This window comes from Prauserella flavalba, from assembly GCF_003202235.1.
GTDB classification, from domain to species: domain Bacteria; phylum Actinomycetota; class Actinomycetes; order Mycobacteriales; family Pseudonocardiaceae; genus Prauserella_A; species Prauserella_A flavalba.
Map to the genome: position 1 here is coordinate 1,398,693 of NZ_MASU01000005.1, position 111,230 is coordinate 1,509,922.

General features: G+C 72.2%; 109 protein-coding genes and 1 pseudogene (2 of these 110 cut by a window edge). 42 read left to right on the forward strand and 68 right to left on the reverse strand.

Features of this window, described 5'->3' with window-relative positions; genetic code table 11:
* The 4 genes in view from BA062_RS14140 to BA062_RS14155 are tightly spaced (each overlapping or abutting the next) and all read right to left on the reverse strand, a layout consistent with a single transcriptional unit that may run on beyond the window.
* Positions 1-519, reverse strand: the 5' portion of a protein-coding gene (locus BA062_RS14140) for a hydroxymethylglutaryl-CoA synthase (RefSeq protein WP_168213947.1). 513 nt of this gene lie to the left of the window's left edge; only the first 519 of its 1,032 coding nucleotides appear in the window; it begins with the start codon at positions 517-519; its stop codon lies off the left edge, out of view.
* Positions 516-938, reverse strand: a complete 423-nt coding sequence (locus tag BA062_RS14145; protein ID WP_110336499.1) for a Zn-ribbon domain-containing OB-fold protein — start codon at positions 936-938, stop codon at positions 516-518. The genes BA062_RS14140 and BA062_RS14145 overlap by 4 nt, the downstream gene beginning before the upstream one ends.
* On the reverse strand, positions 922-2,118 hold the full coding sequence (locus BA062_RS14150) for a thiolase family protein (protein WP_110336500.1): 1,197 nt from the start codon (positions 2,116-2,118) through the stop codon (positions 922-924). The genes BA062_RS14145 and BA062_RS14150 overlap by 17 nt, the downstream gene beginning before the upstream one ends.
* Complete coding sequence (locus BA062_RS14155; RefSeq protein WP_168213948.1) at positions 2,115-3,059, reverse strand: amidohydrolase family protein; 945 nt, start codon at positions 3,057-3,059, stop codon at positions 2,115-2,117. Before BA062_RS14155 ends, BA062_RS14150 begins: the two co-directional genes overlap by 4 nt.
* A 69-nt stretch (positions 3,060-3,128) precedes the next feature.
* Between BA062_RS14155 and BA062_RS14160 the strand changes: the two genes are divergently transcribed.
* On the forward strand, positions 3,129-3,782 hold the full coding sequence (locus BA062_RS14160) for a TetR/AcrR family transcriptional regulator (protein WP_110336502.1): 654 nt from the start codon (positions 3,129-3,131) through the stop codon (positions 3,780-3,782).
* Here BA062_RS14160 and BA062_RS14165 read toward each other — a convergent pair.
* Positions 3,754-5,328, reverse strand: a complete 1,575-nt coding sequence (locus BA062_RS14165) for an AMP-binding protein (RefSeq protein WP_110336503.1) — start codon at positions 5,326-5,328, stop codon at positions 3,754-3,756. The genes BA062_RS14160 and BA062_RS14165 overlap by 29 nt on opposite strands.
* Positions 5,329-5,447: 119 nt before the next feature.
* On the opposite strand from BA062_RS14165, the gene BA062_RS14170 reads away from it, so the two are divergent.
* Positions 5,448-6,656, forward strand: coding sequence for a serine hydrolase domain-containing protein (locus tag BA062_RS14170; protein WP_110336504.1), 1,209 nt, complete (start codon positions 5,448-5,450; stop codon positions 6,654-6,656).
* 10 nt (positions 6,657-6,666) lie between these two features.
* Here the strand turns inward: BA062_RS14170 and BA062_RS14175 are convergent, their stop codons facing one another.
* The 8 genes from BA062_RS14175 to BA062_RS14210 all read right to left on the reverse strand — a co-directional run bounded on the left by BA062_RS14175 (position 6,667) and on the right by BA062_RS14210 (position 13,677).
* Positions 6,667-7,560: a formylglycine-generating enzyme family protein gene (locus BA062_RS14175; protein ID WP_110336505.1), complete on the reverse strand. Its 894-nt coding sequence runs from the start codon at positions 7,558-7,560 to the stop codon at positions 6,667-6,669.
* Between the two features lie 136 nt (positions 7,561-7,696).
* On the reverse strand, positions 7,697-8,023 hold the full coding sequence (locus BA062_RS39820) for a hypothetical protein (RefSeq protein ID WP_168213949.1): 327 nt from the start codon (positions 8,021-8,023) through the stop codon (positions 7,697-7,699).
* 13 nt (positions 8,024-8,036) lie between these two features.
* Positions 8,037-8,201 carry an LGFP repeat-containing protein gene (locus tag BA062_RS14185; RefSeq protein WP_110336506.1) on the reverse strand — a complete coding sequence of 55 codons (165 nt, stop codon included), beginning with the start codon at positions 8,199-8,201 and terminating at the stop codon, positions 8,037-8,039.
* A 24-nt stretch (positions 8,202-8,225) separates the two neighbouring features.
* On the reverse strand, positions 8,226-8,864 hold the full coding sequence (locus tag BA062_RS40205; protein WP_210406843.1) for a hypothetical protein: 639 nt from the start codon (positions 8,862-8,864) through the stop codon (positions 8,226-8,228).
* Between the two features lie 215 nt (positions 8,865-9,079).
* On the reverse strand, positions 9,080-9,442 hold the full coding sequence (locus tag BA062_RS14195) for a VOC family protein (protein ID WP_110336507.1): 363 nt from the start codon (positions 9,440-9,442) through the stop codon (positions 9,080-9,082).
* Positions 9,435-11,717 carry a phosphoenolpyruvate synthase gene (gene ppsA, locus BA062_RS14200; protein WP_110336508.1) on the reverse strand — a complete coding sequence of 761 codons (2,283 nt, stop codon included), beginning with the start codon at positions 11,715-11,717 and terminating at the stop codon, positions 9,435-9,437. The genes BA062_RS14195 and ppsA overlap by 8 nt, the downstream gene beginning before the upstream one ends.
* Positions 11,718-11,734: 17 nt before the next feature.
* A complete protein-coding gene (locus BA062_RS14205) occupies positions 11,735-12,781 on the reverse strand; it encodes an NAD(P)-dependent alcohol dehydrogenase (RefSeq protein WP_110336509.1) in 1,047 nt (348 codons plus the stop codon).
* Complete coding sequence (locus BA062_RS14210) at positions 12,778-13,677, reverse strand: universal stress protein (protein ID WP_110336510.1); 900 nt, start codon at positions 13,675-13,677, stop codon at positions 12,778-12,780. Before BA062_RS14210 ends, BA062_RS14205 begins: the two co-directional genes overlap by 4 nt.
* 210 nt (positions 13,678-13,887) lie before the next feature.
* On the opposite strand from BA062_RS14210, the gene BA062_RS14215 reads away from it, so the two are divergent.
* From BA062_RS14215 to BA062_RS14225, 3 genes are read left to right on the forward strand one after another with little or no spacing between them, the layout of a single operon-like run.
* Complete coding sequence (locus BA062_RS14215; RefSeq protein ID WP_110336511.1) at positions 13,888-14,346, forward strand: universal stress protein; 459 nt, start codon at positions 13,888-13,890, stop codon at positions 14,344-14,346.
* 22 nt (positions 14,347-14,368) lie between these two features.
* On the forward strand, positions 14,369-15,001 hold the full coding sequence (locus tag BA062_RS14220) for a hypothetical protein (RefSeq protein ID WP_210406844.1): 633 nt from the start codon (positions 14,369-14,371) through the stop codon (positions 14,999-15,001).
* Entirely contained in the window at positions 14,998-15,336 is a 339-nt protein-coding gene (locus BA062_RS14225) for a hypothetical protein (RefSeq protein ID WP_110336512.1), read from the forward strand. The genes BA062_RS14220 and BA062_RS14225 overlap by 4 nt, the downstream gene beginning before the upstream one ends.
* On the opposite strand, the gene BA062_RS14230 is transcribed toward BA062_RS14225, so the two are convergent.
* The gene (locus tag BA062_RS14230) at positions 15,293-17,581 is read right to left on the reverse strand and encodes a heavy metal translocating P-type ATPase (protein WP_110336513.1); all 2,289 of its coding nucleotides are present in this window, start codon (positions 17,579-17,581) and stop codon (positions 15,293-15,295) included. The two genes, BA062_RS14225 and BA062_RS14230, sit on opposite strands and share 44 nt — an antisense overlap.
* Positions 17,582-17,658: 77 nt before the next feature.
* Complete coding sequence (locus BA062_RS14235) at positions 17,659-18,063, reverse strand: Hsp20/alpha crystallin family protein (protein ID WP_110336514.1); 405 nt, start codon at positions 18,061-18,063, stop codon at positions 17,659-17,661.
* 531 nt (positions 18,064-18,594) lie between these two features.
* Between BA062_RS14235 and BA062_RS40520 the strand changes: the two genes are divergently transcribed.
* Together BA062_RS40520 and ftsH are read left to right on the forward strand one after the other, a co-directional pair.
* Positions 18,595-18,756 (forward strand): hypothetical protein, encoded by a 162-nt coding sequence (locus tag BA062_RS40520; protein WP_245959816.1) that lies wholly within the window; start codon positions 18,595-18,597, stop codon positions 18,754-18,756.
* A gap of 98 nt (positions 18,757-18,854) precedes the next feature.
* Entirely contained in the window at positions 18,855-20,765 is a 1,911-nt protein-coding gene (ftsH, locus tag BA062_RS14245; protein WP_110336515.1) for an ATP-dependent zinc metalloprotease FtsH, read from the forward strand.
* Here ftsH and BA062_RS14250 read toward each other — a convergent pair.
* The gene (locus BA062_RS14250) at positions 20,753-21,220 is read right to left on the reverse strand and encodes a DUF6069 family protein (protein ID WP_245959817.1); all 468 of its coding nucleotides are present in this window, start codon (positions 21,218-21,220) and stop codon (positions 20,753-20,755) included. The genes ftsH and BA062_RS14250 overlap by 13 nt on opposite strands.
* Before the next feature lie 131 nt (positions 21,221-21,351).
* Here BA062_RS14250 and acsA point away from each other — a divergent pair, with 131 nt between their 5' ends.
* Genes acsA through BA062_RS14280 form a run of 6 tightly spaced genes read left to right on the forward strand, consistent with a single transcriptional unit; the run spans position 21,352 to position 27,400 of the window.
* Entirely contained in the window at positions 21,352-23,118 is a 1,767-nt protein-coding gene (gene acsA, locus BA062_RS14255; protein WP_110336516.1) for an acetate--CoA ligase, read from the forward strand.
* On the forward strand, positions 23,115-24,080 hold the full coding sequence (gene pdhA / locus BA062_RS14260; protein ID WP_210406845.1) for a pyruvate dehydrogenase (acetyl-transferring) E1 component subunit alpha: 966 nt from the start codon (positions 23,115-23,117) through the stop codon (positions 24,078-24,080). The genes acsA and pdhA overlap by 4 nt, the downstream gene beginning before the upstream one ends.
* Positions 24,077-25,048 (forward strand): alpha-ketoacid dehydrogenase subunit beta, encoded by a 972-nt coding sequence (locus BA062_RS14265; protein WP_110336517.1) that lies wholly within the window; start codon positions 24,077-24,079, stop codon positions 25,046-25,048. The genes pdhA and BA062_RS14265 overlap by 4 nt, the downstream gene beginning before the upstream one ends.
* Before the next feature lies 1 nt (position 25,049).
* Entirely contained in the window at positions 25,050-26,318 is a 1,269-nt protein-coding gene (locus BA062_RS14270) for a dihydrolipoamide acetyltransferase family protein (protein WP_110336518.1), read from the forward strand.
* Positions 26,315-26,572, forward strand: a complete 258-nt coding sequence (locus tag BA062_RS14275) for an acyl carrier protein (RefSeq protein ID WP_110336519.1) — start codon at positions 26,315-26,317, stop codon at positions 26,570-26,572. Before BA062_RS14270 ends, BA062_RS14275 begins: the two co-directional genes overlap by 4 nt.
* 6 nt (positions 26,573-26,578) lie before the next feature.
* Positions 26,579-27,400, forward strand: a complete 822-nt coding sequence (locus tag BA062_RS14280) for an alpha/beta fold hydrolase (protein WP_110336520.1) — start codon at positions 26,579-26,581, stop codon at positions 27,398-27,400.
* 6 nt (positions 27,401-27,406) lie between these two features.
* Here the strand turns inward: BA062_RS14280 and BA062_RS14285 are convergent, their stop codons facing one another.
* Both BA062_RS14285 and phoU read right to left on the reverse strand, forming a co-directional pair.
* Positions 27,407-28,297, reverse strand: a complete 891-nt coding sequence (locus BA062_RS14285; protein WP_110336521.1) for an ornithine carbamoyltransferase — start codon at positions 28,295-28,297, stop codon at positions 27,407-27,409.
* On the reverse strand, positions 28,294-28,968 hold the full coding sequence (gene phoU / locus BA062_RS14290; protein ID WP_110336522.1) for a phosphate signaling complex protein PhoU: 675 nt from the start codon (positions 28,966-28,968) through the stop codon (positions 28,294-28,296). Before phoU ends, BA062_RS14285 begins: the two co-directional genes overlap by 4 nt.
* 166 nt (positions 28,969-29,134) lie before the next feature.
* On the opposite strand from phoU, the gene BA062_RS14295 reads away from it, so the two are divergent.
* A complete protein-coding gene (locus tag BA062_RS14295) occupies positions 29,135-30,478 on the forward strand; it encodes a phosphoribosyltransferase (protein ID WP_110336523.1) in 1,344 nt (447 codons plus the stop codon).
* Here BA062_RS14295 and BA062_RS14300 read toward each other — a convergent pair.
* Genes BA062_RS14300 through BA062_RS14310 form a run of 3 tightly spaced genes read right to left on the reverse strand, consistent with a single transcriptional unit; the run spans position 30,461 to position 32,802 of the window.
* Complete coding sequence (locus BA062_RS14300; RefSeq protein WP_110336524.1) at positions 30,461-31,210, reverse strand: ABC transporter permease; 750 nt, start codon at positions 31,208-31,210, stop codon at positions 30,461-30,463. The two genes, BA062_RS14295 and BA062_RS14300, sit on opposite strands and share 18 nt — an antisense overlap.
* On the reverse strand, positions 31,210-32,124 hold the full coding sequence (locus tag BA062_RS14305; protein WP_110336525.1) for an ABC transporter ATP-binding protein: 915 nt from the start codon (positions 32,122-32,124) through the stop codon (positions 31,210-31,212). The genes BA062_RS14300 and BA062_RS14305 overlap by 1 nt, the downstream gene beginning before the upstream one ends.
* Before the next feature lie 18 nt (positions 32,125-32,142).
* Positions 32,143-32,802, reverse strand: coding sequence for a LiaF transmembrane domain-containing protein (locus BA062_RS14310; RefSeq protein ID WP_110336526.1), 660 nt, complete (start codon positions 32,800-32,802; stop codon positions 32,143-32,145).
* 237 nt (positions 32,803-33,039) lie between these two features.
* On the opposite strand from BA062_RS14310, the gene BA062_RS14315 reads away from it, so the two are divergent.
* Positions 33,040-34,464 (forward strand): glycosyltransferase, encoded by a 1,425-nt coding sequence (locus BA062_RS14315; protein WP_110336527.1) that lies wholly within the window; start codon positions 33,040-33,042, stop codon positions 34,462-34,464.
* Complete coding sequence (locus BA062_RS14320) at positions 34,461-35,384, forward strand: galactose-1-phosphate uridylyltransferase (protein ID WP_110336528.1); 924 nt, start codon at positions 34,461-34,463, stop codon at positions 35,382-35,384. The genes BA062_RS14315 and BA062_RS14320 overlap by 4 nt, the downstream gene beginning before the upstream one ends.
* A gap of 23 nt (positions 35,385-35,407) precedes the next feature.
* Here BA062_RS14320 and BA062_RS14325 read toward each other — a convergent pair whose 3' ends face one another.
* From BA062_RS14325 to BA062_RS14335, 3 genes are read right to left on the reverse strand one after another with little or no spacing between them, the layout of a single operon-like run.
* Positions 35,408-36,058, reverse strand: a complete 651-nt coding sequence (locus BA062_RS14325) for a CBS domain-containing protein (RefSeq protein ID WP_245959818.1) — start codon at positions 36,056-36,058, stop codon at positions 35,408-35,410.
* A 28-nt stretch (positions 36,059-36,086) separates the two neighbouring features.
* The gene (locus BA062_RS14330; RefSeq protein ID WP_110336530.1) at positions 36,087-36,665 is read right to left on the reverse strand and encodes a CBS domain-containing protein; all 579 of its coding nucleotides are present in this window, start codon (positions 36,663-36,665) and stop codon (positions 36,087-36,089) included.
* 10 nt (positions 36,666-36,675) lie between these two features.
* A complete protein-coding gene (locus BA062_RS14335) occupies positions 36,676-36,954 on the reverse strand; it encodes a DUF1918 domain-containing protein (RefSeq protein WP_110336531.1) in 279 nt (92 codons plus the stop codon).
* A gap of 170 nt (positions 36,955-37,124) precedes the next feature.
* On the opposite strand from BA062_RS14335, the gene BA062_RS14340 reads away from it, so the two are divergent.
* The 3 genes from BA062_RS14340 to BA062_RS14350 are packed head-to-tail and all read left to right on the forward strand — an operon-like array spanning position 37,125 to position 38,969.
* Positions 37,125-37,397, forward strand: coding sequence for a hypothetical protein (locus BA062_RS14340; protein WP_110336532.1), 273 nt, complete (start codon positions 37,125-37,127; stop codon positions 37,395-37,397).
* On the forward strand, positions 37,394-37,852 hold the full coding sequence (locus BA062_RS14345) for a hypothetical protein (RefSeq protein ID WP_110336533.1): 459 nt from the start codon (positions 37,394-37,396) through the stop codon (positions 37,850-37,852). The genes BA062_RS14340 and BA062_RS14345 overlap by 4 nt, the downstream gene beginning before the upstream one ends.
* Positions 37,836-38,969, forward strand: a complete 1,134-nt coding sequence (locus BA062_RS14350) for an acyltransferase family protein (protein WP_110336534.1) — start codon at positions 37,836-37,838, stop codon at positions 38,967-38,969. The genes BA062_RS14345 and BA062_RS14350 overlap by 17 nt, the downstream gene beginning before the upstream one ends.
* Here the strand turns inward: BA062_RS14350 and BA062_RS14355 are convergent.
* Together BA062_RS14355 and BA062_RS14360 are read right to left on the reverse strand one after the other, a co-directional pair.
* Positions 38,938-40,284 (reverse strand): nicotinate phosphoribosyltransferase, encoded by a 1,347-nt coding sequence (locus BA062_RS14355; protein ID WP_110336535.1) that lies wholly within the window; start codon positions 40,282-40,284, stop codon positions 38,938-38,940. The two genes, BA062_RS14350 and BA062_RS14355, sit on opposite strands and share 32 nt — an antisense overlap.
* Positions 40,281-40,727 carry an AMIN-like domain-containing (lipo)protein gene (locus BA062_RS14360; RefSeq protein ID WP_110336536.1) on the reverse strand — a complete coding sequence of 149 codons (447 nt, stop codon included), beginning with the start codon at positions 40,725-40,727 and terminating at the stop codon, positions 40,281-40,283. Before BA062_RS14360 ends, BA062_RS14355 begins: the two co-directional genes overlap by 4 nt.
* Before the next feature lie 713 nt (positions 40,728-41,440).
* On the opposite strand from BA062_RS14360, the gene BA062_RS14365 reads away from it, so the two are divergent.
* The 4 genes from BA062_RS14365 to BA062_RS14380 all read left to right on the forward strand — a co-directional run bounded on the left by BA062_RS14365 (position 41,441) and on the right by BA062_RS14380 (position 45,855).
* Complete coding sequence (locus BA062_RS14365; RefSeq protein ID WP_342768909.1) at positions 41,441-43,054, forward strand: sensor histidine kinase; 1,614 nt, start codon at positions 41,441-41,443, stop codon at positions 43,052-43,054.
* 98 nt (positions 43,055-43,152) lie between these two features.
* Positions 43,153-44,160, forward strand: a complete 1,008-nt coding sequence (gene gap, locus BA062_RS14370; RefSeq protein ID WP_110336537.1) for a type I glyceraldehyde-3-phosphate dehydrogenase — start codon at positions 43,153-43,155, stop codon at positions 44,158-44,160.
* A 24-nt stretch (positions 44,161-44,184) separates the two neighbouring features.
* Positions 44,185-44,682, forward strand: coding sequence for a fructose 1,6-bisphosphatase (locus BA062_RS14375; RefSeq protein WP_110336538.1), 498 nt, complete (start codon positions 44,185-44,187; stop codon positions 44,680-44,682).
* Between the two features lie 9 nt (positions 44,683-44,691).
* Complete coding sequence (locus BA062_RS14380; RefSeq protein ID WP_110336539.1) at positions 44,692-45,855, forward strand: site-2 protease family protein; 1,164 nt, start codon at positions 44,692-44,694, stop codon at positions 45,853-45,855.
* A gap of 7 nt (positions 45,856-45,862) precedes the next feature.
* Here the strand turns inward: BA062_RS14380 and BA062_RS14385 are convergent, their stop codons facing one another.
* Positions 45,863-47,653: a SulP family inorganic anion transporter gene (locus BA062_RS14385; protein WP_110336540.1), complete on the reverse strand. Its 1,791-nt coding sequence runs from the start codon at positions 47,651-47,653 to the stop codon at positions 45,863-45,865.
* Between the two features lie 40 nt (positions 47,654-47,693).
* Positions 47,694-48,680 carry a universal stress protein gene (locus BA062_RS14390; RefSeq protein ID WP_110336541.1) on the reverse strand — a complete coding sequence of 329 codons (987 nt, stop codon included), beginning with the start codon at positions 48,678-48,680 and terminating at the stop codon, positions 47,694-47,696.
* 174 nt (positions 48,681-48,854) lie between these two features.
* Here BA062_RS14390 and BA062_RS14395 point away from each other — a divergent pair, with 174 nt between their 5' ends.
* Positions 48,855-49,748 carry an IS982 family transposase gene (locus tag BA062_RS14395; RefSeq protein ID WP_110334493.1) on the forward strand — a complete coding sequence of 298 codons (894 nt, stop codon included), beginning with the start codon at positions 48,855-48,857 and terminating at the stop codon, positions 49,746-49,748.
* Between the two features lie 55 nt (positions 49,749-49,803).
* Positions 49,804-52,587, forward strand: coding sequence for a cation-translocating P-type ATPase (locus BA062_RS14400; protein WP_110336542.1), 2,784 nt, complete (start codon positions 49,804-49,806; stop codon positions 52,585-52,587).
* An 8-nt stretch (positions 52,588-52,595) separates the two neighbouring features.
* Here the strand turns inward: BA062_RS14400 and BA062_RS14405 are convergent, their stop codons facing one another.
* The 4 genes from BA062_RS14405 to BA062_RS14420 all read right to left on the reverse strand — a co-directional run bounded on the left by BA062_RS14405 (position 52,596) and on the right by BA062_RS14420 (position 59,346).
* Positions 52,596-55,295: a cation-translocating P-type ATPase gene (locus BA062_RS14405; protein ID WP_110336543.1), complete on the reverse strand. Its 2,700-nt coding sequence runs from the start codon at positions 55,293-55,295 to the stop codon at positions 52,596-52,598.
* Positions 55,292-55,894 (reverse strand): Rv1733c family protein, encoded by a 603-nt coding sequence (locus BA062_RS39825; protein ID WP_168213950.1) that lies wholly within the window; start codon positions 55,892-55,894, stop codon positions 55,292-55,294. Before BA062_RS39825 ends, BA062_RS14405 begins: the two co-directional genes overlap by 4 nt.
* A 129-nt stretch (positions 55,895-56,023) precedes the next feature.
* Positions 56,024-58,678, reverse strand: a complete 2,655-nt coding sequence (locus tag BA062_RS14415) for a bifunctional acetate--CoA ligase family protein/GNAT family N-acetyltransferase (protein ID WP_342768910.1) — start codon at positions 58,676-58,678, stop codon at positions 56,024-56,026.
* Entirely contained in the window at positions 58,675-59,346 is a 672-nt protein-coding gene (locus tag BA062_RS14420; RefSeq protein WP_110336545.1) for a CBS domain-containing protein, read from the reverse strand. The genes BA062_RS14415 and BA062_RS14420 overlap by 4 nt, the downstream gene beginning before the upstream one ends.
* A gap of 194 nt (positions 59,347-59,540) precedes the next feature.
* On the opposite strand from BA062_RS14420, the gene BA062_RS14425 reads away from it, so the two are divergent.
* On the forward strand, positions 59,541-60,146 hold the full coding sequence (locus BA062_RS14425) for a DoxX family membrane protein (RefSeq protein WP_110336546.1): 606 nt from the start codon (positions 59,541-59,543) through the stop codon (positions 60,144-60,146).
* 82 nt (positions 60,147-60,228) lie between these two features.
* Here the strand turns inward: BA062_RS14425 and BA062_RS14430 are convergent, their stop codons facing one another.
* The 3 genes from BA062_RS14430 to BA062_RS14440 all read right to left on the reverse strand — a co-directional run bounded on the left by BA062_RS14430 (position 60,229) and on the right by BA062_RS14440 (position 61,736).
* Complete coding sequence (locus BA062_RS14430) at positions 60,229-60,606, reverse strand: MmcQ/YjbR family DNA-binding protein (protein WP_110336547.1); 378 nt, start codon at positions 60,604-60,606, stop codon at positions 60,229-60,231.
* A gap of 127 nt (positions 60,607-60,733) precedes the next feature.
* Positions 60,734-61,063, reverse strand: coding sequence for a YciI family protein (locus tag BA062_RS14435; RefSeq protein WP_110336548.1), 330 nt, complete (start codon positions 61,061-61,063; stop codon positions 60,734-60,736).
* Positions 61,064-61,085: 22 nt separating this feature from the next.
* Entirely contained in the window at positions 61,086-61,736 is a 651-nt protein-coding gene (locus BA062_RS14440; RefSeq protein ID WP_110336549.1) for a dihydrofolate reductase family protein, read from the reverse strand.
* A gap of 193 nt (positions 61,737-61,929) precedes the next feature.
* On the opposite strand from BA062_RS14440, the gene BA062_RS14445 reads away from it, so the two are divergent.
* Positions 61,930-62,925 carry an Acg family FMN-binding oxidoreductase gene (locus tag BA062_RS14445; RefSeq protein WP_110336550.1) on the forward strand — a complete coding sequence of 332 codons (996 nt, stop codon included), beginning with the start codon at positions 61,930-61,932 and terminating at the stop codon, positions 62,923-62,925.
* Between the two features lie 57 nt (positions 62,926-62,982).
* Here BA062_RS14445 and BA062_RS14450 read toward each other — a convergent pair whose 3' ends face one another.
* Positions 62,983-63,897 (reverse strand): universal stress protein, encoded by a 915-nt coding sequence (locus tag BA062_RS14450; RefSeq protein WP_110336551.1) that lies wholly within the window; start codon positions 63,895-63,897, stop codon positions 62,983-62,985.
* 152 nt (positions 63,898-64,049) lie between these two features.
* On the opposite strand from BA062_RS14450, the gene BA062_RS14455 reads away from it, so the two are divergent.
* Complete coding sequence (locus BA062_RS14455) at positions 64,050-64,475, forward strand: CBS domain-containing protein (RefSeq protein WP_110336552.1); 426 nt, start codon at positions 64,050-64,052, stop codon at positions 64,473-64,475.
* A gap of 5 nt (positions 64,476-64,480) precedes the next feature.
* Here BA062_RS14455 and BA062_RS39830 read toward each other — a convergent pair whose 3' ends face one another.
* Genes BA062_RS39830 through BA062_RS14465 form a run of 3 tightly spaced genes read right to left on the reverse strand, consistent with a single transcriptional unit; the run spans position 64,481 to position 66,488 of the window.
* Entirely contained in the window at positions 64,481-64,642 is a 162-nt protein-coding gene (locus BA062_RS39830; RefSeq protein WP_168213951.1) for a hypothetical protein, read from the reverse strand.
* Positions 64,639-65,550: a universal stress protein gene (locus BA062_RS14460; RefSeq protein ID WP_110336553.1), complete on the reverse strand. Its 912-nt coding sequence runs from the start codon at positions 65,548-65,550 to the stop codon at positions 64,639-64,641. Before BA062_RS14460 ends, BA062_RS39830 begins: the two co-directional genes overlap by 4 nt.
* A complete protein-coding gene (locus BA062_RS14465; RefSeq protein ID WP_110336554.1) occupies positions 65,547-66,488 on the reverse strand; it encodes a universal stress protein in 942 nt (313 codons plus the stop codon). The genes BA062_RS14460 and BA062_RS14465 overlap by 4 nt, the downstream gene beginning before the upstream one ends.
* A gap of 229 nt (positions 66,489-66,717) precedes the next feature.
* Between BA062_RS14465 and BA062_RS14470 the strand changes: the two genes are divergently transcribed.
* Positions 66,718-68,055: a WS/DGAT/MGAT family O-acyltransferase gene (locus tag BA062_RS14470; RefSeq protein WP_110336555.1), complete on the forward strand. Its 1,338-nt coding sequence runs from the start codon at positions 66,718-66,720 to the stop codon at positions 68,053-68,055.
* Positions 68,056-68,065: 10 nt separating this feature from the next.
* On the opposite strand, the gene BA062_RS14475 is transcribed toward BA062_RS14470, so the two are convergent.
* On the reverse strand, positions 68,066-69,049 hold the full coding sequence (locus tag BA062_RS14475) for a magnesium transporter (RefSeq protein ID WP_245959819.1): 984 nt from the start codon (positions 69,047-69,049) through the stop codon (positions 68,066-68,068).
* Positions 69,050-69,057: 8 nt separating this feature from the next.
* Entirely contained in the window at positions 69,058-69,525 is a 468-nt protein-coding gene (locus BA062_RS14480) for a hypothetical protein (RefSeq protein ID WP_110336556.1), read from the reverse strand.
* Between the two features lie 192 nt (positions 69,526-69,717).
* On the opposite strand from BA062_RS14480, the gene BA062_RS14485 reads away from it, so the two are divergent.
* The 3 genes from BA062_RS14485 (at position 69,718) to BA062_RS14495 (ending at position 73,704) form a co-directional block, all read left to right on the forward strand.
* The gene (locus BA062_RS14485; protein WP_110336557.1) at positions 69,718-70,362 is read left to right on the forward strand and encodes a response regulator; all 645 of its coding nucleotides are present in this window, start codon (positions 69,718-69,720) and stop codon (positions 70,360-70,362) included.
* Between the two features lie 38 nt (positions 70,363-70,400).
* Positions 70,401-72,149 carry a sensor histidine kinase gene (locus BA062_RS14490; RefSeq protein WP_110337361.1) on the forward strand — a complete coding sequence of 583 codons (1,749 nt, stop codon included), beginning with the start codon at positions 70,401-70,403 and terminating at the stop codon, positions 72,147-72,149.
* 76 nt (positions 72,150-72,225) lie between these two features.
* A complete protein-coding gene (locus tag BA062_RS14495) occupies positions 72,226-73,704 on the forward strand; it encodes a bifunctional aminoglycoside phosphotransferase/ATP-binding protein (protein WP_110336558.1) in 1,479 nt (492 codons plus the stop codon).
* A gap of 18 nt (positions 73,705-73,722) precedes the next feature.
* On the opposite strand, the gene BA062_RS14500 is transcribed toward BA062_RS14495, so the two are convergent.
* Positions 73,723-74,259, reverse strand: a complete 537-nt coding sequence (locus BA062_RS14500; RefSeq protein WP_110336559.1) for a flavodoxin domain-containing protein — start codon at positions 74,257-74,259, stop codon at positions 73,723-73,725.
* Positions 74,260-74,398: 139 nt separating this feature from the next.
* On the opposite strand from BA062_RS14500, the gene BA062_RS14505 reads away from it, so the two are divergent.
* Positions 74,399-75,145: a nitroreductase family protein gene (locus BA062_RS14505; RefSeq protein WP_168213952.1), complete on the forward strand. Its 747-nt coding sequence runs from the start codon at positions 74,399-74,401 to the stop codon at positions 75,143-75,145.
* Between the two features lie 7 nt (positions 75,146-75,152).
* Here the strand turns inward: BA062_RS14505 and BA062_RS14510 are convergent, their stop codons facing one another.
* The 7 genes and pseudogenes from BA062_RS14510 to BA062_RS14540 all read right to left on the reverse strand — a co-directional run bounded on the left by BA062_RS14510 (position 75,153) and on the right by BA062_RS14540 (position 82,501).
* A complete protein-coding gene (locus BA062_RS14510) occupies positions 75,153-75,755 on the reverse strand; it encodes a CBS domain-containing protein (protein WP_110336561.1) in 603 nt (200 codons plus the stop codon).
* 30 nt (positions 75,756-75,785) lie between these two features.
* Entirely contained in the window at positions 75,786-76,775 is a 990-nt protein-coding gene (locus BA062_RS14515; RefSeq protein WP_110336562.1) for an Acg family FMN-binding oxidoreductase, read from the reverse strand.
* Positions 76,772-77,746: an Acg family FMN-binding oxidoreductase gene (locus BA062_RS14520; protein WP_110336563.1), complete on the reverse strand. Its 975-nt coding sequence runs from the start codon at positions 77,744-77,746 to the stop codon at positions 76,772-76,774. Before BA062_RS14520 ends, BA062_RS14515 begins: the two co-directional genes overlap by 4 nt.
* Complete coding sequence (locus tag BA062_RS14525) at positions 77,743-78,849, reverse strand: acetate/propionate family kinase (RefSeq protein WP_110337363.1); 1,107 nt, start codon at positions 78,847-78,849, stop codon at positions 77,743-77,745. Before BA062_RS14525 ends, BA062_RS14520 begins: the two co-directional genes overlap by 4 nt.
* Positions 78,849-81,206 carry a phosphoketolase family protein gene (locus BA062_RS14530; protein WP_110336564.1) on the reverse strand — a complete coding sequence of 786 codons (2,358 nt, stop codon included), beginning with the start codon at positions 81,204-81,206 and terminating at the stop codon, positions 78,849-78,851. Before BA062_RS14530 ends, BA062_RS14525 begins: the two co-directional genes overlap by 1 nt.
* A gap of 124 nt (positions 81,207-81,330) precedes the next feature.
* Positions 81,331-82,209 (reverse strand): annotated as a pseudogene (locus tag BA062_RS14535) (universal stress protein); the annotation flags it as partial.
* Positions 82,210-82,231: 22 nt separating this feature from the next.
* The gene (locus BA062_RS14540; RefSeq protein ID WP_110336565.1) at positions 82,232-82,501 is read right to left on the reverse strand and encodes a DUF1876 domain-containing protein; all 270 of its coding nucleotides are present in this window, start codon (positions 82,499-82,501) and stop codon (positions 82,232-82,234) included.
* 154 nt (positions 82,502-82,655) lie between these two features.
* On the opposite strand from BA062_RS14540, the gene BA062_RS14545 reads away from it, so the two are divergent.
* The 4 genes from BA062_RS14545 to BA062_RS14560 all read left to right on the forward strand — a co-directional run bounded on the left by BA062_RS14545 (position 82,656) and on the right by BA062_RS14560 (position 85,726).
* On the forward strand, positions 82,656-83,654 hold the full coding sequence (locus BA062_RS14545) for a zinc-binding alcohol dehydrogenase family protein (RefSeq protein WP_110337365.1): 999 nt from the start codon (positions 82,656-82,658) through the stop codon (positions 83,652-83,654).
* A 165-nt stretch (positions 83,655-83,819) separates the two neighbouring features.
* Positions 83,820-84,173, forward strand: coding sequence for a Cd(II)/Pb(II)-sensing metalloregulatory transcriptional regulator CmtR (gene cmtR, locus BA062_RS14550; RefSeq protein ID WP_110336566.1), 354 nt, complete (start codon positions 83,820-83,822; stop codon positions 84,171-84,173).
* The gene (locus tag BA062_RS14555) at positions 84,170-84,859 is read left to right on the forward strand and encodes a cation efflux transmembrane domain-containing protein (protein ID WP_245959820.1); all 690 of its coding nucleotides are present in this window, start codon (positions 84,170-84,172) and stop codon (positions 84,857-84,859) included. The genes cmtR and BA062_RS14555 overlap by 4 nt, the downstream gene beginning before the upstream one ends.
* Before the next feature lie 75 nt (positions 84,860-84,934).
* A complete protein-coding gene (locus BA062_RS14560; RefSeq protein WP_110336567.1) occupies positions 84,935-85,726 on the forward strand; it encodes an SAM-dependent methyltransferase in 792 nt (263 codons plus the stop codon).
* 146 nt (positions 85,727-85,872) lie between these two features.
* On the opposite strand, the gene BA062_RS14565 is transcribed toward BA062_RS14560, so the two are convergent.
* From BA062_RS14565 to BA062_RS14605, 9 genes are all read right to left on the reverse strand, one after another.
* On the reverse strand, positions 85,873-86,664 hold the full coding sequence (locus BA062_RS14565) for an ABC transporter permease (protein ID WP_110336568.1): 792 nt from the start codon (positions 86,662-86,664) through the stop codon (positions 85,873-85,875).
* Positions 86,661-87,626: an ATP-binding cassette domain-containing protein gene (locus tag BA062_RS14570; RefSeq protein WP_110336569.1), complete on the reverse strand. Its 966-nt coding sequence runs from the start codon at positions 87,624-87,626 to the stop codon at positions 86,661-86,663. The genes BA062_RS14565 and BA062_RS14570 overlap by 4 nt, the downstream gene beginning before the upstream one ends.
* Before the next feature lie 20 nt (positions 87,627-87,646).
* A complete protein-coding gene (locus tag BA062_RS14575; RefSeq protein WP_110336570.1) occupies positions 87,647-88,495 on the reverse strand; it encodes a DUF4097 family beta strand repeat-containing protein in 849 nt (282 codons plus the stop codon).
* Between the two features lie 76 nt (positions 88,496-88,571).
* Positions 88,572-89,090 carry a toxin-antitoxin system HicB family antitoxin gene (locus tag BA062_RS14580; protein ID WP_210406846.1) on the reverse strand — a complete coding sequence of 173 codons (519 nt, stop codon included), beginning with the start codon at positions 89,088-89,090 and terminating at the stop codon, positions 88,572-88,574.
* Positions 89,091-89,244: 154 nt separating this feature from the next.
* Complete coding sequence (locus tag BA062_RS14585; protein WP_110336572.1) at positions 89,245-90,498, reverse strand: NAD(P)/FAD-dependent oxidoreductase; 1,254 nt, start codon at positions 90,496-90,498, stop codon at positions 89,245-89,247.
* A complete protein-coding gene (locus BA062_RS14590; RefSeq protein ID WP_110336573.1) occupies positions 90,495-91,919 on the reverse strand; it encodes an NAD(P)/FAD-dependent oxidoreductase in 1,425 nt (474 codons plus the stop codon). Before BA062_RS14590 ends, BA062_RS14585 begins: the two co-directional genes overlap by 4 nt.
* A complete protein-coding gene (locus tag BA062_RS14595) occupies positions 91,916-93,349 on the reverse strand; it encodes an FGGY family carbohydrate kinase (protein WP_110336574.1) in 1,434 nt (477 codons plus the stop codon). The genes BA062_RS14590 and BA062_RS14595 overlap by 4 nt, the downstream gene beginning before the upstream one ends.
* Entirely contained in the window at positions 93,346-94,797 is a 1,452-nt protein-coding gene (locus BA062_RS14600) for an amino acid permease (RefSeq protein ID WP_210406847.1), read from the reverse strand. The genes BA062_RS14595 and BA062_RS14600 overlap by 4 nt, the downstream gene beginning before the upstream one ends.
* A gap of 73 nt (positions 94,798-94,870) precedes the next feature.
* Positions 94,871-95,665, reverse strand: coding sequence for a DeoR/GlpR family DNA-binding transcription regulator (locus BA062_RS14605; RefSeq protein ID WP_110336576.1), 795 nt, complete (start codon positions 95,663-95,665; stop codon positions 94,871-94,873).
* 273 nt (positions 95,666-95,938) lie between these two features.
* Here BA062_RS14605 and BA062_RS14610 point away from each other — a divergent pair, with 273 nt between their 5' ends.
* On the forward strand, positions 95,939-97,405 hold the full coding sequence (locus BA062_RS14610; RefSeq protein WP_110336577.1) for a sodium:solute symporter family protein: 1,467 nt from the start codon (positions 95,939-95,941) through the stop codon (positions 97,403-97,405).
* Entirely contained in the window at positions 97,392-99,674 is a 2,283-nt protein-coding gene (locus BA062_RS14615) for a N,N-dimethylformamidase beta subunit family domain-containing protein (RefSeq protein ID WP_110336578.1), read from the forward strand. Before BA062_RS14610 ends, BA062_RS14615 begins: the two co-directional genes overlap by 14 nt.
* Before the next feature lie 75 nt (positions 99,675-99,749).
* Here BA062_RS14615 and BA062_RS14620 read toward each other — a convergent pair whose 3' ends face one another.
* From BA062_RS14620 to BA062_RS14665, 10 genes are read right to left on the reverse strand one after another with little or no spacing between them, the layout of a single operon-like run.
* On the reverse strand, positions 99,750-100,523 hold the full coding sequence (locus BA062_RS14620; protein ID WP_110336579.1) for an SDR family NAD(P)-dependent oxidoreductase: 774 nt from the start codon (positions 100,521-100,523) through the stop codon (positions 99,750-99,752).
* Positions 100,520-102,142 (reverse strand): class I adenylate-forming enzyme family protein, encoded by a 1,623-nt coding sequence (locus tag BA062_RS14625; RefSeq protein WP_110336580.1) that lies wholly within the window; start codon positions 102,140-102,142, stop codon positions 100,520-100,522. The genes BA062_RS14620 and BA062_RS14625 overlap by 4 nt, the downstream gene beginning before the upstream one ends.
* Positions 102,139-102,687 carry an EthD domain-containing protein gene (locus BA062_RS14630; RefSeq protein ID WP_168213953.1) on the reverse strand — a complete coding sequence of 183 codons (549 nt, stop codon included), beginning with the start codon at positions 102,685-102,687 and terminating at the stop codon, positions 102,139-102,141. Before BA062_RS14630 ends, BA062_RS14625 begins: the two co-directional genes overlap by 4 nt.
* A gap of 2 nt (positions 102,688-102,689) precedes the next feature.
* Complete coding sequence (locus BA062_RS14635) at positions 102,690-103,820, reverse strand: NDMA-dependent alcohol dehydrogenase (RefSeq protein WP_110336582.1); 1,131 nt, start codon at positions 103,818-103,820, stop codon at positions 102,690-102,692.
* Positions 103,821-103,834: 14 nt separating this feature from the next.
* Positions 103,835-105,289 carry an aldehyde dehydrogenase gene (locus BA062_RS14640; protein ID WP_245959821.1) on the reverse strand — a complete coding sequence of 485 codons (1,455 nt, stop codon included), beginning with the start codon at positions 105,287-105,289 and terminating at the stop codon, positions 103,835-103,837.
* Entirely contained in the window at positions 105,286-106,119 is an 834-nt protein-coding gene (locus BA062_RS14645; RefSeq protein ID WP_110336583.1) for a sugar phosphate isomerase/epimerase family protein, read from the reverse strand. The genes BA062_RS14640 and BA062_RS14645 overlap by 4 nt, the downstream gene beginning before the upstream one ends.
* A gap of 4 nt (positions 106,120-106,123) precedes the next feature.
* A complete protein-coding gene (locus BA062_RS14650) occupies positions 106,124-106,660 on the reverse strand; it encodes a VOC family protein (RefSeq protein ID WP_110336584.1) in 537 nt (178 codons plus the stop codon).
* Positions 106,661-106,662: 2 nt separating this feature from the next.
* Positions 106,663-107,211, reverse strand: a complete 549-nt coding sequence (locus BA062_RS14655) for a VOC family protein (RefSeq protein WP_168213954.1) — start codon at positions 107,209-107,211, stop codon at positions 106,663-106,665.
* Complete coding sequence (locus BA062_RS14660; RefSeq protein WP_110336586.1) at positions 107,208-108,932, reverse strand: class I adenylate-forming enzyme family protein; 1,725 nt, start codon at positions 108,930-108,932, stop codon at positions 107,208-107,210. Before BA062_RS14660 ends, BA062_RS14655 begins: the two co-directional genes overlap by 4 nt.
* 30 nt (positions 108,933-108,962) lie before the next feature.
* Positions 108,963-110,126, reverse strand: coding sequence for an acyl-CoA dehydrogenase family protein (locus tag BA062_RS14665; protein ID WP_110336587.1), 1,164 nt, complete (start codon positions 110,124-110,126; stop codon positions 108,963-108,965).
* Between the two features lie 169 nt (positions 110,127-110,295).
* On the opposite strand from BA062_RS14665, the gene BA062_RS14670 reads away from it, so the two are divergent.
* The 3 genes in view from BA062_RS14670 to BA062_RS14680 are tightly spaced (at most 9 nt apart) and all read left to right on the forward strand, a layout consistent with a single transcriptional unit that may run on beyond the window.
* Entirely contained in the window at positions 110,296-110,856 is a 561-nt protein-coding gene (locus BA062_RS14670; RefSeq protein ID WP_168213955.1) for a VOC family protein, read from the forward strand.
* Positions 110,853-111,041, forward strand: a complete 189-nt coding sequence (locus BA062_RS14675) for a ferredoxin (protein ID WP_110336589.1) — start codon at positions 110,853-110,855, stop codon at positions 111,039-111,041. The genes BA062_RS14670 and BA062_RS14675 overlap by 4 nt, the downstream gene beginning before the upstream one ends.
* Positions 111,042-111,050: 9 nt before the next feature.
* Positions 111,051-111,230: the 5' portion of an NAD(P)/FAD-dependent oxidoreductase gene (locus tag BA062_RS14680; RefSeq protein ID WP_110336590.1), read on the forward strand. 1,044 nt of this gene lie beyond the right edge of the window; only the first 180 of its 1,224 coding nucleotides appear in the window; it begins with the start codon at positions 111,051-111,053; the stop codon falls past the right edge of the window.

The following is a 111,230-nucleotide window of genomic DNA, read 5'->3' on the forward strand; positions in this document are numbered from 1 at the left end:
CGACGCCGCGCGCACCACGGTGGCCGCGCCGTCCTCGGCGCCGACCACGAACGCGGCCGCACCCGCACCCGCCGTGTACTCGAACGGATCACCGGGGGCGGCGTGCAGCGCGAGCGTGTCGGCACCGATCGCCAGTGCGCGCTCGCCGAGACCGGAGGAGACCCAGGCGATGGCGGACAGCAGCGCGGCGGTGCCTGACTTGTCCGCGCACTGCAGGTCGGTGACGAACACGTGCGGGGACAGGCCCAGCATGTCCGCGACGATCGCGGCGGCCGAGCGGGTCGCGTACGGATTGGTCTGCGTGCCGAGGAAGACCGCGTCCACCCGGGACGTCAACGCTCGCTGGGCCGCTTCCGCCGCCAATGTGATCGTGTCCACATCAGGTCCAGGGACGGCCCGCCCGCCGACCCCGAGCCGCCGCACGACCTGCTCGGGCACGTTCCTCCAGGCCCGGAGGATGTCGGCGAGCGCGATCCTGGTCGCCGGCACGGCGACACCCGCGCTGATCAATCCCGTCATGGCAGCTCCCGGAACTTGTAGCCGTACTCGTAGAGGCCGTTGCTCTCGCGCCGCCATTTGCGGATCACCAGTTCGACCCGCTGCCCGGGCGTCACCGTCCGCACGTCGACCAGTTCGGCGAGCACGGACGGCCCGTTGTCGAGCTCGATGATCGCGAACGGCCGGACCGGCCGCCCACCGTGGCCGACCAGCGGCGAGTGGTCCTCCGCCGCGCAGACCACCTTTCCGGTGCGGGACAACGGCTTCTCTGCCAGGTCGGCCGACCGGCAGGACGGGCAGATCCGCCGCGCCGGGAAGTGCACGGCCTCGCAGGCGCCGCACACGGTTCCGACGAGGCGATAGCGGCCGTGGCGGTTGCGCCAGCCCCGCGCGCCGGACGCGGTGTTGATCCGGGGGATCGGTTCACTCGGCGCCCACATGTCGTGACCTCCCCGTCGCTCGGCGCAGCACGGCGACCGCGCTGGTGCTGTTATTGCCACCCATCGCCTGGCACACCGCGACCTCGGGATCGCGGACCTGCCGGACTCCGGCCTCGCGCCGCAGCTGCCGGACGGACTCGACGACGACGTTGATCCCGGTCGTCCCTGTCGGATGGCCGAGCCCGATGCGGCCGCCGTCGGTGTTGGCGGGGCAGCGGCCGTCGAGCGCCGTCTCACCGGCCTGCACCGCGAGCGCGGCCTTGCCCGCGGGAAAGATGCCGAGCCCTTCGAGGTGGAGCGAGCCCATGATCGTGAAACAGTCGTGCACCTGCGCCACATCCACGTCCCCGGCGCCGATACCGGCCTGCCGGTAGGCGCTGTCCGCCGCGATCGCTGTCGGGAGTGCCCGCACGATGTCGCCGTCGTATCCGGGGTGGCCGAACTTGGCGGCGAGCCCGTTCGGTCCGGTCGCCTGAGCGATGCCCGCGATGACGGGCGCGTCCGGAACCTCGTCGGCCGCGACGAGCACGACCGCGCTGGATCCGTCACAGGCGCGCCCGCACGCGGCGCGCGTGATGGGCTTCGACACCCACCCACTGTCGAGCACGTCGGCCGTCGTGATGTCGGGGCGTCCCGTGTCGACCGCGACCGGGTTGTGCCGCGCGTACCACCGGTCGGCGACCGCGAACGCGGCGACGGCCTCCTCCGAAGTACCGTGGACCTGCAGGTAGCGAGCGTGCATCAACGCCATCGTGTCCACGAAGTCGAACCCGGCGGCCGCCTCGAAGTCGGCGTCCACATAGGACAACATGGAGTCGGCCGTCGTGGTCGTGTCCGACTGCTTCTCCACTCCGGCCACGAGCACGCACCGGTGTGCTCCGGACTGGATCATCCTGATCCCGGCCTGCACCGCCATCAGCCCGCCAGCGCACGCGCCGACGAGCTGGCCGAACGGAACCGGGGTCAGGCCAAGCTCGTCAGCGGTGACGGCGCCCAGGTTCTGCTGTTCGAACGTCTCCGGCAGGGTGCACGAGACCATCCCGCCGTCGATTCGCCCCAGGTCCATGCCCGCGTCGGCGACGGCCGCCAGCGACGCTTCCACGATCAGGTCCTTCCACGACCGGGCCGGGAAGAACCCGTGGCGGGTGATGCCGGCACCGGCGACGGCGACCCCGGTCATGATCCCGCCTCCAGCAACCGCGAGGCGTTACCCGACAACCAGGCCTGGAGTGCGGTGTCGGTGAGGCCGAGCCCCGCGAACTCACCGGCCAGCTCACCCGCACTGCGGCCGCTGACCCACGTCGTGCTGCCGAAGAGGACCTTGCGCCGCAACGGTCCCTCGACGCGCGCGAGCACCGGTTCCCAGCCGTAGCCGGGCGTGCGCATGGCCGACGCCCGGTGCGTCGAGCTGTCGAGATAGACGTGCTGGTGCCGCTGGGCAACCGCGGCCATCTCACCGAGCCACGGCCATCCGCCGTGGCCGGCGACGATCCGCAGCGCGGGGTGCCTGCCCGCGAGCCGGTCCAGCTGCCACCACGAGCACGAGTCGACCGGCCGTGCGGTGGCGAAGTTCTGCCCACAGTGGATCCAGACGGGCAGCCGCTCTCGTTCGGCGTAGGCGAAGACCGGGGTGAACGCCTCGCTGAGAACGTCGGCCTCGTCGAGGAACGGGATGATCGAGAAGCCGGTCGCGCCGAGTTCCCGGTGCGACCGGACGGCTTCCCGTTCCGCGGCCGAGGGGTCCTTGAGGGAGATCCCCGCCCAGAAGCGCAGCTCCGTACGCCCGTCGACCAGGGCCGCGACCCGGTCGTTGACGGTGCCGCCCGGGATCTTCCACATGCCGCCGTGCACCACCTGGCAGGTGACACCGTCGGCGCTCAGCCGCTCGACGTGCTCGCCGACGTCGAGGCCCAGCCGCCCCGGTTCGACGAGCAGGTCGACCGCGGAGAACGGGTCCCTTTCGACGGTCTCCCGGTAGCGGCCGGGGTCGGCGCCTGCCTGATCGCACAGCCTGCGCGCGAACACGCTGAGGTAGCGCGGGGCGTCGGCCGCGAAGGCGCCGAGGTAGGCACGCCAGCAGTCGCGGTCGTAGGCCACCTCGCAGATATCGACGATGTGCATGAACATTTGTTTATCTCGACGGGACGGTCCATGTCAATGGACGTTCATACATCGGGCTAGAGTGGCGGCATGACGACCGCACCCACGGAGAAGACGGCGCGACGGATCGAGGCGACCGCGGTCGAGCTGTTCTTCCGCGAGGGATACCCGAAGACCAGCATCCGGGAGATCACGTCGGCGCTCGGCCTCACACCGGGCGCGCTGTACAACCACTTCCGGTCGAAGGAGGAGCTGCTCTACGCGATCGTGTCGAAGACGCACGCCGCGATCGAGCAGACACTGGAGGAGGCACTGCTGCGGGCGGGCGACGACCCGGTGCGCCAGCTGTGGGAGGTGACGCGCTCGCTGACGGTGTTCTACACCGAGCACCAGAAGGAAGCGATCATCAGCAAGCAGGAGTACAAGCGCCTGCCCGACCCGCACCCCGCCGAGATGCTCAGCAGCGAGCGCCGGATCCGGCGCACGGTCGAACGGATACTGGAGCGCGGCGTGCGACAGGAGCTGTTCCACCTCACGCTGCCCGGAGGGCGCGAGGCCGACATCCCGATCATGGCGAAGGCGATCCTGGACCAGATGATTAACGCCGGCGTGTGGTTCCGGCCGGACGGCAGGCTCGGCGTGGCCGACCTCGCCGACCAGTACGCGGGGCTGCTCGTGCAGATGGCGGGCGTCGCCCCGGACGTGGCGCGGGCGGCTACCCTGCCGTCAACCGGTCGCGCTTGACCGTGATGCCGGCCGCCTCGCGGTCCCAGGTGTCGGCGGTGACGCCCTCGCCGCGCAGGCGGTGCTTCTCGATCTTGCTGGTCGGCGTCTTCGGCAGGTCCGGGACGATCCGGATATAGCGCGGAACCATGAAGTGCGGCAGCCGCTCGGTAAGCGTCGCCAGCAGCTCCGCTGGGTCGAGCCTCGCGCCGGCCACGGGCGCGACCACCGCGAGAACATCGTCCTCGCTGTCCGGCGACGGCACCGCCACCACCGCCGCCTCCCGCACGAGCGGGTGCGCCAGCACCTCCCTTTCGACCTCGAACGACGAGATGTTCTCGCCACGCCTCCGGATCGCGTCCTTGACACGGTCGACGAAGAAATACTGGCCGCTCGCGTCGCGGCGGAACGCGTCCCCGGTGTGGAACCAGCCGTTGCGCCACGCCCTCGCCGTCGCCTCGGGCATGCCCCAGTACCCGGAGTTCATCGCCCACGGCCGGTCGGTGCGAAGGATCAGCTCGCCCGGCTGCCCGTCGGGCACCTCGCGGTCGTGTTCATCGACCAGCCGCGCCTGCACGCCCCGGCGCAGCCGCCCGCATGTCCCGGGCGTCGCGGGCTGCGGCTCGGAGATCAGGGGCACGGACGTCTCCGTCATGTTGAACAACGACACCACAGTGACGCCGAACCGCTCGGCGAACGCGGGCGCGTCCTCGGTCAGCGGAACCATGAACACACGCCGCAGCGGGTGGTCCCGGTCGGCCGGCCCGGCCGGGCGCTTCGACAGGTAGCTCGCCATGACCCCGAGCAGGGTCACGTGCGTCGTCCCGGTCGCGCGCACCGTGTCCCAGAAGGTGTCCGTGCTGAAGCTCTCCACGATCGCGACCGACGCCCCGGCCAGCAGGGCCGCATACACCCCGATGGTGCCGCCTGCGTGGAACAGCGGCAGGTTGACCATGTACCGGTCGCCGGGGGCGAAGTTGCCGTCGAAGGGCACGCTCGAGGCCGTGGCCAGGTGGGTGTACGAGCACGTGACGCCCTTCGACGGACCGGTGGTGCCCGAGGTGAGGATGATCGCGTACGGATCCCACGGCTTCACCGGCGCGTCGGGCGTCACCGGCCCTCGGCCGTCGTCAAGCACCTCCCCGGAACGCACCGGCACGACGTGCTCGAGCGCGTGGTCCACCTCCTGGAGCCGGTCGATCAGGCCGGGATGGGCCAGTAGCACGCGCGCCCCGGGGAGCTCGAGTGCGTGTTCGAGCAGGCCACCGCGGAAAGCCGGGTTCAGCGGAACGTAGATCGCGCCGAGCAGGTTCGCGCCGAACCACACGCGCAACGCGTCGGCCCCGTTGGGCAGCCACGACAGCACGCGGTCGCCGTGGCGCACCCCGAGCTCCCGCAGCCTCCGCGCCATCGTGCTGGCGGCGGCCCAGGCCTGCCGGTAGGTCCAGGACCCGCCGCCGGGGAACGTCGCGAAGACCTGCTCGCCCCGCGTGCTCGCCTGCCCGGCCAGCAGCGGGCCGAGCACGCAGTCCTCGGGAGCGGGTACCTCGGGGCTCCACCAATCCATGTCGACTCCTCTCGCCTTCATCGTCCCTCTAGCGGCCGTATATGAACACTTATATACTTCGCCGACGCGGCGCAACGCAACCGCGGACATCGAGGACGCTGTCGAGGATCGGAGCGGTCATGAGCCAGGGCATCTGCGCACCCGAGTTCGCCCGGGTGCGCGAGGAGTTCGAGCGCAACTTCGCGGAACGGGGCGAGGTCGGGGCGTCGGTGTGCGTGACGATCGACGGTGAGTCGGTGGTCGACCTTTGGGGCGGGCTGGCTGACCAGGAACGTGGCACACCGTGGGAGCGGGACACCATCAGCGTGACGTTCTCGGCGAGCAAAGGCGCGACGGCACTGTGCCTGCACGTGCTCGCCGCACGCGGCCAGGTCGACCTCCACGCCCCAGTCACCGCGTACTGGCCGGAGTTCGGCCGCACCGACATCACCGTCGGGATGGTCCTCTCGCACCAGAGCGGCGTCACCACGATCGGCGAGACACTGCCGGACGGCGCGTTCTTCGACTGGTCGCTGATGACGAAGACGCTGGCGTGCCAGCGGCCGGAGTGGGAACCCTGCTCGAGGCACGGCTACCAGGCGCTCACCTTCGGCTGGCTGGCCGGCGAGCTCGTGCGGCGGGTCAGCGGCCGCTCGCTGGGCACGTTCCTGCGCACCGAGGTGGCCGAGCCGCTGGGCCTCGACCTGTGGTTCGGCCTGCCGGAGAGGGAGGAGCCGCGGGTGGCGCCGATGATCTTCCCGAGCGGCGACGCCGGCGAGGACCAAGCCCGGTTCATGATCCTCATCGGCACCGAGCCCGAGTCGGTGCCCGCGCGGATCTTCCTCAACTCCGGCGGCTACATGCTGCCAGGACCGCTCGGCTTCGACTCGCGCGCAGCACACGCGGCCGAGATCGGTGCGGCGGGCCTGATCACCAACGCTCGGGGCCTGGCCGGCCTGTACGCACCACTGGCGTGTGGTGGGGAGCTCAACGGGATCCGGCTGGTCGGGAAACGCGAGCTGTCCCGCATGCGCACCACCGTCGTGGCAGGGCCCGACGCCACGCTCCTGCATCACACGCGGTTCTCGTACGGCTTCATGCGGTCCACGGACAACCGGCACCGGGAGCCGCACCTGCGCGACAGCATGATCCTGTCACCCGACGCGTTCGGTCATCCCGGTTTCGGAGGGGGAATCGGTTTCGCGTCCCCGGCGAACCGCATGTCGTTCGCCTACACCATGAACGGCATGGGCCCCGGCACGCTGCTCAACCCGCGCGGGCAACGGCTGGTCGACGCGGTGTACCGCAGTCTCGGCTACACCGACGACTCCGCCGAGGTGTGGCAGTGATGAGCCGCCCTCAGCGACTCACGTCGGCGACCACGCGGAAGCCGAGGTTGCCGCTGGAGCTGTCCGGAGTGTTGCCGGTGCGCGCGGCGACCCGGTAGCGGTTGCAGTACGAGTCGTGGCACAGGTACGACCCGCCGCGCATCGCCCGGTTGGTCCGGTCGGGGTCGAACCACTCGGCCGTCCACTCCCAGACGTTGCCCGAGGTGTTGTACAGACCGAACCCGTTGGGGCGGAAGGCATCCACCGGCGCGGTACCGGCGTAGCCGTCGTCCTCGGTGTTCCGCACCGGGAACCTGCCCTGCCAGATGTTGCACCGGTGCTCGCCGTCCGGGGTCAGCTCGTCGCCCCACGGGTAGCGCATCTGGTCGAGGCCGCCGCGCGCCGCGTACTCCCATTCGGCCTCGGTCGGCAGCCGCACCCCGGCCCACGCGCAGTAGGCGACCGCGTCGTTCCACGACACGTGCACCACGGGATGGTCCTGTCGCGCCTCGACGTCGCTGCCAGGGCCCTCCGGTGCCCTCCAGTACGCTCCCCCGACGGCGCACCACCACGGCGTCTGCTCCGGCCTCGGCGACCGCTTGCGCAGCTCGGCGGGGACGAAGCGGGCGAAGACGTAGGTCCAGCCGAACTTCTCGGCCTCGGTGCGGTATCCGGTGGCGTCCACGAACTCGGCGAAGCGGGCGTTGGTCACACAGAACGGGTCGATCGCGAACGGCGCGACGGTCACCTCCCTGATCGGCCCCTCGCGGTCGTCGGGGAACCCGTCGGCGTCCTCGGTGCCCATGCGGAAGGTCCCGCCCGGCACCGTGATCAGCCCGTCGGTGACGTGGGTCGTGCCGGGGTTCGTCCCCCGGCTCGCCTCGGCCACCGGCCCGGACCGGGACGGCGGGCAGCACTCGGACATGGGCGGCACCTCCTGTTTCCGCGCTCCACCCTAGGGCGCCGCCGCGCGGGCACGGTCGCCGAGGCCCACGCGACACACTCCTCGTGCGGCCACCCGCACATGGTGGTGCGGTGGTCGTAGGCGTCGGGGGAGGCGATCAGGCCGAGCGCGCCGGCGAGGCGTTCCGCAGGACGTTCGCCGAGCTCGGCGCCGAGGTGACGGTGCTGCCGCCGGAGGCCGACTTCGACGAGACGGACCTCGACGGCACCATCCCCGGCCGGGCCAGGCTGCGCGGGCCGAAGCTGGGCCGCTTCGAGCTGACCAACTTCGTGCGCGCGATGCCCGCCCAGCTGAAGACCGTCGACCGGCACCTCGAGCCCGGCGTCGACGTGGTGCTGTGCGACCCGTTGTTCCTGGCCGGGATGGCGCTGGTGCTGCGCGAGCACCGGCCCCGCGTGCTGGCGCTGGGGTTCGTGCCGCTCACGGCTCCCGCGCTGTTAGACCACCTGGACGGCGCCGGTCGTCGCGTTCCAGATGAGGGCGCCGTGCTGGAAGTTGCTGCGGTGGCCCTCGGCCACGGCGAACTCGTCGCTCACTGGAAGGCCCAGCCTGCTTCCCGTGCCGCCGAGCCGGATGTACTCACTCAGGATCGTTCCGTGCACCTCGTGCGCCCCGGTGGCGGACGACTAGTAGACGTTGCCGCCCTGGAATTGGGAGCCCCGCCCTCCGGTCACGCCGACCTCGTCGCTGAGCGGATACCCGAGCAGTCCCCGTCCCCACCCGAGCGCGGCCCACTTGTCCCGGATCATCCCGTGCACCTCGTGCGCCGCCGTCTCCGGGCTCCAGTAGATCGAGCCCTTCTGGAAGTGGTTGTGCCAGCCCACGCCGTCCGGAGTCGCAGTCTCGTCGGTGCGCGGGAAGCCGAGCACCGAGTTCCTGGCCCCCAGCGCCCCGTACTTGTCGCCGATGACGCCCCTAATCACCGCCAGGTAGGGGGTGGTGAAGCCGTACCCCATCGAGCGGAGGGTGGAGATCACAGACGGCAGCGCGGCCGTGTCGGTGGACTCGTTGCTCAGGTGCATCACGATGGTCGCCCCGGGCACGGTGTGTTGGCGCACGCGCTGCAGGATCTGCGCCGTCGAGGCCCCCTGGTAGCCCGTGGTGTCGAACGTCCAGTCGAAGCCGTTCTCCCGCAGGATTCTCAGCACCTCCGCCGGATTGCCGGGGCTCCAGTAGTCCGCGTCGAACGTGAGCGTGACCGCCCTGGTGGTCGTGTTGTACGCGCGCGTGAACACTTTCGCGGAGGCCGGCGCCGTGTCCGACATCGGCGCCCGCGCAGTGTCCTCCGCGCGCGCGGCGACCGGCGGGTCCACCACTTCGTCGTGATGACGGGATAGCCCCCGCGAGCGGGTCGGCTGTTGCGGTCTCACCTCAGCCATCCCCTTGCCTTGCCCAGTCTTCTCGCTCCGGGAGGGGCCGCGAAGGGTCGAACGTCACCGGCACGGCCCGAGGGCCCGAGGTTCTCCGTGCCGCAGGCGCGCTACCCGCCGGACGATGGGGCCTGCCACAGCAGACCGACGATCGCTCCGCCGGGGTCGGCGAACAGGGCGAAGGCCATGCTCTCGTCGATGTCCGTTGGCGGCACCACGACCTCGCCGCCGAGCTTCCGGATCTCCGCCAGCTTCGCGCCGAGATCGTCGACCCGCACGTAGATCGTCACGTACGGCGGCCGGTCCGCGGGCGAGCGCATGATGCCCCCCGCGAGGCCGCCGTCGCCCGGCTCGGCGATCGTGTAGTCGGGTCCGGCGTCGGTCATGGTCCAGCCGAAGGCCTTGCCGTAGAACTTCCGCAGCGCGGCCATGTCGTGGCCGCCGATCTCCCAGTGCACGACCGGATCACCCATTTCCCACACCTTCCTTCGAAACGAGCCCGAGCAGGAGCCTGCGCTCGGCCGAGGCGATCGCGGCCCTGGCGGAGGCGACCGCGTCCGGGTTCACCGAGATCGACGTGATGCCGAGGCGCACCAGGTGGTCGGTGAACGCGGGGTCGTTGGACGGTGCCTGCCCGCACAGCGACGACGTGATACCGAGCCGGTGCGCCGTGGAGACGATCTGGCCGATGGCGTCGAGCACGGCCTCGTCGCTCTCGTCGAACAGCTCCGCGCAGAGCTGGGAGTCGCGGTCGACGCCGAGCATCAGCTGGGTCAGATCGTTGCTGCCGATGGAGACGCCGTCGATACCGAGGCCGACGTACCGGGGAAGCCAGTACAGCACCGACGGCACCTCGGCCATGATCCACCGGTGCAGGCCCCGCTGCGCGCCGAGCGGGCTCGCGTCGACGAGCTCCAGGCAGGCCTCCAGTTCCCAGCGGGTCCGCACGAACGGGATCATCAGGTGCAGGTTCGGCGTCTCCTCGCGGACCCGTGCCAGTGCCCGCAGCTCCAGGGCGAACAGGTCCGGCTGGCGGATGTAGCGGTAGCAGCCCCGGTAACCGATCATCGGGTTGCTCTCGTCCGGTTCGTACGCGGCGCCCCCGGCGAGACCGCGGAACTCGTTGCTGCGCATGTCGATCGCCCGGTACACCACCGGCCGGGGCGCGAACGCCGATGTGATCCGGTGCAGCGAGCCGACCATCGCGTCCACGAAGGATTCCTGCTCGCCCTTAGCGATGAGGTCGCGAGGATGGCGGCCGCCCAGTGCCTCGGTGAGCATGAACTCGGCGCGCAGCAGCCCGACCCCGTCCACGGGTTGCGCCGCGACGGCGCGCGCCTGGTCCGGCATCGCGAGGTTGACGTACAACCGGGTACCGATCGCTTCGGCGGGCGCGGGCACAGCGGTCGCCGAGGGAGCGGTGACGCGGGCCGGGCGCACGGCCGCACCGGCCGACACCGTCCCCTCGCCGCCGTCGACGGTCACCAGCTGCCCCGGTGTGAGCACGCTCGTCGCGTTCCCGGCGCCGACCACGCACGGCACTCGCAGCTCGCGGGCCACGATCGCCGCGTGGCACGTCATCCCGCCGCCGTCGGTGACCAACGCGGCGGCCCGCCGGATCGCGGGCACCCAGTCCGGGTTGGTCATGGGGGCCACCAGCACCTCGCCGTCCTGCAGCAGCGGGCCCTCACCGGGATCGGTCAGTACCCGCACCCGGCCGCCGGCCGTGCCCGGTGACGCCGCGAGCCCGGTCACCAGCGGCGTGCCCCCGAGCGGCTCAGCCGTCCCTGCGGGCACGGTCAGCGTCGTGATCGGGCGCGCCTGCACGAGCCAGGTCCGCTCGGCGTCGATCGCCCACTCGACGTCCTGCGGCCGCCCGTAGTGCTCCTCGACGCGGATGCCCAGGCGCACCAGTTCGCAGACATCCGCGTCGTCGAGCACCCGGCTCCGCGTGTCCTCCTCCGGAAGGCTGATTCGCTGGTCCCGCCCGTCCGCACCGCGCACGATCTCGAAGTCCTTGCTGCCCACCCGGACGCTGAGTACCGTCGGCCCGTCCTTGCCCACGACGTAGGTGTCCGGTTCGACGGAGCCGCTGACCACGGCCTCGCCCTGCCCGAACGACGCCTCGACCACGGACACCGTCCGGTCGCCCGTGCGCGGATCGGCGGTGAACAGCACACCCGACCGCCGCACGGTCACCATGCGCTGCACCACCACCGCGATCGCGGGCTCGGCGGTGAGGACCCGCTCGGCGCGGTAGGAGACGGCGCGCGGAGAGAATAGCGACGCCCAGCAGGCCGTGATCCGGTCGAGCAGCTCGGCATCGCCGGAGACGTTGGTGAAGCTGGCGTTCATGCCCGCGAACGACGCGTCCGCGCTGTCCTCACCGGTCGCCGAGGAGCGCACGGCGACCGCGGCCGACTGCCCCAGCCGGTGATAGGCGCCCAGCACGCCTCGCCGCAGTTCGCGGTCGAGCGCGGCCTTGCCGACCAGCGCGCGCAGACGTTCACAGGCGGCGGCCAGCCGGGAGGGCTCCTCGACGAGCCCGAGCGCCTCGGTGTGCAGCTCGGCCAGCTCTGCGCGCACACCGGCCCTGTCCATCGCGGACAGGTAGCCGTCGCGGAGCACTACGAAGCCGGGAGGGACCGGGAATCCCGCGGCGGACAGCTCGCCCAGGTTAGCTGCCTTGCCGCCCGCGCGGTCCTCGTCGCGCAGGCCGATCTCGGCCAGGTCCAGCACGGGGGTCATCGAGTCTCTACCTTCGCTCAAGGCGTGATGACGGCGCGGCCGACGAGTTCGCCCGCCGCGAGCCGGTGGTAGGCCTCGGGCGCCTCGGACAGGGGGAACGCCGTCGCCATGGCGCGCAGCAGCCCGCGCGAGGCCAGGTCGAGCACCTCGACCAGCTCGGGGCGGGTGCCCCAGTACGTCGTCTGCACCGAGAGCTCGTAGGGCAGCCCGAAGAACGACACGGGCAGCGTGCCGCCACCGAGGCCGATGATGGTCAGCTCCCCGAGCGTCCGTGCGCACGCCGCGCCGAGGGCGAGCGTCGCGTCGTTGCCCACGCAGTCGAGCACGACATCGGCACCCCGGCCGCCGGTGAAGTCCCGGATCACGTCCGCCCCCGCCTCGCCCGGCGCGAGCACCAGGTCGGCGCCCTCATCGGTGGCCAGCGCCCGGGCGTCGGCACGGGTGTCCACGGCAACGATCCGCGCGGCGGTGGTGGCCTTGAGGATCTGGATCGCCAGGTGGCCCAGCCCACCGACGCCGATCACCACCGCGGTGGAGCCGGGCGGCAGCTTCGGCCACGCCCTGCGCACCGCGTGGTACGGCGTCAGCGCCGCATCGGTCAACGGTGCCGCGGTGACCGGGTCCAGGCCCGCCGGAAGCGGAACGAGATGACGGGCGGCAGGCACGAGCATGAACTCGGCCATGCCGCCGTCGAGCCCCAGCCCACCCCCGCCACCCGGGACGGGCGCCGCCGCCAGGTTCTCACAGTAGGTGTCGGCACCGGCCTGGCAGCGCGGGCACGTGCCGCACCCCCACGGCCCGTACACCGCGACGGCCTGGCCCGGCTCGAGGCCCGTCACTCCCTCACCGAGCGCGTGCACCCAGCCCGCGTTCTCGTGGCCGAGGGTGAACGGAGGGCCCCACGGCAGCTGCCCGGCCGCGAAGTCGTGCATGAGGTGCAGGTCCGAGTGGCAGGCACCAGCCCCGCCGATGCGGACCACCACCTGCCCGTGCCCCGGCCGCGGCTCGGCCACGTCGACGAGCACCGGCTCGGACTTCCACTCCAGCAACCGGAGCGCCTTCATCGCTCTGCCCTCCCCCGCTGGTGGCGGACGACGAGCACGGGGCACTGCGCGTGGTGGATCAGCGCCTGGCTGGTGGAACCGAGCAGCATTCCCCGGAAACCGCCCCGGCCCCGGCTGCCGACCACCACGAGCGACGCTGTGCGCGAGCGTTCCAGCAGCTGGCGCCGCGGCCGGTCCAGCACCACGACCCGCTCCACGGTGACGTCAGGGTAGCGCTCCTGCCAGCCCGCGAGTCGTTCCGCGAGGAGACGCCGCTGGTCCTCCTCGTGACGGCCGGTCTCGAAGTACCCGCGGCCGGTGTCGTACTCGAGGTCCAGCCACGCGTTGACGGCCACCAGCGGCACACCGCGCAAGGACGCCTCCCGGAACGCGACCGCGACGGCCTCCTCGCTTACCGGGCTGCCATCGATACCCACGATCACCGGGCCGTCCACCGCGGCACCACCGTTCTCACGGCGTCTGACCACAGTCACGGGGCACTCGGCGTGGCTCGTCACCGCCACCGCCGTGGATCCCAGCAGCATCCCGGTGAAGCCGCCGCCGCCCGTGGCGCCCAGCACGATCATGGCCGCCGACCGCGACTCCGCCACCAGCGCGGGCACCGAGTCGTTGTTCGGCATCGCCGTCTCCACGCGGACGGCGGACTCCGCGAGTTTGGCCTCGTGCTCGGCGGCGGAAAGCAACCGCTTCGCCTCGGCCTCGAAGATCTCGTAGACCTCGGGGCTCGGCGGCAGATCGGTGCCGTAGCCCTGCATGACGGTGTAGGCGTGCACGATCCGCAACGTCCGGTTGCGCCGCGCCGCCAGCGCGGCGGCCCACCGGATGGCATCCATCGAGGCCTCCGAGCCGTCGGTGCCCACCACGATCGGGCCGTCCGAGATGTCCCCAGCAGTCATGGTTCTCTCCTTTTCGCTCCGGCCCGACGGTAGGAATTCGCGGGCCGCTCCCGCTGCGGCCGTTGGTCCCCACCGCCGGGGACCTTCGGCCGCCCGGGGCCCACGCCGGCCAACCGGTTACCTCCGGGCCCCACGCCCGTGACTTACGGCCCTAGAGCGCCACGGCCCGCCGGGTGAGGATCGGGCCAACCGCGGAACTGGGAGGACGACATGGCGGGCAATGGCAGCACGGGTATGCGCAAGATCGTGGTCGGCGTCGACGGCTCGGCCGCCGCCGAGCACGCCCTGCGCTGGGCCGCGAGCGAAGCCGTCCTGCACGGCGACGAGATCGAGGCCATCGCCGTCCGCGAGCGCGACGAGTTGCTGCCCGGCACCTCGTTCAGCTTTCAGCCCCACGGCCGCCACCCGGTCACTGACGAGGAGGACACCCGGACGTACCTCCACGCCGCCGTCGCCACGGTGGCCCCCGTGGTGCCCGTCACCGAGACGGTGCTCGTCGGCGACCCAGCCACGGAACTGGTCAAGGCCTCGGCTGGCGCGGACATGCTCGTCGTCGCCAGCCATCGCTACGGCCCGTTCGCGGAGATCCTGCTGGGCAGCACCTCCGCCGACTGCGTTCGGCACGCGCAGTGCCCCGTCGTGGTCATCCCAACCAACCTGACCCGCTGAGCCGAGCGAGGAGCGCGAAACCATGACCGAGACCCGATCCACAGTAGACGGCAAGGCCGGCGAGCAAGCCCCGTCACTGGCCGACCGGTTCGCCCCGAAGCCCGCGACCACACAGGCACAGCACCTGATCGTGAACACCGACACGGCTAAGGCCTACCGCGCAGTGCGCGAACTCGACTTCACCGACATCCGCGGCCCGATCGTCGGTGCCGCGATGTGGGTCCGCGGCCTGCCCGAGCGCTGGCACAACCGCAAGCACGGCCCGCCCCGCGAGCCGACCCGCATGACGCTGGACGACATGGAACACGGCTCCGACTGGGTCATTCTCGGCGAGACCTCAGGCTCGGAGATCGCCGCCGGGGTGGCGGGCCGCTTCTGGAAGCCGGTGGTGCAGTGGCATCACGTCGACGCGAGCGAGTTCGCCGACTTCGACGAGCCCGGTTTCGGCAAGATCGTGATGTCGTTCTCGGTGCGCCCGTACGGAATCGGCTCGCTGGTCAGCTACGACATCCGCGTCTCCATCAACGACACGATGTCCACAGCGGCCTTCGCCGTCTACTGGAAGACGGTCTCACCGTTCGTCGCGGCGATCCAGCGCGCCACGCTCCGCACGATCAAGGCCAACGCCGAGCATCCCGCCCCGGAGAACGCGTGAACGCCTGGAAGCTGACCGTCGGCTACACGGACCACGACGGCGTCGTCGAGACCACGGCGGTCCTCGGAGACGGCGCGCGAGCCTACCGGGGTACCGGCCGCAGCGGCCCCGCCCACGGCTGGCCCCACGTGCGCTCCGTCCAGCTCGTCGCCAACGACCTTGCCCTGGTCCACGCGCTGGCGGAGCTCACCGATGCGCTGGACGAAGCGGCCCAGTCCGCGGACGGGCCGGTCGCCGAGGGGGCGCATCAGCCGGGCCCACCGTGGGGCCGGCGCGGTCCGTCACCTGACCTCATGGGTGGTCCCGCCGGGCCGGCTCCTGCTCGGCCAGCGTGAAGAACGCTTCCTCCTCCTGCGCGAAGTGCAGGGTCAGGATGGCGTCCAGGCCGTAGAGGGTCGCCCGCAGGTCGTCGACCTGATCGGGCTGAATGCCCTCCGGGGCCTCGCGCAGGTGCCTGCCGAGTCTCCGGCACAGGCGCTCGATCTCGGCGTGGCTCCGGCTCATCGTCACCGTTCCCTCGGGACCGCCGAGCACCCCGGTCAGCGCGGGGTAGAGCTCGGTCTCCTCCGACCGCTCGTGCGGCAGCAGCCGTTCGGCGAGGAGCCGGTGTGCGCGCCAGACCGCGGCGTCGGCGTCCGCTCCGGCCCCGTCGCCGAGCGCGTCGGCCGCCTGCCGCACCGCGGCACGCACCGGCAGCAATGTCTCGTGCTCGCCGGAGAACCGCCGCAGCAACGCGTCGGCGTCGTGGTTGCGCCTGCCCACCGGCGTGCGCAGCACCCGCAGCGCGTTGGCAATGACGGCGAGGTCGATGCCTTCCTGCACCACGGCCCCCGCGACCGGGAGCAGCCAGCCCGCGGCGGCCGCGAGCATCGCCACCACCGACAGCGCCGTGCCAGCGACCGCGCTCTGGAGTGCGACGCGCCGGGTACGTCTCGCCACCTCCACCCCGTCGGCGAGCCGGTCGATCCGGTCGTCCACGATCACCGCGTCCGCGGCCTGAACCGCCGCCGTCGAACCACGCGAGCCCAGTGCGATGCCGATGTCGGCCGCGGCCAGCGCCGGCGCGTCGTTGACGCCGTCGCCGACCATCACGGTGACGCCCCGTCGCCGTTCGGCCTCGACGCGGGCGATCTTGTCCGCCGGGCTCGCCTTCGCCTGCACCTCGTCGATGCCGAGCAGGCCGGCGACCTCCTGTGCGTTGTCGACCCGGTCGCCGGTGAGCAGGACCACGTGGCCGAGGCCGGTCGCGCGCAGGCGCCGCATCGTGCGCGCGGCGTCGATCCGGATGCGGTCGCGGATCAGGATCGCCGCGGCCAGTTCGCCGTCCACCTCCACCCACACGACCGTCGCCAGGTCGAGCCTGCCCCGGCGGGCCGCGGCCGTGGCCCATCCGGGCAGGACCACGCCGTCGTCGAGCCTGCCGACGCGAACCCGATGACCGTCGGTGACGCCCGCCGCGCCGCGGCCCGGCTCCTCGGTGACGTCCTCGGCGGGCGCGGGCCCGGTACCGGAGCGGGCGGCGGCCCGCAGCACGGCGCTCGCCAGCACGTGCGGCGAGTACTGCTCCACACCCGCGGCGAGCCGCAGCACACCCTCGGAGGTGAAGCCCGCCGCGCACACCACGTCGGTCACCTCGGGACGTCCCGCGGTGACTGTGCCGGTCTTGTCCATCACGAGCGACCGCGCGTGGCCGAGCAGCTCCAGTGCGGCGCCATCCTTGACGACGACACCGGCCCGCGACATGCGGGACATGCCACCGGTCACGGCGATCGGCACGGCGAGCAGCAGCGGGCAGGGGGTGGCCGTGACCAGCACGGCCACCGCCCGGACCGCCTCCCCCGTCACCGCCCACGCGCCTGCCGCGAGCGCCACCGCGACGGGCAGGAACCAAACGGCGACGCGGTCGGCCAGCCGCGCGACCGGTGCCGCGGCGGCCGCGGCCTGCTCCGCGAGCCGGACCACGCCGGCATACGTGCTGTCGTCGGCCGTCCGCGCCGCCCGGAGATCGAGTACCGCCCCGGCGTTGACCACGCCGCTGCGGACCGGCTCCCCGGCCGCGCGGTTCACCGGTTCCGGCTCGCCGATGAGCGCCGACTCGTCGATCACGGCCTCGCCCAGCACGGTGCCGTCCACCGGCACGACCTCGCCCGGCAGCACCACGACGACGTCCCCCGGGCACACGTGGTCCACCGGCACGGTCTCGACCTGTTCGCCTGCCCGCACGTGCGCCTGGCGGGGCGCCCGCTCCAGCAGGGCGGACAGGTCTCTGGCCGCCCTGCGGCCCGCGACCGCCTCCAGCACCCGGCCGGTCGCGACCATGAGGGCCACCACCGCGCCGGCCAGGAACTCACCGAGCGCGAGCGTGCCGCCCAGTGCGAGCACGGCGAGCAGGTCGGCACCGTAGCGGCGTCGCCGCAGCTGGGCGACCACCCAGCCGAGCGCGGGCACCAGCGTCACCGCCGTCACGGCCGCCCACAGCGCCCGGGCGAGCCCGGGTTCGAACGGCCACGCGAGCCCACCGGCCGCCAGCCCCGCGCCGACACCCGCGAGCAGCAGTACCTCGCGTGACCTCCCCCGCATGCCGCGACCTCCCTACGCCGATGGACGGCACGCCCCGGCGGCGCGGGCCGGAACGGCCGCGCCGCCGGGAACCCCTGCTACTTGCCCGCCACCGGAATCTGGCGCGCCTCCCCGGTCTTCTCGATCGGGATCGTCACCTCGAGGATCCCCTTGTCGTAGCTGGCCGCGATCTTGTCGGCGTCCGCGCCAGCGGGCAGGCGGACCGTGCGCGCGAACGAGCCGTAGTGGAACTCACTCCGGCCCTTCTCCTTCTTCTCCTCGCTGCGCTGCGCAGTGATCGACAGCTCGTCCTTCTCCACCGTGATGGTGATGTCGTGCTCGGGGTCCAGACCGGGCAGCTCGGCCCGCACCACGTACTTGTCCTCGGTGAGGTAGTCCTCCAGCCGCATCCACTGCCGCTCGGAGAGCGACCCGAACGGGAACTCCGACTCGAGCCAGCGGAACATGTCGGGCAGGGAACCACGCGGAACCAGCGACGTCATGGCAACCTCTTTCCAGTCGGTTTTCGTGCCGCCTCCAGGCAACGCTTACCCACCGGGTCCTGTGCAGAGTCTCCTTGCTCTGTTGGGAAGGACGAACGGCCACATTCCGGCCTGGTGACCCTCGGCCCTTTCCGGAGCGCACCAGCGGCGGTACCAAGGTCGCATGGGCGAGAACGAGAGCTGGGCGCTCTTCAGCAAGCGAGCCGCGCTGGCCGACGGCCGGAGCGTGGTGGTGACGCCGCTGACCCCGGCGGACGTCGACGAGCTGGGGCAGGCGCTGCTGCACGCGGATCGGGAGACTCTGTACCAGCGCTTCTGCGGCACCGCGCCCCGGGTCACACCGACGCTCCTGCGCCACCTCACCGAACTCGACCACGTGCGCCGGTTCGCGGTCGTGGCGCGGAACACCGAGGGACGCGGTGTCGCGGTGGCCCGCTACGAGGCCACCGAGGCGTCCGGCGTCACCGAGGTCGCGGTTGCCGTGCATCCGGACTGGCCGCGGCAGGGCCTGGCGACGGCGCTCGTGCGCACATGCTCACGGAGGCGGCCCGTACCCACGGTTTCACCCACTTCCGGGCCACCTACCTCGCCGGCAAGAAACCGGTCGCGGAGCTGCTCGACGGCGCCGGGGCGCGCCGGAGCATCACCGAGGGCATGGCCGACGCTGTCGTCGAATTGGTCCGCACCGAGTGATCGAGGTCCCCCGGCGCGCGAAAGAGGACCTTCGGCCTCATGACGATCTCGGGCACAGCGGCGACGCTGATCCGGTGGGCCGAGCCTGAGGAGAAGCCATGTCGCGCACCGCGAAGCCGGGTCCGCCACCGGATCCCGCCCCGAAGCAGCCACCACCAGCGCCGCCCGCCTGGCGCCGGTGGCTGATCCCGCTGGCCCTGCTCCTCACGCTCGCACTGCTGTTCGTGCCGAACCTGTGGTCGAACCCCGTCTCCCCGCTGTCCTATACCGAGTTGCTCTCCAAGGTGGACAGACGACAGGTCGCGTCCGTGACGATCGACAGCGACGGCGCCATGAACGGCACGCTGCGGGACGGCTCCCACTTCAGCAGCCAGTTACCCACCGCGCTGGAGGACACCCGGCTGGCCCCCAGGCTCCAGGCGGCCGACGTGGAGGTGAACGGTGAGAAGGCGGGTACGGCGTGGGGCGGCCTGCTGCTCGGCCTGCTGCCCCTGGCGCTGCTGGTGGCGTTCTTCGCCTGGACGGGACGGCAGACCCAGCGTGCCTTCTCCGGCGGTGGGCTCGGGGGCTTCGGCCGGTCCAAGGCCAAGGTCATCGACGCCGAGCGGCCGAAGACCCGCTTCGCCGACGTGGCGGGCTACGAGGGCGTGAAGCAGGAGATCGGCGAGGTCGTTGACTTCCTGCGCGATCCGGGCAAGTACGCCGCGGCCGGCGCGAAGGGGCCGCGCGGGGTGATCATGGTGGGCCCACCGGGTACCGGCAAAACGCTGCTGGGCCGGGCGGTGGCGGGCGAGGCGGCCGTGCCGTTCCTCGCGATCACCGGATCCGCGTTCGTGGAGATGTTCGTCGGCGTCGGGGCCTCCCGCGTCCGGGACCTCTTCGAGGAGGCCCGGCGGCGGGCACCCGCGATCATCTTCATCGACGAGCTCGACGCCGTGGGCAGCAGACGGGGTGTGGGCCTCGCCGGCGGGCACGAGGAACGCGAGCAGACGCTCAACCAGCTACTCGCCGAGATGGACGGCTTCGACCAGAGCAGCGGCGTGGTGGTGCTCGCTGCCACCAACCGGCCGGAGGCGCTCGACCGGGCGCTGCTGCGGCCGGGACGCTTCGACCGGCAAGTCACCGTGCCGCTGCCGAACCAGGCAGAGCGGGCCGCGATCCTGGCCGTGCACGCGCGCGGCAAGCGCCTCGCTCCCGACGTGGACCTGCTGCGGCTCGCCCGCGCCACCCCGGGGTTCTCCGGGGCAGACCTCGCCAACATCGTCAACGAGGCGGCCATCAACGCCGTGCGGGCCGACCGCACGATCATCGGCCGGTCCGACCTCGGCGCCGCCCGCGACCGCGTGCTGCTCGGCAGGCGCGAGACGTCCAACGCGCTGCTGCCGGAGGAGCGGCACTCGGTGGCGATCCACGAGTCCGGGCACGCACTGCTGGCCGCGCTCTGCGAGCACGCCGACCCGGTGGACAAGGTGACGATCCTGCCCGCGGGCATGGCGCTGGGCGCGACCGAGCAGCTGCCGGAGGCCGAGCGGCACCTCTACAGCGAGGGCTACCTGACCGACCAGCTCACCGTGCGCCTCGGGGGCCGCGCCGCCGAGCTCGTGGTGTTCGGCCAGGGCTCCACCGGTGCCGTCAACGACCTCACCGGCGCCACCCAGCTCGCCGCGCGCATGGTCACCCAGTTCGGGCTCTCCCCCGTGCTAGGCCCGGTGGGCTACGAGTCCGGGGAGCCCGCCTTCCTCTCCGGCTCCGGGGAGCCGGCCGTCCGCCCGTACTCCGAGCAGACCCAGCGGAAGGTGGACGAGGAGGTGGCCCGCCTGCTGCGCGACGCCGAGGACCGTGCCATCGGGCTCCTGTCCCGGCACCGGCCCGCGCTGGAGCGGCTCGCTGCGGAACTGAGGGAACACGAGACCGTGGACGGCGAGACGGTGCTCAACGTCCTGCGCGCCGAGGGCGAGCCCGCGACGACGCCACCGGACGTCACCGCGGTCGCGGTTCACAACGAGTAGGGCTGCCCGGGCCAGGTGTCGTGCGGCCTGGCCTCGCCCGACAGCGCCACGACCCTGGCGACCCCCAAAAGCGTCACGACGATCGAGAACCCGATGGCGAGGTTGATCAGGGCGGTGGCGAGCCTGGCTCCGAGGTCGACCGACAGGCTCAGCGGCACGACGATGCCGATCGCGGTCACCAGCGCTCCGATCCAGCCGAAAAACAGCCGCGCCCGCGGGGTGGTCAGCAGCAGCACGTGCAGCAGCGCGGTGGCGAGCACCGCGACCGCCGCGGAGCCCAGCGCGTAGGTCACCGTGTCGGCCCCACCCCAGGCACCCTCACCCTCCGGCGCGAGCACCGCGACCCCGACCAGGCTGCGGGCGACGAGAATGCCGACGACGGCGACCAGTGCGGCGACACAGGCGCTCGCCGCGCCGCCCGCCCACAACGTGCCTGCCTTGACCTGACGGTTCATGCGCTTCAGGGTCTGGGTGCGGTCAACGGGAACGACAGGGGCCAAGGGCCTCCACCTGGTGACTTTGTGCCCCCGCCCGCAGTACCTCCAGCCCTGTCGCCCTGCCCCGTCTCCGCTGGATCGTGCTGACCATGCAGTGGCAACCGATCGGCAAGCCGGCCTCCATCCGTGCCGCCGCCAACCTGCGGGACTACACCGCCACCTGCCGGGCGTTCGACTGGACCGCCGCGCGCGCGGCCCTGTCCGGGCTGCCGGACGGCGGGCTCAATATCGCCCACGAGGCGGTCGACCGGCACGCCGAGGGAGCACGTGCCGACCACGTGGCACTGCGCTGGGTCGACCGCACGGACACCGTCACCGAGCTCACCTACGCCGAGCTGGCCGAGCGTACGAACCGGTTCGCGGCGTTGTTGCGTGAGCTCGGGATCCACCGGGGCGACCGGGTCTACACACTGCTGGGACGTGTTCCGGACCTCTACGTCGTGGTGCTCGGCGCGCTCAAGGCCGGATGCGTCGTCTCGCCCCTGTTCTCCGCGTTCGGCCCCGAGCCCGTGCGCCAGCGCCTCGTCCTCGGCGGCGCGAGCCTGCTGGTCACCTCGCCCGCGCTGTACCGGCGCAAGGTGCGGGACATCCGCCACCAGGTGCCGACGTTGCGGCACGTCCTGCTCAGTGGCGCCACGGGAGAGGGCGACGCTCCCGCCCTGGAACCGATGCTGACCGCGAGCTCCCCCGCCCCCTCGCTGGTGTCCACGGCGCCGGACGACGCGGCGCTGCTGCACTTCACCAGCGGCACGACCGGCACACCCAAAGGCGCGCTGCACGTCCACGAGGCCGTGCTCGCGCACCATGTCACGGCCGCGTACGCGCTGGATCTGCGGGCCGACGACGTCTTCTGGTGCACCGCCGATCCCGGCTGGGTCACCGGCACGTCCTACGGGATCGTCGCTCCGCTCACGCACGGTGCCACGCTCGTCAGCGACGAGGGTGACTTCGAGGCACACCGCTGGTACCGCGTGCTGGACCGGCAGGGCGTCACCGTCTGGTACACCGCCCCGACGGCGCTGCGGATGCTCATGCGGCACGGCGACGGTCTCGCCGAGGGCTACGACCTTTCGGCACTGCGCTTCATCGCGAGCGTCGGCGAGCCGCTCAACCCCGAAGCGGTGGTGTGGGGACAGGCAACCCTCGGCCTGCCGGTGCACGACAACTGGTGGCAGACCGAGACCGGCGCCATCATGATCGGCAACTTCGCCGCCGAGGAGATCAGGCCGGGCTCCATGGGCCGGCCGGTGCCCGGCGTCGAGGTGTGCCTGCTCCGCCGCGGTGCGGAGGGCCGCGCACTCGTCACAGGTGGGCGGGTACATCCCGTGACCGCGGCCGGCGAGGAGGGCGAGCTGGCCATCCGTCCCGGCTGGCCATCGATGTTCCGGGCCTACTGGAACGACCCCGAGCGCTACGCCAGTGCGTTCGCCGACGGCTGGTACCTCAGCGGCGACGTCGCGCGGCGGGACGCCGACGGCTACTACTGGTTCGTCGGCAGGGCCGACGACATGATCAAGTCCGCCGGGCACCTCGTGGGCCCGTTCGAGGTCGAGAGCGTGCTGCTGGCTCACCCCGCGGTCGCCGAGGCCGGGGTGATCGGCAAGCCCGACCCGGTCGCGGGCGAACTAGTGAAGGCGTTCGTGTCGCTGCGGCCCGGCCACGCGGCCACCGAAGAGCTGCGGCTGGAACTGCTCGCGTTCGGCAGGAGGGCACTCGGCGCCGTCGCTCCCAAGGAGATCGAGTTCGATCCCGACCTGCCGCACACGCGCAGCGGAAAGGTCATGCGCAGGCTGCTCAAGGCACGCGAGCTGGGCCTCCCCGAGGGAGATCTGTCCACTTTGGAGGCCACGCGATGAACGTCAAGGAACGCGAGCGGCTGCTGCGTCAGATGATCCGCATCCGCCGATTCGAGGAACGCTGCGTCGAGCTCTACAGCGACTCGAAGATCCGCGGCTTCATGCACCTCTACATTGGCGAGGAGGCGGTCGCCGCAGGCGTGCTCCCCGCGCTGGGCCCCGGCGACGCCGTGGTGTCGACCTACCGCGAGCACGGTCACGCGCTCGCCCTCGGCATCCCGATGGAGGCGGTACTCGCCGAGATGTACGGGCGCACCAACGGCTGCAGCCGCGGCCGAGGCGGCTCGATGCACCTGTTCGACGCGGGCAGGCGGTTCTACGGCGGCAACGCCATCGTCGGCGGCGGGCTGCCGCTCGCCGTGGGCCTCGCACTCGCGGACGCGATGCAGGGCAAGGCGCTGGTCACCGCGTGTCTGTTCGGGGACGGGGCCGTTGCCGAGGGTGAGTTCCACGAGTGTCTCAACCTGGCCGCGCTGTGGCGGCTACCCGTCCTGTTTTGCTGCGAGAACAACTTCTACGCGATGGGCACGGCGCTGCGTCGCGCGCAGGCGCAGACCGACCTGGCGCTGCGCGCCAGCTCGTACGGGATGCCCGCGTGGCCGGTCGACGGCATGGACCCGGTCGCGGTCACGGAGGCCACCGAGCGCGCGGTCGAGTCGATCCGCGGCGGCGCAGGCCCCTGTTTTCTGGAGCTGCGCACCTACCGATTCCGGGCCCACTCGATGTACGACGCGGAACGCTATCGCGCCAAGTCCGAAGTGGAGGAATGGCGACAACGTGACCCCATTCCGCGGCTCACCGAGTCGATGCGGAACGACGGCGAGCTCGACGACGCGGCGCTGGCGGCCATCGAGTCCGAGGTGGAGGAAGAGCTCGCGGCGGCGATCGCCGCGGCCGAGGCCGGTGCGCCCGAACCAGTCGAGGGCCTCACCCGGTTCGTCTACGCGGAGCGGCGACCATGACCACCACCTACCGGCAAGCGCTGCGCGAGGCGCTGCGCGAAGCGCTCGCCAAGGACGAGCGGGTCTTCCTCATGGGCGAGGACGTCGGCGCCTACGGCGGCTGCTTCGGTGTGAGCCTCGGCCTGCTGGAGGAGTTCGGCCCCGAGCGCGTCCTCGACACCCCGATGTCCGAATCGGCGTTCGTCGGGGCCGGCATCGGCGCCGCGCTCGGCGGCATGCGCCCGATCGTCGAGATCATGACGGTCAACTTCAGCCTGCTCGCACTCGACCAAATCATGAACAACGCCGCGACCCTGCGGCACATGTCCGGGGGCCAGCTGGGCGTGCCGCTCGTCATCCGGATGACCACCGGCGCGGGCAGGCAGCTCGCGGCGCAGCACTCGCACAGCCTGGAGGGCTGGTACGCGCACATCCCCGGGCTCCGGGTCGTCGCGCCGGCCACGCTCGCCGACGCGAGAGGGATGCTGTGGACGGCGCTGCTGGACCCCGATCCGGTGCTGCTGTTCGAGCACGGCGCCCTGTACAACGTCTCCGGCGAACTGGAACCCGACGCCGGGCCAGTGGACATCGACACCGCCGCCATCAGGCGACCGGGCCGCGACGCCACGCTGGTCGCCTACGGGGGAACGGTGCGCACCGCGCTGGAGGCCGCGGGCCGGCTCGCCGCGGACGGGATCGACGCGGAGGTCATCGACCTGCGCACCCTGCGCCCGCTGGATGTCGAGACCGTGCTCGCCTCGGTGCGCCGCACGCACCGGCTCGTCGTGGTCGACGAGGGCTGGCGCACCGGCAGCCTCTCCGCCGAGATCTCCGCCCGTGCCGCCGAGTTCGCGCTGTACGACCTCGACGCACCGGTCGAGCGGGTCTGCACCGAGGAGGTGCCCATCCCCTACGCGAAACAGCTCGAGGACGCCGCCCTGCCACGCGCGGACGACGTGGTGGCCGCCGTGCGCCGGGCGGTGAGCTGAGGTGGTCGAGTTCCGGATGCCCTCGCTCGGGGCCGACATGGACGAGGGCACTGTCCTGGAATGGCTCGTGGCCCCGGGCGACGTGGTGCACAAAGGTGACGTGGTCGCGGTGGTCGACACCAGCAAGGCCGCGGTGGAGGTGGAGTGCTTCGACTCGGGGACCATCGAACGGCTGATCGTTCCCGTCGGTGAGACGGTTCCGGTGGGCACGCCGCTCGCGGTGATCGGCGACGGCCGGCTGCGGGCGGGCCCGGCGCCCGAGCCGGTGGCGGAGCCCGCCCCGGTGCCGGAACTTCCGCGCCCGCCGAAGGTCCTGGCTTCGCCTCCGGTACGCACCTACGCGAAGCAGGCCGGGGTCGACCTCGCCTCCGTGCACGGCACGGGCCGGGGTGGCGCGATCACCCGCGCCGACGTCGCACGGGCGCTACCCCCGCCGCACGGCGAGCCGGAGCCGCCGCCCGCGGTCAAGGTCTCACCCTACGCCCGGCGCCTCGCCCGCGAGCGGCATGTCGACCCGGCCACGCTGCCGGGTCCAGTGGTCCACGCGCGGGACGTCCCGGCCACCGCCCGCGGCCCGGTCCCTGAACAGCCCGAGCGGGACCGGGGCGGCGGGATGCGCGAGGCCATCGCGTCGCTGATGTCGCGGTCCACGAAGGAGATTCCGCACTACTACCTCTCCACCACCATCGACCTGCACACCGCGCTGGAGTGGCTGCGCGAGCACAACCGCGGCGTCAGCGTGCACCGCCGGGTTGTCCCCGCCGCGCTGCTGCTCAAGGCGACCGCGGTCGCCGCGGCGGAGGTTCCCGCGCTCAACGGGCACTGGATCGAGGGGTGCTTCCACCCCTCCGGGACCGTGCGGCTCGGCGTGGCGGTGTCGCTGCGCGGAGGCGGTCTTCTGGTGCCCAGCCTCGAAGATCCCGGCGCGAGCGCGCTCGACGAGCTGATGCGCACGTTGACCGGCGTCGTGACGAGGGCACGGAGCGGAAGGCTGCGGTCCTCGGAGCTGGAGCCCGCGACGCTCACCGTGACCAACCTCGGCGACCTGGGCGTCGAGTCGGTGCAGGGGGTCATCTACCCGCCCCAGGTCGCACTCGTGGGCTTCGGCGCGATCAGCAAGCGCCCCTGGGCGGTCGGTGACCTGCTCGGCGTCCGGCCGCTCGTCACCGCCACCTTGGCCGCCGACCACCGCGCCAACGACGGCGCCACGGGCGCCCGCTTCCTCGGCACACTCGACCGACTGCTGCAACGACCGGAGGAACTACGATGACCGCCGAACCGTTCACCCCGGACCGCGCTCGCGACGCCGTCCGCACCGCGTTGCTGGGCATCGTGCCCGACGCCGAACTCGACGACGTGCGCCCGGACGAGAACCTGCGGCAGGCGCTGGAACTGGACTCCATGGACTTCCTCGCCTTCGTGCGCAGGCTGGCCGACGCCACCGGCAAGGAGATCGACGAGGACGACTACCCCCGGCTCGAGACGCTCGACTCCTGCGTGGGTTTCCTGACGACCGGGAACTGAGGCGCGATGCCCGAGCCCGAGATCGCCCACGGCACCCTGCACTCCGACATGCCGTTCCTGCGCCTCGGCAGCGGACGGCCATTGGTGTTCCTGCCCGGCATCACACCACATCACCGGCAGCCGAGTGGTTCGGAGGCGCGGTTCCAGCTGCGGCAGCTGCGCCCGTTGGCGGAGGGCCGCCAGGTGTGGTGGGTCAACCGCAGGCCGGGTCTCGCCCAGCACGTGACGATGGCTGGCCTCGCCGCCGACTACGCCGGGGCCGTGCACCACCTCCGGTTCACCGGCCCGGTCGACGTGGTCGGGGTCTCGACCGGCGGCAGTATCGCGTTGCAGCTCGCCGCCGACCACCCGGATACGGTGCGCAAGCTCGTGGTCGTCTCCGCCGCGTACCGGCTCGGCGATGCGGGCCGGGAGGCTCAGCGCCAGGCCGCTGCCTGGCTGCGCGCGGGCAGGCCGCGCAGGGCAGCGGCGACGGTGATGAGGATGCTGGGCACCGGCCCGCTGAGCCGCGGCACGCTGGGCGCGTGCGGCTGGCTCGCCGGCAAGGGAGTCCTCGGCGACGGTGACCCCGACGTGCTGGCGACGATCGGCGCCGAGGACCAGTTCGACCTCGAGTCCCGGCTCGGCGACATCGCCGCGCCCACGCTGGTCGCCGGCGGTGCGCGGGACTCCTTCTACGGCGAGGAGTTGTTCACGCGTACCGCGGCGCTCATTCCCAAAGCGGAGCTGACCCTGTATCCGGGCAAGGGGCATCTGAGCACGCACGTCCACGAGGTCGCCGCCGACGTGCTCGCGTTCCTCGCGCCGGACGGGGACGGCGGCCCTTGACCGTCCTCATCGGACACCTGGAGACTCGCCCTTCCCCTGGAGCACCGTGTACAACGCCGCCTGGTTGAGCGGCCTGCGGTTCGCCGCCTGCTGGAACACCCGCGACCGGGGGCCATGCACGAGCTCGTCCGCCCCCTCGCGGTCTCGATTCGGGGGCAGCTCATGCAGCACGACGGCCTCGGGCCTAGCGAGCGACAGCAGCGGACCGTCCACCCGGAACGGTGGAGGCACGGAGGGCGCGGGGTCGCCCGTGGCAGGCCATCTCCCGGCGTACACCGCGCTCGCCTCGGCGACCGCCGCCCGCGGGTACCGCGTGAGCAGCACGCTGCTGCCCGTCGCGGTGGCGATCTCCCCCGCGGCCGCCACGCCGGCGGCGGCGGGTGGGCACTCCTCCGGTGTGGCGAGGACGACGTCCACTCCCGCGAGCGCGGCGGCCTGCGCGAGACTCACGGCGACGCCGTCACCGGGACCGACATAGGCGAGGTGCCTGCCGCCGAGGTCGTCGAACAGCTGCCGCAGGGTGAGGACGTCGGCGAGGCTCCGCAGCGGCAGGGCGTCGAGCACCGGCACGGTCGCGGCCGCCGCGAGCCGCGACAGGTCCTCGCCGGGTAGGCCGTGGGTCACGATCACCGACCCATACGCGGACAGCGCACCGGCCGTGTCCTCGACGGGTTCGGCACAACCGGTGATCGTCGTCGGCACGCCGCCGAGCTGCACCACGGCCGCGTCGAGGGACACGCGCGTGTGCGTCGACGGTGTGCCGAACCACAGCACCACCAGCTGGTTCTCCACCGCGTACGGGGTGCGGCCCGGGTCGTGGACGTACAACTCCGCGAGGTTCAGCAGCCGTTGCGCGTCCTGAGGGCTCAGGTCGGCGGCGGTCAGCAGGTCCCTCATGGCTCGACCCCCAGCCGCCCGGTCCCGGAGGACCGGACGCGCGCGCCGGCGACGTAGGAGACCCGCTTGGCCAGCGAGACCGCGTGGTCGGCGTACCGCTCGTAGTAGCGGCCCAGCAGGGTCACGTCCATCGCGGTCGCGATGTCCACGCCCTCGGCGCCGCTGAGCAGCTGGCGGTAGAGCAACGCCTGCAGGTGGTCCAGCTCGTCGTCGTCCCGGTCGAGCTCGGCCGCGGCATCCGGGGCCCAGCTCAGCATCGCGTCCCTTGCCCCACCGGCCAGCCTGCCCGCCACCGCCCCCATCGCGGTGATGGTGGGCCGCAACGAGCCGGGCACGACCTCACTCGGATACCGCTGCGCTGCCAGCTCGGCAACATGGCGGGCGAGCGTACCCATGCGAGCCAGATCGGCACTCATTCGCAGCCCCGCGACGATCAGCCTGAGGTCGCGCGCCACCGGCTGCTGGCGGGCGAGCAGGCCGATCGCGCGCTGATCGAGCTCGTGGTGCTCGGCGGCCAGGGTCTGGTCGTCCGCGATGACCAGCTCCGCCAGTTCTCGGTCGGTGTCGAGCACGGCACGCGTGGCGCGCACCAGCGCGTCGTGCGCCGACTGGGTAAGCTCCACCAACCTTGCGCGGAAGGACGACAGCTCCTCGTGGTATACCTCGCGCATCGGGTGACCTCACAGATCGCCGGGTTCGGGCGCCGGTGAACGCCGTCACCTGCCTTGCTACTCCGGACGCGGCCGTCACGGCAGGGCCCAATGGGCCCCTGTTGGCCTCGGTGCCGAGGGACGAACGCCCCTGGCGGCCGGGACCACACACACGCACGATGGGGTCATGCTCTTCCGCGATCGCGCGGATGCCGGACGGCGGCTCGCCGACCGGTTAATGCCGCTGCGCGGCGAGGACATCGTGGTGCTCGGCCTGCCGCGCGGCGGCGTCCCCGTCGCGTTCGAGGTGGCCCGCGCGCTCGCCGCACCGCTGGACGTGATCATGGTCCGCAAACTCGGGGTCCCGTTCCAGCCGGAGCTGGCGATGGGCGCCGTGGGTGAGGACGGCGTGGAGGTGCTGGACTCGGACACGATGCATCTCTGCGGGGTCACGCCCGACGAGGCGGAACACATCGCGGCGGCGGAACGCGCCGAGTTGGCCGTCAGTGCGAGCCGGCTGCGGACCGTGCGGCCGAGGGTGCGGCTCGAGGGACGCATCGCGGTCGTCGTCGACGACGGCGTGGCCACCGGGTCGACGGCCAGTGCGGCGTGCCAGGTCGCCAGGGCGCACGGCGCCCGGCACGTCGTCCTCGCCGTGCCCGTGGCCTCGGCCGGTGCGCTGGCGCGGCTGCGGGAGGCGGCCGACACGGTGCTGTGCCTCGAGACACCACGGGACTTCCGGGCCGTCGGGCAGTGGTACCGGGATTTCGGGCAGACCGGCGACGACGAGGTGCTCGACCTCCTCCGCCTCGCGTCCGCCGCCGATCCCGCTCCTGATCTTGCGGCCCCGGCCGACCCGCCGCTGCGGGACGAGGAGGTGACGGTCCCGATCGGCGGGCGGCGCCTCTCCGGCCGTCTCGTCGTCCCCGAGCGGACGTCGGGGCTCGTGGTGTTCGCCCACGGCAGCGGCAGCGGCAGGCACAGTCCCCGCAACCGGGTCGTCGCGCGGAGGCTCAACGACGCCGGGCTCGGGACCCTGTTGTTCGACCTGCTGACCGAACGCGAGGAAACCGATCGAGGACTGGTCTTCGACGTGGGCCTGCTCGCCGCGCGGCTGGCCGAGGCTGCCGCATGGCTGCGCGCCCAGCCCGGCTGCGCGACACCTGGGCTGGGTTACTTCGGCGCCAGCACGGGTGCGGCGGCGGCTCTGGGAGCGGCTGCGGCCGACGACGGTGTCGGTGTCGGCGCGGTGGTCTCCCGCGGCGGCAGGCCCGACCTGGCGGCTGCGCTGTTGCCCGCCGTGCGCGCGCCGACGTTGCTCGTCGTCGGCAGTCGCGACAACACCGTGCTCGAACTGAACCGCCGGGCCCGCAAGCTCCTGCGCTGCCACAGTGAGCTGGCCGTCGTGCCGGGAGCCACGCACCTGTTCCGGGAGCCGGGCACGCTCGAGGAGGCCGCGCGGCTCGCCCGCGACTGGTTCCTGCGGTACCTCACGGAGAGCGAGCACGCGGGCTCAGTGTCGCGGGCGTAGCGCGAGCCCGGACAACGCGGCGCAGCCGGCGAGAATCCCCAGCAGCACCAGCAGCTGCGGCCAGTTCACCCCGCGGCCGAGCCACGGATCCTGGATCGCGACGACGACGTGCTGCAGCGGCAGCGCCGTCCCGATCCGGTTCAGTACGCCACTGAGCGCCTCCGGGGGCGGCCCGCCGCCGGAGACCATCATCATCAAGAACCACAGGAGCACGCCGATGCCCTGCGCGGCCCTGGCCGTGGGCAACACCGCCCCGAGGAACAGGCCGACCGCCGAGAAGGTGAGCGTGCCCGCGAACACACCGGCCACCACACCCGGCCACGACACGGGCCAGTGGACACCGTAGGTGAGGCGGGCGAGCAGAACCAGCAGCACGCTGCCCGCGATCGTCACCGCGAACGCCGTCGCCAGCTGCGCGGTGATGATCGCGGCGACCGGCATCCTGGCCGCCTGGAACCGCCGCAGCACCCCGCGCTCCCGGTACGAGGCGATGTGCACGGGCAGGCCGATCAGGCCGAGCGACGCGATCACCAGGCCCATGTAGGCGGGGGTGTAGTAGTCGAGCGGCCCGGCGCCACCGTAGAACTCGCCCTCCGGGTCGGGGGTGTTGCCGAAGACCTGCGCGAGCACGTAAAGCAGGAGCACCGGCAGCGCGAGCGTGAACACCACCGTCACGGGCTCGCGGAGCAGCAGCTTCAGCTCGATCCAGGACAGGGTGCCTGCCACGCGCATCAGGACTCCTCCCTCGCGGCGGCGACGAGCGAGAGGTACGCGTCCTCCAGGCTTCCCTGGCTGACCCGGAGCCCGGTGTCGCCGTACCCTCGGACCACGAGCCAGTGCCCCAGCGCTGTCACCGAGCGAGCGCTGCCGCGCACCTCGATGACACCGTCGTGGCACGTGACGTCGGCGACGCCGGGCAGCGCCCGCAGCCCGCCGGTGTCGAGGGCGGCCGGCGCGGACAACCGCACGACACTGCCGCCGCCCCTGCGCTCGATCAGGCCCGCGGGCGTGTCCACCTCCACGATCCGCCCGTTGACGAGCACGGCGACCCGGTCGCAGAGCCGTTCGACCTCGTCCATGAAATGGGTGACGAGCACGATCGTGGCGCCGTCGGCGCGGACTCGTTCGATGAGCCGCCACGCCTCCCGCCGCGCCGCCGGGTCCAGACCCGTGGTCATCTCGTCGAGGAACACCAGCCGGGGACGCGACACCAGCGCGAGCGCCACGAACAATCGCTGCCGTTGCCCGCCCGAGAGGCTGGAGAACGCGGCGCCGCGTTTGGCCGACAGTCCCCATTCCGCGATGAGGCCGGGCTCGTCGACGGGATCGGGCGCCAACGACGCGAACAGGTGCACGGCCTCGCCGACGGTGATCCGGTCAGGCAGGGTCGATTCCTGCAACTGGGATCCGATGAGCCTGCGCACGGCGCCCCGCTGCTCATGTGGATCCACCCCGAACACCCTCACCCGGCCGGAGTCAGGACGGCGCAGCGCCTGGGCGCATTCGGCCGTGGTTGTCTTGCCGGAGCCGTTGGGCCCGATGAGGCCGAAGATCTCGCCCTCGGCCACGTCGAAACCGACGTCGTCGACGGCGACGACCGCGCCGTAGCATTTGCGCAGTCCCTCGACAAGCAAGGCCGTGGACATCGATGCCTGCCGAGGCCGCTACTTCGGCTCGTTGGCCACGTCGACACCGCCGAGCACGGCGGTGGCGTTGATCTTGAGCAACGGCGCGTCCGCCGGCAGCACTCCGTCTCCATCGGTCTTGTCGTCGAACCCGCCCAGCACCGGCAGTCCGCCGAGCTCCACCCGCCAGTCCTTGGGCACCAGCACGTCCACACCGCCGCAGAAGGCCAGTGCGTCGACGGTGGCGGTGGCGGCCCCGTCGATGTGGGCCTGCCGCAGATCCAGCGTCGCGCCACCGAAGATCGCGGACACGTCCGCGTGGTGGAGGTGTTTGGACCGGTCGACCGTCTTGGCGCCGCCGAACAGCACGATCGACTCCCCCGGACCGGCACCGCGCGGCCGCAGTGCCCCGATGAGCAGTGCCGCGCCCAGCACGAACAGCAGCGCGGGCCAGAACAGGTCCTCGTCCGTCCACTGTTGCTCGCCCGCGAGCAATGCGACGCCCACCACCGTGATGACCACGGGTGCGAACGTGATCCTGCGCTGGGCCCACATCGCGGAAAGGCCTACCCCGATCACCGCCACCGGCCACCAGCGCCCGATCGTCGAGCTCGCCTCCAGCACGCCCGCGGCGTCCAGGATCGCGAACAGGCCCACCGCGAGAAGTACCAGGCCCAGCCACAACCGCACGATCTTCATGACGCACCTCCTACCGTGCCGAATCGCCGGCGTTTCCGGCTGCCCGCAGCGTCCCGCGGGGCCGCACCGGGCTCCAGTGCCGTCGGGCCTGTTTCGCGGGGACCTTCGCCACCCCGGCGCCGGGCGGGTCCGGAGATGGCGTTGTGCCCGGTGCCCGAGGGCCGATCGGCACTGTCGCCCGCACCGGTCTCCGTCCTGCAATAGGGAGACGCATCTGAGGACGGGTGGGGTGGAACTGTGCTGCAGACCGTGGATGTCGGCCGGATGTCGGTGTCGTCGTACCGGTCGCAGGTGCCCGCGCAGATCATGGACCCGTTGTTCGACATCGCGCGCGGGCTCGAGGGTGCGCGCGTGCTCCACCTGAGCGCGACGCCGTACGGCGGCGGTGTCTCCGAGCTGCTGCGCTCGGCCGTGCCGCTCTACAACGACCTCGGCGTGGCCGCGACGTGGAAGATCATCAGCGGCACCGAGCCGTTCTTCGCCGTCACCAAGAAGATCCACAACGGACTGCAGGGCGGCAGCCAGCCGATCTCCCCCGCCGACCGCCTGCTGTACGAGGAGACGTCGAGACGCAACGCGGACGAGCTGCTGGCCGACGACGGATTCGGCGACTACGACTTCGTCATCGTGCACGACCCGCAGCCCATCGCCGTCAGGTCCTCTCTGGACGGTATGAAGGCGTCGTGGGTGTGGCGCTGCCACATCGACACCTCGGAACCGGATCCGGACACCTGGAGCTACCTCAGCGGCTTCGTCGGCCACTACGACGCGACCGTGTTCACCATGAGCGGCTTCGTGCCACCGGACCTCTCCCCCGCCCGGGTCGACATCATCCCGCCCGCCATCGATCCGCTGAGCCCCAAGAACATGTCGCTGGACGACCGCACCGCGCACGCCGTGCTGAACTGGATCGGCATCGAACCCGGCGAACCGCTCATCACCCAGGTGTCGCGCTTCGACTCCTGGAAGGACCCGCTGGGCGTGATCGAGGCCTACCGGATCGTCCGGGAGAAGATCCCCAGCCTGCAACTGGCGCTCGTCGGGTCGATGGCGCTCGACGACCCCGAGGCGTGGGCCGTGTACGCCACCATCAGCGAGGAGTCGCGGGCCGACCCCGCCATCCACGTGTTCACCAACCTGACCGGCGTCGGCAACATCGAGGTCAACGCCTTCCAGCGCATGTCGGCGGTCATGGTGCAGAAGTCCATCAGGGAGGGTTTCGGCCTGGTGGTCTCCGAGGCGATGTGGAAGGGCACTCCCGTCGTGGCGGGCCGGGCGGGTGGCATCCCGCTCCAGGTCGCCGACGACAGCGGCGGCCTGCTCGTCGACTCGGTGCCCGCCTGCGCCGACGCCCTGCTCACCCTGCTCTCGGATCCCGGCCTCGCCGCCGGGCTGGGCGCGGCCGGCCGCGAACGGGTGCGGCGCCACTTCCTGCTACCCCGGCTGCTGCTCGACGAGCTGACGCTCCTCGACGGGCTCGCCCACGGAGATCCGCCCGGTGCCCTGATGGCGCGAACGCCGTTCCGCGACCCGGTGTGCGGCATGACCACGACGGCCGGTGATCCCGAGCTGACCCTGCACGAGGACGGCAGGCGGCACCGCTTCTGCTCGCGGCGTTGCCGGGACGTCTTCCTCCGCGACCTCGCCGGGGCACCAGCGTGACGGCGGAGTTCCGCCAGGACCCGCTCACCGGCGCGCTGGCCGCACTGGCGCCCGGCAGAGCCGGCCGTCCCCACGGCACCCCTGGAGCCGCGTGCCCGTTCTGCCCCGGCCCCGGCGAGGACACGCCACCCGAGACGTGGCGGCTGGCCGCGGCCGACGGCACGTGGCGCGTACGCGCCGTGCGCAACCGCTACCCCATCGCGGACGGGCACGAGGTGGTCATCGAGTCCCCCCGCCACGACTGGGACCTCGCCACGGCCACCACCGACGAGGCCGCCGACCTGTTGTCGGCCTGGCAGCACCGGCACCGCGCGCTGCGCCCCGGTGCGGCGCAGGTGGTGGTGTACCGCAACCACGGAGCCGCGGCGGGCGCTTCGCTGAGCCACCCGCATTCCCAGCTGGTCACGCTGCCGGTGCTGGCGCCGGCGACCCGGCTGGCGATCACGCGGCAGCGGGACCACTACGTCCGGCACGGCACGCCGCTCGCGATCGACGTCGCGGCACACGCCCTGCGGTCCGGCACCCGCGTCGTGCACGCCGACCAGCACACCACGACGTTCATCCCGTTCGCACCCACGTCCGGCTTCGAACTCAGGATCGTGCCCGCGAGCCCGCGCGCCGACTTCGCGGACGTACCCGGCGACGAGCTCGTCCACGTCGCGGAGGCGCTGCGCGCGGCGCTCGCCGCACTGCGCGAGGCGCTCGCGGACCCGGCCTACAACCTCGTCGTGGACACCGCACCCGTGGGCCGCGAGGACGCCGCCCACCTGTGCTGGTCGCTCGGCGTGGTGCCCCGGCTCAGCACCCCTGCGGGGCTGGAGCTGGCCACGGGAGTGCCCGTGGTCACCACGGCGCCGGAGGAGGCCGCGGCGCGGCTGCGTGCCCTGCACCGGATGCGGGCGCCCGCCGCGCGCGGCTGACCGTCGTGGCGAAGGAGCGCGGTTCAGAAGGACTTCCCGGTCGCGGCCGTGTCGTCGACCTTCGCCCGCAGGTCATTGCGGACGTCCACGACGCCGGGGATCGCCGCGGTCAGGTTGCCCGCGATGTCGACTTCGCTGCGCCGTTCCAGGGTCCCGGACAGGGAGACCACGCCATCCTTGACGTGGACCGTCACCGTGCCCGGGTCGAGCCACATCGCACGATGCAGCACCTCACGCCGCACGAGCTTGCCGAGCTCCTCGTCGGGCTGGAGGAAGACGCTGAGCACGTCCCTGCGCGCGACGACCCCGACAAGCTTGCCGGTCCCGTCGACGACGTAGAGCCTGCGCAGGTTGCCCTCGGCCAGGCGGCGGGCCGCCGAGCCCAGTGTGTCGTCCCGGCCGATGGTGACCACGTGCCGGGTCATCACATCCTCCGCGAGCCTGCCGCGGGCACGGTTCCACCGCCGCCAGCGGCGCAGCTCGGTGAACAGCGACGGCGGTTCCGGCGCACCTCTGCGGTCCTCCTTGGCCAGGAGGTCGGCCTCCGACACCACGCCGATGGGCCGGTCCTGGGCGTCCACGACCGGAACCGAGCCGATGCCGTGCTCGGCGAGCACCGCGACGATGTCCTTGAACGAGGTCTTCCCGGAGATGGTGACGACGGGGCGTGTCATGACGTCACCGACCGTGCGTCCACGCATGTCACACCTCCGCGTGCCGAGGAGCCAGCTGGGTGCGGACAACGCCGGGGACGCTCTTGGCGAGCGCGTCCAGCATCTGCCGCTCCGCCGCGTCCGCGAAGTCTCCCCTGATCGTCGCGATGCCCCCGACCACCTCGACCGACCACCGGTTGCGGTGCCCGTCGTAGTCGGCCAGGACACCGCGCAGCTGCGCGGCGATCGCGTCGTCCTGCCGTACGAGCGGGCGCAGCAGGTCGCGCCTGCTGACCACGCCGATCAGGACACCTTCGTGCACCACGGGAACGCAACGCAGGCTGTCGGCGAGCATCTTGCGTCCGATGCGGACCAGGTCGGTGTCCGCGGTGACCACCTCGACCGGTCTGGTCATCGAGGAGGCGACGGTCAGATCCGCCCGGCCCTGTGCCGACGCCTCGCCGCGCAGGGCATCGGCCTCCGTGAAGATGCCGATGACCCGGTCGTCCTCGTCGACGACGGGAAGCGCGGCGAAACCGTGCCGCAGCAACAGGGCGATCGCGTCCAGGATGCTCGTGTCCGGGGACACCGTCACGACCGGCCTGCTCATGATGTCGCGAGCGTGCATGGCGTACTCCTCAACTCGCCGGGATGTGCGCGGCATGGGCCCGGATCTCCTCCTGGGCCCGCTCGAACTGGCGGCGCTGACGCTCGTCGGCGGCCGACTTCTCCCGCGCGGTCAGCACGACGGCGTCGGGGCCGGGGAACACGAGGCCCTTGTGGTCGTCGCGCAGCCACCTGACGAGGAACGGCGGCTCGCCGTCTCGTCCCCGTACCTCCAGAATCTGGCCGAGCTCGTCGGGGCTGCCCACGATGGTGCCCTTGACCAGCAACCAGTCTCCTGCCTGTGCCCGCATGTCGGACCTCCACTCGGCTACCGGCGACCCTGCCGGGGACGTTACGAGCGCGCACGGGCGCGGCGCTGCCTGCGTTGGTCACCGGGGCTGAGGACCAATGTCCCTGCCCGTGGACGGCGACGGCGCCCACCATCGACACACGTCCTTGCGTTCCGGGGAAGGAGCGACTCATGTCTGTGCCTCAGCTGCCCGGCCCGGCCGAAACCCCCACCATCGAGGTGCGGGTCTACCGCGGTGACGAGCTCATCGAGCGGAACCTCGCCGAATCCGACGAGGAGGCGGCCGCACTCGCGGACTTCTGGGCCGAGGTCGACGGCGTCACGTGCGACATCGACGACCTCGCCGTTCATCACCGGCCTGGCGACATCCTGGAGCCGGGCGCGGCCGAACCTGCCGACGTGGACTACCCGGCGAGTACCGTCCAGGGAGATGCGACATCATGATCACGCAGCGCGCGGGCAGGGAGCGCGAGGAGGCCGGGGCCGTCGGCGAACTCGGCCACCACGACTGCGTCGCCCTCGTCGCCGCACCGCACCACGAGAGGACCGCCCTGGTGTGGGTGGAGGGGTGGCGGCCCCTCCCGCTGGCCTGTTTCGTGTCGTACCAGGGCGACGTGCTGATCCCCACGGGCGAGAACCCGCTGCTCGCCGACACGGTGTGCGGGCGCGCGGTGACGGTGGAGTTCCTCGATCGCGGTGGCGAGTGGGTCGTCCGCGGCACCGGCACGGCGCGCCCGTTGACCCGCGAGGACCTCCCACCTCGCGTGCCGTCGGCGGCGACCGAGCCGGCCATGCTCCATGCCTCCCGCTACGGCATCCACGTGCATGTGAGCCGGTTCTCCGGCACGCGATCGCCCGCCGCCCCGGACAGCGCGGTGCTCCATGGTGGCCACGCCTGAACGGCTGGGTGCGGAGCGGCTCGCAGCCGCCGATAATCTGCGGGCCATGCTGGTGGCGTGGATCATCGGCGGTCACGCCCTGCTCGGGTACTCCGCCATCGGCGGCTGGGCCTACGACGAGCTCAACGAGGTCACGTTCAGCCCGGGGGCCGAGCGGGTGCTCATCACGATTCTCGGCCCGTCCGCGTTGTTCTTCCTGGGTGCCTTCTTCCTGATCGCCGGGTTGTTCACCCCGGGCTCCCGCGAACGGAGGGGAACACGGGCGTTCGTCACGCACCGGACGGTGCGGCTCGGCATCCCGTTCCTGGCCAGCCTGCTCCTGGTGTGGCCGCTGACGCTGTGGCTTGCCTACCGCGCCACGGGCGAGCACGTCTCCTACTGGTGGCTGCTCACGGGCCGCCCGCGGCTGCTGGACTCGGGCTCGCTCTGGTTCGTGGCCGTGCTGCTGATCTTCTCGTTCGCCTACGCCACCGTGGCGAGGCCGCGTCCCGCCCGGGCCGTCCCGGGTGGACGGACCGTGCTGGGTCTCGTGCTCGTGCTCGCGCTGACGACGTTCGCCGTGCGCTTGTGGGTCGCGGCGCGCGACCGCGAGCTGTTCGACCTGCACGTGTGGCTGTGGCCGCAGCTGGCCGCGATGTTCTGGCTGGGGGCCGCGCAGGCGCACACCGGGCTCGCGAGCCGGGTCCCGGACCGGCTCTACCGATGCTGCGGCGTCGCGCTGGCCGGCGTGGTGCTGTCGGTGCCCGTGCTGGCGGTCGCAGCCGGGGTCACCGACGTCGCGGCGGGCTCGGCGGTGTTCCTCGGCGGCCCGCGCTGGGAGGCGCTGCTCTTCGCGACGGTCGAGGCCGCACTGGTGGTTCCCGGGTCGATCTGGCTGCTCGGCGTCGCGCAGCGCCACCTCCACCGCACCAGCGGCTTCGCCTCGGCCGCCGCGCGCGCGTCGTTCGCCGCGTTCATCCTGCAGGGCCCGGTGCTGATCGCCCTCGCCACGGCGGCCCGCCCGCTCCCGATGCCAGCCGGGGTCAAGGCACCCCTGGTCGCCGTGTGCGCGATCGCGTGCTGCTTCGGCCTCGGCCGCCTCGCCGTCACCCGGACCCCGCTGGGCGCGCTGTTGTGAACGCCTGCCGCGTCAGCCGCTCGGTGAGGGCCCGCAAGGCGGGCGAGTGCACGACGCTGATCGGCTCCGGTCCTCGCAGCCACCGGGCTCCCGCTGGCAGCCACGCGAGATCGTTCCGTAGCCGTTCGCGGCCGTCGGCGACGGAGTCCGGCCGGCCCTGCCTGATCCCTCCCCGCATCACCGAGACCAGCATGGGTTCCCTGCCGCCCGGGGTTGCTTCCTCCCGCAAGCACAGCAGATCCGGCTCGTCCGCCGTCGCAGCCCGGTAGACCTGCTTCGCACCCGGTGCGGTGGCCTTGCCCGGGGAAAGCTTGAGCACGGGCCTGCCCGCGTAGTCGACCAGCTTGTAGGCGCTGTCCAGCGACGGCGCGTCGGCGGACACGCCGACCTTGGTGCCGACACCGAACGCGTCGATGGGCGCTCTCTCGGTCACCAGACGGGCGATGTCGTACTCGTCGAGTCCACCACTGGCCATGATCCGTGCGCGGAGGAACCCGGCCTGGTCCAGCAGTCGTCTGGCCAGGTGAGCCAGTGCCCCGAGGTCGCCCGAGTCAAGCCGCACTCCCAGTCGCTCCCCGGGGAGGCCGAACTCGCGCGCGACCTGGATGGCGGTCCGCACACCGCGCTCGGTATCGAAGGTGTCCACAAGAAACACGGCACCAGCCGGAAAGTCGGTGGCGAAGGCGCGAAACGCGAGCGACTCGTCCGCGAAGGCCTGCACGTAGGAATGAGCCATCGTGCCCATCGCGGTGAGACCCCAGGTTCTGGCGGCGGCGACGTTGCTCGTGCCCGCGAACCCGGCGATGGCGCACGCTCTCGCGACCGCGTCGGCCGCCTCCAAGCCGTGGGTCCGCCGGGCCGCGAAGTCGACCAGGTCGGCGTCTGGCGCCGCGAGCACGCACCGGGCGGCCTTCGTCGCCACCGAGGTCTGAAAGGTAACGAAGTTCAGCAACGCCGTCTCGACCAGCTGTGGCTGGGGCAAGGGCGCGGTGACCTCCAGCAAGGGCTCTCCCGCGAACACCACCCTGCCTTCCGGAACGGCCCAGACGTCGCCCTCGAAGCGCAGCGCACGCAGCGCGGCAAGGTCCGGAGGCGGCACCCCCATCGTCCCGGCCAGGTACGCCAGCTCGTCGTCGTCGAACCGAAACCGTTCCAGGAACGCCAGCGAGTCGGCGAGGCCGGCGGCGACAAGGCACCCTCGGTCGGGGGGCAGCCTGCGCGCGAACAGGCTGAACGTCGCCTGCCCGGTCAGGGACCGGCGCAGGTAGCTCACCGCCATCCGGATCTCGTAGAGATCGGTGTGCAGCGCGGTCATGTTGGCCACTGGTGCGCGATGTCGACGACGATCCGCCGGATCTGGTTCGCCGAGTCGAGCACGCTGAACGCCCACATGGGCAGCTTCCCCCGCACGCCGACGGCGAAGGTGCACTGGCCTTCGAAGAAGCCGGCGAACCGCACCGCCCGCAGGGTGCGCCAGCCTGCGAGCTCGGCGGGCGTGTAGAAGTAGTCGCCGGTGCGGGCCGGCGTCGAGCCCGGCTGGTGTCCCTGTTCGTCGAAGCCGAGCGGTGGCGCCAGCACGACCACCTCGAGCGCCGCCGCCCCGGCAACCGGGATCGGGTCGCCGGCGCCGTCCGCGCGCACCACGGGAACGTAACGCACGAAGAAGCCCGCCTGCGCTGGGCCGTTGATGTCGAACACCACACGGTCGAAGCATGCGTGCCTGCCCACCCGCACGAGATACAGCGCTTCCCTGCTCATCCCGGGCGCCGTGTCCTCGCCGGTCGTCCAGCCCCGGGTCTCGGGGCAACGCGCGGGGCGGTGCGGGGGCGCCGCCGTCCGTGGCGCCGTGGGTGAGGCAGGGGGCGCCGGCGTCGCCCGATCGCCGGAGGAAGGTGTGGTCGTGCTCGTCGGCGCGGGGGTTGGCGAGGCTCCCACCTGTCCGCCGGGGTTCGTGCCACCACCGCCGCACGCACCCGCCAGTACCAACACCGCGGCGACAGCCACCGTGCTCAACGCGGTACGCATGATCGTGCCTCCAGTCCACGACCGGATGGTCGCCCACCCAGCCTCGCGGCGCGGCCACCCGCGGACACAGTGCCGCGAGTCCTCGCGCCCGAGGACCTTCGCCACCAGCGCGCTCACTCTACTGTGGACCGACAGCTCGACAAGAATCGCCGCAAGAGGGGGATTCTCCGTTATTCGCCGAGGTGACTCCTCCGAACCGCTGAACAACCGTCTCAAACCGTAACGAACTGCCGGATACGCCCGACCATCCAGCACGATGTCCGACTATTGGGGGGAGCGAACAGACGTGCCATGGCTGACCGACCGGGTGAACAACCAGACGCCGGGCCCGGGTCGTCGCGAGAGCGGCTGACCGGGCTGGAGCTGGACGGCCTGCTCGCCGGCCTGCGACGGCGCGTTGCGGAGATCGCCGACACCCGCGACCGCCTGCAGGGCTGCTGGATGCCGTGCTGGCCGTGGGGACCGGCCTCGACACACACGCCACGCTGGAGCGCGTCGTGCGGGTCGCCGCCGATCTGGTCGACGCCCGCTACGGTGCGCTCGGCGTGCGGGACTCCGACGGCGCCGGGCTCGCCGACTTCGTGCACGCGGGCATCGACGCCAGGACCAGAAGCCGCTTGGGCCACCTACCCGAGGGACACGGGTTGCTCGGGCTGCTCCTCGACGATCCCCGGCCGATTCGCCTGCCGGACATCACCCGCTTCCCCGGTTCGGTCGGCTTTCCGCAAGGGCACCCGGAGATGCGCAGCTTTATTGGAGTCCCGCTGCGCGTCGGCGACCGGGTTTTCGGCAACCTCTACCTGACGGACAAGCGGGGCGCCGACGAGTTCACCGCCGAGGACGAGGTCCTGCTTCTGGCGCTGGCCGCGGCGACGGGCGTCGCGGTGGAGAACGCCCGCCTCTTCGAGCAGTCCCGGCGGCGTGCACGGTGGCTGCGGGCCGTCTCCGAGACGAACGCGAGGCTGCTCTCCGGCTCCCCGGTCGAGGCAGCTCTGCAGGCGATCGCGGAGTCCGCGCGCGAGCTGTCGGCCGCCTCCGCGGTGCTGATCCTCCTGACCGACGCCGAGGGGACCGCGCTGTCGGTGGGCGCCGTGGCAGGCGACAAGCTCGAAGAGCTACTCGGAGCCCGTATCGCCGTCGACGACCCGCTGCTCGAGGAGGTCCTCCGCTCCGGTGCACCGCGCGCGTTCGGGGACCTCGCCTCCCTTCCCCACCTCGGCCCACGCCTGGTGGAGCAAGGTTTCGGGCCCGCGATGGTAGTGGTGCCCGAGGCGGCCTCGCGGGCCCGCGTCGTGCTGGTGTCCCTGCGAGACAAGGGCGCGGCACGCTCCACCCTGGAACAGGCGCCGCTGCTCTCCTCGTTCGCCGCGCAGGCCACGCTCGCCCACGAGTTCGCCGAGCAGCAGCACGACCGGCGGCAGCTCGACCTGCTGGCCGACCGCGACCGGATCGCCAAGGAGCTCAACGACCACGTCATCCGGCGGTTGTTCGCCACCGGCATGGACCTGCAGGGCAGCCTGCGCCGCATCGCCGATCCGCGTGCCAGGGCTCAGATACACGGCCTGGTGGGCCAGCTCGACCGCATCGCCCGCGAGATCCGCACCTCCGTCTTCGACCTGCACACCGCGGAGACACGGCCGGAGAGTCTGCGGCACAAGCTGTTCGACATCGTTACCGAGCTCACCGCGGACACCGTCCTCACGCCGACCATCCGGGTGGACGGCACGGTGGACGGCCGCCTGCCGGCCCACCTCGTCGAGCACGTGCAGGCCGTCGTCAGGGAGGCACTCAGCAACGCCGTGCGCCATTCCGGCGCCACCGACGTCACCGTCGACGTGCGCACCGATGACACCGTGACCGTCGTCGTCGCGGACAACGGCAGGGGTATACCCGCGGGACGTCGCTCCAGCGGCCTGGCCAACCTTCACCGCCGGGCCCGCGCGTGCGGTGGCGCGGCCTTCGTCACCGGCGCACCGGGCGAAGGCACCACGCTGACATGGGTCGCTCCGCTGCACCGCGGCCACGGGGCGGATGAGCAGCGGGCAGCGGAAGACCTCTAGGCCGGGGACTTCCGGCCCTGTGGCTTGGCAACAGTGGCGACGAGCCTGGGAGCGACACCGGCATCTTCGCCGGTTCCGCCACCACGAGGAGGAGACCGATGACGACCCGCCTCGCCATCAACGGGTTCGGCAGAATCGGGCGCGACGTGCTGCGCTGCGTGCTCGACCGGGGACGAGAGGACATCGACGTCGTCGCCGTGAACGACCTCACCTCGCCCGAGACGCTCGCCCACCTGCTGGAGTACGACTCCACCTACGGCAGGCTGCCCTACGACGTCTCCGTGCACGACTCGGTCATCGAGGTGGGTGACCAGCGGATCCACGCCTTCGGCGCCGCTGACCCGGCCAAGCTCCCGTGGGGGGCCCACGAGGTGGACGTGGTGCTCGAGTCGACCGGCCGCTTCCGCACCCGCGAGGCCGCAGCGAAGCACCTCGACGCTGGAGCCCGCAAGGTGGTGATCTCGGCGCCGGGCAAGGACGTCGACGCCACGCTCGTGCTGGGCGTGAACGAGGACACCTACGACCCTGCCGCACACCACGTCGTCTCCAACGCGTCCTGCACGACCAACTGCGTGGCGCCCATGATCCTGGTACTGCACCGCGCTTTCGGGGTGCGCAGGGGGCTCATGACCACGATCCACAGCTACACCAACGACCAATCGCTGCTGGATGGCCCGCACAAGGATCTCCGCAGGGCCCGGTCGGCGGCCGTCAACCTCATCCCCACCAACACCGGCGCGGCACGAGCGATCGGCACGGTCATCCCCGAGCTGGCCGGCAGGCTCGACGGCGTCGCCGTGCGCGTGCCGGTGGAGGACGGGTCGCTGACCGACCTCACCGTCGAGCTGGACACGCCGGTCACGACCGGGCAGCTGAACCGCGCCTTCGCCGACGCCGCCGCGGGCCCGCTCAAGGGAATCCTGCGCTACACGGAGAAACCCATCGTGTCCCGCGACATCGTGGGCGACCCGGCGTCGTGCGTCTTCGACGCCGAGCTCAGCAAGGCCGAGGAGAACATCGTCAAGGTCTTCGGCTGGTACGACAACGAATGGGGCTACGCCAACCGCACCGTCGACCTCGTCGACCTCATCGCCAAAACCCTCTGACACGAGCGGAGGAGCAGCAACATCATGACCACTCTCAGCATCATCAAGGCCGATACCGGCGGATTCGTCGGGCGCTCCGCCGTGCACCCGGTCCTGCTCGCCTCCGCCCGGGACGCGCTGTACTCGGCGGTGGGCGACGGGCTCCTGCCCGACGGGCGCACCGCCGCGTGCGGCGACGACCTCTCGCTGAGAGCGGCCCAGGAGCACGGCCCTGACTACACCCGCATCCACGAGCACGCGCACCCGAGCCGGTTCGACGACCCGCCCCGCGTGGTGGCGCTCGGCTTCGAAATCCGCGACGGCGAGCTCGCCGGCCCGAGGGACATCTTCGTCGATCCCGCGTTCGACCGGGCACGGGCGCAGGCCAACGAGGCGATGGACTACCTGCGCCGCCACGGCCCCTTCGAACCGCACCGCCTTCCGCTGGAGGACCTGGAGTACACGACGATGCGGGTGCTCGGGGAACGCATGGCGCCACGATGGCGGCCGATGGCTCCGGACCCGGTCACCACACCCGGCTGAGGACGTCCCATGTTCCGGGGTGCGATTCCACTCGGCCGGGTCGCGGGGATCGCCGTCGGCGCGCACTGGTCCGTGCTCATCGCCGTGCTCCTCTTCGCGCAGATCCTCGCGATTCAGGTGCTCCCCGAGACCGCCCCCGGCATCGCCAGGGGCTGGTACTGGGTCGCCGCCGTGGGCATCGCACTGTGTCTGATGGGCTCGCTGCTGGCCCATGAGCTCGCGCATGCTCTGCTGGCCCGCCACTACGGGATCACCGTCGAGCGGATCACGCTGTGGCTGCTCGGCGGTGCGGCACAGCTGGAGCGGGAACCGCCCACGGCGCGGGCCGACTTCCTCATCGCGTTGGTGGGTCCGGCCACGAGCGCCGGTCTCGGTGGGGTGTTCTGGGCGGCCGCCGCGGTCGGTGATCCCGCGCTGCCCCGGCTGCTCGTCGCGGGCCTGCTGTGGCTCGCGGTGGTGAACATCGCGCTCGGTGTCTTCAACCTGCTGCCCGGCACGCCGCTCGACGGCGGGCGCGTGCTGCGCGCGGCGGTCTGGAAGGTCACTGGAGACCGGGCGCGGGCAGCCAGGGTCGCCGCGCGCGGCGGCCAGGTGCTGGGCACCGTGCTCGTGGGACTCGGTATCGCCGAGATCCTGCTGCTCCGGCAACTTGGTGGGCTGTGGCTCGCACTGGTCGGCTGGTTCCTCACCACCGCCGCGCAGACCGAACTGGCCGGCGAGCGGGTGCGCACCCTGCTCGGGGACCTCCCGGTGAGCGCGATCATGACCAGGGAGCCCGTGGTGGCGCCGGGCTGGTGGACGGTGCGGGCGTTCCTCGACCGCACCGCCAGGACCGCCCGGCGGCGCGTGTTCCCGGTGGTGTCCTTCGAAGGCGCGCCCATCGGTGTGGTCAACCTCGGCGAGCTGGCGAAGCTAACCCCGGACCAGCGTATGACCACGACGGTCGCCGCAGCCTGCCGCATGCCACCCTCGGTGACGATTGCCGACGCCGGAACCCCCGTGGTGGACGTGCTCAAGACCGTCGCGCTGCGGCCGGGTCGCGACCTTCTGCTGGTGCGCGAGGGCAGCGCGCTCGCCGGTGTGATGTCGGCCGGAGATCTCAGCAGGACGCTGGAGCTGGCGGCGCTGGCGGACGCGGCGCCCACGCCACGAGCCGGCGCGGGCGACCGGTGAGCAGGCGTCACGGAGCACCGGGCTCGGGCCGCATCGGGTCCGGAGGCACCTCGGGGGCGACCATCCCGGGCGGCAGTTCCCCGTGGCGTTCGGTATAGGCACGCACGTAGGCCGCGACCGCGCTCGGCAGCGTCATGAACAGCCGGCCGGCGCCGATCCGCTCGACGAGCCCGGCCGCCTCCAGTTTGTCGCGCAGGTCCTGCTTCACCCTCGCCATGCCGAACGTGATGCCCCGGCGGGCCAGCTCGGCGCGCAGCTGTTCCAGCGCGTCGGCCCCGGTGACGTCGATCTCCACGTTGGCCTCGGCGTTGAGCACGAACCACTCCACCGGTCCGCCGCGCACGGCGGGCGAGTCGAGAGCTTCCAGTGCCCTGCGACGGAAGTCGTCCGCGTTGGCGAAGCACAGCGGCGCGTCGTAACGGTAGACGACCAGCCCGGGAACGGGCCGGGCCCGCGGGTAGTCGTCGACGTCGTGCATACCGGGAACCCCCGGCACGTAGCCCAGGATCGCGTCGTGCGGCCTCGCCAGCTTGCGCATCAGGTCCATGATGGACAGAGCGACGGCGGCCACCACCCCGTAGAGCACGCCGAGCCCCAGCACCGCGACGGTCGTGCCGAGGGCCAGCAGCAGCTCACTACGCCGGAACCGGGCCATCCGGCGGAACTCCGGCAGCTCCACCAACCGCAGCGCCGCGTACACCACGAGCGCGGCCAGCGCCGCGACGGGGAAGCGGGCGAGCAGCGGTCCCGCCGCGAGCAGGGTGACGACCACCCAGAGCAGGGTCACCACCGAGTACAGCTGTGTACGGCCGCCGAGCGCGTCGCCGAGTGCGGTGCGGCTGCCACTGCAGCTGACCGGGAAGCCGTGGAACAGCCCTGCCGACACGTTGATGGCGCCGAGCGCGGCCAGCTCTCGGTTGGCGTCCACGCGCTGGCCCTGCCGGTCGCCGAACGCGCGCGCCGTCAGCACGTTGTCCGAGAAGCCGACGATCGCGATCCCGACCGCGGGCAGCAGCAATGTGGCCAGGTCGCCGGGCAAGACACTCGGCAGGCCGGACGCGGGGAAACCGGCCGGGATGTCGCCGACGACACCGATTCCGTACTGCTGCAGGGAGAAGACCGACACGACTACCGTCGCGAGCAGCACGGCGAACAGCGGGCCCGGCAGCCTGGGCACGAGCCGGTCGGCCAGCAGCAACGCCAGCAGGATGGCCGATCCGAGCGCGAACGTGGGCCAGTGCAGCGTCTCCACGTGCTGCGTGAACGAACGCACCTGCGCGACGAAGCTCTCCCCGTCGACCTCGACGCCGGTGAACCTGCCGAGCTGGCTCGCGATCATGATGACCGCGATGCCGCTGAGATAGCCGACGAGCACGGGCTTTGAGAGCAGCTCGGCGAGGAAGCCTAGCCGCACGAGCCTGCCGAGCAGGCACACTCCGCCCACCAGCACGGCGAGTGTGGCGGCCAGAGCCGCGTACCGGCCTGGGTCGCCCGCCGCGAGCGGCGCGAGTGCCGCCGCCGTCATGAGCGCGGTCGTGGACTCCGGCCCCACCGACAGCTGCCGCGACGACCCGATCAACACATACACCGCGAGGGGGCCGAGCGCCGCCCAGAGCCCGGTGACCGGGGGCAGTCCCGCGACCGACGCGTACGCCATCACCTGCGGGACGAGGTAGGCGGCGACCGTCACGCCCGCGAGCACGTCGCCGCGCAGCCAGCCACGCCGGTACCCGCGGAACTGGCCCAGCCCGGGCAGGATCCGCACCCAGCGGGGTGGCCGCGCGTCGGGTCGGCTCATCTCCCCACGGTGGTCACCGGGGACGGCCGCGGGTAGGGGCTCAAGTCACCGAAGCGTCGGGCGCCACCACCGCGACCGCGCAGCGTGCCCCGTGCATGACGGCCTGGCTTGTCGAGCCGAGCAGCACCCCGCCGACCCGGCCGCGCCCGTGCGTCCCGACCACGATCAGCTGCGCCTGCGCGGCCACGGCGAGCAGCGCCTCCGCGGGACGGCTGGCCCGCATGGACAGCTCCCGCACCTGGACCTGGGGGTACTTCTCGCGCCAGCCCTCGAGGCCGCGCCGGAGGAACTTCTCCTGCGCCGCAGCGGCCTCGTCGGTCTCCTCGCGAGACGGCAGCCCACGCCAGGCGTCGTAGGCCGAGTCCTCGAGCCAGGACCGGACGGCCAGCAGCGGCACGTTCCTCGCCGCCGCGGCCTCGAACGCGAACGCGAGCGTCTCGTCGGACACGGGAGACTCGCCCACCCCGACCACGACGGGGCCGTCAGCGGTCAGCGCGTCGGCGGACGGCACCACGACCACCGGGCAACGTGCGTGTGCCGCCACCGCGACCGCGACCGACCCCAGCGCGAGCCTGCGCAAGGCGCCAAGGCCCCGCGAGCCGAGCACGAGCAGACCGGCGTGCTCTGACGCCTCGGTGAGCACGTCCCGCGGCGCGCCCGGCCGCACCTCCCGCTCGACCGGCACGGACGCGCCCTCGAGACCGGCCGCCGCCTCGGCGTCACGCAACCACGCCTGCCCGAACTCGTGCAGCGCCTCCTCGTACCCGGGAGGCAGCGCAGCCCTGGCCCGGGGTGTCATCGGCGGCAGCCCGCAGGCGTGCAGCAGGACGAGCGGTACCCCGCGGCGGTGCGCCTCCGCGGCGGCCCAGCACGCCGCGACCTCGGCTGTCTCCGAGCCGTCGACGCCCACCACCACGGGCCGTGGCGGCTCCACCGGAGCCGGTGCGCTCGGCTTCTCCTGTGCTCGTGCGCGCGGGTAGCTCTCGGACTCCAGATAGGACCAGATCGCGCGATCGACGTCCCTCATGGCTTGTTCCTCCCGTGTCGTCACCTGGCCACAACGGTTGTCCGGCAGCGGCGAGGCAGCAAGGGACCAACGCCACTCACCGGAGGGACACAGGTGGGCCGTTCGGCCCTAGACGAGTAAGTCCTAAGTCTGGGTGGTGTTCGGAGACGGGCGAAGGGTGTTCAAGATCAGTTTGTGAGGACCGACTTGAACACCCTTCTGACCGCACTGTACGTCAAGATCGATGACCATCTGGGCAGGCCATCACGCATGGGGCGGCCGCCTCGTCTCACCGACGCCGAGCTGGTCACGCTTGCGGTGGCCCAGGCCCTTCTGGGCGTGCGGTCGGAGGCCCGCTGGCTGCGGTTCGTCCCCGCGCACCTGCCCGGAGCGTTCCGGTATCTCCCCGGACAGTCCGGCTACAACAAGCGGCTGCGCGCCGCTTCCCCGCTGCTCAAACGCGTGATCCGAATGCTCGCACTCGACACCGACCTGTGGGCCGACACCACGTGGGTGGTCGACTCCACCCCGGTCGAATGCGCCCGCTCCCGGCCCACGGTCAAGCGATCGGCACTGGCCGGATGGGCTGGTTATGGCTACTGCGCCAGCCATTCCCGCTTCTTCTGGGGACTGCGCCTGCACCTGATCTGCACCCCGGCAGGCCTGCCGATCACGTGGGCCCTGGCCGACCCGAAGATCGACGAACGGCAGGTCTTGATGGCCGTGCTCGACCACGACCCCGAGGTGCTGGCCGATCGACCCGGCCTGCTGATCATCGCCGACAAGGGCTACGCGTCCCGCGAGCTGGATCGCTACCTGGCCGACCGTGGGATACGGCTGTGGCGTCCCTCGTATCGCAACCGCGCCCCGCATCCAGCGCAGCACCTGCTCAAACCGGTCCGGCAACTGATCGAGTCGGTCAACGACACCCTCAAGGGCCAACTTGACCTCGAGCTACACGGCGGCCGCACCATCGACGGTGTGACCGCCCGCATCGCACAGCGACTGCTCGCCATGACCGCCGCCATCTGGCACAACCGCGCCACCGGCCAGCCCGTCACCCGATCCCTCATCGCGTTCGACCACTGAGCAGATAGGAATTACTCGTCTAGGTGTGCCGTGACGGGCTCGGAATGCTCGACGGATGGTGCCGGAGCTGGATGAGGACGCACGCACGACCGATCCCCGCGAACCCGCGTCACTGCTCTTGCGGGACCTGCGGACCAAGCCGAGCGGCCTGCCGGGAAGGGAGGCCGCCAGACGGCTGGTGGTCTACGGCCCGAATGAGCTGGTCCGGCACCGTGGCCGGGAGTGGCCGAGGCAGCTGCTCCGGCAGCTGACCCACCCACTGGCCCTGCTGCTATGGCTCGCGGCCGCGCTCGCCTTCGTGGCGGGCACCACGCCGCTCGGGATCGCCATCGTGGCCGTGATCGTACTCAACGCGGCGCTGGCGTTCGCGCAGGAACGGCAGGCGGAGCAAGCCGTCGAGGCGCTGGCCGCCTACCTGCCCGCGAAGGCCACCGTGCTGAGGGACGACACGCGCGTCCTCGTCGAGGCCCGCGACCTCGTACCCGGTGACGTGCTGATCATCGATGAGGGCGACCGCGTCTCCGCCGACGCGCGACTCCTCGACGGTGAGGTCGAGGTGGACATGTCGGCCCTGACCGGCGAGTCGATGCCCGCGTACCGCTCGGCGGAGCTGACAGACGTCACCGGATCCCTGCTGGACGCCCGCGATGTCGTGTTCAGCGGCACCAGCTGCACCGGCGGCGAGGCACGGGCGGTGGTGTTCGCCACCGGCATGCGAACCGAACTCGGCAAGATCGCGGCGCTGTCCCAGCGCGTCGGACACGACGAAAGTCCGCTGGAACGGCAAGTGAAGCGGGTCGCGTGGCTCATCGCCGCGGTCGCCGTCGGTGTCGGCACGGCGTTCCTTCCGCTCGGTGCGCTCGTGGCTGGGCTGCCGCTCGGTGACGCGTTCAACTTCGCCATCGGCCTGCTCGTCGCGAACGTCCCGGAGGGTCTGCTGCCCACGATCACGCTGGCGCTGGCCGTGGGCGTGCGGGTGCTGGCGCGCGGCGGGGCGGTGGTGAAACGGCTCTCCGCCGTCGAGACCCTGGGCTCCACCACGGTGATCTGCACGGACAAGACCGGCACCCTGACGCAGAACCACATGCGCGTCACCGAGCTGTGGACTCCGGCGGGAGCGGGGAGCCCGGACCCGGCACTCCCGCACTCCCCCGCCGTGACCGCACTGGCCGCCTCCGTCACGGCGTGCAACAACGCCGAGCTCGACCCGGGCGATCCCGAGCACGCGACCGGCGATCCGACCGAGGTGGCGCTGCTGCGCGCCGCCGCGGCGCTCGGTGCGGGCACCTCGCCGACGCGGCGTGATCGCGACCGCATACGGCAGTTCCACTTTGACCCCGCGCTCCGCATCATGTCCACAGTAGACAGCTCGGCACACCGGCGGGTCGTCAACGTCAAGGGCGCGCCGGAGGCCGTGCTGGCGCGGGTCACCCAGATCGTCGCACCAGACGGCACCTCGAAGCCCCTGGACGCCGTCGACCGCGCGGCGGTTTCTGAGGTCGTCTCCGGCTACGCCCACCGTGGGCTGCGGCTGCTCGCGGTGGCGCGGCGCGAGCTCGCGGCGGGCGAGGACGTGCCCACCAGGAGGGAGGACGCCGAACGCGACCTGACGCTACTCGGCGTGGTCGCGATCTTCGACCCGCCGAGGCCGGAGGTCGCCGACGCGGTGGCCCGCTGCCACACCGCGGGCATCCGGCTCATCGTGGTGACCGGCGACCACGGCCTCACGGCCCGCGAGGTTGCCAGACAGGTCGGGATCGCGACCGAGCAAACGCCGGTGATCACCGGTGCGGAGCTGGAGGCGATGCCCGAAGCGGAGCTCGACGCCCTGCTGGCCGGAGGGAAGGAACTGATCTTCGCGCGCAGTTCCCCCGAGGTGAAGCTACGCATCGCGGACGCGCTACGGGAGCAGGGCAACGTGGTCGCGATGACCGGCGACGGCGTGAACGACGCACCGGCGTTGCGCCGTGCCGACATCGGTGTGGCGATGGGCGTCGCGGGCACCGACGTGGCCCGCGAGGCGTCGACGATGGTCCTCACCGACGACAACTTCGCCACGATCGTCACCGCGGTCCAGGCCGGCAGGCGCGTCTACGACAACGTCCGCAAGTTCATTGTCTACATCTTCGCCCACGCGACCCCGGAGGTCCTCCCCTTCCTGCTGTTCGCCCTGTCTGGCGGGCAGATCCCGCTACCACTGACGGTGCTGCAGATCCTCGCGATCGACCTCGGCACCGAGACCCTGCCCGCGCTGGCCCTCGGCCGGGAGCCCGCCGAGCCGGGCCTGATGAACCGGCCACCCCGGCGCCGTACCGAGAACGTCATCAACGCCCGGATGCTCGGAAGGGCATGGGGCCTGCTGGGCGGGGTCTCCGCCGTGCTGGTGCTCGCGGGCTTCTTCCTCACCCTCGTGGCGGGCGGCTGGACCCCCGGCGATCCAGTCGACGCGGGCGCACCATTGCACGGGGTCTGGGAGCAGGCCACCACGATGACGTTCCTCGGCATCGTCGCGTGTCAGATCGGGACGGCGTTCGCCTCCCGCACCCAGCACGCGTCCCTGCGCACGATCGGGCCGTGGAGCAACCGGCTGCTGCTGTGGGGGATCGCCTTCGAGGTGGTGTTCGCGGCGGCCGTGGTCACCGTCCCCGCGCTGCAGGACGTCTTCGGCACCGCACTGCCGCCGCTGGAACAGCTCGCGCTGCTCGCGGCGTTCCCGGTGCTCGTGTGGGGCGCCGACGAGCTGTGGCGGCTGTGGCTGCGGGCCCGGCCTGCCACCGGCGCCCCTGCCGGGACCCCGGAGAGGCGCCCCGTCGGGACGGCAGGCCGGGGTAGTTCGTGAGGATCGGCTCAGCGACGGCGCAGCACCGCCCAGAGGAGCTTGTCGGCCTCGACCACGGCGAACGCGAGCGCGGCGATGCCCAGCGCGCGGAGCCAGGCGGCGATCCCGATCGGAGCCGTGCCGAAGAGAACGTTCATTCCCGGCAGGTAGGTGAACAGCAGCTGCAGTCCCACCATCGCGGCGACCGAGGGCACCAGCACCGGATTGCGGCCCAGCCTTGTGGTGAGCACCGTCGCGTCGAGTGTGCGGCAGCTGATCAGATAGGCGATCTGCACGGCCACGAACACCGCGACCGCGGACGTCCTCGCCTCGTCGGGAGAAGCCCCGGCACCCAGTTCCCATTCGTAGGTGAGAAAGGCGGCGCCGAGCAACAGCGCCGACACGAGGCAGATCCGGCGCAGCAACCCGGCTGTGAGCAGCGGCTGCCGCGGTGGCCTTGGCGGCCGGCTCATGATTCCCGGTTCCCTGGGTTCGAAGGCCATCGTGAGGCCGAGGAGCACGGCCGTGGTCATGTTGATCCACAGGATCTGCACCGGCAGAATCGGCAGCCCCACGCCGGCGAGCACGGCGGCGACCACGACCAGTCCTTCGCCGACGTTGGTCGGCAGGGTCCAGGCGAGGAACTTGCGCAGGTTGTCGAAGACCCCCCGTCCCTCTTCGACGGCGGACTCGATGGAGGCGAACCGGTCGTCGACGAGCACCATGTCCGCGGCCTGACGCGCGGCATCGGTGCCACCCCGCCCCATGGCCACACCGATATCCGCCTGTCGCAGCGCCGGTGCGTCGTTCACGCCGTCGCCCGTCATGGCCACCACATGCCCCTGCCGCAACAGTGAGCGCACGAGCCGCAGCTTCTGCTCGGGGGAAACCCGGGCGAACAGGGCGGTCCTGCCGACCGCCGCGTCGAGCCGGTCGCCGTGGAGCCGCTCCAGGTCGGCCCCGGTGAGCACCGGAATCCCAGGCCCCGCCTCGACCACCGAGACGGCCGCACCCACCGACCGCGCGGTCCCGGCGTGATCGCCGGTGATCATCTTGACCTCGATACCCGCGTCGTGGCACGCGCGCACGGCCGCGGCGGCATCCTCGCGCGGCGGATCCTGCATGGCCTGGAAACCCAGCAGCGTCAGATCGCCGCGCTCGATGCGCTCGGCCACCGAACCGGTCCCCGGCTCGATACGCGCGAACGCGAGCACCCGGAGTCCCCTGTCGACGAGCGCACCGTGCAGGTGCCGGGCCGAGACGCGGTCGACCGGGGCGCGAAGCCCGCGCGCGTCCAGCTCGGACCCGCAGCGAGCGAGGACCTCCTCGACCGCGCCCTTCACATAACCGACGTTGCCGGTGTGCACCGTTCCCATCAGTCGCCGCTCCGAGGTGAACGGCAGCACATCCCACCGGAGATGCCGGTCCCGGAGCGCCACGGGATCGAGCCCGGCGCCGGCCGCCGAACGGTGGAGCGCCGTCTCGGTCGGGTCTCCGGCGGCCACCCGCCGGCCGTCCGCTGTCCCCCGGGGTTCGGCGTCGTTGCAGAGCACGCCCGCGAGCAGTGTCTGGCGCAGCGCCTCGTCCTGAGCCGCACCGGCCTCGCGCACTCCCAGCACGGGGCCCCTGCTGCCCGCGGCGAGCGCGGTGACCGTCATCCGGTTCTCGGTGAGCGTGCCGGTCTTGTCGGTGCAGATCACGGTGGTGCTGCCGAGCGTCTCGACAGCGGGCAGGTGACGCACGACCGCCTTGCGCCGTGACATGCGCACCACGCCGATCGCGAGCACGATCGACACCGCGGCGGGCAGGCCCTCCGGGATCGCGCCGACGGCGAGCGCCACCGCGGCCGTGAACATGTCGGCGACGGGCAGCCCTCTGGCGAGCCCGACGCCGAACGTCAGCGCCGCCACGACGACGATCGCGAGCGTCAGCCAGCGGGCGAAGCGCGCGAGTTTCCGGGTCAACGGCGTGGCCTCGGGTTCGGTCGCGGCGACCAGCCGCTGGATCTCCCCGAGCTGGGTCCTGGTGCCGGTCGCGGTGACGAGGAGTTCGCCGGAGCCCCTTGCCACCACCGTGCCGGAGTAGAGCATGTTCGCCCGGTCGGCGAGCAGCGTCCCGGAAGGGAGGCGATCGGTGTGCTTCGCCGCCGGTTCGGACTCACCGGTGAGCGCCGACTCGTCGGCTTCCAGCAGCCGGGCGTCGGCGATCCTGCCGTCAGCCGGCACGCGATCTCCCGCGGTGAGGCGCACCAGGTCGCCTGGCACGAGATCCTCCACGGGAAGACGGCGGGCGACGCCCGCGCGCACCACTGTCGTCTCCGTGGGGACGATGCGGCTCAGCGCCTCGAGCGCCCGCTGGGCACGCGACTCCTGCACGTAGCCCACGAGCATGTTCACCACGACGACGCCGCCGATCACGACGGCGTCGACGCCCTCGCCGAGCGCCGCCGACACGGCGGCGGCGACGAGCAGCACGTAGATGAGCGGGTTGTGCAGCTGGCCGATGAGCCTGCGCACCACGCCCGGCCCGCCGGTGACGGCCAGGCTATTCGGGCCGGACGCGGCGAGCCGCTCGGCCGCCTCGGCGTCCCCCAGCCCCCGGCCGGGGGCCGTGGTGAGTGCCGAGGCGACCTCGTCCACGGACAGTGTGTGCGCCTCCCCCGCGGCGATCTCACCGGACGATCGTGTCGTCGAAACCGGCGTCGGCCCGCGTGCCGCGTCACCGCTCATCGCCGGGGCTGCGGATCGATGTCCGCCCATTCCCGTTCCCACTGCGCGAAGCGGCGGCGGTCGATCGCCCTGCGCACGAGCCAGTACCCGCCCGCGCACGCGACCACCGTGCCCAGCCACAGGCTCACCGCGACGGCGATGCCGTCCCAGACGGCGGTGGTCGCCGTCAGCGGCGGGCGCGTGAGGTTGCCGCGCTGGTCGAGCCAGACATGGACCGCGCTTCCCGTGGGAGACCCCGCTTCGGCGCGGACCGTCCCGGTTCGCCGCGTGCCGTCGGGCAGCAGCCACTCCGCCTTGACCGCGGTCTCGTCCCTGCTGGCGCCGCCGTGCGCCGACAGCGGTGCGGGCGGGGCGTCGGCGACGAGCGTGGCCTCGGCCCTATGCCGTTCGCGGGCCTGGACGGCGGCGGCCCGCTCGTCACTGGCATAGGTCTCCGACCCCGCCGCGGCCGCGAACGGCAGCACCACCAACGGTGTCAGGATCGCCAGGAACAGCACCCCGCCCTCCAGCCGGTCCCAGCCCCGGGCGAGGGGGCTCCGGCCCGGCCAGATCCGCCGGAGCAGCCGTTCCGTCCACGACACGCGCTCTACGGTCTCCACGACCATCGCCTCCCTCGAAGCCGGTTCGCGTCCAGCATCCGCGCCGGGCGGGTACCGGCTGGAGAGCCGTTGGTCCTTCGTTGCCGGGCCCATCGCCCCCGGCCTCCTGCGACCATCCACTGTGGATTGTCAGTGCCGGAGATGGCGCAGGAACGGGTCCTCCCCGGAACGGGGCCGCAGCCGGACCCGGCTGTCGAGCGCGAGGGCGGAGCTGTCCGAGACGACCAGCGGGTTGAGGTCCAGCTCGGCGATCTCGGGCACCGCGTCGGCCAGCAGACCGAGCCGCAGCAGCACACCCCGCACCGCATCGAGCGGTACCTGCCGGGCGAGCGCGGGCGAGCTGCGCAACCCGGCGACGAGCCTGCCGGCCTCGGTCTCGCTCAGCGGAGCCAGCCGGGCCGCGCGGTCGTTCACCAGGTCCGTGTCGACGCCCCCGAGGCCGAACACCACGAGCGGGCCGAACACCTCGTCACCCGCGATGCCGGCGAGCAGCTCCGTGCCGTGCGGCACCATGCGCTGCACGAGCACACCACGCAGCGCGGAGCCGAACCGGGCGCGGAAGCCCTCGACGGCCTCATCGACGCCCGCGCGATCGCGGACGCCGAGCACCACTCCCCCGCCCGCGCTCTTGTGCAGCAGCCCCTCGGCGACCGCCTTGACCGCGACCGGATAGCCCGCCGCCGAGGCGAGATCGCTGGCCGTGTGTGCGTCGGCCGCGAACTCCGAACGGGCGAGCGCGATCCCGGCGCAGCCGAGCAGCCTCGCGATGGCCTCTGCGTCGAGCCAGCCGCCCTCGCCCCGCACCGCGAGCTCGGCCGCCACGAGCTCACGCGCACCCGCCACGTCCAGCCGGGGCGGCGCCACGCCGGGAGCCTTCTGCTCGCGCAGCCACCGGGCGTACCGGGCGAGCCGGCCCAGCGCCTGCGCGGCGTCCTCCGGGTCGGCGTAGCTCGCGGTCCCCGGCCCGCCGGGGCCCGGCAGCAGCGGCTCGACCTCCGCGAGCCTGTCCGGCCGCACCACGAGCACGGGCTTGCCTCGCAGGCTCACCCGCTCGCTCAGTGCGGCGGCAGGGTCGCCCACGGCGGTGGGCAGCGTGGCCACGATCACCGCGTCCACCCCATCGTCCTCGACCAGTGCGTCCAGGCAGGCACCGAAGACCGGCGCGGGCACGGCAGCGGTAGTGTCCACCGGATTGCCCACACCGGCCTGAGCGGGCAGCAGCAGCCGCAGCCGGGTGCGTGTCGTCTCCTCCAGCTCGGGCAGGACGAGACCGTGCCGCGCGCACGCGTCGGCGGCCAGCACCCCGGTGCCCCCTGCGTTGCTCAGCACGGCCACGCGGTTGCCGGGCGGGAGCCCCTGCCAGCGCAGCGCGGCGAGCACGTTCACCAGCTCGCTCACAGTGTCGACCGCGATGACTCCCGCCTGCTCGAACAGCGCGTCCCGGTTGACGGCGGGCGTCGCCGTGGCCGCGGTGTGCGACGCGGCGGCCCGCTGCGCGGCCGGGCTGCTCCCGACGCGCACGGCCAGCACCGGCTTCTCCCGCGCGAGTGCGCGCGCGAGGCGCCCGAACTTGCGGGGATTGCCGAAGGACTCGAGGTAGAGCACCGCGGCGGCGGTGCGCGGGTCGTGCCGCCACCACTGCAACAGGTCATTGCCGCTGACGTCGTACTTGTCCCCCGCCGAGACCATTGTGGACAGGCCGAGGCCCACGGCGTCGAGCCGCTCGGCGAGCGCGATGGCGATGCCGCCGGACTGCGTCATGAGCCCGATGTCCCCCGGCGCGGCGGGGCGGCGCAGGAACGTCGCGTTCAGCCGTACGCCGGGTTCCGTGTTGGCGACGCCGAGGCAGTTGGGCCCCACGAGCCGCAGCCCGTGCTCACGCACCGCGGCCCGGGTCCGTTCGGCCTCTGCGTCGCTCAGCCCCGAGGTGACGACCACGACGGCCCCGACTCCGCGCCTGCCGCAGTCCTCGACCACGGCGGGTACGTCGCGCGCGGTGACGCACACGGCGGCCAGCTCGGGTGTCACGGGCAGGTCGGCGACCGAGGGGTGGCATGGGATCCCGAGCACCGACCCGGCGTTGCGGTTGACGGCGTGGACCTCGCCGGTGAACCCCGCGGCCAGAATGTTGGCGAGCACCGCGTGCCCCACCGCGTCGGCGCGCCTGCTCGCGCCGACCACCACCACCGACCGGGGCCGCAGCACGTGCCGGAGGCTGGCGACATCCGCGACGCCCTCCCTTGCGGCCAGTGCGTCGAGGTAGCGCTCGACCGGGTCGAGGGTGATGGTCACCTCCCGCTCCGATCCGTATTCCCCGTACGACAGCGGCAGTCCGAGATCACGCAGCACACCGAGCATGCGAGTGTTCTCGGCGAGCACCACGGCGACCAACCGCTCGAGTCCCTGTCCGCGCGCGATCGACACGAGGTCCTCCAGCAGCAGGGTTCCCACCCCGCCCTGCTGTGCCTCGCGGCTCACGGCCAGGGCCAGCTCGCCCTCTCGCCTCTCCGGCTGCACCTCGTAGCTGCCGACGCCGATCAGGCGGCCGTGCAGGAACGCGCCCATCGCGGCGCGCGTGGGGTCCGGCTCCGTGCTCATCCGCTCGGCCAGCGCGGCCAGATCGCCTGGGGCCGCGCCGAAGAACCGCAGGTAGCGGTCGTGGTCGTCGAGTGCCTCGTGCAGTGCCCGCACGGCGGGCGCGTCCTTTTCCGTGAGCGGCCGCAGCAGCACCACCATCCCGTCGGGAAGCAGGCACCGTCTGCCCTGCCGGACGGGCGCGGTCACAGGTGGATCCACCGGTGCTCGCGGCCCTGCCGGTCGTTCCAGACGTAGTCGAGCCGGTTGCGGACCTCGACCACACCGGAGACGCGCTCGGTGAGCGTGGTCGCCAGCTCGACGTCGCTCTTGGCCGGAAGCTGACCGAGCAGCGTCACGACACCGCGCTCGACGGCGACGCCGACCGAGCCGGCGGGAACGCCGAGCCGCAGTCCGAAGACGTCGTCGACGATGTCGCGCCGGATCTCCTCGTCGTGGCGCAGGAAACCGCGCAGCAGGTCGGCCCGCGACAACACACCGACGAGCCGTTCACCGTCCACAACGCACAGTCGGCGGACTCCGGTGCGGCTCAGCTCGCGCGCGGCCGTGAGCACCGAGTCGCTCGCGTCCACCGCGAGCACCGGCGCACTCATCAGCTCACGGGCGCAGCGCGCGTGTCCGTGCGGAGCGCGGCGCCGGAAACGCCTCTCCGGGTGGTCACCGCGCGAGAGCAGGTCGGCCTCGGTCACCACCCCGACCGGCCTGCCGTCGGGATCGACCACGGGGACGCCGCTGATCCGTTTCGCCGCCAGCAGCTTGGCGATCTCGGAGAACTCGGCGTCCGGCCTCACCGTGTACGGCTTCGCGGTCATCACCGACCGGACCGTCGCCGGCGCCGGGGCGGGTGCTGCGGTCATCGTGCCACCTCCGCGGTGTCGTGGGTGCTGTGTCCCACCGTCGTCCGTCGCCGCGGCCCGGGCCAGGGACCATCGGCCCCGGCGAGGGGGCCGACAAGCCCCGCGTTGGTCACCCGCACCGGTGCCCTTCGACTCCAGTGCCGAGCCCGCGAGCCGCGCAGGCTGTGTCCCATCCGCAGTGAAGGGAAGTCGCCATGTCCATCCACGAACCGACCACGCCGATCGCCGCGATGCAGGTTCCCGCCACGGAGGCGGCGGCCACGGCACCCGCGCACGGCGCCGTCATGACACCCACCGCCGCCCGCATCATCGCCGTGTTGCGGATCGCGACCGGCCTGACGTTCCTCTGGGCCTTCGCCGACAAGACGTTCGGCTGGAACTACGCCACGCCCTCCTCGGGCGCGTGGATCAACGGCGGCTCGCCGACCGAGGGCTTCCTCAGCAATGTGCACGTGGGGCCGATGGCCGAGACGCTGCGCTCATGGGCGGGTGAGCCGTGGGCCGACTGGCTGTTCATGGTCGGGCTGCTTGGCATCGGGCTCGCGCTCGTGTTCGGCGCGGGCCTGCGCATCGCCGCCGCCACCGGGACCGCCATGATGCTGCTGATGTGGGCCGCCGAATGGCCGCTGGACCGCACGACCGACGCGGGCGAGCCGTCCATGTCCACCAACCCGATCATCGACTACCACATCATCTACGCGCTCGTGCTGATCGCGCTGGCCGCCGTCTATGCGGGCAACACCTGGGGTGCCGGCCGCTACTGGGCCCAGCTGGTCAAGCACAACCACTGGCTGCTCTGAACGGGTGCGCCCGATCCCGGCCGGAGCGCCGGCCGGGATCGGATCGTGTCAGCCCAGTCCCCCGAGTGGCGCCGGCCCCTGCTCAGCCGGGTTCGCACCGTCCCCCCGGACCGCCGGGATGGGCGAGGTCGTAGGCGCGGGCGACCCTTTGAGGGACCACCATCCGCCACGCGTCCACGACGAGCTCGCGGGCCTCGGCCGGATCCAGCGCGGCGAGCTCGGCGCGGACCCAGTTGAACCGCAGGTCCGACTCCGACGGCAGCCGGAACTTCTCCGGCTCTCCGGCGACGAGCGCGGCGCGCTCCTCCTTCGGGAACGCGAACTCCATCACCGTCTCGTCGAGGGAGAACGCGACGTAGACGATCTGCTTGACCCGGAACTTCAACCGGCCGCGCACGTAGACCGGATAGGAGCGCTCGAGCTCCGAGCCCAGCGCGCGGACATCCTCGATCACCGCCATGACACACCTCCTCGCCCGAGGACGAAGGCGGCCATCCCGCGCGCGACGGAGCGCGCGGGCCGCCAGTCGTCCTCGTCCGGGTCCGCTCCTGTCGCCGAGGGGGCGGCCGCTAAGGCCCTGGCCGCACTCATTCGTCGAGAATCGGCCGGACCTCGACCTTCCGATTGCAGGCCTTCGATCCCTCGGCGGCGAGCTTCAGCGCCACGTCGAGGTCGGGGGCCTCGATGATCCAGAAGCCGATGAGGTATTCCTTCGATTCCAGGAAGGGCCCGTCGGTGAACAGCGCCTCCCCACCCCGGTTGTCGATGACGGTGGCCGCGCTGGGCGAGGCGAGACCGGCCGCGAAGACCCAGTGGCCCTCGGCCTGGAGCCGGTCATTGAACACGTCGATCGCCGCCTGCTCGTCCGGGGTGGCGAGGCCGGACTGGTCGTGGATCACGGAAACGAGATACTGCATCTGAGAATCCTCTCCTGTGGTGTCAAGACCGGGTGGTGGTGCGGTCGGGTCGTTCCGTCGGCGCGTACCGCGGGCGCCCGGCAGGCCGGAAGACCTGGATCGTCACGCCCTTCGAGTCGACGCGCGACTCGAGCAGCTCGAGCGCGAGGTCCGCGCCGGTCTCCGGGAACAGTCGCGCGCCCTGGCCGAGAATCACCGGGATCACGATCAGGGTCAGCTCGTCGACCAGCTCGTGCTCCAGCAGCCACCGGGTCAGGACGCCGCTGCCGTGCACCTGCAGCTCGCCGCCCGGCTTGGCCTTCAGGTCCGCGACCGCGGTTGCGAGATCGCCGGACAGGGCGGTGGTGCCCGACCACCCCGGATCGGTGAGGGTGGTCGACGCCACGTACTTGGGCCGTGTGTTCAAGGCCCGCACGACGGGTTCCCAGCCGGGGACGTCTTGGGCCGTCAAGGACCCCCACGAGGCGGCGAACAGCTCGTAGGTCCGCCTGCCGAACAGGAAGGCGTCGGCACGCTGGTAGGTCTGGTTGATGAGGGCGCGGGTCTCGTGGTCACCCTTGCCCCGGGCCCACCCGCCGCGCTCGAATCCGTTCCTGCGATCCTCGTCCGACGCGTGGCCGTTCCCCTGCATCACTCCGTCGATGGTCACCTGGGTCATGGTCGTCAGCTTCATGGTCGCGCTTCCTCACCGTCGGCGCCGCCCCGTCGCGGGCGGCCTCACCCCTGCTACGAACAGCACCGCCCCGATCCGACACCGCCTTCCGGAATTTCCGCGGAGAACGTTCCGGCAGGCGAGGAACGAAAGTCCCCGGCAGCGGAGGCTTCCGGCACTGCCCCGCCGCCGCGCCACCTGCCATCGTCGGCCCATGACCGCATGGTTTCCCGACAACTACACCGTGACCACGGCCCTCGCGCTCGCCGTGAGGGCTCCATCGGTGCACAACTCCCAGCCCTGGCGCTGGCGGATCGGCGACCGCAGCGTGCACCTCTACCCGGATACGCAGCGCAGGCTCTCCGTGACCGATCCCGATGAGCGGGACCTGGTTCTGAGCTGTGGCGCCGCGCTGCACCATGCGCGGGTCGCGTTCGCCGCGCTGGGGTGGCGCACCGAGGTCCACCGGATGCCCAACCCCGCCGAGCCGGACCACCTGGCCGCGCTCGAACTGCACCGCCAGGAGCCGGGCAGCGACGAGATCGCGCTCGCCGCCGCGATCCCCCGGCGCCGCACCGACCGGCGCCGGTACAGCTCCTGGCCCGTCCCCGACCAGTACCTCACCACGATGGCGGAGCAGGCCGCCGCGGACGGAGCCGTGCTGAAAGCGATCCGGGGTGAGCCCGAGCGCCACCATGTGGTGCGGGCCCTCTCCGAAGCGGCACGCGTGCACGCCGACGACCCCGCCTACCGGACGGAGCTCGCGGCCTGGAGCGGGCGACACGGCTCCGCCGAGGGCGTTCCGGCGATCTCCGCCCCGCCGCCCGAGGTCAGCGGCGACGTGCCCACCCGGGCGTTCTCCGACCCCCGCCTCGTGCAGCCGCCGGGCGCGACCGCGGAGGGCGACGAGGCGGTGCTGCTCGCGCTCGCCACCGCCTCCGACGACCGGCTGTCACGCCTCCGGGCCGGTGAGGCCACCAGCGCCGTGCTGCTCACCGCCACCTCGCTCGGTCTCGCCTGTTGCCCGCTGACCGAGCCGCTGGAGGTGCAGACCACCCGCGAGCTGCTGCGCGACCGGGTGACCGACGGGAGCGCGCCCCAGATGCTGTTGCGCGTCGGGTGGGCACCCATCAACGCCGACCCGCTCCCCGCGACCCCGCGCCATCCCATCGGCGACGTCGTGCGGGGGCTCACGTGGAACGCCCCGTAGGGCAACACGAAAACGGGCTCACGGGGCGGAACACCCCGTGAGCCCGTCGCCCGCGGCTCAGCCGCGGTGCGCGTCGCGCTCGTGTCGCACGATCATGACCGGGCAGTGCGCGTGGTGGATCAGCGCCTGGCTCGTCGACCCGAGCAGCAGCCCACTGAAACCACCGCGGCCCCGGCTGCCGACGACCAGCAGTGACGCCGTGGCGGACCGCTGAAGCAGCTGGTGCCGGGGACGGTCGCGCACCACGACACGTTCCACGTGCACGTCCGGGTACTTCTCCTGCCAGCCGGCGAGCCGCTCGGCGAGCAACCGCTCCTGGTCGTCCTCGTACGGGCCACCCTCGAAGTACAGGCGGGCCTGGTTGAACGCGCTGTCGTACTCGACGTCCAGCCACGCGTTCACCGCCACCAGCGGCACGCCACGCAGCGACGCCTCATGGTAGGCGACCCCGATCGCCTCCTCGCTGACCGGGCTGCCGTCGACACCGACCACCACGGGACCGTCGGCGGGCGCGGCGCTGCCGTCCTCGTGCTTGCGGAGCACCACCACCGGGCACTGCGCGTGGCTCGCGACCCCGACGGCGGTGGATCCGGCGAGCATGCCGGTGAAGCCGCCCCGGCCCGACGCGCCCAGCACCACCATGCTCGCCGAGCGCGACTCACGAATCAGCGCAGGAATCGGTTCACTGCTGGGTTTCGCGGTCTCGATGCGGAGGTCGGAAGCCACTGCCTTGGCCACGTCGTGGCACGAGGCGAGCACTCGCCCGGCCTCCGCCTCAATCGTCTCGTAGATCTCCGCGCTCGGCGGCAGCCCGGTCCCGAACCCCTCCAGTGCGCTGAACGCGTGCACGATCCGCAGCGTCCGGTTCCGCCGGGCAGCCATGTCGGCGGCCCAGAGCACGGCATCCGTTCCGCGCTCCGATCCGTCGGTCCCGGCGACGATCGGGCCGTCGGTGATGTCCCCAGTGCTCATGGCTTCCTCCTCGTGCGATTCAGTCCACTTCGAACGTAGGAGCCCCGGATTCCCCCCGCTGCGGCCATTGGTCACCGCGCCGGTGACTTAGTGCCCTGGCCCGTGCTCACCGGCCCGCCGAGCATGGATCACGAGAAGGGGAGGCGTGCACCATGCGAATCCACGAGATCATGAGCAGGCCCGTGGTCGCGGTGACGACCGAGGCGACCCCGGCGGAGACCGCCGAGGTGCTGCATCGCGAGGGCTTCACCACGCTGCCGGTGCTCGACCGCCGGGGCCGGCTGGCGGGCTTGGTCGGCGAGCCGGAGGTGGTCGGGTACTTCCTCGGTGAGGCCCGGCGGGCCGCCGCGCCGTACGGCCCGGACGTACGGCAGGAGGCCACCGCGGGCGGGCTGATGCGCACACCGGCGGCTTCCGTGCACACGGAGGCGACCGTCGCCGACGCCGTCACCACGATGCTCGAGGGCGCGCAGCGGTGCCTGCCCGTCGTCGGCGATGACGGGCAGGTGGTGGGGATCGTCAGCTGGCGGGACGTCCTGCGCCGGGTGATCCTCCCGGCCGGCTCTGCCCGAAGCTGAGCGGTTCAGGCACGCCTGCGGGAACGTCGCGAACCCGCACCCAGCGAACCGATCAGGTCGATGGCCAGGCACACGAACAGCGCGATACCCCAGTTGTTCCACGGCCCCCAGGACGCCACGTCCGGGGTGCCCGCGATGAGCCACACGATGAGCCAGATGACGGTCATGGCGCCACGTCCTTACCGGTCGACTGTGGACGGACGACGGCGACGGGGCACGGCGCGTGCACGACCAGCGTCCGGCTCGTCGAGCCGAGCAGCATGCCGGTGAACCCGCCCCGGCCCCGGCTGCCGACCACCACCAGCTGCGCCCTCTCCCCGAGCTCGAGCAGCGTCCGCACCGGGCGCCCGCGCTCCACGACGGCCTCCACCGTGACATCGGGGTAGCGTTGCCGGCAGTCGGCGAGCTGCTCCTCCAGCATCGCGCCCTCCCGGGCGTCGACGTCCGCGGGGTCGATCGTCAGCGGGTACATCCGCACGGTGGCCTCGAGTGTGACGTCGTTCCACACGTGCACCGCCACCAGCGGCACGCGGCGTCGCGCCGCCTCGGCGAAGGCGAATTCGACGGCGAGCCTGCTCGCCTCGGACTCGTCGATGCCGACCACCACCGGCCCCTCGGTGGGCGGCACGTCGTCGGGACGCTTGCCCCGGACCACGATCACCGGACACTCGCCGTGGGCGGCCAGCGCCACGGCCACGGACCCGATGGGCAGGCCACTGAAGCCGCCCAAACCGCGGGAGCCGAGCACGACCAGTGTGGCACCGCGCGATTCGCCGAGCAGCGCGGTGGTCGCGAGCTTCTCCGTCAGCGCGGTCTCCACCTCGACACCGGGCGCTGCCTTCTCTGCGGCCTCCTTCGCCTCCCGCAACCAGCCTTCACCCTGCTTGCGCAGCCCCTCCCGCACCTCGTGCGCCGTGGCGAGGAACCCCGGGTAGCCGTGGTCGGGCACCAGGTAGGCGTGGACGAGCCGCAGCCGCGCGCCATGCCGCTCGGCCTCGGCGGCGGCCCAGGCCGCGGCGTGCAGTGCGGAGGCGGAACCGTCCACACCCGAGACGATCGTGTCCGTGTCGGTCATGTTCTCTCCTTGGTCGAGGTTCGTGGCCGCTCACCGGCCGGTGCGGCACGCACGATCAGCACGGGGCACGGCGCGGAGTAGACCAGCGCGTTGCTCGTCGAGCCGAGCAGCAGCCCGCTGAAGCCGCCCCGGCCCCTGGTCCCGACCACCACCAACTGCGCCCGCTCCGCGAGGCGGAGCAGACTGTGGGCGGGCCGGTCACGGGTGACAACCCGTTTCACGGTGACGTCGGGGTACCGTTCCCGCCAGCCGGCGAGCCGCTCGGCGAGTACCACGTGCTCCGCGGTTTCTATCTCGTCCCAAGGCGCGTTGTCGGCGAACGACCCGAACGCGCTCACGAGCGGCACGTCGCTCCACGCGTGCACGGCGACCAGCGGGCAGTTCCGCAGGGACGCCTCCTCGAAGGCCGCGGCCACGGCGGCGTCGGACAACGGCGAGCCGTCCACGCCGACCACCACGGGCCCCTCGGCGGGCGGCTCCGCACCCGGCGTGCGGCCACGCACCACGACCACGGGGCACGGCCCGTGCGAGACGAGTGCGATGGCCACCGAACCGACGAACGTGCCGGTGAACTCACCGAGGCCGCGCGTGCCGACCACGAGCATCCGCGCGCGGGCTGCCTGCTCCCGCAGCACCGGGATGGCGCCGCCGAGGAGGCATTCCGTGGTCACGGTCAGCTCGCCCAGGCCGGCCGCGGCCTTCGCGGCGACGTCGGCGGCCTCGGCGAGCCTGCGGCGGCCCTCCTCCTCCAGCCCGTCGAAGTAACCGGGAGCCAGGCCGACTCCCGCACCGTACGGGGCGGCCACAGTCAGTGCCGCCACGATCTTCAGCGGCACGTGGTGCAGAGCCGCCGCACGCGCCGCCCAAGCCGTGGCCCGCAGCGCCGATTCCGACCCGTCCACGCCCACGAGAACGGGCGCGTTGCCGGCAGCGGTCATGGGTTCCTCCAGTCGTGGTCGCTCCACCCAGCGTGACCGCGACCCGCCCCTCACGGCGTGGGCCGAAAGCCCCCAGTCGTGATGACCTCGGCCCTTCCTGCCCTTCCTGCCCTTCCTGCCCTTCCACAGAGGTCTTCCGGCCCTGCTCCGGCCCTCCCCGGCGATGGCAGTGTCGGGAAACGCGATACCGCAACCGCTGGCGCACGACGACGGCGCAGGGGAGCCTCCGATGGACCGACTCGGACTCGTCGACACCGCCTTCCTCGACGCGGAGGACGCGGACCGGCACCTCTCGATGGCGATCGCCTCGATCGCGATTCTCGACGGCCCCGCACCGGGCCGGGAGGAGATCGGCACCGCGCTCGCGGCGAAGGCCACGATGCTGCCCCGCAGCCGCCAGCGGGTCGAGCGGGCGCGCTGGAGCACCGCCCGCGTCTGGGTGGACGACCACCGGTTCGACATCTCGCACCACCTCAAGCGGGTCGCCGTGCCCACGCCCGGCGACCGGCGGGCGCTATTCGACATCGTCGGCGACATCATGTCGCGCAGGCTCGACCGGGACCATCCGTTGTGGGAGTGCTGGGTGATCGAAGGCCTTGAGGGCCGCCGGTGGGCGCTGCTCACCAAGGTGCACCACTGCATGGCGGACGGCGTGGTCGGCAGTAGGCTCCTGGACAGCATCTGCGACCACTCTCCGGCCACCGGGCACCCCGCTGCGGAGCCGCCCGCCGCACGCCACAACGGGGGCACGGCCGTGCGGGATATCGTGAAGGTCCTCCGGTCGCCGGGCAGTCTCGTGGGTCAGGCCAGGCGGTTGGCCGTCAGCACGGTCTCCTTCGCCCGCGGCCTGCTGCCGGTGGCCCCGTCGTCGTTGATGGGACCGCTGGTGAGCCAGCGGCGCTTCGCGTCCGTCAGCGCCTCGCTCACCGACCTGCACGAGACAGGCGCCCACTACGGCGCGACGGTGAACGACGTCGCGCTGGCCGCGGTCACCGCCGCCTTCCGCACGCTGTTGCTCAGCCGCGGGGTAGAGCCGACGGCGAACTCGGTGCGCGCGCTCGTCCCGGTGAGCCTGCACGACGCGGGCGACGGGGAAGCGGGCAACCGCCTGTCGTGGATGCTGCCGAGGCTGCCGGTGGAGCTGGCCGACCCCGTCGAACGGCTGCACGCGGTTCACACGACGATGAGCACGCTCAAAGGCGCGCACCAGGCGGACACAGCGACCGTGGCGACCGCGCTGGGCTCGTTGTTGCCACCGGGTCCCATCTCGTGGGGCATCCGGGCGGCCACCCACCTGCCGCAGCACAGCATCACCACGGTCACCACGAACGTGCCCGGCCCACGGCACCAGCTGTACCTGCTGGGCAGGCCGATCGTGGAGATCATTCCGTACGTGCCCATCGCGGTCCGCCTGCGCACCGGGATCGCGTTCCTGAGCTACCACGATCGGCTGACGTTCGGGATCACGGCCGACCTCGACGCCGTGCCCGAAGCGGACCTGTTCGCACAGGCCATCGCCGACGGTCTCGCCGAGCTCGTGCGGAAAGCGGGGGCGGGTGCCGGCTGAGCGCGCGGCCTCAGCCGACGATCAGCGTCGCGGTGGACAGGTAGATGACGATCGACAGCAGGTCCTGCACGACCGTCGCGAGTGGACCGGAGCCGTACACCGGGTCGGCGCCGAGCCTGGAGAACACCCACGGCAGCACCATCGCGACCAGCGTCGCGATCGAGCACGCGGCGAACAGGGCCAGCCCCACCGCCAGTGCCACGTCGGCGTCGCCCCACAGCCACACCGTGAGCGGGAAGGAGATCAGCGCCAGCAGCGACCCGATCGCGAGCCCGCTCACCAGCTCGCGGACGGCCACCCGCCCCACCGGTACCCCGACGGAGAGACCGCGCACCACCAGCGTCTCCGTCTGCGTCCCGACGGCGTCGGCGAGGTAGACCACCGCCGGCACGAAGAACGCAAGCAGCACCTGGCGTTCGAGCGCGTCCTCGAACGCGCCCACCAGCCCGGCGGAGAGCATCGCGCCGGCGAGCCCGACGAGCAGCCACGGAATGCGGTGCCACAGGCGTTTTCGCAACCGCTCGGTGCTCGCCTGCCTGGCCGCCGACGCGGTGCCGAGGAAGCCGCCGAGCCTGGCGAGGTCCTGGTCGTGCTCTGTCAGCAGCACGGTCATCAGCCGCTGCGGCGGAATGAGCCCCACGAACCGGCCGTCGTCGTCTACCACGGCGAGGCCGGGTTCCCCGTGGTGCAGCGCCGCCCATGCCGCGCGTTCCTGGTGCGTGCCGGGTGCGACGACGGGCGGGTCGGGGTCCATCACGGCGGCGACCGTGGCGTCCCGGTCGGCGGCCAGCAGCCGCTCGATCGTCACCAGCCCGGCGAGGCGCGTGCCCCGGCACACGGCGACCACGGCCGCGCTGTCGAACCGTTGCCCACGCAGGCCTGACAGTACGGCATCGACGCCGTCGTCGGGCGCCGCGACCGGGACCCGCGCGGTCGCGTGTGCGGCGGCGGTGCCCAGCAGCCCCGCGCCGTCCTCCGTCTCCGCGGCTGCCACGGAGGCCGTCACCAGCGCCCGCCCATCATCGAGCCGTCCCCCATCCACTCGTGCCACGTGCCGTGGCCGCTCCAGGCGCCCATCCGGGCAACCATCCAGTCGACCATGCGATCACATCGCCAGGCACCATTGCCGGCGCCGGACGGTTGCTCCGCCACCCACTGGCGGCACGTCGCCCGCAGGCGACCCGGGTCGCCCCACATCCGGCTCGCTTGCATGCCGCCGCCGTGCATCCGCCCCGTCAGCCACGTCTCCATGCCGGCGCACCATGCCTGCCCCTCCGGCAGCGGGTCCTCCTCCTCCTGCCACTGCCGGCAGCCCTCGCGCAGGGCGGCGAGCTGCGCGGCCGACGGCGTTCCCGCCGGACGCCCGTCGTCGGTGGCCGTGAACAAGCCCACGGCCACCGCGGCCACGACCACCACGATCATCCCCAGTACCAGCAGGCCGAGCCGCCGGTCGTCGAGTAGGGGTTTCATAGCCAGCACGCTACGACCGGGCGCGCCCTGGCGCTGCCTGCATAGGTCCTCAACGCGGGGGACCTTCGGCGGCCCGTGCCCGCAGCTGATGACTTTGGTCCCTACCTTGGTGACCTTCGCCCATGCGGGCGACCCGGAGCCACTCGTACCCTGGACCGGACTGCCAGAACGAACGACACAGGACGGTGCCGGATGATCAAGGTTTTCCTCGTCGATGATCACGAGGTCGTACGCCGCGGCATCACCGATCTTCTCGAAGGGGACCCCGAGATCACCGTCGTCGGCGAGGCGGGCACCGCGACACAGGCGCTGGGCCGGATTCCGGCGCTGCGCCCCGACGTCGCCGTGCTCGACGTACGCCTGCCCGACGGCAACGGCATCGAGCTGTGCCGGGAACTGCGCTCGAAACTGCCCGAGCTGCGCTGCCTGATGCTCACGTCGTTCAGCGACGAGGACGCCATGCTCGACGCCATCCTCGCCGGAGCCAGCGGCTACGTGCTCAAGGACATCCAGGGCCTGCAGCTCGCCGCCGCGGTGCGCGACATCGGCAGTGGCAAGTCCCTCCTGGACAACCGCGCCGCGGCCACGCTCATGGCGAGCCTGCGCGCGAAGGCGAAGCCTGCTGGCCCTCTCGATTCGCTCACCGAGCGTGAACAGACCCTGCTCGAGCTCGTGGGTGAGGGACTCACCAACCGGCAGATAGCCGAACGGATGTTTCTCGCCGAGAAGACCGTGAAGAACTACGTCTCCCGGCTGCTCACCAAGCTCGGCGTGGAGCGCCGCACCCAGGCCGCGGTGCTCGCCACGGAGCTGCGCGGCAAGCGGAAAGCGCCGTAAGCTGGAGATCCGGGGTGATCGGTGGCACCCTCGGTGACATGACGCAGAGTCAACCGTCGCCGGGCGGTGGGGGCGACTCGCCGTTGCGGGACACCCTGACGCAGCTGCGCCTGCGCGAACTGCTGAAAGGCGTGCAGGACCGGATCGAAGAGGTGATCAACGCCCGCGACCAGATGGATGGCCTGTTGGAGGCCATGCTGGCCGTCGCGTCCGGGCTGGAGCTCGACACCACGCTGCGCCGCATCGTGCACGCCGCGATCGACCTGGTCGACGCACGCTACGGCGCACTCGGCGTGCTCAACCCGAACGGAACCGGACTGGCGGAGTTCATCTACGAGGGCATCGACGAGCAGACCAGGAACCTGATCGGCGACCTGCCGGCCGGGCACGGCCTGCTCGGGTTGCTCATCGAGCAGCCGAAGCCGGTCCGGCTGGACGTCCTGGCGAACCACCCGTCGTCCGTGGGTTTTCCCGAGCATCACCCGCCGATGCGCACGTTCCTGGGCGTACCCGTGCGCGTGCGCGACCAGGTGTTCGGAAACCTCTACCTCACCGAGAAAGCGGGCGGACAGGGATTCACCGAGGACGACGAGGTGGTGGTGCAGGCACTCGCCGCCGCGGCCGGGATCGCGATCGAGAACGCCCGCCTCTACGAGCAGTCCCAGCGGCGGCAACGCTGGCAGGAGGCGACCAGCGAGGTCCGCGCGGCGCTGCTCGCCGCCGACGACCCCGCCGAGGTGCTCGACCTCATCGCCGAGCGCGCGCTGAGCCTCACCGGTGCCGACTACGCGTTCATCGCCCGGCCAGAGGACCCTGAGCAGCCCGTGGAGGAGGTCACCGAGCTCGTCATCACGGTCTGCGCGGGCCCCGAGCACCAGGACCTGACCGGGCAGGCCCTGCCCGTGGCGGAGTCCACCTCGGGCACCGTGTACCGCGAGCGGGCCCCGCTGCAGGTTCCGGCGCTGGAGTTCGATCCCGCCTCGGCCAAGGGTTTCGTGCTCGGCCCGGCGCTCGTGCTGCCGCTGCGCGCGGCGGCGGACGCGGTGTCGGGCGTGCTGGTGACCGCGCGCAAACAGGGTAGGCCGCAGTTCGAGGAGGAGCACCTTCCGCTCGTCGCCGCGTTCTCCGAACAGACCGCGCTGGCGCTGCAGCTCGCCGACGACCAGCGGCGGTTCCGCGAGCTGGAAGTGCTGTCGGATCGCGACCGCATCGCCAGGGAACTGCACGATCACGTGATCCAGCGGCTGTTCGCCATCGGGCTGTCGGTCCAGAGCACGCAGCTGCGGGCGCGTTCCCCCGAGGTCCAGCGGCGGCTCGCCAAGACGGCCTCGGACCTGCAAAGCGTCGTCAGCGAGATCCGCAGCACCATCTTCGACCTGCACGAGGGTTCCCAGGGCGGTTCCCGGCTGCGGCAGCGGCTGGGTGACGCGGTGGACGAGCTGATCGGCGACACCGGCCTGGAGTCGACCATCCGCCTGGCCGGCCCGCTCAACGTGGTCTCCGACGAACTGGCCGAGCACGGCGAGGCGGTGGTGCGCGAGGCCGTGAGCAACGCCGTCCGGCACGCCTCGGCCACCACCATCACGGTGACCGCGTCGGTCGGCGACGACCTGGTGATCGACGTCAGCGACGACGGCGTCGGCCTGCCCGAGACGGTCGCGCGCAGCGGGCTGGTCAACCTGGAAGAGCGGGCCAGGGAAGCGGGCGGTTCGCTGCGCATCGAGCGCCTGGCCTCCGGCGGCACGCGACTCGTGTGGTCGGCTCCACTGCCCGACCCGGGACACTGATCCGGGGCCGGTCGGAGCCGATCCCGATGACCTCCGGCCCTGCCCGGCCGCCCTCCAGGACCACGAGTCTGTGGGCATGTCCGCACTCGCAGCGTTCCCCGACCCCGCCTCCCGCTCCGGCGCCTGGGCGGCCGTGCATGAGACGCACATCGGCGTGGTCTTCCTCGTCGGCGACACCGCCTACAAACTGAAGAAACCCGTCGACCTCGGATTTCTCGACTTCACGACGCTGGCCGCCCGCGAACGGGCGTGCCACGACGAGGTGACGCTCAACGCCAGGCTCGCGCCGGACGTGTACCGGGGCGTCGCCGACGTCACCGGGCCGGACGGGCGGGTGTGCGAACACCTCGTGGTGATGCGGCGGATGCCCGGGGAGCGCCGCCTGTCGACGCTGGTGCGCCAGGGCACGCCACTGGAGGACACCGTCCGCACCGTGGCCGGGATGCTGGCCCGGTTCCACCGCACGGCGGCGCGCGGGCCGGAGATCGACCGTGAGGGCACGCGCGACGCGATCCGGGGCCGCTGGCAGGCCAGCTTCGACCAGGTGCGCCCGCACCGGCACGTGCTCGGCGCCGGTGCCGCCGAGCAGATCGAACGGCTCACCGGCGAGTTCCTCGCGGGCCGCGCGCCCTTGTTCGCCCGCAGGATCGCCGAGGGGCGCATCGTCGACGGGCACGCCGACCTGCTCGCCGAGGACATCTTCTGCCTCGACGACGGCCCCCGGATTCTGGACTGCCTGGAGTTCGACGCGCGGCTGCGGGCCGTGGACGGGCTCGACGACGTCGCGTTCCTCGCGATGGACCTGGAGCGCCTCGGCGCGGTGCGGCTGGGTGAGCTGCTGCTGGACACCTACGCCGAGCACGCGCGCGACCCGGCTCCTCCCCCGCTGCGACACCATTTCGTGGCCTACCGGGCGTTCGTCCGCGCGAAGGTCGCGTGCCTACGCCACGCGCAGGGCCAGCCCGACGCCGCCGCGCTCGCGCGCCAGCACGCGCTGCTCGCGGTGCGCCGGCTGCGGGCGGGCGAGGTACGGCTGATCCTCGTCGGCGGGCTGCCCGGCACGGGCAAGTCCTCGCTGAGCGACGCGCTCGGCGAACGGCTCGGCGCCACCGTGTTCAACAGCGACCGGGTACGCAAGGAACTCGCCGGGCTGGCTCCCGGGCAGAGCGCGGCCGCCGCGTTCGAGGAGGGCATCTACGACCGCGCGCACACCGAACGCGCCTACACCGAACTGCTGCGCCGCGCCGGTGAGCGGCTCGGGCTCGGTGAGACGGTCGTGCTCGACGCGTCGTGGACCGCGCCGGAGCCGCGGACCGCCGCCGCGGACCTGGCCGACCGCTCGCACAGCACGCTGGTGGAGCTCGAATGCCAGGCTCCGATGGCCACGACCAGGGCGAGGCTCGCCGCCCGGAGCCGCTCGGTGTCCGACGCGACCCCCGAGATCGCCGAGCACCTGGCGCGCAGGGTGAAGCCCTGGCCCTCGGCTCACCGGGTGCTGACGGCGGGCACCGTCGACGACTCGCTGACACAGGCGATGGCCTACCTCGAGCAGTAGGCCATCACCCTGTTCGCCTCACGACCGGGAGTCCACAGCGGACATCCAGGTGGCGCCGAGTTCCGCACCCCACTCGCGGGCACGCGCGAGCTGGCCCTCCGACAGGGGGCCCTCGGTTCCCTCCACCGTGAAGTCCTTCGGCCCGGTGATCAGCCGGTAGCCCTTGCCTCGCAACCGTTTCGCGGCTCCCTTCGCGGCGGATCCCGGCAGCCAGCGCGGTTTCGCGGCCTTCGTCGCGAACGCCGCAGCCCAGGCCGACGGCCGCGCGCCGGGCAGCGCGTCGAGCCATTCGCGCAGTCCGGTGCGCCGCGTGACGAGCGCGCCGGTGGCCTGCCGCTTCGCGGACTCGCGGGTCCGCTGCCCGCTCAGGCCGAAGGCGTGCGTGGGACCGCCCGCGACCACCAGCTGGACGTCGTCACCGGGCGCGCGCTCCGCGTCGTCCACGTTGACGACGTCCACCGCCACGGACCCGTGCCTGCGCAGCCCCTCGGCGACCGCCCGCGCGACGGACTCGGTGTTGCCGAACATCGATTCGAAGATGACCACCGCTTTCATCGGTGTGCCTCCGTTCCTGTCGTCGTCCTCACCACCGACGATCCGCCGATCGACCGCGTCCCGGGAGAAACGAAGGTCCCCACAACGCGCGGCTTCCGGCCCTGTTCGTTCATCCGCGCGCGGTGGGACGGTGGACGGGATGAACGGCACGATCGCGGATCACGCGGACCACGAAGCCATCACGGAGGCGCTGTCCCTGGCGGAGCAGGCCCCTCGGTGGACACCCACCGCGTGGACCTGGAGCGTCGGCGACGGGAAGGTGCGCCTGTCCGCCGACCCCGCGACCCGGGAACACCGCGAGGTCCTGCTCGGCTGCGGGGCAGCGCTGCACCATGTACGTACCGCACTGGCGGCGCTGGGCCACCGCACCCACGTCCATCGTTTGCCCGCCCCCACTGAGCAGCTGGCGACCGTGACCCTGCGGGCACACGAACCCCGTCCGGCCGAGCTGGCGCTCGCCTCCGTGATCCCACTGCGCCACGACGACCGGCGGCGGTACAGCCCGCGTCCGGTACCCGCCGCCTGCCTCGACCGGCTCGCCCTGCACGCGGCGCGGGAAGGCGCGGTGCTGTGGGTCGTTCAGGGCCCGTCGCAGGACGTGAGCAGGCTCGCGCTGGCCGAGGAACCCGGCCTGGTGCTGATACTGGGCACCGACACGGACGACCGGATCGCCAGGCTCAGGGCCGGTGAGGCGGTCAGCTTCGTGCTCCTCGCCGCGACCTCGCTCGGACTCGCCACGTGCGTGCTCGACGCGCCGCTGGAGGTCACTGGCGCCCGCGCCGCCGTCAGCGGCAGGCTCGCCGGCGGGCGCACGCCGCAGCTGCTGATCCGCCTCGGCTGGCCACCCGGCCCGGAGCAGGCCGCCGAGGCGGTGCCGGCAGGCTGACGGGCATTCACCCGGTCTCGTGGACGCAGCGCACGCGCAGCACGCCCGGCACGCTCTCGGCCAGGACCGTGGCGACGTGCCGGTCGCTCTCGTCGTCCTTCGGGTCGGTGAGGGTGACGACGCCGTCGTCGACGTGGACGCCCCACCGGCCGGGCGCGCTGACCATCGCGAGCCGGTTGCGCACGTCGCGGGCGAGCATCGCGTCGTCCCTGGCGAGCATGCGCACGAGGTCCCGGCGGCTGACGATGCCCACCACGCGCTCGCCGTCGACGACGGGCAGGCTGCGCAGTCCCTCGTCCAGCATCACCCGCACCACGCCGACGACGTCGAGCGTGACCCCGACCGCGACGGCGGGCGCGGTCATCACGTCGCCCACCGTGGCACCCGGCGGGGGCTCGCTCACGTCCTCCAGCCGGGGAGAGCGGATGTCGCGCGGAAACCGGTCGCGGACGAGGTCGATCTCCGTGACGACCCCGAGCAGCCACCCCTCGTCGTTCACCACGGGCAGCGCGGTGAACCCGCGCGCCGCGAGTGTCGCCGCCGCGGTCCTGACGGGCGTCTCCGGGGTCACCGTCACCACCGGCGCGGTCATCACATCACGTGCGAGCATCGTGCCTCCGCTCGGATATCCACTGTGGACTCAATCGCCGCGCAGCAGTTCGAACGTGCTGCGGCGGGGGCTCCGCGGGACCGGGCCCACGGGGTACCCGATCCGCATGAGCAGCTGCGCGGGCCCCGGCAGCACGAGCGTGTCGGCGAGGCGCGCGCGGACCTCCGGCAGCTGCAGCGGCTGGGTCTGCACCGCGGCGACGAGGCCCGAGGACACCAGCGTGAGCCACGCGTGTTCCATCGCGATCCCGACGCGCACGTGGTCGAGCCGTGTGTCGTCATCGGTGTGGAACAGCAGCACGGTCTCATCGGCGAGCCGCCGGGCCAGTGTCACCTGGTCTGGCACCGCGGTGCGCGGGCGCGCCAGGCCCGCCCAGGGCAGCGTCGACGGCGAGGGCAGGGCGGCACCGGCAACGCCGACGCCGTGCCGGTGCGAGCGCTGGTCTTGGATCGTCCACAGCGACAGCTCCCGCTGGTAGCCGGGATCCCGCTGCTGGGCCACCGCGGCGTACTCCAGCATCGCCGCTAGCTCGTTCACCTCGTGCGCCTCCCGCACGTGGGCCGCCCGCACGCCGTCCACGGCGCCGGGCCGCAGGACCGTGGCGAGCACGTCTGCGGGCACCGGAGTACCGGCGAACGGCAGCCGGTAGCTGCGCCGCCGCGCGATCGCGGCGTACGCGCGCCGCTCGTCCGCATCGGGTTCGCGCTCCGCACTCGCGACGACCCGCGCGACGAGCTCCGGCCGGTCCGGATCGGGCAGCAGGATCGTGGTGGTCTCGCGGCCGAGCACGCGCACGGCCAGCTCCAGGTTGGGCACGGCCGCGCCGCAGGAGATCGCCCGGTCACGACCCTTTGGGTCGTGGTAGGGCAACCACGCGTCGCGGCGTTCCCGCAGCAGGGCCTCGTACCGCTCCAGGTGCAGTGACCACGGCTGTGTGTTGAGCACCGAGGGCGCGCTGACGACGGCGTTCGCGAGGGTGTCCGCCTCGGCGGCGGACCAGCCCACTGTCCCGGTGCTCATGGCCCCTCCTCGACGGCGACCTCGGTCACGGACCGGCGCGGTGTGGGCGCGCCGGGAAAGCCGTACCCGAGCCGCAGGACGGTCTGCGGCTCGGCGCGCCCGCCGAGCAGGCGCCGCAGTTCGCCGCGCACCTGCTCGACCTCGATCGCCTGCGACAGGAACGACGCGCTCAGGCCGCCGTCGGTGGCGGCGAGCAGCACGCGCTGCATCGCCATCCCGGCGCGCAGCCGGTGGAGCCGCGTGTCGCCGGAGGTGGTGAGCACCGCCAGCAGCGGCTCCCGTTCGAACTCCCGCTCCCGCAAGGCGTCGTGGCCACCGAAGTCGCGCAGTGCCAGGAGTCCGTGTGGTGAGCCCGCCGGCCCGCCCGCCGAGAGGGGTACCCCGTCCTGGCGCTGCCCGCCGTGGGTCCACGCCCGCAGCTCGGCCTGGTAGTCCGGGTTCTCGCTGAGCATGTGGTCGGCACGGCGCAGCAACGCGGCGAACGCGTCGAGCGCCGCGGTGCCGAGCAGCACCAGATCCGCTCCCTCGGCCGCGGCCGCGCGGGTCAGCACGTGCCGCAGGTGACCCGGGACCGGCCGGTCGAGGAACGGCCTCCGGTTGGTGTGCCTGCGCTCGATCACCCCGGCGAGCCGGTGCTCGTCGGGCCAGGGCCGGTGCTGGCCTCCGATATGGACGGTGCCGAGCAGCAGGGGCCGCGCCCGGTCGGGCAGCAGCTCGACCCGGCAACCGTGGCCCCTCGACGTGATCGCCAGCCGCATGTTCAGCAGCGCCGCGCCGCACGACAGGTACGCCTCCCTGCCGTCAGGGTCGGCGACCCGCAGCAGCCGGCTGTCGTCGAACAGCACGTCGATGCGCGCGGCCCCGGCCCGGAACCGCCAGGGCTGCGTGTTGTGCGGCGACGGTGCCCGCACGGCCGCGCGCAGCGCCGCCCGCACCACGGCACCGGGCACGACACCGGTCTCGGCGCTCATCGTGCGCTCACCTCCACCTGGTTCGCGAGCAGGAGCAGCTCGGTCTGCCGGGCGAGCTCGAGGTCTTCCCGGCAGGCGATCAGCACCACGGCGACGCCGGAGCCGCCGGTGCTGATCACGCGGTCACCGTCGGCGGCGTTGCGCACAGGGTCGACGCGGATGCCGAAATGTGCGCCGGTGAACAGCTCGGCCCGCAGCCCGGCCTGGTGCTCGGCCACTCCCCCGGTGAGCACCACGGCGTGCAGTGCGGGCAGCGACACCGCGGCTGCGGCGATCTCCCGGCGCAGCCGGTGCACGTAGACGTCCAGCGCCAGCCGCGCCGCCGGATCGCCGTGCGCCCGCGCCGCGACGACCTCCCGGATGTCCCCGCTGGTACCGGACAGCCCGGCGAGCCCCGAGTGATGATTGAGCTCCGTGTCCACTTGCGACACCGAAAAACCGTGCTGACGCATCAGGTACAGCGGGATTCCGGGGTCGATCGAGCCCGCGCGCGTGGCCATCGGCACGCCCTCCAGCGGGGTGAACCCCATCGACGTGTCGACGCTTCGCCCGCCGTCGACCGCCGTCACCGACGCGCCGGCACCAAGGTGGCAGCACACGAGGCCCAGTTCAGCAGGCGGCGCGCCGAGCACGCGCGCGGCCTGCCGGCAGGCGTGAGCCAGCGAGAGCCCGTGGAACCCGTACCGGCGGATGCCGTAGGTGGCGCGCCAGCCGTGCGGCAGCGCGTAGGTCGCCGCGCGCTCGGGCAGGTCCGCGTGGAACGCCGTATCGAAGCACGCGACCACGGGGACGCCGGGCAGCACGCCGAGCAGGTGCCGGGCCAGCGCGACCGAGCGTGGCTGGTGCAGCGGCGCCATCGGCACCCACCGCTCCAGCTCGCCGAGCACCGTCTCGTCCAGCCGCACCGGGCCGCGCCGCGCGCCGCCGTGGACCACGCGCACGGCCGCGGCGTCGAGCTGGGCGTGTGCCCCGGCGAACCGGGCGAGCTCGCCGCCGGAAGCCCCGGACCAGTGGTCAAGCGTGAGCTCGGCCAGCCCTGTCCCGCCCTCGACGACGGCCAGTTTCAGGCTCGACGAGCCGGGGTTGACGGTCAGCACGCGCATCAGCGACCCCACCTCCACGCACGAATCTCCGGCAGGTCCTCGCCGGTGCGCCGGATGTGATCGTGGTGCCGGTCGAGCTCGGCCAGCAGCCGCTGCCGGAGATTGCCCAGCCTGCCCGCGACCCTCGGAACGCGCTCCAGCGCGGCGAGGGCGAGCTGGAACCGGTCGATGCCGTTGAGCACGCACATGTCGAACGGCGTCGTCGTGGTGCCGTTCTCGCTGAAGCCGTGGACGTGCAGGTGCTCGTGCCCAGGCCGGCTGTAGGTCAGCTCGTGGATCAGCCACGGGTAACCGTGGAAGGCGAAGATCACCGGCGTGTCTTCGGTGAAGATGGCCGTGTAGTCGCGGTCGGTCAGCCCGTGCGGGTGCCGCTCGCGGGCGGCGAGCCGGGTCAGGTCGACCACGTTGACGACCCGGATCCGCAGGTCGGGCACGAGCCCGCGCAGCACGCCGACCGCGGCCAGCGCCTCCTGCGTCGGCACGTCGCCCGCGCACGCGAGCACCACGTCGGCCCCGTCGACCGACTCGGTGCCCGCCCACTCCCAGATGCCGATCCCCTGCGCGCAGTGCGCCCGCGCCGCGTCGTGGCCGAGGTACTGGTACTCGGGCTGCTTGCCCGCGACGATCACGTTGACCAGGCCACGCGAGCGCAGGCAGTGGTCGGTGACCTGCAGCAGGCAGTTCGCGTCCGGCGGCAGGTAGACGCGCGCGACCTCGGCCCGTTTGCTGAGGATGTGGTCGATGAACCCCGGGTCCTGGTGGGAGGCTCCGTTGTGGTCCTGCCGCCATACGTGCGAGGTGAGCAGGTAGTTCAGGCTCGGCACCGGCCGCCGCCACGGCACCCCCGCCGCGGTGTGCACCCACTTGGCGTGCTGCGCGACCATCGAGTCGACGAGGTGGGCGAACGCCTCGTAGGTTGAGAACAACCCGTGCCTGCCGGTGAGCAGGTAGCCCTCCAGCCAGCCCTGGCACAGGTGCTCGGACAGCACCTCCAGCACCCGGCCGTCGCCCGCGAGGTGCTCGTCCCCGGATTCGGTCGGCAGCTGCCAGCGCCGCCCGGTCACCTCGAACGTCGCGTCCAGCCGGTTGGAGGCGTGCTCGTCGGGCGAGAACAGCAGCAGGTTGCGCTCCTCGGCGTTGAGCACGAGCGTGTCCCGCAGGTAGGCCCCGAGTACCCGCGTGGACTCGGCGAGCACCTGACCCGGAACCGGGACCTCCAGTGCGTAGTCGGCGACCTCGGGCAGCCGCAGGTCGCGCTGGGTGAGCCCGTGTGCCCGGGGTGTGCCGCTCATCCGCAGCTCCGCGCGGGGTCGCTGCGAGCGCACCAGCGGCGCGGGTGCGCCCTCGGCGGTGAACAGCTCCTCGGGCCGGTACGAGCGCAGCCACCGCTCCAGTTGCGCGAGCTGCAGGGGGTCACGCCGCGCGCCGGGCAGCGGCACCTGGTGGGCACGCCAGGTGCCCTCCAGCCTGTGGCCGTCGAACTCGGAGGGACCGGTCCAGCCCTTCGGGGTGCGCAACACGATCATCGGGTGGGCCCGGTCGGCGATGCGCTCGAAACCCTCGTCCAGAGCGGCCGCGTAGCGCTCGTGCACCGAGGCGGGGTCGGCGCCGAGCGGGCATTCGACCTCGATCGGCTCCCAGCCGTGGCCCCGCAGCAGACCGTGCAGGTCCGCCTTCGGCAGGCGGGACAGCACCGTCGGGTTGGCGATCTTGTACCCGTTGACGTGCAGGATCGGCAGCACTACGCCGTCGCCGTCCGGGTCGAGGAACGCGGGCGCGTGCCAACTCGCCGCCAGCGGCCCGGTCTCGGCCTCGCCGTCGCCCACCACGCACGCGACCACGAGCCCAGGGTTGTCGAGCGCGGCTCCGGTCGCATGGGCGAGCGAGTAGCCCAGCTCGCCGCCCTCGTGGATGGAGCCGGGCACATGCGGCGACGCGTGGCTGGACACCCCGCCGGGGAAGGAGAACTGGCGGAACAGCGCGCGCATGCCGTCGGTGTCCTGGCCGATCGCCGTGTGGAACTCGGAGTACGTGCCCTCCAGCCAGCTTGCCGCGTTCAGCGCCGCCGCGCCGTGTCCAGGGCCCGCGACGAACAGGACGTCGGCGGAGGTGCGCCGGATGACGCGGTTGAGGTGCGCGTAGGTGAGGGTGAGTCCGGGGACCGTGCCCCAGTGGCCGAGCAGCCGTGGCTTGAGGTGCTCCGGCGCGAGCGGCTCCGCCAGCAGCGGGTTGTCGAGCAGGTAGATCTGCCCCGCCGACAGGTAGTTCGCCGCCCGCCACCAGGCGTCCACCCGGGCGAGCTCGGCTTCCGGCGCCGGCCCGAGCTGCTGCTCGGGCGTCGCGGTGTTCACGGTCATCGGGCTCCTCCCGTCGCGGCTGCGCGTTCCAGCTTCCGCGCGAAGCGGTCCCCCCGGCTGCAGCAACTGGACCCCGGGCCCAGGGCCTTAGGTCCTCACTCGGCGCGGCGTGGCGCACGATCAGCACCGGGCAGGGCGCCAGGTGGACGAGGGCGTTGCTGGTCGAGCCGAGCAGCATTCCCCGGAACCCGCCACGGCCTCTGCTGCCGACCACCATCAGCTGTGCCCGCTCGGCGAAGCGCAGCAGGCTGTGCGCGGGGAGATCCCGCGTGACGACCCGTTCGACGGGCACGTCCGGGTACTGTTCTCGTCGGCCCGCGAGCCGTTCGGCGAGCAACGCCTGCTCCCCGGTCTCGATCTCGTCCCAGGGAGCGTCCTCGGGAAGGGTGCCGAACGCGGTCGGCAACGGTGCGTCGCTCCAGGTGTGCACGGCCACCAGCGGGCATCCCCGTAGCGCGGCCTCCTCGAACGCGAGGTCGACGGCCGCCTCCGACAGGCGGGAGCCGTCGACTCCCACCACCACCGGGCCCTCCGCCGGAGGCTCGGCCTCCGGCGTGCGGCCCCGGACGACCGCGACGGGGCACGGCGCGTGGGACACCAGTGCGTTGGCGACGGAGCCGACGAGAGTGGCGGTCAGTTCCCCCAGCCCGCGTGTGCCGACCACGAGCATCCGCGCGGCGGCAGCGCGGTCCAGCAGCACGGTGACCGCGCCCCCGACCTCGAACTCTGTGGTGACCGTGAGCCTGCCGACGCCGTCCGCGGCCTTCACCGCCGTCTCGGCCGCTTCGGCGAGTCTGTGCTGTCCCTGCACCCGCAGGTCGTCGAGGAAACTCCGCAGCAGCCCGGCACCGGCTCCGTAGGGGGCGGGCATCATGCCCACGGCGACCAGCCGCAGGGGCGCGTTCCTCAGCGCCGCGGCGCACGCGGCCCAGGCCGCTGCCCGCAGCGCCGAACCGGAGCCGTCGATGCCCACGACGATGGGCGGATAGCCGAGCACGCTCATGACGACCTACCAGCGCGGCGTGCTACTCGGTCAGCCGCGCCGGGCCGCCGGTGACGGCTTCGATGTCGGCCGCCGTGGCGTCCAGCAGCTCGTGAGCCAGGTCGGCCAGTGCCCTGGCTGCGGCGAGCTCGTCGCCGATCTCCGGGATGTTGGTGTCGTGCGGGTTGAGCCGCGCCCGCCCGACCCCCGTCCTGCCGGGGCCGGAGCCGGTGTGCAACCTGGCTTCGGCGCGGGTGCTGTGCTCGTGCTCGTCGAGGAAGATCTCGACCGTCCACTTCCTCACGTGGTCCATCACGCACCTCCAGCAGTGTCGGCCTGGCTCGATGCTGCCGCGCGGCCGCGGCCGAGGACAGGGCCTTCCGTCACCTCACCGGGCACGGCGCGTGCTCCGGTCCAGGGACCTTGGGCCCTTCCCCGGTCCCGGCGTCGACGGCGACAGTGGCGGCATGTTGGCCTGGCGAGTATGTCGTCCGAGCACCGCGCCCTATCCGGGATTCGAGGCGAGGGAGGAGCCCACGCCGCGGCCGGAGCGCGGTGAACTGCTCGTCCGCGTGCGGGCGTGCGGGGTGTGCCGGACCGATCTGCACGTGGTGGAAGGCGACCTCCCGCCGCATCGTCCCGGCGTGATCCCCGGCCACGAGGTCGTCGGGGAGGTCGTCGACATCGCCGAGGGCGCCACCGGGTTCGCGCCCGGCGACCTCGTCGGGGTGGCGTGGCTCCGGGGCACGTGTGGACGGTGCCGCTACTGCAGGCGTGGCGCCGAGAACCTGTGTCCACTGTCGACCTACACGGGCTGGGACACCGACGGCGGCTACGCCCGGTTCGTCACCGCACCGGCCGCCTACACGCACCGGCTTCCCTCCGGCTACACGGACGCCGAGCTCGCGCCGCTGCTGTGCGCCGGCATCATCGGCTACCGGGCGCTGAAACGCGCCGAGCTGCCCGACGCGGGCCGCCTCGGCATCTACGGGTTCGGGGCGAGCGCGCACCTGGCCGCACAGGTCGCGCTCGCACGAGGCGCGACCGTTCACGTGCTCACGCGCAGCGCCCGTGCCAGGGAACTCGCACTGAAGCTGGGCGCCAGTTCCGTGGGAGGCGCCACCGATCCGCCACCGGAGCCGCTCGACGCGGCGATCCTGTTCGCCCCGGTCGGCACGCTCGTTCCAGCCGCGCTCGCCGCACTGGACCGCGGGGGCACCCTCGCCGTCGCCGGCATCCACCTCACCGACATCCCCGTGCTCGGCTACCAGCGGCACCTGTTCCAGGAACGGCAGCTGCGCAGCGTCACCGCCAACACCCGCGCCGACGCCAGGGAATTCCTCGCCATCGCCGCCCAGCACCCGCTGACCGTGGTCACCACCCCGTATCCGCTCGACCACGCCGACCGCGCATTGGCCGACCTCGCGGCCGACCGGGTGGACGGCGCCGCGGTGCTCCTCCCCTAGCCACGCGGGCGACGGGGTCGGTCGCCGCAGCCGTGAAGGCACCTTCACCGCGCGTGGAACACGACACAGCGGCGCGGAGCACCTCCGCAGGGTGGTGGCGATTCACCAGGAGCGGAATAGTTCAGTGGTTGCTGTCGTGTCAGCGCTCGCTGTACTGTTCGAGCCATGCTGACGTGTGAGACCCGCGGCGCGGCACTGGCCCGGCTGGGCCGCGCGCTGGCGGACCCGACGCGCTGCCGCATCCTCGTCGCCCTGCTGGATGGTGTGAGCTACCCCGGCAAGCTCGCCGAGTCGCTGGAGCTGTCCCGCTCGAACGTGTCCAACCACCTGGCCTGCCTGCGCGGCTGCGGCCTGGTGGTCGCGACCTACGAGGGCAGGCAGGTCCGGTACGAGCTGGCCGATCCGCACCTGGCGCGCGCGTTGGGCGAGCTGGTGCACGTGGTGCTGGCCGTGGACACCGAGGAGCTGTGCCTTGACGACGCCGGGCAGCCGGCACCCGCGCGGGAGGCGGCACGATGAGCGAGCCTCGCGAGCTGTCGCTGTCCCCCGCCGCCGCGGAGAGCTGCGGGGACGCGTGCTGCGCCGAGGAGCGCTCGGCCGCCGCGGTGTCGCCGGAGCGGCGGGCGGTGCTGTCCCGCCGGGTCCGGTGGTTCGTGGCCGCCACCATCACCTACAACGTCATCGAGGCGGTCGTCGCGATCACGGCGGGCACCATCGCGTCGTCCACCGCGCTGATCGGCTTCGGACTGGACTCGGTGATCGAGGTCGCGTCGGCGACGGCCGTGGCCTGGCAGTTCTCCGGCAAGGACCCGGAGGCACGCGAACGCACCGCGCTGAAGGTGATCGCGGTGTCGTTCTTCGCGCTCGCCACGTACGTCACGGTCGAGTCGGTGCGGGCCCTCCTCGGCGGGGACCCGGCCGAGCACTCCACGGTCGGGATCGTGCTGGCGGCCGCGTCGCTGCTGATCATGCCGTTCCTGTCCTACGCCCAGCGCAGGGCGGGCCGGGAACTCGGCTCCGCGAGCGCCGTCGCCGACTCCAAGCAGACCCTGCTGTGCACGTACCTGTCCGGCGTGCTGCTGGCCGGGCTGCTCCTCAACAGCCTGCTGGGCTGGTCGTGGGCCGACCCCGTGGTGGCACTCGTGATCGCCGCCGTCGCGGTCAAGGAGGGCCGCGAGGCCTGGCGCGGCGAACACTGCTGCTGAGCCGGCCGCACGAGGCTTGCCGTCCGGCCGCGGAACTGGAAACGTGCAGGCAACGTCACCCACCGGAGGCGGCAGATGACCGAACAGCGCACGCGAGCGACGGCGGCCGGGGTCTACGACTGGTGTCTCGGTGGTCACCACCATCTGCCGTGCGACGCCGAGGCCGCCATCGCCGCACAGCAGGCGTTCCCGCTCACCGCGCGCACCGCCCGGTACAACCGGGACTTCCTGCAGCGCGTCGTGCGCCGGCTGGCCAAGCAGGGCGTGCGGCAGTACCTCGACATCGGCTCCGGTTATCCCACCGCGGGCAACGTCCACGAGATCGCGCAGGCGATCCGGCCCGACAGCCGCGTCGTCTACGTCGACATCGACCCCGACACCATCGCCGTCAGCAACGACATACTGGCCGACGACCCGCATTCCCTCTGCATCCAGGCCGACCTCACCGACCCCGGCTCCGTGCTCGGCCATCCGGGGACGCGTCTGCTGGATTTCACCGAGCCCGTCGGGCTGCTGCTGGTCTCGGTGCTGCCGTTCGTCGGCGGGGACGCCAAACCCTTGCTGCGCCAGTACGTCGGCGCACTCACCCCGGGCAGTCACGTCGCGATCAGCCACATCACCGCGCCCGACGGCGAGCACGCGCGCCGCAGGCTGAAGGCCGCGGAGCGCCAGTACAACACCAAGGTCCAGCAGCGGGTCAACGTCCGCGGCCGCGACGAGATCACCGCCCTGTTCGACGACACCGAGCTCGTGCCGCCCGGTCTGGTCCGCGCCACGCACTGGCACCCGCCCCGGCCTGGGTACGTGCCCGGTGACGACGACGAGGCGAGCAACGTGCTCCTCGGCGGCGTCGGCCGCGTGCCCTGACCGCAGCGGTCCCAGCTCACCGATCGGACCACGTCGAAGCCGGTCACGAGCCGGCCTTCGTGATCGTCCGGATAGGACAGCCGCGCAGCGGGCGCCCGGCGCGCACCGTGGTGAGCACCCGGCGCTCCCGACCTCGTCGGCGCGGGTCAGCGCGCGGCTCCGCGGTGGAACAGCGACTTCGCCCAGACGTAGCCGGCGAGCGCGATCGCGGCCGACCAGCCGACGGCCAGCGCGGCGCTGCCGCCGTCCACCGGGGTGCCGAGCAGGAGCGCGCGCAGCGTGTCGATCACCGGGGTGAAGGGCTGGTAGTCGGCGAACACGCGCAGCCAGGCCGGCATCGAGTCGGTGGGCACGAACCCGCTGCCCAGGAACGGTAGCAGCGTCAGCACCATGGGCAGGTTGCTCGCCGTCTCGACGCTCTTCGACACCAGGCCGAGCGCGACCGACAGCCACGTCAGCGCCACGGTGAACAGCACGACCAGCCCCGCCGCGGCGAGCCAGCCGCCCACGTCCGCCGAGGGCCGGAACCCGGCCGCCACGGCGACGGCCAGCACCACGACGAGCCCCACCGCGGTCTGGATCAGCGTGCCCAGCACGTGCCCGGTGAGCACTGAGGCGCGGCTGATCGCCATCGTCCGGAACCGCGCCATGATGCCTTCCGTCGCGTCCATCGCGACCGAGACCGCGGTGCCGAGCGCGACGCTGGCGACGGTGATCGTCAGGATGCCGGGCACCACGAACGCGAGGTAGTCCGCGCGCCCACCGCTCGGGCCGAGCCCGGCGCCCAGCGTGCCGCCGAAGACATAGACGAACAACAGCAGGAAGAGGATCGGCTGCCCCAGCAGCATGAGGGTCAGCGACGGATAGCGCAGCATGCGGCGCAGGCTGCGGCGCAGCATCGTGACGGAGTCACGGGCGGGCAGGGCGAGCGTGGTCACGAGGCGGCCTCCTTGGCCGGTTCGGGGGCGGTGGCGTGCCCGGTGAGGCTCAGGAAGACATCGTCGAGGTCGGGGGTGTGCACGGTCAGCTCTGCGACGTCGACGGCGGCGTGGTCGAGGCGGTCCAGCACGGCGCGCAGGGCGCCGACGCTGCCGTCGGTGGGCACCTGGAGCGTGAGGGACTCCTCCTCGCGGACGGGCTCGCCGAGCGCGGCGGCCGCGAGCGCGAGCCCACGGGCATCGGGGAAGCTCAGCCGTAGGTGCCCGCCGGGCACGAGCCGCTTGAGCTCCTCGGCGGTGCCCTCGGCGACGAGCTTTCCGTGGTCCAGCACGGCGATCCGGTCGGCGAGCTGGTCGGCCTCCTCGAGGTACTGGGTGGTGAGCAAGAGGGTGACGCCGCGCGCGGTCAAGTCGCGGATGCTGTCCCACATCGTGCGGCGGCTGCGCGGGTCGAGCCCGGTGGTGGGCTCGTCGAGGAAGATCACCGACGGGTCGCCGACCAGAGTCATCGCGAGGTCGAGCTTGCGGCGCATGCCGCCGGAGTAGGTGGCGGGTGTCTTGCCCGCCACCGCGGTCAGGTCGAACCGCTCGAGGAGCTCGTCCGCGCGGCGGCGACCCTCGTCGCGGCGCAGGTGGTGCAGGTCGGCCATCAGCAGCAGGTTCTCCCGGCCGGTGAGCAGGTTGTCGACGGCGGAGAACTGGCCGGTCACGCCGATCGCGCGGCGTACGGCGTCGGCGTCGCGTCCGAGGTCGTGCCCCGCGACCCGCACGCTGCCGGCATCGGGGGTGAGCAGGGTCGAGAGAATGTTGACGGTGGTGGTCTTGCCCGCCCCGTTGGGGCCGAGCAGGGAGAAGATGGTGCCCGGCTCGACGGTCATGTCGACGCCGTCGAGCACCACAGTGTCCCCGAAGGACTTGCGCAGCCCGGTGACGGAGATCGCGGGCTGGGTGGATGTGCGCATGATCGGTGTCCTTTCCGGACTCAACTGCGGCGGAGGGTGATATCGCCCATCGAGGTGCGGGCCCGCACCTCGATCGACTCGTTGCCGGGGCCCGGGCCGTCCGTGCTCGCCTCCAGCTCGCTGTCCACGCGGCCGAAGCCGGTCTTGACGTCGAGCCAGGCCGGCGTGCCCGTCTTGATGCCGACGTCGACGTTGCCCATCGACGTCTCCAGTGCGAGCGGGCCACCGGCGGCGTGGCCGAGCGCGATGCTGCCGTTGGCGGTGCGGGCGTCCACGGCGTCGGCGGAGGTGCCGACGGAGATGTCGCCGTTGGCGTTGCGCACGCGGAGCTTGCCGGTGACCGCGCCGATCTCGCAGTCACCGTTGGAGTTCTTGACGACGCCTGCGCCGTTGAGCTCGCCGATGCGGAGCTTGCCGGATCCGGTGGAGAGTTCTGCGCGGCCGTCGATCCGGTCGACGGAGACGTTGCCCGCGGAGGTGTTCAGCTCCAAGGGACCGGTCTGGTCGAGGTGGACGTGCCCGGCGGCGCTCTTGAACAGGCAGTCGGCGAGCCGTCCGGTCCCACGCAGGTCGGCCATCGCCGCGTCGGCGTGCACGCGCGAGCCCGAGGGCAGCTCGATGGTCACGTCGACCGAGCGGCTCTTCTTGGAGAAGTCCAGCGGCCGGTTCTTCGGCGCCCGCACGAGCAGGTTCCCACCTGAGAACTCGACGCGGGTCTGCTCGGCGGCCCGCACGTCGGACTCGTCCGTCTCGTCGGTGGGCCGGACCTCCACCACGGTGTCGGTGCGGTCGCTCGCCTCGATCCGCAGGTCGCCGACCACCAGCTCGATGGTCGCCGAGATCGGTTCCGGGGTCTCGAAAGTGGGCATGGCAAAGCCTCCTGGGGTGCTTGCGTGTCGTCGTCCCCGCCTGCCGGGGACGGTGAAGGTGGTGAAGCGGTATGGGTTAGCGAACCCAGCCGGTGATGTGCTGCGCGGAGCGGGGTCCACGCCGTCGGGTGTCCGCTGTGGACCGAGGCGCGTGCAGGGCCGCGGTGGCCGCTTGGACGAGCCAGGCGTTCACCGAGCGTCCCTGCTGTGCCGCCGCCTCCTCGATGCGGGCCTTCAGCGGCTCGGGCATCCGGACGTTGATCCGGGACATCGCCCCGTCCTCGGCCTCCGGCACCGGCGGCACGGCGGGCTCGGGTTCCGGCGTCTCGATGCGCTCCGCGGGCTGATCGGCGGGCGGGAGCGTGACGGCGAAGCTCGGGTCACCGCCGCGCAGCCGCACCTCCACGGAGCCGGGCGCCAGGTCGCGGGTGATCTCGTCCGCCGCGGCCGACAGTGCGTCGAGCAGGGTAAGCCGGATCGCCGACTCCAGCGGGGCGCTCAGCCGCTCGGCGAGCGCGCGGGCCTCGGGCCCTCCGGCCTCGGCGGCCACGGCCAACTCGTCGCGGACGGTGCTCACATACGACCTCAAGTCCATGACACCATTATGGCACATCGATGGTGCCATCGCAACACGGCAAGGTGCCATTGAAGGCCAAGAGCAGGGTTCACCAGGCAAAAATGCCTGGCACCAGGTGGCATCACCTGGTGCCAGGCAGGCGGGGTACCGGACTCCTGCCGGACGCTTGGGGCTACCCCAGCGAGATCCGGAGCTCTCCACCGTCCGGCCTGGCGGCGTCCAGCAGCTCGCCGGGGATCCGGAACACACGTCCTGGCGCCGCGGGCCAGGGCACCCGGCGCCGTGCGATCACCTCGCCGGCCTGGCGGACGGTCACGCGCGGGAACGGCCGGTAGGTGTCGGCCCACGCGAGCAGCCTGCCGCGAGTCGGCCCGCGCCCGCCCGGGGTGTGCACCATGGGCGACACCCAGCGCAGCGGCTCGTCCGCCACGATCCGCACTCCCCCTGACTCGCCGGCACGGCCCGCGAAGTGCTCGAGCACGCTGGTGGCGACCTGGACCCCGTCGAGCGCCGCGACGTCGGCGGTGTCCACCGGGTGCACCACGTTGCCCGCGGCGAAGAGGCCGGGCCGGGCGGTGCGGAGCTCGCTGTCGACCACGGGTCCGCACGTACCACCGTCCAGCGGAAGTCCCGCCGCGCGAACCAGTTCGTTGTCGGGAATCCAGTCGCCGGTGAACACCACGGTGTCGCACTCGACGACGTCGCGCGAGCCGCTGTCGAGGTGCTCGATCTCCACCGCCTCGACGCGGCCCTTGCCGATGACCCTGGCCACGCGGGTCCGGGTGCGGACGGGGACCCGCAGGCCGAGTCTACCGGGAACGGTGAACGCCGCGTAGGCCTCAGGCCTGCGGTGCTCGCTGGTCATGAGCACGGTGCGGCAACCGGCGTGGCGCAGGGTCAGCACCGCCGACCAGCTCACCAGCTCGCTGCCGACGATCACCGCCCGCGTGCCGGCCTCGCGATGGTGCAGGTGCACCAGGTTCTGCAGCATGCCGGTGGTGTAGACGCCGTCAGGGCGGTCGCCCGGGATCATCCGTGCCGTGCGGGGGCGTTCCCGCGCGCCGGTGGCGAGCACGATCGCCTTCGCGTGCACCTGCGCCAGTCCTGCGGGCGTCGTCACCTCGAGTCCGCCGTCGCCGGTCCAGCCGGTGACCATCGCGTCGGTCCGGATCACCGCTCCCGCCGCCTCCGTCGCGCGTACCAGGCGTCTGGCGTAATCCGGTCCATTGAGGACCCGGTGCAGGTCGCGGATACCGAACCCGGTGTGGGCGCAGTGCCGGGGGATGCCGCCGGCCTCGTGCTCGCGTTCGAGCACCAGCACGTCCCCGCTCACGCTCTGCGCCAGCTCGCTGGCCGCGCGCAGCCCGGCCGGTCCCCCACCGACAATGGCCACCTCGGGGGTGAGCCGCGTGCGAGGTGTGCTCATCGTTGTTGCCCCTCTCCGCGCCGCGGCGCGTCCCGCAGCATTCCGGTCACCGTGGCGCCGCAGTAGAAGCCCTGGCAGCGGCCGTTCATCGCGCGGGTGCGCCGCCGCAGCCCGTCCAGGTCGTGCGGCGGGATGATGGAGCTCAGCGCGTCGCGGATCTCGCCCCGCGTGACGCGCTCGCAGAAGCAGACCACCGTCCCGTAGGCCGGGTCCCGCGCGATGCGCTCGGCGTCCGCGTACGGCCGCGGCCGGGCCTCGCCGATGTTCGGCATGTGCGGCGGCTCCGGCAGCTCGTCGCGCGGGTGCAGGCTCAGCCCCGCCTTGCCGAGGAGGTCCACGAGGTACTCGGCGACGGCCATGCTGGAGGTCAGCCCCGTCGAGCGGATTCCGCCCGCGACGGCGTACCGCTGCACGGCGTCGACCTCGATCGTGTAGTCGCTGACGTCGCTGGCGGCACGCAGGCCCGCGTAGGTCGCGGTGACCTCCTCGCGCAGCAGGGACGGCATGATGCGCCTTCCCTTGTCCAGCAGGAAGGCGTAGCCGCTCTCGGTGGTGGCCGTGTCGTGGCGGTCGGTCATGTCCTCGGCGGTGGGGCCCAGCATGACGTTGCCGTAGATCGTGGGGCTGATGAGCACGCCCTTGCCCAGCTTGGATGGAACCGGCAGGACGATCCGGTCCACGAGCGGCCTGGCCTGCTTGTCGTAGACGAACAGTTCCCCGCGCCGGGGATGCAGGTGGAACCGGTCGTGCCCGAAGTGTCCGTCGATCACGTCGCCGCCGAGCCCCGCGGCGTTGACCACCCACCGCGCGCGCACGTCGCCCGCACTCGTGTGCAGGACGGTGTGGTCGCCGTCGACGGTCACCGACTCGACGCGGTGCCCGCGCAGCAGCCGCGTTCCCCTGCGCACGGCGTCCGTGGCCAGTGCGAGTGTGGTGGTCCACGTGCAGATGATCGACTCGCCGGGCACGGTGAGCCCGCCGAGCGCGCCGGGGCCGAGCGCGGGCACCTGCGCGTACACCTCACCCGGTCCGACGATCTCGGTCGCGTGGTACCCGTTGCGCTCGGCCTTGCGCTGCAGCTCCGGCAGTGCGCCCAGCTGCTCGTCGTCCCACGCGACCAGGAGCGCCCCGGTCGGCTCGTACGGGATGCCGGTGCGGTCGGCGTAGTCCTTGAGCAGGTGGTAACCCTCGGCGACGAGCCGGGACTCCAGGGTTCCCGGTGAGGCGTCGAAGCCGGTGTGCAGGATCGCGGTGTTGGCCTTGCTCGTCCCGTCGCCGACGTCGTCGCGTGCGTCGAGCAGCGCGATGTCGAGCTCGTGCCCGGAGAGCAGCCGGGCGATCGCGGAACCGACCACCCCCGCTCCGATCACGGCCACGTCGACGACGGTGGTGCCCGGTGGGGTACCGAGCGATGCAGTCATTCCTTCTCCTTCTGGATCACGGCGGCGTCGACCGCCGATCGCCACCGGGCCCGGAACTCCGCCGCGGCACCGGTGTCGAGGGCAGGGGTGAACGTCGCCGCCGGGGCCCAGCCGACGATCGCGTCGGCGAGGGAGAGCCGGGGGGCCACGGCGAGGCGGGCGAACGCGGCAGCGCCGAGTGCGGTGGCGTGCGCCGAGGGGTACACGTCGACCTCGGCGCCGGTCAGGTCCGCGACCGCCTGCATGAGCACGCGGCTGCGGGTGAGGCCACCGTCGACGCGCAGCCTCGGCAACGGACGGTGGAGGTCGCGGGCCACGCAGTCGACGAGCTCGGCGACCTGGGCCGCGATGCCGTCGAGGACGGCCCTGACGACGTGACCGGCCGATGTGGACAGTGTCATGCCGGTGAGCGCCGCCGACGCCGTCGGCTCCCACCACGGGGCCGAGAGCCCGGCGAGCGCGGGCACGCACAGCACGCCGTCGGCGTCACCGGCCGCGACACGGTCCAGCTCGTCCGGACTGCCCAGCAGGCCGAGGTCCTGCAGCCAGCGCACGGCCGAGGCGGCGGCGGGGACCTGCCCGTCGACGCAGTACGCCGTCCCGCCCCGCGCCCGCCACGCGACCGACGCCGCCAGGCCCGCGGTGGAGCGGGCCGCGCGCTCGCCCAGGTTGGCGAGCAGGAACGCCCCGGTGCCGAACGTGCATTTCGCCTCGCCGGGGGCGAGGCACCGCTGTGCCAGCAGCGCCGCCTGCTGATCGACCACCAGGCCGCCGACCGGGGTGGACGCGCCGAACGCCGTCGTCTCCCCCACGATCTCGTCGCAGCCCGCGATCCGCGGCAGCTGCTCGCCCGCGAGGCCGAACAACTCCAGCAGCTCGCCGTCCCACGTCGCCGTGTCCAGGTTCAGCAGCAGCGATCGGGACGCCGTGGCGGCGTCGGTGACGAACTCGCCCGTGAGCTGGTGCACCAGCCACGTGTCCGAGGTGGTCACGATGCCTTCGGTGGTCAGCTCCTCGCGGATCCACCGCATCTTGGGTGCCGAGAAGTACGGGTCCAGCACCAGTCCGGTCCGCCGGGCCACGAGGTCGGCCGAGGCGGCCAGGCGGGTACAGATCGGGGCCGAGCGCCGGTCCTGCCAGACGATCGCCGGGGTGAGCGGGCGTCCGGTGCCGGGATCCCAGGCGAGCACGGTCTCGCCCTGGTTGGCGAGGGTGACACAGCCGACGGGCACGCCCGCGCCGGCGACCGCCCGGCGTCCCGAATCCACAACGGACTCGAGCAGCGCGTGCGGGTCGATCTCCACGCCGCCGCCGGAGAGGTAGCGCGGGCGCACGGGTAGTTCGGCGACGCTGAGGACCCGGTCATCGCCGTCGACGACCATCGCCTTGGTCCCCGAGGTGCCCTGGTCGATGGCGAGCACGGCGGTCATGCCCCACCTCCGGCCGCGACGCCCTGCTGATCGTGGTCGAGGGTCTTGTCGATGTCGTGCATGTCCGGCATGGACAGTCCCGACACCCCGTGGCGGACGAGCAGGTAGCCGAGGTAGGCCGCACCGATCGCGAACATCACCAGCACGTAGAGCCAGGGTTCGGCGAACGACGCGTCCCGGAAGATCAGTAGCTCGTAGACCAGCCACACGACCGACACCACGAGCACCGGCGCCTCCCAGCGCCCGAGCCGGAAGCCCTTCGACGGCGGCAGGCTGCGGCGCTTGACGAGGTAGAGCGCGACCGTCGCGGCGTAGATGAGCGCGGGCAGCAACGTCGCGGCGGAGAACAGCGAGAACAGCGCCTGGGTGGAGCTCGCGAACAGCCCGAGCACGATCTGGCTGACCACGAACAGGAACACCGAGGCGTTCAGGGGCGTGCCCGTGGCCGGGGTGACGCGGTTCAGCAGCCGCCACGCGGGGAACCGCTTGTCACGCGCCATCGCCCACACCAGCCGGGCTCCGCTGAGCGAGATCACCAGGCCACACGAGAAGATCGAGATCACGACGAGGACGAGCAGCCCCTTGCCGACGTAGGACCCGAGGACCCGCGCGATGACGTCCGCGACCGGGGTGTCGGACCGCGCGAGCGCGGCCGGGTCGCCGGCCAGCGCGGTCACCGCGATCAGGAACAGCATGCCGAGCACGCCGAGCCCCACGACGGCCTGTGCCATCGCCTTGGGCACCACGCGTGCCGGATCTCGCGTCTCCTCGGCGAGGTTCGCCGCCGCCTCGAAGCCGACGATGGTGAACGCGCCCATCAGGAAGCCCAGCGACCACGGCCCGGCGCTGGTGAGGCCGCCGAGCGCGAAGTAACCCTCGCTCGGCACGTCGCCGGTGCTGAACAAGGTGCCAAAGTCGAGCACGCCCGTCGCGGCGCCGACCACGAACAGCAGCACGGTCAGCAGAACCATCCCGACGAGCTGCATGGTCACCGCGACATTGTTGACGCGCTGGGTCGCTCGCGTCGACAACGCGACGAGCACGGCCTGCAGGAGCAGCACGCCCGCCGTGACGACCCACGCGTTCGCGCTGGTGCCCTGGTACTGGAAGAGCACGGGCAGGATCGTCGAGGCGATCGTGTAGTCGACCGCTACCACCACGACCGCGAGGAACGTGAAGGAGACCCAGCCCATGATCCAGCCGAGCACCGGGTTCGCCAGGCGGGAGATCCACTGGTAGGCGTACCCGCTGACGGGGATCCGCGCGGCCAGCGCGCCGAACACCAGTGCCACGCACAGCTGTCCGACGACCACGACCGGCCACGTCCAGATGCCCAGCGGGCCGGATGAGTTCAGCACCGACCCGTAGGCGGTGAAGATGCCGGTCGCGATCGAAACGAAGCCGAAGGCCACGGCGAAGGACGTGTACCAGCCCAGCTCCCGCTTCATCTGTTGCGAGTAGCCGAATTCCGACACACCGTCACCGGTACCGCCGGCACTCCCTCGTGCCGCCTGACTCATCTCAGTCCTTTCCTTCCGGCGCGGCGTCCTCGCGCGGCCGGATGATCTGCCCACTCGCGCGCGTGACCGCCCGCTCCAGCTCGACGGGCGGCTCCTGGTCCGTGATCAGGGCGTCGATGTCGGCGAGCGGCGCCACGCGGTAGGGCGCGATGCGCTGGTGCTTGCTGCCGTCGGCGAGCACGTAGTTCGCGGCGGAATGGCGCATGATGACGCGCCTCACATGGGTTTCGTCGACGTAGAAGTCGGTGAGCCCGGCGTCGGCGTGCACACCGCCGGAGCCGAGGAACGCCACGTCGGCGAACACGTCCTCGAAGTAGGTCTGCGTGGCGGGACCGGACAGGGCGCGGTCACCGTGCCGCATCCGGCCCGGGCTGAGCTGCACCTCGATCTCGGACACGTCGGCGAGCTCGTTCGCGACCAGGATCGAGCAGGTGATCACCACGCCGGAGAAGCCGCCCGCCGCCAGGGCGCGCGCCACGTACATGGCCGTGGTTCCCACGTCGATGACCACGGTCTGCCCCGGCTCGACCTGCTCGGCGGCGAGCCTCCCGATGGCCTCCTTGGCCTCGGTCCCGGTGCCCGACCGCTCGACGAACGGGGGCTCGTCGCTCACGTGCCCGGTCCGCATCGCTCCACCCCGGACCCTCACCAGCGCACCCTTCGCCTCCAGTTCGGCGAGGTCGCGCCGGATCGTCTCGGCGGAGACGCCCAGCAGGGCCGCCAGCTCCGTGGTCGACACGACGCTGCCGCACTGGATGGCCTGGGTGATGCGGGCGTGCCGCTCGACAACCAACATGGACGAGACCCGTTCGTGGAAATCTGTGGATACTTGTGGAGAAGTATGGAGATCGTGCATCGGCCGGTCAAGGCCCGGTGTCCTCGAATCCGCCTCACAAGCCGATTAACAACGCGTAACGGCGAGACCGGGGCTTGCCAAATGCCACAACAACGGTCAACATGTCACGAACTCCGGGCATAAGCCCACACTTGCGGGCAGCGAGGACCACAGCCTCCGCGACCCGCACGCGCCGCTGCCTACCTCGGACCTCTGCCTCCACCTGGACGTGACATGCTCGAAAAGTACGCGATCGTCATCGCCTTCGTGGCTCTCCTGGGCTACCTCTCCTACCGCTCGTACCGGAGAGTGAAGACCTACAAGGATTACAACCTGGCGGGACGCAACACCGGGTTCCCCACGCTGGTGGCCACGCTCGGCGCCGCCGAGTTCAACACGGCCACCCTCATCGGCGGCGCCTCGGTCGCCTACCTCTACGGCTCCGTCGGCATCTGGTACACGTCGCTGATCTTCATCTTCGTGTTCGGCCTCTACGCGCTGACCGTGGCCCGCCCCTACCGCCGCCTGGGCATCTCCACCATCGCGGAGTTCTTCGAGCGCCGGTTCCCCGGACGCTTCTCGGAGGTCACGCGCGGGCTCGCGAGCGTCGTCACGCTCACGTTCACCTGGATCGCGCCGGCGACCTACCTCGCGGGGCTGTCCGTCGTCTCCTCGGTCCTGCTCGGCATCGATCCACTCACGACGGTCATCGCGATCACCGCCGTGTGTCTCATCCTCGCCCTCGCCGGCGGGTTCCTGACCGCGCTGTCGTTCGACGTCGTCGCCTACCTTATGATCCTCGTGTTCATCCCCGTGCTGTTCGTCGTCGGCTACCTCGCGGCCGACGGCTTCGGCAGCCTCGGCGACGTGTTCGACGAGCGTTTCCTGTCGCTGGAACCGATCTGGGACCTGCAGGACTACGGCTTCGCGGCGATCCTCACGTGGTGCTTCCAGAACATCATGCTCTACATCGCCGCACCCTGGTACGGCCAGCGCATCTTCTCTGCGCGCAACGAGCGCATCGCCTACCGGGCCATGCTGACGAACACGGTGCTCATCACGGTGCTCTACGCATTGGTCGCGCTCACGACGATGTTCAGCAAGGTGGTGATGCCGAACCTGGACAAGCCCGAGGAGGCGCTCCCCCGTCTCGTGCTCGAGTACACCCCGGCCGTCGTGCAGGGCCTGCTGCTCGTCACGCTCCTGCTCGTCGGCATCAGCACGATGGTCGCGATCTGGAACTCTGCCGTGTCGATCGTCGTCAACGACATCGTCAAGCGCTACGTCTTCCGCGACCGCACGGACGGCTTCTACGTGGCGACGAGCCGCGTCGTGTTCCTGGTGCTCGGCCTGTCCACCCTGGCGTTCGCGCTGACCTTCGTCGGCAACATCCTGATCGCGCTGACCTACGTCTCGGTGTTCACCGCGCTGCTGGCGTTCCCGATCCTCGCCGGACTCTACTGGAAGCGGTTCACCACCACGGCGGCACTGGGTTCGCTGGTGGCCGGCGTCTGCTATGTCACCGTCGCGCTGCTTGCCAGCTTCCCCTACTACCTGATCAGCCCCGTCGGGGTCGCGCTCAGCGCCGTGGTCGGCATAGTGCTGACCCTGGCCGCGCCCCGGACGACGACGGATCCCAGGGTCGCCGAGTTCTTCGCGACCGCGCACGGCACCGAGGAGTACGAGAATGCCCCACAGTGAGCGCGAATACCTGCGGCTCAACGCCGATGACGACATCCTGAACATCACCGGGTACGCCGACGTCTGGAGCGTCCGGGGTGGTGACCCGATCACGTTCCACGTCAGCACCAACCGGCCGGAGTACCGCGCCGAGATCGTGGAGCTGCTCGGCGGGATGACCGACCCGAAGGCCACCGACCTGCCCGTCCGCGAGGTCGGCGCCGCGTGCGACGGGACCTACCCGGGCTCGATCCAGCACACGGACATCGGTTCCTACGCGGAGCTCCCGCTGCCCTCGGACTGGTTGCGCGACAACGCGTTCAGCGTCCAGCTGCGGTTCCTGCCCACCGCCCCGCACGGCGACCACGCGCAGGTGCTCGTCCACTCAGGTCTGTCCGCTCGGGATGGACACCTCACCCTCGGCATCGGCACCGACGGCCGCCTCGCGCTGCACCTGCGCGGTGCGGACTCGGCCGAGACGACGCTCGTCGCGCCGGTGGAACTCACGCGGGACCGCTGGTTCTTCGTCCACGCAGACTACGACCGCGCGGCGCGCAGGGCGAGGCTGCTCGTCGTGCAGGAGTCCGGCTGGCAACGGCGGAACCAGGAGTCCGTCGTGGAGGCGACGCTCGACGCCGACCTGTCCCGAGCGGAGGTCACCGGCACCTTTCTCGCGGCGAAGCCGGTCACGATCGGCGACTGGCACGGCCTCGACGACCATTTCAACGGCAAGATCGAGAACCCCCGGTTCTGGGGCCGGGCGCTGGGCACCGACGAGATCGCGGCCGCCCGTGCCCGCCGGGCCGTGGAACCCGCGGCGCTCGTCGCCGACTACGACCTCGGCGCGGACTTCGCGACCGCGCTGGCCAGGGACGTCTCTGGCCACGACCGGCACGGCACGCTGCACCAGGGACCACAGCGCGGCGTCACGTCGAGCCGCTGGGACGGCACCCGCCACGACTTCACGGTCGCGCCGGAGCACTACGCCGCCGTGCACTTCCACGACGACGACCTCACCGACGCCGCGTGGGAGCCGAGCCTGCGGTGGACGGTGCCGGAGGATCTCCCGGCGGGCGCGTACGCGCTGCGGCTGCGGGCGGGCGACGAGCTGGACTACCTCCCGTTCTTCGTCCGGCGTCCGGCGGGCACGCACTCCGACGTGCTGTTCCTGGTCCCCAGCTTCACCTACCTCGCCTACGCCAACGAACGGCTGTTCCAGTCCGGGCTCCAAGAGGACTTCATGGTCCACGAGATGGAGCTGGCGCCACAGGACCACTTCATCACCGGTCACGACGAGGTCGGCAAGTCCCTCTACGACACGCACAACGATGGCAGTGGCGTCGCCTACTCCTCGCGACTGCGCCCCGTGCTCAACCTCCGTCCGCACTACCACAACTGGCTCTCCGGCCACGTCCGTCACCTCGCGGCCGACCTCTACCTGCTCGGCTGGCTGCAGTCGCTGGGCGCCGAGCACTCGGTCGACATCGCGCTCGACGAGGACCTGCATCGGGAGGGAACCGAGCTGCTGTCCCGCTACAACGTGGTCGTCACCGGGTCCCACCCCGAGTACTGGACGAGGCCGATGATGGACGCGCTCGCCGGCTATCTCGGCGACGGCGGGCGGCTGATGTACTTGGGCGGCAACGGTTTCTACTGGGTCACGAGCGCCTTCGCGGACCGGCCCCACGTCATCGAGGTCCGGCGCGGCAACTCCGGCACGCGCTGCTGGGACTCCCCGCCGGGCGAGCTGGTGCACAGCGCGAGCTTCGACCACGGCGGGCTCTGGCGCTTCAACGGCTACGTGCCGCAGCAGTTCGTCGGCGTCGGCATGGCCGCACAGGGCTGGGGCCGCGCGGTTCCCTACCACCGGCTGCCCGACAGCTTCGACGAGCGCGCCGCGTTCGTCTTCGCCGGCATCGACCCCGACGAGCCGATCGGCGATTTCGGCTACGTCCTCGGCGGCGCGGCGGGCGACGAGGTGGACCGCTACGGGCCCGACCTCGGAACCCCGGACCACGCGCTGCGGCTCGCCACCTCGGCGCAGCTGGACGACCGGTACCAGATCACCCAGGAGGAGCTGCTGATGACGGCGCCCGGTCAGGGCGGCACGGAGAACGAGCTGGTCCGGGCCGACCTGACGTACTTCGAGGTCGACGGAGGAGGCGCGGTGTTCTCCGTGGGCTCGATCTGCTGGGCGGGCAGCCTCGCGTGGAACGGCTACGACAACAACGTCGCCCGCATCTCCCGCAACGTCCTGGACCGGTTCGCCGGTAAGGACGCCCCGCGGTAGGTGTGGTCGCTGTTCGTGCTGTTCCGTCGCCGCGCGTCCGACCGTCCGGAACAGCACCGGCCGCCGTGCCGGGCCTCAGCCGCCCGGCGGCGCCAGCTGCGCGGTGCGCCCGGTGGCTCCGCCGTCGACGGGGAGGACCGCGGCGGTGATGAACGACGACGCGGGCGAGGCGAGGAACGCGATCGCCTCGGCCACCTCCTCCTGTTCGCCCCATCGCCCCAGCGGCAGGCTGCGGCGCAGCTCGTCGTACTTCTCCGGCTGGGTGTCCTTGATCGGGCGCGTCAGCTCGGTGTGGGTGGGGCCGGGCGCCACGACGTTGACCCGGATGCCGTCGGGGGCGAGGTCGACCGCGGCCGAGCGGGCCAGGTTGGTGATCGCGGCCTTCGACGTGCAGTAGGCCCAGTGCTCCGGTTCCCCGCCGGTGCCCGACACCGACGACAGCACGACGATCGAGCCGCCACCCGACCGGCGCAGCGCGGGCGCGGCCGCCCTGATCCCCAGCGCGCCCGCCCGGACGTTGACGTCCATCACGCGGTCGTAGACGGCGAGGTCGAGGCTTTCGATGTGACCCCACGCGGTGATTCCGGCGGAGAGCACCACGGCGTCGAGCCGCCCGAAGCGTTCCTCGGCCAGGCGCACGGCGGCCTCGTTGCCCTCGGCGCCGGTGACGTCGGCGGCCAGGCCCGCCGACGGGTGCCGCCCGGCCCGCGTGCCGTCCAGCCACCCGACCCGTTCGGCGGCGAGGTCGACGCCCACGACGGGTCCGTGCCGCTCCAGCCACAGCTCGGCGAACGCCTTACCCAGCCCGGATCCCGCGCCGGTCACGACCGCGACCGCTCCCCCGCTCACCGGCCCTCACCCCTGACGTACTCGGCGGCCTGCTCGCGCAGCCGGAACTTCTGGATCTTCGTCGTCGACATCGGCCACTCGGTGACGAACCAGACCCGCCGCGGCACCTTGAACGTGGCGAGCTCGCCGCGGCAGTGGGCGATCAGGTCCTCCTCGGTCGCGTCGTGGCCCGGCACGAGCTCCACGAACGCCACCGGCACCTCCTGCAGGCGCGGGTCCGCGACGCCGACGACCGCGGCGATCTTCACCGCGGGGTGCTGCGCGAGGTGGGCCTCGATCTCGGCGGCGGCGACGTTCTCGCCGCCGACCTTGAGCATGTCCTTGAGCCTGCCGGTGTAGGTGATCCGGCCGCTCTCGTCCACGCTGCCGAGGTCCCCGGTGCGCAGCCTGCCGTGCGCGTCGGTCCGCGCGGCGGTGGTCCCGGGGTCGTTGAGGTAGCCGGTGAACATGCCGGGGCCCGACACCCGAATCTCGCCGGTGACGCCCGCGGGACACTCCTCCTCCGTCACGGGGTCGACGATCGCGACGCGCATCCCCGGAAACGGTCTGCCCGCCGTCGTGAGCCGCAGTTCCAGCGGGTCGTCGAGATGGCTGTAGGTGATCACCCCGCCCGCCTCGGTGAGGCCGTAGGAGCCGACGACCTTGGCCTGCGGGAACGCCGCCTGCACCTGCCTCAGCGTGTCGGCGGGCGCGGTGTCGAGCACGGCCCGGATGCGGGAGAGGTCGGCGGAGGCGAAGCCGGGGTGGTGGATGATCGACTGCGTGATCGTCGGGAAGGCCGGATAGGCGAACGTCGCCCGTTCCCCGGCGAGCTGGCGCAGCGCGGTGTCGGCGTCGATGTGGGTCATGCTGAGCGTCGCGCCGCCGCGCAGCACGTTGGCCAACGTGGGTAGCAGCCCGGCCATGTGGAACAGCGGCAGCGGGTCCCAGAACCGCTCCCGCTCGGTGAGCGTGAACCGCTCCGCCACGCAGTCCGCCGTGCGCATCAGGGCGCCGTGGGTGAGCGGGCAGCCACGCGGGGACGAGGTGGTGCCGGAGGTGTACATGATCACGGCGATGTCGTCGGCCCCGACGGCGGCTCCCCGCGCGGCGACGGCCGCGGGATCCACCGCGTGTGCCGCGTCCTCCCAGCCCGCCTGGTCGACGTAACCCTCGGGACTGCTCGCGCCGAGCAGCACCCGGGTGCGCAGCCGCGGCGGCGTCCCGCCTTCGAACGCGCGGCCGAGCAGGTCGGCGAACGGCACGTACTCGGCCACCAGGTCGGTCGTCACCAGAGCGACCAGGTCCGCGTCGGCGACGACGTGCCGCAGCTCCTTGGGTTTGTAGCGGGCATTGACCGTCACCGGCACGATCCCGGCCAGGTGGGCGCCGAAGAACACCTCCAGGAACTCCAGGCAGTTCGGCATGAGGATGCCGATCCGTTCGCCGGGCTCGATGCCGAGCCCGGCGAGGGAGCGCGCCGCGAGGCGCGAGCGGGCGAGCAGCTGGGCGTACGTGTGGCGGCGTTCCGGGTAGACGACGGCGTCGGCGTCCGGCCACCGTTCCGCGGCGCGCGTCAGCGCCTCGCCGACGGTGGGGACGGCCGAGGGCGCGTCGACGCGGGCGGTGAGGGCGGTCATCGTTGGCTCCCCTTCGGGCTCGGTAGGGCATACGCGCGAGGACGGCAGACCAGGGCGACCGGCCCGGCGCCGCGGGTCAGCGCCAGCGCCTCGCCGGGTTCCGCCATCACCGCGGTGTACACGCGGGTGCCCCGGCCGGGCGGCGGCACGGGCCGGGACAGCTCCAGCGGACGCCAGCGGGCGCCCGGTGGCGGGGCGTCGTCGAACCACAGGACCCGGATCCCGTCGGCAGGCCCGGCCTCCCCGCCCACCACCGCGGCGGACCACGCCGCCTGCCGGTCCAAAAAGGACGCCTCGTCGGGTGTGACGACCTCGCGGTAGTACGCCGAGGAGTAGGCCCCGCGCTCGGCGTCCCGGTCGGCGAACCAGGTCTCGGAGCAGAACCGGGCCGTGCCGCGGGCCCACTCCTGCGCCACCGGCCGGTTCTGGGTGTAGCCGAGGAGGCCGGGGGTCGCCGTGAAGAGGTCGCCGTGCCGCTGCTCCCAGTGCCGGCGGCCGGCCTCGGGATCGCCGAGCGGGGGGACGAGGAAGATGCGGTGCTGCACGGTCAGTCGTCGTAGAGGATGACGCCGCGGATGTTGCGGGCGGCCTCCATGTCGGCGTACGCCTCGTTGATCCGGTCGAGGGTGTACGTGCGGGTGATCATCTCGTCGATCATCAGCTCCCCGCGCTGGTAGCGCGCCAGCAGCCTGGGGATGTCGACGCTGGGCTGCAGCCCGCCGTACAGGCCGCCCCTGATCGTCTGCTGCATCATCACGAAGCCGAAGATGTTGAACCGGGCGTCGATGTCCCACATGGACGAGACGCCGGCGATCGCCATCGTGCCGCCCTTGGCGAGCAGGCCGAGCATCGGCTGGATCATCGTGCCCTCGACCACGCCGATGGTGACGATCACCTTGTCGGCCATCCGGCCGTGGGTGAGGTCGGTCAGCAGCGGCATCGCCTCCTCGATCGAGCCGACCGCGTGGGTCGCCCCGAACTTCGGCGCCTCCCGCTGCTTGAACTCCGCGGGGTCGATGACGATGATCTCGCGGGCACCGGCGTGCTTGGCGCCCTGCACCGCGCTCATCCCGACCCCGCCGACGCCGAGCACCACCACGACGTCGTCGATCTCGACCCCGGCGATCCGCACGGCCGTGCCCCAGCCGGTGGGCACGGCGCAGCCGGCCAGCGCGGCCGCGGGGAACGGGATGTCCTTGTCGATCTTGATGACCGAGTCCACGGGCGCGACGATGCGCTCGCTGAACGTACCCAGGTAGGTCATCGGCCCCACCGGCTCGCCCGCCGCCGTGTGGATGCGGTGGGTGCCGTCGAGCATGACGCCCTGGAGCAGCCCGGCCCCGCGGTCGCACAGCTGGCCGATTCCGCGGACGCAGGGCACGCATTTGCCGCAGGACGGCATGAAGGTGCACGTGACGTGGTCGCCGACCGCCAGCTCGGTGACGCCCTCGCCGACCTCCTCGACGATCCCGGCGCCCTCGTGGCCGCCGAGGAACGGCGCGAAGTCCACGGCCTGGTCGCCCGCCGCGGCGTGGTTGTCGGAATGGCAGAGGCCTGCCGCCTTGAGCTTGACCATCACCTCGCCGCGCTTCGGCGGCGAGATCTCGAGCTCCTCGACGTGCCAGTCGTTGCGCACGTTCTGCTGGGTCTTCAACAGCACCGCACCGTGGGACTTCATGGTCGCTCTCCCGCTCACTTCACCTTGACGGACTTGTACTGGAGGAACTCCGCGAGCCCCTCGAGGCCGAACTCGCGGCCGAAACCGGACTGCTTGAACCCGCCGAACGGCGCGAAGAGCGACACCCCGGCGGTGTTGACCGCCACGGCGCCCGCGCGGATCCGGCCCGCGACGCGGCGGGCCAGCTCCTCGTCGGCGGCGTAGACCGAGGCGGCGAGACCGTACGGCGTGCCGTTGGCGATGTCGACGGCCTCGTCGAGGCTGTCGTACGGGATCACGCTGAGCACCGGCCCGAAGATCTCCTCCTGCGCGATGGTCGCGCCGGGGTCGACGTTCGCGAACACGGTCGGCGCGACGTACCAGCCGCGGTCGAGCCCCTCGGGCCTTCCCCCGCCGAGCACCAGGTCGGCGCCCTCCCGCACGCCCGCGTCGATGTAGCCGAGGACGCGCTCGAACTGGCGCGCGCTCGCCAGCGGGCCGAGGTCGGAGGAGGCGTCCGTCGGATCGCCCACCGTCATGGCACCCAGCCGTTCCACGAGCGCGGCGACCACCTCGTCGTGCCGGTGCCGGGGTACGACCACGCGGGTCAGTGCCGCGCAGATCTGGCCGTTGAAGGCGATGAACCCGGGCACTAGCGACGGCAGGACGTCGTCGAGCGGGATGTCGTCGAGGATCACCGCGGGCGACTTGCCGCCCAGCTCCAGCGTCACGTTGGCGAGCCGGCCCGCGCAGGCGCTCATCACGGCCTTCCCGGCGGGGATCGAGCCGGTGAGGCTCACCTTGTCGATCGCGGGATGGGCCACGAGGTGGGCGCTCACCTCGGTGGAGGCGGCCAGCACGCTCAGCACGCCCTTCGGCAGCCCGGCCGCCTCGGCCAGCTCACCGACCAGCGCGGCGGTGAGCTGCGACTCCTGGGCCATCTTCAGCACCACCGGGCATCCGGCGAGCAGGGCGGGCACCAGCTTCATCGCGAGGTAGAGACCGGGGCCGTTCCAGGCGGTGATGACCACCGCCGGGCCGATGGGCTCCCTGACCACGTCCACGACGCCGTCGGGCACCTCGCGCCGCTCCGTCAGCCGCAGCTCCTTGGCCTGCTCCAGCAGGCTCCGCCAGATCAGCACCACGCCGCCGTCGAGGGCGGCGGCGTGCGCGAGCGTCGGCCCGGACTCGGTGGTCCACGCGGCGTCGAACTCGTCCTTGCGGGCCTCGAACTCGTCGCAGAACCGGCTCAGCACCGCGATGCGCTCGGCGAGCGGCAGCGTCGGCCACGGCCCGTGGTCGAACGCCTCGCGGGCGGCGGCGACCGCGCGCTCGGCGTCCTCGATCGTCGGGTCCGCGGCGACGGCCACCACCTCGCCGGTCGCCGGTGACACCACCTCGTACACGGGGTCGTCCTCGGTCTTGGACACCCATTCGCCCCCGAGGTAGAGCCGGTTGATGCGGGCGACGGGGTCAGCGCTCAGTGTCACGATGCCTCCTTCACGGTGCTGGTCTGTTGTGGACGGTCGAGGGTCGCGACCGCCGACCACGCCGCGCGGGCGCGGTCGAGCGGTGCCATGCCGCGGGTCGTGACGGTGGGCGCCTCGACCGAGACCGCCCGACCCGGCAGCGCCGCGATCAGTCCGGTGAGGTCCAGTTCGCCGTCACCGGGCAGCAGGCGCGCGGCGAGCGCCTCGGCGCGTAGCGCCTCCATGCCGCCCTCGGGCGCGGCGAGCGGGGCGTCGCAGAGCTGCAGGTACGGGAAGAGCGCGTCGCCGTGGGTCGCGACCGCCGCGGCGACCTCGGCCACGCCGCCGCCCGAGCGGTACAGGTGCAGGGCGTCCACCAGCACCCCGGCGCCGGCCGGGACGGCCACCGCGATCGCCTCGGCGAGGGTCCGGCACCGCGTGAACACCATCGGCTCCAGGCACGGCAGCACCCCGGCCGGGGCGGCCTCCTCGACGATCGCCGCCAGCCGGCCGGCGGCCTCGGCCGGTGCCAGCTCGGTGTTCACCACCAGCAGGTGGGCCGCCCCGCACTCGGCCGCCAGCTCGATCGCGGCCGTGACCTCGGCCCGGGACAGCCGCGTGCTCAGCCGGAGCGCCTCGACGTCGAGGACGCCGAGGCCGGTGGACCGCAGCGCGGCAAGCGTCCGCCCACGGCGGCGGGGGTCCCGTCCGAGGTCCCCGGTCACGGGCTCCCGGCTGCCGGCGACCCGCAGGGTCACCGCGTCGAACCCGGCCTCCGCGGCCGCGGCGACGTGCACCTCCGGCTCGTCGTCCAGGAAGTCCAGGCAGGCCAGCGCGATCCGGCGTCCCACGGGCTCACCGCTCCCGCAGCAGGTCTGACCCGTCCCAGTCCCGCGCCGCCTCCGCCACCCGCCCGTAGAGCCGGGACAGGTAGGGCGTGGCCTCGTACAGCTCGATCAGGTGGCCGACCTGCGGCCCTGGGTCGAGGAACACGAACCGCACCTCCGGCGTCGAGGCGTCCATGACCACCCTCGCGCCCTCGGCGACGAGCTGGTCGCGGGCCGCGTCGAGGTCGTCGACGAAGCACGCCACGTGGTGGATCCCGCCGGGGTCGCGGCGCATGTCCCGGTCGAGCGCGGCGGGCTTGAGCGTGTGGTGGTGGACGAACTCCACCATGACGTTGCCCCACTGCCCCAGCGCGCAGGTGTGGTCGAACACCCCGGGCACGGAACCCGGGCCGTCGCCGGGCACCTCGACCCGCTCGGTCGGCACGTGCTCGCGCACGTAGAACGGCCCGGCGCCGTAGCGCTCGTGCCAGCTCCGGGCGCTCGCGCGCACGTCGGTGGTCGCGTACGCGACCTGCACCATCCGCAGTCCCCTCGGCAGGGTCATGCTCACCTCCAGGTCGGCCGGGCGTCGTTCCAGGCGATCCGCCCCGCCAGCACGTCGCCGATTCCGGCGCCCTCGGGGAGAACGGGTTCGGTCCAGCTCAGCGGTGAGTCGGTGAGCTGCACCAGCGTGCCGAAGGCGGACGAGGGCCGGATGAAGGTCTCGTCCCAGCACCCGGTTCCCGTCCGGGTGTCCACAGTGGAGAAGCCGGCGGCCTCCAGTCGTGCGGCGGCCTCGGTGACGTCCTCGACGAAGCACGTCATGTGGTGGAACCCGGGGCCGCGCTTGTCGAGGTAGGCCGCGAGGTAGGACCGCTCGTGCAGCGGCTGGAGCAGCTCGATCTTGACCCCTGGCGGGAAGCTCAGCTGCAGCGACCGGATCGCGAGCCGGTCGTCGTCGCCACCGGCGATCAGGCGCCCGCCGAACAGGTCCGCGTACAGCGGTGCCGCGGTGGCGAGGTCCCGCACCGCGACGGCGACGTGGTCGAAGCGCGTGACCAGCCCGGCGACCTCCTCGACCGCACCCGCCTCCGCCGGGACGAGGTCGCCGATCACGGCAGCTCGATCCCGAGCTCGGCGCAGATCGCCTCGCGCAGCCGGAACTTCTGGATCTTGGTCGCGGCCATCGGCCACTCGTCGACCACCCGGATGTGCCGGGGCAGTTTGAAGCTCGCGATCCGGCCGCGCAGCCACTCCCCCAGCTCCTCGCCGGTGACGTCGTGCCCCGCGCGCAGTTCGACGGCGGCGACCGGCACCTCCACCAGCCGCGCGTCGGGGATGCCGACGACCTGGGCGATGTTCACCGCGGGATGGCGCTGCAGCGCCTCCTCGATCTCGACGGCCGCGACGTTCTCACCGCCGACCTTGAGCATGTCCTTGAGCCGGCCAAGGTAGGAGATCCGCCCGTCCTCGTCGACCGCTCCGATGTCGCCGGTGTGGAACCAGCCCTCGGCGTCGGTGACGGCCGCGGTCTCCTCGGGCGCGTTGTGGTAGCCCTCGAACATCGAGTACCCGCGGACGCAGATCTCGCCGCGCTCCCCCGTCGGCACCTCCGCGCCGGTCTCGGGGTCGACGATCCGGATCTGGATGCCGGGAAACGGCGGGCCGCTGGTGTTGGTCCGCTGTTCCAGCGTGTCGGTGGGCACCGAGAACGAGACGCAGCCTCCGGTCTCGGTCGAGCCGTAGGCCGTGACCACCGCGGCGTGCGGGAACAGGCCCTGCAGCTCCCGCAGGGTCGCGGGCGGTGCGACGCCGTTGACCACCCGCACCGCGCTCCAGTCCACGGTGGAGAACCCGGGATGGTTGGCCACGGCCTGCGTGATGGTCGGGAACGTCGGATAGAAGTGGGTGAGCCGGGCCCGCCGCAGCATCGCGATCGCCGCGTCGGGCTCGAAGTGCTCCATCGACAGGAACGTCGCGCCGACGAAGAAGCAGCCGTTCATCGGCAGCACCGACGACATGTGGAACATCGGCAGCGGGTCCCAGAACCGGTCGCCCCCGTGGACGTCGAGCCGCTCGGCCACGGCGATCGCGTTGCGCACCACCATCTCGTGGGACAGCGCGCAGCCCTTCGGCTTCGCGGTGGTGCCGGAGGTGTACATCATCATGCCGACACCGCGCAGCGGCACCTGGCGGCGCAGCGCGTGGACCTCCTCCGGCGACACCCGCGCCGCGCCCTCGTAGAACCGCTGCGCCGTCGTGTAGGCCGGGGCGACCGCGCCGTCCCCGCCGAGCAGCACCACAGCCTCCAGCGCGGGAACGGACGGCACCGGGAAGGCGCCGGCCCGCTGCGGATCGAGCTCGGGCATGGCGGCCTCGATCCGCCTGGTCAGCTCGAACGGCCTGCTGGGTTGCTCGGCGGTGACGAGCACCTTGATGCCGGCGTCGCCGAGGACGTGGGCCAGGTCATCGCCCTGGTAGCGGGCGTTGATGAGCACCGCGACCGCGCCGAGCATCGCGGCGCCGTAGGAGATCCGCGCGAAGTCGGGGCAGTTCGCCATGAGCACGCCGACGTGGTCGCCCGGCCCGACGCCCATCGCGCGCAGGGCCCTGGCGGCCAGCTCGGCGTCGTCCGCCAGCCGGGCGTAGGTCAGGCGTTCGTGCGGGAAGACCAGCGCCTCGGCGTCCGGCCACAGCGCGGCGGCCCGGATCACCACGTCACCGATCGGAACCGCCTCGGCCCAGCCACGGTGTCCCGCCGGGGCGCGGCCGGCCCCGGCGGCCGCTGTGACCCTGAGCGCCGGCGCCTCGTGCGAGGACGTCTCCGTTGTCGTCACCGCGTGTCCTTTCTGCTTGTCCCCTGTCTCTCAGAATGATCGGGGCAGACCGGCCATCTCGGCGATCGAGTTGCGGGCCATCTCATTGGCGATGGGGCCGATCCGGTAGAGCCGGGCATCGCGCCAGTACCGCTGCATCTGCGTCTCAAGCGCGTAGCCCATGCCGCCGAAGATCTGGATGCCGCGGTCGGCCGCGGTCACCGCGCCCTCGGAGGCGACGATCTTGGCCATGTTGGCGTGCATGCCGCACTCCAGGCCCTCGGCCTGGCGCCACGCCGCCTCGTAGACGAGCAGCTCGGCGGACTTCTGCGCGATCAGCATGTCGGCGTAGTAGTGCTGCAGCACCTGCATCTGGCCGAGCTTGCGGCCGAAGACGTCACGCTCCTGGAGGTAGCGCTTCGCCTCCTCGATCACGCCGTCGAGGATGCCCAGCGCGAGCGCCGACATGACGATCCGCTCGTTGTTGAGGGTCTTGAGCAGCATGTACCAGGCCTGGCCTGGCTCGCCCAGCATGAGGTCGTCGGGCACGAACACGTCGTCGAGGAACACCTCGCAGGACCCGACGTTCTTCATGCCGAGCTTCGGGATCTGCCTGCACTCCACGCCCGGCGTCTCACGTGGGACGAGGAACAGGGTGGTGCCCCTGGTCTTCTTGACCGGGTTCTTCTCGGTCCGGGCGAGCAGGAGCAGGTAGTCGGCGACGTGCGCCTGGGTGGACCAGATCTTCTGGCCGTTGATGACCCAGCCGTCCTCGGAACGGGTGGCCGTGGTCTTGAGGACGCCGAGCAGGTCGGTGCCGCCCGCGGGCTCGGTGAGCGAGATGGCGAACTTGGTGCGTCCCTCGGCGATGTCGGGCAGGAAGCGGCGCTTCTGCTCCTCGGTGCCGTAGTAGCCGACCGACTTGGCGCCGGCGAAGGCGTTGATGCCCCAGATCCACGCGATGCCGCCCAGCGAGCGGGCCAGCTCGCGGATGAGGATGACCTGGTCGAGCTCGGTACCGCCCGAGCCGCCGTACTCCTCGTCGATCGCGATGCCGTGGAAGCCGGCCTCGGCCATCTTCGCGAAGAGTTCGTGCGGGTACTCGAACTCCTTCTTCTCCAGCTCGAGGGCGACCTCCTTCGGGCACTCCTTCTCGACCCACGTCCGGACGGTCTTCCGGAACGCCTCCTGCTCGTCGGTGAGCGCGAAGTCCACGGTCCCTCCTGATCAGCCGGCCACACGGCGGCTCTTGGGATTTCCACCAAACGATTGCTTGATTCATGGAACACTGCCCTCGTAGTGATGTCAAGCACGCCCCTGGACTTTTATCAACCAATCGTTTGGTGTAAACATGGAACAGTCGAGGGCGACGAAAGGAAGACCCATGACCCGTGTGCACATCGACCACATCGCGCTCTGCGTGAAGGATCTCGACCAGGCCATCGAAGACTGGAAGGACATCCTCGGCGTGCTCACGCCCGAGATGACCGAGACGATCACGTACTCCCGGGGCAGCTCGGACGGCACCGAGATGGTGTGGGCGACCTTCCAGAACCCCGACCCCACGGGCGTCTCGATCCAGATGTGGGCCCCCGGCTCACCGGACAGCTGGGTGCACAAGGTGCTCGCCAAGCGCGGCGAGTTCGTCCACCACATCGCGTTCCTGAGCGACAACTTCGGCCACACCATGGAGCAGTGCCGGGCCGCCGGGCTGCCGGTCCTGCTCGACGAGGACAGCCACCCCGACACGATGCCGTGGCTGAAGTGGAACTTCCTGCCCGAGTCGAAGGCACACGGCGTGCTCATCGAGCTGGCCACGCGCTACCAGGTCGGCGGCGACCGGTGGGTGCCGCACCCCGGCAACGCCGAGAACGCCGACCTGCTCAAGGAGCTGACCCAGCGCTTCTACACCGACCCGGGTCTCCAGGACGGGGGACGGCCGTGAGGATCAACGTCGATCTGGCGCTCTGCCAGAACTACGGGCAGTGCGTCTTCGCGGCGCCGGACGTCTTCGACCTCGACGACGCCGGCGAGCTCGTCCACCAGGCGAGCGCCGACGAGTCCGCCCGCGCCGACGTCGAGGCCGCCGCGATGGCCTGCCCGGTGCAGGCCATCACGATCGAGGGGTAACGAGCCATCATGTCGACTCCCCCGGCCAGGCGGATCGTCGTCGTCGGCGGCTCGCTCGGCGGTCTGCGGGTCACCGAGGCGCTCCTCGCGGGCGGCTGGGACGGCGAGGTCGTCGTGCTCTCCGACGAGCCGCACGTGCCCTACACCCGGCCACCGCTGTCGAAGGCCGCGCTCGCCGACGGCCCTGAC

Bases quoted from the DNA above. Each gene is read 5' to 3' on its own strand.
- BA062_RS14145 (WP_110336499.1), bottom strand. From the start codon at position 938: ATGTGGGCGCCGAGTGAACCGATCCCCCGGATCAACACCGCGTCCGGC.
- BA062_RS14150 (WP_110336500.1), bottom strand. From the start codon at position 2,118: ATGACCGGGGTCGCCGTCGCCGGTGCCGGCATCACCCGCCACGGGTTC.
- BA062_RS14155 (WP_168213948.1), bottom strand. From the start codon at position 3,059: ATGCACATCGTCGATATCTGCGAGGTGGCCTACGACCGCGACTGCTGG.
- BA062_RS14160 (WP_110336502.1), top strand. From the start codon at position 3,129: ATGACGACCGCACCCACGGAGAAGACGGCGCGACGGATCGAGGCGACC.
- BA062_RS14165 (WP_110336503.1), bottom strand. From the start codon at position 5,328: ATGGATTGGTGGAGCCCCGAGGTACCCGCTCCCGAGGACTGCGTGCTC.
- BA062_RS14170 (WP_110336504.1), top strand. From the start codon at position 5,448: ATGAGCCAGGGCATCTGCGCACCCGAGTTCGCCCGGGTGCGCGAGGAG.
- BA062_RS14175 (WP_110336505.1), bottom strand. From the start codon at position 7,560: ATGTCCGAGTGCTGCCCGCCGTCCCGGTCCGGGCCGGTGGCCGAGGCG.
- BA062_RS40205 (WP_210406843.1), bottom strand. From the start codon at position 8,864: ATGTCGGACACGGCGCCGGCCTCCGCGAAAGTGTTCACGCGCGCGTAC.
- BA062_RS14195 (WP_110336507.1), bottom strand. From the start codon at position 9,442: ATGGGTGATCCGGTCGTGCACTGGGAGATCGGCGGCCACGACATGGCC.
- ppsA (WP_110336508.1), bottom strand. From the start codon at position 11,717: ATGACCCCCGTGCTGGACCTGGCCGAGATCGGCCTGCGCGACGAGGAC.
- BA062_RS14205 (WP_110336509.1), bottom strand. From the start codon at position 12,781: ATGAAGGCGCTCCGGTTGCTGGAGTGGAAGTCCGAGCCGGTGCTCGTC.
- BA062_RS14210 (WP_110336510.1), bottom strand. From the start codon at position 13,677: ATGACTGCTGGGGACATCTCGGACGGCCCGATCGTGGTGGGCACCGAC.
- BA062_RS14215 (WP_110336511.1), top strand. From the start codon at position 13,888: ATGGCGGGCAATGGCAGCACGGGTATGCGCAAGATCGTGGTCGGCGTC.
- BA062_RS14220 (WP_210406844.1), top strand. From the start codon at position 14,369: ATGACCGAGACCCGATCCACAGTAGACGGCAAGGCCGGCGAGCAAGCC.
- BA062_RS14230 (WP_110336513.1), bottom strand. From the start codon at position 17,581: ATGCGGGGGAGGTCACGCGAGGTACTGCTGCTCGCGGGTGTCGGCGCG.
- BA062_RS14235 (WP_110336514.1), bottom strand. From the start codon at position 18,063: ATGACGTCGCTGGTTCCGCGTGGTTCCCTGCCCGACATGTTCCGCTGG.
- BA062_RS40520 (WP_245959816.1), top strand. From the start codon at position 18,595: ATGCTCACGGAGGCGGCCCGTACCCACGGTTTCACCCACTTCCGGGCC.
- ftsH (WP_110336515.1), top strand. From the start codon at position 18,855: ATGTCGCGCACCGCGAAGCCGGGTCCGCCACCGGATCCCGCCCCGAAG.
- BA062_RS14250 (WP_245959817.1), bottom strand. From the start codon at position 21,220: ATGAACCGTCAGGTCAAGGCAGGCACGTTGTGGGCGGGCGGCGCGGCG.
- acsA (WP_110336516.1), top strand. From the start codon at position 21,352: ATGCAGTGGCAACCGATCGGCAAGCCGGCCTCCATCCGTGCCGCCGCC.
- pdhA (WP_210406845.1), top strand. From the start codon at position 23,115: ATGAACGTCAAGGAACGCGAGCGGCTGCTGCGTCAGATGATCCGCATC.
- BA062_RS14265 (WP_110336517.1), top strand. From the start codon at position 24,077: ATGACCACCACCTACCGGCAAGCGCTGCGCGAGGCGCTGCGCGAAGCG.
- BA062_RS14275 (WP_110336519.1), top strand. From the start codon at position 26,315: ATGACCGCCGAACCGTTCACCCCGGACCGCGCTCGCGACGCCGTCCGC.
- BA062_RS14280 (WP_110336520.1), top strand. From the start codon at position 26,579: ATGCCCGAGCCCGAGATCGCCCACGGCACCCTGCACTCCGACATGCCG.
- BA062_RS14285 (WP_110336521.1), bottom strand. From the start codon at position 28,297: ATGAGGGACCTGCTGACCGCCGCCGACCTGAGCCCTCAGGACGCGCAA.
- phoU (WP_110336522.1), bottom strand. From the start codon at position 28,968: ATGCGCGAGGTATACCACGAGGAGCTGTCGTCCTTCCGCGCAAGGTTG.
- BA062_RS14295 (WP_110336523.1), top strand. From the start codon at position 29,135: ATGCTCTTCCGCGATCGCGCGGATGCCGGACGGCGGCTCGCCGACCGG.
- BA062_RS14300 (WP_110336524.1), bottom strand. From the start codon at position 31,210: ATGCGCGTGGCAGGCACCCTGTCCTGGATCGAGCTGAAGCTGCTGCTC.
- BA062_RS14305 (WP_110336525.1), bottom strand. From the start codon at position 32,124: ATGTCCACGGCCTTGCTTGTCGAGGGACTGCGCAAATGCTACGGCGCG.
- BA062_RS14310 (WP_110336526.1), bottom strand. From the start codon at position 32,802: ATGAAGATCGTGCGGTTGTGGCTGGGCCTGGTACTTCTCGCGGTGGGC.
- BA062_RS14325 (WP_245959818.1), bottom strand. From the start codon at position 36,058: ATGACACGCCCCGTCGTCACCATCTCCGGGAAGACCTCGTTCAAGGAC.
- BA062_RS14330 (WP_110336530.1), bottom strand. From the start codon at position 36,665: ATGCACGCTCGCGACATCATGAGCAGGCCGGTCGTGACGGTGTCCCCG.
- BA062_RS14335 (WP_110336531.1), bottom strand. From the start codon at position 36,954: ATGCGGGCACAGGCAGGAGACTGGTTGCTGGTCAAGGGCACCATCGTG.
- BA062_RS14340 (WP_110336532.1), top strand. From the start codon at position 37,125: ATGTCTGTGCCTCAGCTGCCCGGCCCGGCCGAAACCCCCACCATCGAG.
- BA062_RS14345 (WP_110336533.1), top strand. From the start codon at position 37,394: ATGATCACGCAGCGCGCGGGCAGGGAGCGCGAGGAGGCCGGGGCCGTC.
- BA062_RS14350 (WP_110336534.1), top strand. From the start codon at position 37,836: ATGGTGGCCACGCCTGAACGGCTGGGTGCGGAGCGGCTCGCAGCCGCC.
- BA062_RS14355 (WP_110336535.1), bottom strand. From the start codon at position 40,284: ATGACCGCGCTGCACACCGATCTCTACGAGATCCGGATGGCGGTGAGC.
- BA062_RS14360 (WP_110336536.1), bottom strand. From the start codon at position 40,727: ATGAGCAGGGAAGCGCTGTATCTCGTGCGGGTGGGCAGGCACGCATGC.
- gap (WP_110336537.1), top strand. From the start codon at position 43,153: ATGACGACCCGCCTCGCCATCAACGGGTTCGGCAGAATCGGGCGCGAC.
- BA062_RS14375 (WP_110336538.1), top strand. From the start codon at position 44,185: ATGACCACTCTCAGCATCATCAAGGCCGATACCGGCGGATTCGTCGGG.
- BA062_RS14380 (WP_110336539.1), top strand. From the start codon at position 44,692: ATGTTCCGGGGTGCGATTCCACTCGGCCGGGTCGCGGGGATCGCCGTC.
- BA062_RS14385 (WP_110336540.1), bottom strand. From the start codon at position 47,653: ATGAGCCGACCCGACGCGCGGCCACCCCGCTGGGTGCGGATCCTGCCC.
- BA062_RS14390 (WP_110336541.1), bottom strand. From the start codon at position 48,680: ATGAGGGACGTCGATCGCGCGATCTGGTCCTATCTGGAGTCCGAGAGC.
- BA062_RS14400 (WP_110336542.1), top strand. From the start codon at position 49,804: ATGGTGCCGGAGCTGGATGAGGACGCACGCACGACCGATCCCCGCGAA.
- BA062_RS14405 (WP_110336543.1), bottom strand. From the start codon at position 55,295: ATGAGCGGTGACGCGGCACGCGGGCCGACGCCGGTTTCGACGACACGA.
- BA062_RS14420 (WP_110336545.1), bottom strand. From the start codon at position 59,346: ATGACCGCAGCACCCGCCCCGGCGCCGGCGACGGTCCGGTCGGTGATG.
- BA062_RS14425 (WP_110336546.1), top strand. From the start codon at position 59,541: ATGTCCATCCACGAACCGACCACGCCGATCGCCGCGATGCAGGTTCCC.
- BA062_RS14430 (WP_110336547.1), bottom strand. From the start codon at position 60,606: ATGGCGGTGATCGAGGATGTCCGCGCGCTGGGCTCGGAGCTCGAGCGC.
- BA062_RS14435 (WP_110336548.1), bottom strand. From the start codon at position 61,063: ATGCAGTATCTCGTTTCCGTGATCCACGACCAGTCCGGCCTCGCCACC.
- BA062_RS14440 (WP_110336549.1), bottom strand. From the start codon at position 61,736: ATGAAGCTGACGACCATGACCCAGGTGACCATCGACGGAGTGATGCAG.
- BA062_RS14445 (WP_110336550.1), top strand. From the start codon at position 61,930: ATGACCGCATGGTTTCCCGACAACTACACCGTGACCACGGCCCTCGCG.
- BA062_RS14450 (WP_110336551.1), bottom strand. From the start codon at position 63,897: ATGAGCACTGGGGACATCACCGACGGCCCGATCGTCGCCGGGACCGAC.
- BA062_RS14455 (WP_110336552.1), top strand. From the start codon at position 64,050: ATGCGAATCCACGAGATCATGAGCAGGCCCGTGGTCGCGGTGACGACC.
- BA062_RS39830 (WP_168213951.1), bottom strand. From the start codon at position 64,642: ATGACCGTCATCTGGCTCATCGTGTGGCTCATCGCGGGCACCCCGGAC.
- BA062_RS14460 (WP_110336553.1), bottom strand. From the start codon at position 65,550: ATGACCGACACGGACACGATCGTCTCGGGTGTGGACGGTTCCGCCTCC.
- BA062_RS14465 (WP_110336554.1), bottom strand. From the start codon at position 66,488: ATGACCGCTGCCGGCAACGCGCCCGTTCTCGTGGGCGTGGACGGGTCG.
- BA062_RS14470 (WP_110336555.1), top strand. From the start codon at position 66,718: ATGGACCGACTCGGACTCGTCGACACCGCCTTCCTCGACGCGGAGGAC.
- BA062_RS14480 (WP_110336556.1), bottom strand. From the start codon at position 69,525: ATGAAACCCCTACTCGACGACCGGCGGCTCGGCCTGCTGGTACTGGGG.
- BA062_RS14485 (WP_110336557.1), top strand. From the start codon at position 69,718: ATGATCAAGGTTTTCCTCGTCGATGATCACGAGGTCGTACGCCGCGGC.
- BA062_RS14490 (WP_110337361.1), top strand. From the start codon at position 70,401: ATGACGCAGAGTCAACCGTCGCCGGGCGGTGGGGGCGACTCGCCGTTG.
- BA062_RS14495 (WP_110336558.1), top strand. From the start codon at position 72,226: ATGTCCGCACTCGCAGCGTTCCCCGACCCCGCCTCCCGCTCCGGCGCC.
- BA062_RS14500 (WP_110336559.1), bottom strand. From the start codon at position 74,259: ATGAAAGCGGTGGTCATCTTCGAATCGATGTTCGGCAACACCGAGTCC.
- BA062_RS14505 (WP_168213952.1), top strand. From the start codon at position 74,399: ATGAACGGCACGATCGCGGATCACGCGGACCACGAAGCCATCACGGAG.
- BA062_RS14510 (WP_110336561.1), bottom strand. From the start codon at position 75,755: ATGCTCGCACGTGATGTGATGACCGCGCCGGTGGTGACGGTGACCCCG.
- BA062_RS14515 (WP_110336562.1), bottom strand. From the start codon at position 76,775: ATGAGCACCGGGACAGTGGGCTGGTCCGCCGCCGAGGCGGACACCCTC.
- BA062_RS14520 (WP_110336563.1), bottom strand. From the start codon at position 77,746: ATGAGCGCCGAGACCGGTGTCGTGCCCGGTGCCGTGGTGCGGGCGGCG.
- BA062_RS14525 (WP_110337363.1), bottom strand. From the start codon at position 78,849: ATGCGCGTGCTGACCGTCAACCCCGGCTCGTCGAGCCTGAAACTGGCC.
- BA062_RS14530 (WP_110336564.1), bottom strand. From the start codon at position 81,206: ATGACCGTGAACACCGCGACGCCCGAGCAGCAGCTCGGGCCGGCGCCG.
- BA062_RS14540 (WP_110336565.1), bottom strand. From the start codon at position 82,501: ATGGACCACGTGAGGAAGTGGACGGTCGAGATCTTCCTCGACGAGCAC.
- BA062_RS14545 (WP_110337365.1), top strand. From the start codon at position 82,656: ATGTTGGCCTGGCGAGTATGTCGTCCGAGCACCGCGCCCTATCCGGGA.
- cmtR (WP_110336566.1), top strand. From the start codon at position 83,820: ATGCTGACGTGTGAGACCCGCGGCGCGGCACTGGCCCGGCTGGGCCGC.
- BA062_RS14555 (WP_245959820.1), top strand. From the start codon at position 84,170: ATGAGCGAGCCTCGCGAGCTGTCGCTGTCCCCCGCCGCCGCGGAGAGC.
- BA062_RS14560 (WP_110336567.1), top strand. From the start codon at position 84,935: ATGACCGAACAGCGCACGCGAGCGACGGCGGCCGGGGTCTACGACTGG.
- BA062_RS14570 (WP_110336569.1), bottom strand. From the start codon at position 87,626: ATGCGCACATCCACCCAGCCCGCGATCTCCGTCACCGGGCTGCGCAAG.
- BA062_RS14575 (WP_110336570.1), bottom strand. From the start codon at position 88,495: ATGCCCACTTTCGAGACCCCGGAACCGATCTCGGCGACCATCGAGCTG.
- BA062_RS14580 (WP_210406846.1), bottom strand. From the start codon at position 89,090: ATGGACTTGAGGTCGTATGTGAGCACCGTCCGCGACGAGTTGGCCGTG.
- BA062_RS14585 (WP_110336572.1), bottom strand. From the start codon at position 90,498: ATGAGCACACCTCGCACGCGGCTCACCCCCGAGGTGGCCATTGTCGGT.
- BA062_RS14590 (WP_110336573.1), bottom strand. From the start codon at position 91,919: ATGACTGCATCGCTCGGTACCCCACCGGGCACCACCGTCGTCGACGTG.
- BA062_RS14595 (WP_110336574.1), bottom strand. From the start codon at position 93,349: ATGACCGCCGTGCTCGCCATCGACCAGGGCACCTCGGGGACCAAGGCG.
- BA062_RS14600 (WP_210406847.1), bottom strand. From the start codon at position 94,797: ATGAAGCGGGAGCTGGGCTGGTACACGTCCTTCGCCGTGGCCTTCGGC.
- BA062_RS14605 (WP_110336576.1), bottom strand. From the start codon at position 95,665: ATGTTGGTTGTCGAGCGGCACGCCCGCATCACCCAGGCCATCCAGTGC.
- BA062_RS14610 (WP_110336577.1), top strand. From the start codon at position 95,939: ATGCTCGAAAAGTACGCGATCGTCATCGCCTTCGTGGCTCTCCTGGGC.
- BA062_RS14615 (WP_110336578.1), top strand. From the start codon at position 97,392: ATGCCCCACAGTGAGCGCGAATACCTGCGGCTCAACGCCGATGACGAC.
- BA062_RS14625 (WP_110336580.1), bottom strand. From the start codon at position 102,142: ATGACCGCCCTCACCGCCCGCGTCGACGCGCCCTCGGCCGTCCCCACC.
- BA062_RS14635 (WP_110336582.1), bottom strand. From the start codon at position 103,820: ATGAAGTCCCACGGTGCGGTGCTGTTGAAGACCCAGCAGAACGTGCGC.
- BA062_RS14650 (WP_110336584.1), bottom strand. From the start codon at position 106,660: ATGACCCTGCCGAGGGGACTGCGGATGGTGCAGGTCGCGTACGCGACC.
- BA062_RS14670 (WP_168213955.1), top strand. From the start codon at position 110,296: ATGACCCGTGTGCACATCGACCACATCGCGCTCTGCGTGAAGGATCTC.